We start from the raw sequence: 115343 nt of genomic DNA on the forward strand, positions 1-115343 counted from the left end.
ACGTAACAAACCGCGCGTTAGCGAGGGTTACGGCTTACGTCTGTGCCCGCGGAAAGCGTCCGCCCGTAGCGAAAATCAACCGCAGTAGCCCTCTTTATTTATATAGTAAGCTAATGTGATGCATTTAAAACCATTGGAAGTTGACTTCTACCTTTTAGTTTACATGAATCTCTTCTGCTAGATTAAACTCCTCATGTAATGCGTTTGCAGCGCGGATCATTTCATCCTGTGGCACAACAACAGAAACTTTAATTTCAGAAGTGCTGACCATTTTCACTGCAATATCCTCGCGTCGTAAACGGTCAAACATTCGTGCAGCAACGCCAGGATTTGATGCCATGCCTGATCCTATAATTGAAACTTTCGCTAAGCCAATTTCAAAATCTGCAAAGCTAAAACCAAGTGACAATTTACTATCCTCTAGTACACGTAAAGCATCAGCAAACTCTTCTTTTAAAATAGTAAAAGACACTGATGGTCTCACACCTTCTATAATGGCTTGCACAATAATATCAACATTAATGCGATTCTCTGCAAGTATAGCAAACATATCTGCTAACGATGCAGTTGAGTATGTATCATAACCGATTGTTAAGCGAATGATATCAGACTCATAAGCAACACCACGTACGATTAAATTTTTCTCCATTTCAACTTCCTCCTTCAATAAAGTACCTACTGTATCTACTACGCTTGAGCGAATAATGACTGGGATTTGAAACTTTTTTGCAAGCTCCACTGCACGTGGATGTAAAATATGTGAACCTAAATGAGATAGTTCAAGCATTTCATCATATGAAATCTCCTTTAACTTTCTTGCTTTTTCAATATGACGAGGATCTGCTGTATAAACACCATCCACATTTGTATAAATATCAACACGTTCCGCTTCTAATGCGGCTGCAATGGCTACTGCTGTTGTTTCTGCTCCACCCTTACCAAGTGTTGTTATATTGTGCGCACTATTAATGCCTTGCTCCCCCGCAACAACGACAATTTGTCCTTGTATCAAGTGTTCTTTCATACGGCACACATCGATATGGTCAATACGTGCATTAAAATGTTTCTCATCTGTTTGCACACCAGCTTGCCAGCCAGTCAATGAAATTGCATCATAGCCTTCCTCTTGTAAAGCAATTGCAAAAAGGGCACTTGCTAGTTGTGAGGTCGTCGATAGTAGTGCATCCATCTCACGTTTAGAAGCATCGTCTGATAAATCACGTACCATCTTCGCTAAGTCTTTTGCTGTGCGACCCATTGCTGCGGTCACCACTACTACATCATAGCCAAGTTCTTTTTTGGCTATCGCTATTTTAGCGACCTCTCGAATCCGCTCAGTTGAAGCAATTGCAGGTCCGCCAAATTTCAATACAATACTCGCCATTATCATCATTCTCCTTTTATCGATTCGTCTCTAGAACAGCAAAAAGGCAGCCCTCACATAACGTGAAAGCTGCCTGCAACATGTACAATAAAAAGCTTGCGCATGTGTGATAGCTCTCCGAAACGTCAAGATTCGACAGTCTTACATCTATTAAATGCAAAACCAGCAAAGTATCGGAAACAACGATACTTCGCTTCGGCAAGCTCCCCTTTCACACACTGTCACCGGATTTGTCCATCCTTCAATGTGCTACTATTGAATCTTGCACCTCTATCATCACTTAAAATAGTGAATTTATTAATTTTACCTTTATGAAAATACTTCCTTTTTATGCCTTGCTCACATAAACATTCATATAAGGTGTAATAGAACATGATAGTCTTTTCACTTCATTGTTCTATCACAACCTTAGCATATGTCTAATCCTTTGACAACGTCTGTTGCTGAAAATAATTGTAAATACTGTTCGCTAAGTTCGCTGGTATTCCTGCTTCTTGAAGTGCAAGCTCACTCGCCTCACGAATCTTTTTAACAGAGCCGAAATGCTTCAATAGTTGTTGCTTGCGCTTTGGACCAACACCTTCAATTCCATCAAGAACAGATTGAATAGCATTTTTCTCATGCTGTTGGCGTAAAAATGTAATGGCAAAACGGTGTACTTCGTCCTGAATACGCTGTAGTAAATAAAACCCGTCACTTGTCCGCTTTAATGCAATGACATCGGGTGGATCTCCAAATAAAAGCTGGGAAGTATTATGCTTCTCGTCTTTTGCTAAGCCAGCAATTGGGATAACAAGACCAAGCTCATCCTCTAACACTTCTCGCGCTACTTCCATCTGCCCTTTACCACCATCTATTAGAACTAAATCAGGTAATGGCAAGCCTTCTTTTAATACTCGCGTGTAACGGCGACGTATCACTTCTTGCATTGCTCCGTAATCGTCATGTTTAGCGGCAGTGCGTGTTTTATATTTACGATATTCCTTCTTTGCAGGTTTACCATCAATAAACACAACCATTGCTGATACCGCATCAGCACCATGCATATGACTATTATCAAATGCTTCAATGCGAAGCGGTGCTGAAATCCCCATTGCTTCACCCAATGCCTCGCAAGCACCAATTGTTCGCTCTTCCTGTCGCTCGATTAGCTGGAATTTCGCCGCCACAGCAATTTCTGCATTTTTCATGGCCAAATCTACTAATTCTTTTTTTTGCCCTCGCTTCGGTGTTAGCACTTTAACCTCTAATAATTCCGTTAAAATTGCTGCATCAATCGACTGAGGAATAAAAATTTCCTTAGGCTTAATATGCTCAGGCTTTTCATAAAAGCGGCCGACAAATGTTAATAATTCCTCCTCAATATCCTGATAAATAGGGAAAATGGAAACATCGCGTTCAATCAACTTACCTTGACGAACGAAAAAGACTTGCACACACATCCAGCCCTTTTCAACTGCATAACCGAACACATCGCGATTCGTTGTATCACTGGACACAATTTTTTGCTTTTGCATAACCGTTTCAATATGTGCAATTTGATCGCGGAACTCCTTCGCTCGCTCAAATTCTAGTTGCTCCGCTGCAGCCAACATTTTCGCTTCAAGCTCTTTTTTTACTGTCTCCACTCCACCATTTAAGAACTTCGTCATATCTTCAATCATATCGTGATACACTTGTGCATCAATTTCTTTTACACACGGCGCTAAACATTGTCCCATATGGTAATACAAGCAAACTTTCGAAGGTAATTGTACACATTTCCGAAGTGGATATAGTCTATCGAGCAACTTTTTTGTCTCACTTGCTGCATACGCATTTGGATATGGACCAAAGTATTTTGCTTTATCTTTTTTTACTTTACGGGTTGTAATAAGTCGTGGATATTTTTCGTTCGTAATTTTTATATACGGATACGTTTTATCATCCGTTAGCATGATGTTGTATTTAGGATCGTGTAGCTTAATAAGGTTCAACTCTAGAATGAGTGCCTCTAAGTTAGAAGAAGTCACAATGTACTCAAAATCCTCAATCTCTCCAACAAGGCGCTGTGTTTTTCCTTCATGCGTTCCTGTAAAATATGAACGTACTCGATTTTTAAGCACCTTTGCCTTACCTACATAAATAATTGTCCCTTGTCGATCCTTCATCAAATAGCAGCCAGGCTGATCTGGTAAAATATCAAGCTTTCGTTTAATTAAATCATTCATCGCCTACCTGCCCCCTTTTTGATGTCTTAATAATAACCGCCATTCCATTACCATTCTCTTATTGCCTTTCATCGTTACAAAAATAAGAAAATGTATTGAAAAATAAGCGTTTATTGGTTTTCCTCTATCTATTATATAACGAAAAAAAGCCAAGCACATCAAAAGATGGCTCAGCTCTTTATTTTACGAATTAAGCATGTTTAGCGATGAATGCTTCTAATGCTTCTTTTGGTTGGAAACCAACAGTTTTGTCTACTAATTCACCGTTTTTGAATAAAAGCAATGAAGGGATAGACATGATTTGGTATTGTGCTGCAGTACCTTGGTTGTTATCCACATCTACTTTTACGATTTTAGCCGCACTACCTGCAGCGTCCATTTCTTCAAGAACTGGACCAATCATTTTACATGGTCCACACCAAGCAGCCCAAAAGTCGACTAATACTAAGCCTTCTTTAATATCATCTTGAAACGTCGCATCTGTTGCATGTACAATTGCCATTTGAAATCCTCCTTAAATCTTACTATGGTTGTAGTATAGCATGGATAAAATAGCTTGAGCGAACAATCTGCCTGCAATGTATATTTTATGAAAAACGTGTCAGAAAAATAAATGACGCCAATTAATTTACTTGATGACGGCCCTTAAATACATACGTTAACGTAATAAAGATGTAAATTGCTAATGTAATTCCTGTCACGATAATAGAGGTTGTAAAAATAATCCCAATGAGTATGGCACTTAACGCTATAATCGCTATCCAAGTTGTATACGGAAACCATTTAACTTCATAGGCGCTTGTCTTTTGTGATTGTTTTTTTCGTGATTTTAAATGGGCAATCGCAATAATTAACCAAATAAATAATACTGTATAGCCAAGGGATCCCATTAAGAAATCGAAAGTCTTGCTTCCAGCAAATAAAGAAAAGATTACACCTAAATATAAAGCTAACGTACACATTAAAATAGCATATACAGGAACTTTTCGTTTAGATAAATGAGCAAAGATTTTAGGGACACGACCGTCTACAGCTTGTGTATACAGTACACGAGATGAACCATAAAGCCCTGAATTCATAGAAGAAATAATAGCAAGTAAAACAACAGCATTCATAATATGGTCTGCACCTGGAATTCCGATCATTTTAAATACCATTACAAATGGACTTTCAGGGACACCATTTACTTCATTCCAAGGAATCAAACTTACGATAATAAAGAACGGAAGTAGATAGAACGTAACAATACGGACTAATGTACTGCGAACAGCTTTTGGTACTACTTTTTCTGGATTTTTTGTTTCAGCTAATGTAATCCCAATGATTTCTGTACCACCATAAGAATAAATGACAACAAGCATTGCTGCTATTAACCCAGTTGATCCGTTAGGGAAAAAGCCTCCGTGTTCAGTTAAGTTAGAAAAACCAACTGCTGTATGATTTCCAAACGTACCAAACAATAAAATAAACCCTGCAATAATAAAAACAATAATAACGGTGATTTTAATCATCGCTAGCCAGTATTCTGTTTCTGCAAATAGTTTTACAGATAACAGATTAATGGCTGTCACTAATATTGAAACAGATAGAGCAAGTATCCAAACAGGATATTGAGGTAGCCAATATTGAATAAAAATAGCAGCCACTACTGATTCTGCTGTAATATTTAAAACCCACATTTTCCAATAAATCCAATCAAGGAAATACGCAGGGTATTTTCCTAACACTGATTCAACTAAATCCCTGAACGTTCTTGCTTCTTTATTTCGAACGGCCATTTCGGCTAAACCTTGCATGACAAATAATAATATAATGCCTCCTACTAAATACGCAATAAGCACAGACGGCCCTGCCATATCAATGGCTGCACTACTTCCTTTAAATAATCCAGCACCGATGGCACCACCTAACGCCATCATTGTGATGTGGCGCGAGGTCATAGTTCGTTTTAATTGTTGATTGTTGTTCTCCACTTTCTTACCTCCTAAAATCAAAAAAGGCATACCGTCTGTTCCTTCATAATCAAATGAAAGAAGAGACGATATGCCATAAGCAACCGCGGTACCACTCTAATTGGTCCATTAAGAACCCAACTTAAAAACCTTGTAACGAAGGTTAATCGTCAAACAAATAGAATAATCTGATAATTCTATTTATCTTACCACTCCTAGGCAAGTTCAAAGTCTTATTGGACTGCGTTGCACCAACCCGCAGCTCTCTTTACCGAATAATGAGCTTTTACTACTCCTAATCTTTGCGTTTCAAAACAATATAATTGAAATAATTAATGATTATTCACCACTATAATGTCTACTGTTAGTTATGTCAATATTTTATTTTACGATAATTTTCAAATAATGCTCTCCGCTTGATACATCCATAAAAAAAGCAAGAAGGATTACTCCTTCCTGCTTCTGCTTGTTATGCGTTTACTTTTAATGCTTTAAATTCTTCGATTAGAAGCGGAATCACTTCAAATAAATCGCCAACAATACCGTAGTCTGCTACTTTGAAGATATTTGCTTCAGGATCTTTATTAATCGCTACAATTACTTTAGAGTTAGACATACCTGCTAAATGTTGAATTGCACCTGAAATACCTGCTGCGATGTATAGGTCTGGTGTAACAACCTTCCCCGTTTGACCGATTTGTAAAGAATAATCACAGTACTCAGCATCACATGCACCACGAGATGCACCAACTGCACCGCCAAGTAAATCAGCTAATTCCTTTAATGGTTCAAAACCTTCCTCTGATTTAACACCGCGACCACCAGCTACAACTACTTTTGCTTCTGAAAGATCTACACCTTCTGAAGACTTACGTACGACCTCTTTAATGATTGAACGTAGGTTTGTAATATCTACAGTAACAGAAGATACATCACCTGATTTACCTGCAGCTTTTTCTAGAGGTGCAATATTGTTAGGACGAATTGAAGCTAACACGATGCCCTCTTTTACTTTCACCTTTTCAAAAGCTTTACCTGAGAAGATTGGACGAATGAATACTACATCGTCACCAGCACCTTCAATCGACGTTACGTCAGAAACAAGGCCTGCTTGTAATTTACTTGCAATTTTTGGAGATAAATCTTTACCATTTGCAGTATGACCAAACACAATGCCCGTTGGCTGTTCTTGCTCGATAACTGCTAATAAAGCTTGTCCATAACCATCTGATGTATATTGCTTTAAATGTGGATGTTCCACAGTCACAACACGATCTGCACCATGCTCGAATAATGGACCTGTTAAGTCTGTAACCGCATCCCCTAAAAGTACGCCAACAACCTCGCCACCATCAGCGATTTGTTTTGCTGCTGCAATTGCCTCGAAAGATACATTACGTAAGCTTCCTTCACGAACTTCACCTAATACTAATACTTTTTTTGACATAGTATATTCCCTCCGTTACCCTTTAAGATTCGATTTGCGCTAACACTTAAATAACTTTCGCTTCTGAATGAAGTAGGTTGACTAGCTCTTTTGCTTGCTCAGAAAGTTCGCCTTGTAAAATACGACCTGCTGCTTTTTGAGCTGGTAAGTAAATGTCGACTGTTTCTACTTTTACTTCAACATCATCTTCATCGATATCTAAATCATCTAATTCAAGCTCTGCAAGCGGTTTCTTCTTCGCTTTCATAATGCCTGGTAAAGATGGGTAACGTGGCTCATTTAAACCTTGTTGAGCAGTTACTAAAAGTGGTAAAGACGTTTCAATCACTTCTGAATCACCCTCGATATCGCGCACGATTTTTGCAGATGTGCCATCGATTTCAAGGTTTGTAATTGTTGTAACATAGTTGATGCCTAATAAATCTGCAACACGTGGGCCTACTTGACCAGAACCACCGTCAATTGCCACATTTCCTGTTAAAATTAAGTCAGCATCTTTATCTTTTAAGTACTCAGCTAAAATGTAAGCCGCTGCATTTTGATCTAATTCATCTAGATCATCTTCTGTATTAATAAGAACCGCTTCATCTGCACCCATTGCTAACGCTGTACGCAATTGCTTTTCTGCATCCTCGCCACCGATTGTAACCACTGTTACTTTACCACCAGCTGCATCACGAACTTGGATTGCTTCTTCAATTGCATACTCATCATAAGGATTTATAATGAATTCAGCGCCGTCCTCTTGGATTTTACCACCAGACACAACGATTTTTTCTTCTGTATCAAACGTACGTTTAATTAATGCAAAAATGTTCATATTTCATACCCCCTGCAACGTTTTTTAAATTCCCAAGTAAACTTGTAAATATTATATATTTTCAGTGTAGATAAACTCCCCTTATGTGGTTAACAACACTGATGGAAAACTATTTGCCAGTAAACACAGGCTCGCGTTTTTCAATAAATGCTTGAATTCCTTCTTTAGCATCTTCTGATACAAATACTGTACCAAATGATTTAGCTTCTGCTTGAATCCCCTCATAAAATGAAGCATGTTTCGCATATTGTAATGCTTGAATCGCTTCTTTTAATGCAATTGGGCTCTTCTTCGCAATCTTTTTCGCTACCTTTAGTGTTTCCTCAAGTAATACTTCATCTGTAAAAGCACGGTTTGCTAGTCCCCATTGCACTGCTTCTGTACCGGAAATAGGCTCGCTTGTAAACATCATTTCTGCTGCCTTAGCTACCCCAACATAACGTGGTAAACGTTGTGTGCCACCGAAGCCTGGAATAAGACCTAGTTGTAGTTCAGGCAATCCTAATTTCGCAGATTCCGTTACAAAGCGCATATGACAGCTCATAGCTAATTCTAGACCACCGCCAAGTGCGGCACCATGAATTGCGGCGATTACTGGCTTAGGGAACGTCTCAACGCGTTCAAATACTTGTTGACCATTGCCTGCAAGCTTCGTAAACTCTTCCCCAGATTCAACTTCTGTAAATTCTTTAATGTCTGCACCTGCTGAGAAGAAACGGCCTTCGCCATGAAGTACAAGGACACGTACTGCGTCATCGTTTTCTACGGCATCTAGTACAGCATTTACTTCTGCAATGATTCCGCGAGATAATGCGTTTGCTGGAGGACGTGCAATCGTAATAATTGCTACTCCATCTTCTACTTTCCAACTTAGAAATTCCATTTCTCCACATCCTTTTAAGCTTTAATGCCGTTCAGGATTAATGCCTGAACTTTCGGAACCTGTTCTATCAAATCATATCGATAGTCATTCATAACCCAAGACGTAATAGTTTCGTCAATTGTTCCAAATACCATTTGACGTGCTAAGCGAACATCCATCGTTTGATTGAACTCACCTGAAACCATACCTTCAATTAAAATCTGATCAAGCAATTGTAAGTAATCTCTTAATACACCATTGATCTTTTGTCGTAAATCTTTATTTGATTGTCGAAGTTCTAATTGTGTAACGGTCGCAAGTGATCGATCTGTAGCTAGAACACTAAAATGATTTTCAATCATCCGAGAAAGTTTGTCTTTGGACGTACTCCCATTTTCTATTATATCTTGTAATGACTCTACAAAAACAGCCATTTTTTCATTAAAGACAGAAATTAATATATCTTCTTTATTTTTAAAATATAAATAGATTGTTCCGTCGGCTACTCCGGCTTGTTTTGCAATCTTCGATACTTGCGCTTGGTGATAACCATTTTCTGCAATAACGAAGACAGCTGCATCAATAATTTGCTTATATTTTGGCTTATCTCGTTTCATTTTTAAATCACCACCTACAAAAAACATACGCACACCTAATTTTATTTTATGACATAATTGACTTATCGTTTAGATAATAATTTGCCAATATTTGACACAGTGTAAATCCTTAAACGCTGAAGTTTCGAAACAAAATTTTGAACCGGTTCTTCATGAATAACATGGTGTGGTTTTAAAGAAACAAAAAATATGAAAATATGAATGGTTATTCATTCATATTTTCATATTATATTTTACATTCGCACTTGTCAATACTTTACCACGTAGTTATTTTGCTTCTTTATTCGCCATTTTTGTTTTTTCTTCTTCCACTAAAGTACGACGTAGAATTTTTCCGACTGCTGTTTTTGGTAACTCATCTCGGAATTCATAATAGCGTGGCACTTTAAAAGCAGCTAAGTGCTGACGACAGTATTTATTTAATTCGTCTTCAGTAACCGAATGTCCTTCTTTTACAACAATATAAGCTTTTACTGTTTCCCCTCGATATGGATCAGGAATGCCTGCTACTACGCATTCTTGAATTTCTTCCCGCTCATATAATACTTCTTCGACTTCACGAGGATAAATATTAAAGCCACCCGCTATAATTAAATCTTTCTTCCGGTCGACTACATAGAAGAAACCTTTTTCATCCATATAACCAAGATCACCCGTTAAAAACCAACCATCTGCAAAAGTCGCAGCTGTATCCTCTGGACGATTCCAATAGCCCTTCATCACTTGCGGACCTTTAACAGCAATTTCGCCTACTTCCCCAACAGCAAGTTGTTCAGTATCACCAGTACGTAAAATGACAGAATCAGTATTCGGCCAAGGTAAACCTACTGAACCTATGACCCGGTTACCCCAAATTGGTGTTGCGTGCGTTACTGGAGAGGTTTCGGTTAACCCATAACCTTCGACAAGCTTCCCACCTGTAACTGCCTCAAATTGCTCCTGTACCTCTACAGGCAATGAAGCCGAGCCACTTAGACATGCTTTAATAGACGATAAATCATATTTCGCAATATCTGGATGATTTAATAAACCAATATACAATGTCGGAGCACCGGGGAACAAAGTTGGCTTTTGCTTATCAATCGTTTTCAAAGCTGTTTCAGCATCAAACTTCGGTAATAATACCATTCTATTTTGAGTGAACACAGAAAGTAGCATGACAGTCGTCATTCCATAAACATGGAAAAATGGAAGCACACCCATAATCGTTTCCTCACCGTGGACACATTTATACATCCAGGCGTCACACATTGTCGTATTGGCAATTAAGTTTTTATGCGTTAACATAACACCTTTGGGATACCCTGTCGTCCCACCTGTATACTGCAGTAATGCAAGATCTTCTTCAAAATCAAATGACATTTCAATCATTTTTACAGGTGAGGACTTCATAATTTCTGTAAATAAATGATTTTGCCCGCTATGCTCAACTTTCACACTAAAACCATACTGCTTTTTTTGAATAAATGGATATACTAAGTTTTTTGGGAATGGCAAGTAGTCTTTGATGGCTGTTACAATGACATTTTCAAGAGCCGTTTCTTTCATGATTTTCATCACGCGCGGATATAAAATATCCATTACTAAAATGACCTTCGCACCTGAATCCGTCAATTGATATTGCAATTCACGTTCAGTATAAAGTGGGTTTGTTTGTACTACGACCGCTCCGGCATACATCGCCCCATAGAAAGCGATTACACTTTGTGGCGTGTTTGGCAACATAATTGCCACCCGATCTCCCTTTTCTACACCAAGTGCTTGTAAATAGTTCGCGAACTTAAGTGCAGACTCATATAACTCGGTGTACGTCAAATCCTTACCCATAAAATGAATTGCCACTTTAGATGGTTTCTTTTTATAGGCACGTGTCAAAAACTCTTGCACAGGAATTTCCTCAAACGTTAAAGACGGTGGTACTTCTTCAGGATAATTTGCTAGCCATGGTTTTGCTGTCATACGTCCTCTCCCCTTTGTCCCAAACTTTGTAAATTCTTAATTTAATTATAATGAAAAAGAAATGTACTTTCAAACACAAAATAGAAAATAAATGTATTTTCGATTAATTATTATGCGTTTTACAACATTTATATAACTACTACATAAAGGGTTTAAGTGTATCCCCCTTATGAATACTCATTCATTGTTTCGTTTTTTATACAATTGATGCGCTTCCTATTTCTATATTAAAAAAACAATTTTCTTCAAAGTATTTCTATCATTTTGTAAAGTAAATAGATTTTCTCTATAAGCGATTCACGTTTTCGAAACAAAAAAATGTAGAGAAACTTAAAATTCCAAGTTTCTCTACAACTAGATATTCCCTCACATTATTGAGGCTACATTATAAAATTATACGGTCAACATATAGTAAATACCGACTGCCAAAAATGCGATGCAGACTATGATTAGAACTTTCGCTAATTTTTCCATCTCATAACACTCCTATGCAATACTTGCCCCAATAACGAACGATAGACCGACTGAAATCGTAAAGGAAATAAAGCCTACTGAGCGATTATCATTGGCAATTTCCTGATCTACATTAAAGCGTGGCGTCATAAATTCAAATAAGAAATAGGCCACAATTAGTAACGTAAAGCCAAATAATCCCCACCCAATCATTTCACTCAGCGTACTATGGCGAGCAATCGAATAACGGAAAATATTGCAAATCCCTAATATTTTACCGCCGGTTGCAAGCGCAACAGCTACATTACCATTTTTTATTTCTTCCCAGTTTTTATATTTCGTAACGACTTCGAACAATGCCATCGAGACGACTAAACATAACACAACAACACTAAAATATCCTGCCGTTTCGATAATTGGATATCGCCAAAAGCTAGAATTTAGCATTTTCTCCGTCCCCTTTACAGCTTATTTCAATTCCACAACAGTAACGCCAAATCCACCTTCGCCTGCTTCTCCAAAACGGAAGGATTTCACCCGTTTATGTTTTTTCAGGTAACTTTGTATGCCCTGACGCAATGCTCCTGTCCCAACACCGTGAATAATCGACACTCGACCATAGTTTGAAAGCAGCGCATCATCTATATATTTTTCAGTGCGAATAATCGCATCCTCATAGCGCTCTCCACGTAAATCTAACTCTAATTTGACATGGCTATCTCGATTTTTTACACCAGAAACTCGTTGAACAGGCTCTTTCTCAGGTTTAATGTATTCTATATCTGTATCGGCTATTTTCATCTTTAAAATGCCCATTTGTACAACCCATTCAGCATCAGATACTTTTTCTAGTAAAGTACCTCGTTGACCATAGCTTAACACCTTTACCTCATCACCGACAACCAAGTTTTGTGCACGCGCCTTAACTTGCGCTGCTTTTTTCAATACTTTGTTATGCTCAAGCGGTGTCGCTTCTTCTAAACGTTTACGTGCCTCAATAAGTTCGTGCTCTTTCACTACTTGATTAGCATTTTTACGCATTTCGCGAAGCTCGGTAATAATTGTTTCTGCTTCTCTTTTTGCATCATCCACAATTTTACGTGCTTTTTCTTTCGCTTTTTTATCGAGTGCCTCTTTGCGTTCTTCATATGCTTGAAGCTTGTCTTGTAGCTCTTTGCGAAGTGCCTCAGACTCTAATAGTAAGTCATGGGAGCGCTCGGCATCATCCTCTGATTGGCGTCTCGTTTCTTCTAAGGAAGCAATCATTGATTCAACCTCATGACGATCCGTCCCAGTGAAGTTTTTAGCACGTTCAATAATCGACTCTGGTAAGCCTAGACGACTAGAAATTTCAAATGCATTGGAACGACCTGGTACCCCAATGAGTAAGCGATATGTCGGACTTAAAGTTTCGATATCGAATTCTACACTTGCATTGGCAACGCCAGGACGATTATAGCCATATGCTTTTAATTCAGGATAGTGCGTCGTTGCCATTACACGTGCGCCACGACCATGCACTTCATCCAAAATAGAAATAGCTAAGGCAGCACCTTCTTGTGGATCTGTTCCTGCACCCAATTCATCAAATAACACCAGTGACTCGTGATCGAATTGCTGTAAAATGTCGACGATGTTTACCATATGAGATGAAAATGTAGAAAGCGATTGTTCAATTGATTGTTCATCACCGATATCTGCAAAAAGCTGCTCAAATACCGCTAGCTCTGAACCATCTAATGCTGGCACTGGTAAGCCTGCCTGCGCCATTAACGTACAAAGACCAACTGTTTTTAACGTAACGGTCTTACCACCAGTGTTTGGTCCCGTAATCACAATTGATGTAATATCTCTCCCAAATTCGATGTCATTAGCAACCGCAGTTTCAATAGGTAAAAGTGGATGACGCGCTCGCACAAGTCGGATATAACCATCCTTGTTCATCTTTGGCATCGTGCATTTATTGGCTTGGCCGTATTTGCCCTTTGCTAAAATGACATCAATTTCTCCTAATATTTTCACTAAGTTAAATAAATCTGGGGCTACTTCCTCAACCATTGCGCTTAAAGCAAGCAAAATACGATCAATCTCCGTCTGCTCTTTCATTTTAAGTCGATGTATTTCATTATTTGCTTGTACAACTGAATCTGGTTCGATAAATAACGTTTGGCCAGATGACGATTGATCATGCACAATTCCACCATAATGATGACGATATTCTTGTTTAACTGGAATTACATAACGGTCGTTACGAATCGTAACAATGGCATCAGAAAGCATTTTTGACGCATTGCTACCTCGAGTTAAGCTTTCTAGTTTCGAACGCACTTTAGCCTCTTCAGCGCGCAGAGATTGACGAATAGATCGCAATGTTTGACTTGCCGAATCTAGAACAGCACCGTTATCGTCAATACAATTATTAATTTCATGCTGTAACCCTGTTAGTACAGGCATCATTTCCTTTTTAGTAATGAAATGAGGAATTTCAATGATTTCTTCGGACTCTAAATCTTCAAGGAAATTGCGAAGAATACGGCTAGCACGAATCGTACTTGATACTTCCATTAATTCCATTGCTGAAAGCATCCCGCCGATTTGGGCACGTCTTGCAGCAGGTCGAACATCAAAAATACCACCCATTGGTACATTACCTTTTACACGTAAAATGGATAGCCCTTCATCCATCTCTTCTAACAATTGAACTACTTTTTCAAAGTCCGTTTGTGGTACAAGCTCATCAATGGCTGATTTGCCGATTGAAGAAGTACAGTATATAGCCACTTGTTGACGTACTTTATCATATTCTAGTGTTTTCAATGCGCGGTTTGCGATCACTGAGAACACCTCCTCAACCTATTTATTTCGTCGAATAAACGCCTCAAATTGTTCACGCGTCCATGTGTTGACAATCATATCTTTTTTCAGCCATGCCTTATTCGCATAGCGCACGCCTATATCCATAAAACGTAAATGAACGGTATCATGAGCATCGGTATTAATCGCTACAGGCACACCTGCTGCAACAGCCATTTCTAAGTGCTCAACACATAAATCTAAACGATATGGATTTGCGTTTAACTCTAAAATTTTACCATATTCCTTCGCCCATTCAATTAACTGTGCTATATCTGGATTATAACCAGCGCGATCCTCAATAATGCGACCCGTTGGATGGGCAATCATATGAACATACGGATTTTGCATTGCCGTGTGCAAACGCGCCATAATTTTATCCTGTGATTGTGTAAAACTCGAGTGAATAGAAGCTATTACGAAATCTAATTTTTTTAGTACTTCGTCATCAAAATCTAACGAACCATCCGGTAAAATATCCATCTCTGTTCCTGCATATAAATTAAAGTCTGGATGTGCATCGTTAAATGCATCAATTTCCACTCGTTGCTTCTCTAAACGTGCAGGTGTTAAACCATTCGCCACTTTTAAATACTGGGAGTGATCGGTAATAACGCCATAGTGATAACCACGTGACATTAACGCCTCTCCCATCTCAGCAACGGAGTATGCACCATCTGACCATGTCGTATGCATATGCAAATCTGCCACAATATCCTCTAACTTTACTAAATCCTTCACTTCACTTTGGCGATCAAACTCAGCTGACCCTGTTCGTAAGCTAGGTGGAATAAAAGGCATATCAAAATGTTCAAAAAATGCGGTCTCATCCTCAAATGTCAGTACTGAGCCATCTTCTTGCTCTACACCATATTCACTAATTTTCTCCCCACGTGCTTTTGCAAGTTGACGCATACGTACATTATGATCTTTTGAACCAGTAAAATGGTGCAAGGCCGTTGCATACTCAACATCCTTCACTAATCGAAAATCAACACTTATCGGTTCATCTAAATCTAAAATAACTGAAATTTTTGTATCGCCCGCAGCCACGACTTCCTGAATTGCAAGTTCACTCAATAACTTTTCTCGGACTATCTCAACTGCTTCAGTTACTACGATAAAATCTATATCTTTACTCGTTTCTGAGGCACGTCGGAAGCTTCCAGCTACTGAGAAACGTGTCACTTCCTCCATACTACCGAGAAGTGCTTCAATTTGTAAAACAACAGGCTCCAGCAGCCAAATTGGCAAACGTTCAGAACGATTGGCAAAGTTAGCAAGCTCCTTTAAAATTTTTTCTTCAGTTTTCGCTGCAAAGCCCGCTAGCTCGCGCACTTTACCTGCCTCACATGCAGCCTGCAAGCTTTCTGCAGAGTCAATGCCTAACTCTTGGTGAAGCTTGGCAATTTTTTTGCCGCCTAAACCTGGCAACTTCAATAGTGGAAGTAATCCTTTTGGCACGATATCTTGTAATTCTTTTAGGAGACTTGATTCCCCTGTCTCAATAAGGTCTTCAATAACAGCAGCTGTGCCTTTACCGATTCCCTTAAGCTTTGTCACATCTTCCATTTCACTTAAGGAGCGCTCGTCTCCTTCAAGTGCTGCAGCGGCCTTTCGGAATGCGGATACCTTAAACGGATTTTCACCTTGTAACTCCATATATAATGCAATTTTCTCTAGTGTACGGATAATTGTTTTTTTGTTCATTTAGAATTCCTCCTATCGTAAAAACACTTCCCTCTAGTCCGAGAGAAGTGCATCGATTACTATTGCCTATTCATTACGGCTCTGCGCACAAAATAGCTGTGCCCTTAACAGCAACTTCGCCATTTAAGCGGATTTCTACGGACAAACAAGTGAACACCACATTCAGTTTTCCATGCGTAGACGCCAAACTTTATGAAGCATGGAGATAAATATACCACCAATTTTGGAACATCCTTGTAATAATCGGCGTATGTTCCAAAATGAGGCCTGATAAGAACGATTTCGACATTAAATTCTGCACCAAATCAATCGGTACTAATGCCAAAACATACAACACAATAAACAAAATTAAATAATTTTCAATCATGCCAAGCAGTGCACCAAGCCAACGGTTCACTGTATTAAGCACCGGTAGATAGGCAATAAAATCAAAAATAGATGCCACAATTTGCAATGTAATTTTCACTGTAAAGAAAATAACCGCAAATGCAATAACACGGTAAAACGTGCGGTCTAAATCTAAGCTGTCAATGACAACCCCAAGGCTTCCCGAATCCGTAACACCTGGATATGGCACCCAAAACACAAATTTCTGTGCTAATGGCTTATAATAAATATACGCAACAATTAGGGCAACGACAAAGCTGACAATATGCATCATTTGTACAATGAAGCCACGTTTTGCCCCCACTAGTAGTCCAACTAATAGAACTACTAATATGATTAAATCTAGCATTCACTTCAACCCTTTAATTTTTTCAATTCTTCTTCTAGTAATTCTATTTGCTCTTTTAAGAGTAAATAATCGTGCACCGTATTTACAGCTGTAAGGACGGCAAGCTTTGTGCTATCAAGTGAGGGATTATGTAAATTCATTTCGCGCATACGGTCATCAACAATAGAAGCGACAAGTCGCATGTGTCCAATGGATTCGGAGCCGACCATTTTATATGTATGACCATATATTTCCACAGAAATTTTATTCTTTTCTTGATTTTCCATAGTCGCACCCTCCAATAAAATCATTTTGCTCACGATTTTGACAGTAATGAGCAACGTCCACACAAAAAAGCTATATATTATCATAACATGAAAGGTATAAAATTGTGAACAATGAGGATAGAAAGGAACGATTAAATGTCAAATATTGTACTTTTAATTTCAACAAATGCACAAAAAGAGGTGATGTCTTATTACGCAAGTTATTATGTAGAGCGAAAAGCACCAGGTGTCGTGTTCGCCGCAAAACTTCCTGATACAGCTATTACGATGTACAAATCAGGGAAATGTATGTTCCAAGGAGGCGGTGCTGAACGAGAAGCGGCAAGATGGGGTTCCTCTGGGGTAACAACAACCAAAAAGTCCTCAACCGTTGGAGCAAAAGGAGATACGCTTCCCGAGGGCTTTGCTTCCATGTCTGTGTTAGGCTCCGATGAAACAGGGACAGGCGATTATTTTGGGCCTATAACAGTCGCTGCCGTTTACGTACCTTCTTCAAAAATAGAACTAATAAATGAGCTAGGCGTTAAAGATTCTAAAATGCTTACTGATGACTATATGCGAAAAATAGCACCCGATTTACGTGCGGCATGTATCCATAGCGTACTCGTATTACGCAATGAAAAATATAATGTATTACAAGCAAAAGGTTACTCTCAGGGCAAAATGAAAGCAATGATGCATAATAAGGCGCTCGGCAATACATTGTCCAAAATGGCCCCCGAAAAGCCTGCACATATATTAATAGATCAGTTCGCAGAACGTGGAGTTTATTACAATTACTTAAAAAATGAGCGCGAAATTGTTAGAGATGACGTACTTTTTTCAACGAAAGCAGAACAATTACATGTTTCAGTCGCTACTGCTTCGATTTTGGCACGCGCTGCATTCTTAAAGGAAATGGACCGATTAAGTGAGCTTGCTGGCATAGAGTTACAAAAAGGAGCATCTAGTAAGGTTGATGCATTAGCTGCACGAATTTGGCGTGGACAAGGAGAGGAATTTTTGCGTTCTATCACGAAATGGCATTTTGCAAATACAGAAAAGGCTCGAAAGTTAAAATAAATTTATATGGGTCTATTGCCGTTGATTTCCGCTACGGGCTGGACGCTTTCCGCGGGCACACCGTAAGCCGCAACCCTCGCTTACGCGCGGACTGTTGCGTCTTACGTTTTGTGCTGTTCCCGCAGGAGTCGCCAGCCCTTCGCTCCAATCAACTTAATAGGTAATAAAAAAGACAAAAGGCACCAAGAACTTCTTGGTGCCTTTTGTCGACATCTGAGCTGTCTCTAATTTAGAGACAGCCTGTTAAATTAGTATAAATTAACGTACTTCTGTTCCTTCAATTGTGGAGATTGCTTTTAACACTTTGTTATGTGCTGCAACAACCTCATCATCTGTTAATGTTCGTTCTGGATCAAAGTATGTTAATGAGAAGGCAACAGATTTTTTACCTGCCTCCATTTTTTCACCTTCGTAGACATCGAACACGCGAATATCCTTCAACAGCTTCACGCCTGCTGAACGAATAGCGGTAATTACTTCACCCGCTGCTGTTTCACGGTCCATAACAAGTGCGATATCTCGAGACATGGCTGGGAAACGAGGAACTGGTTTATAACCAAGTGGTGCTTCACTTGCATTTGCATGAAGTAATGCTACTAAATTCATTTCCATTACATACGTATCTTTTACACCCCATGTTTTTTGTTCTGCAGGATGTAAGCCGCCGATAATACCAACTTGTTCTCCATCTAATAAAATGCTAGCTGTACGTCCAGGATGTAAGCCAGCTACTTCTGTTTTAACAAATGTAATGCGATTTGCTAAACCAAGCTTACCGATTACGCCCTCAATAATACCTTTTAATACGAAGAAGTCTACTTCCTTTTTCTCGCCTTGCCAAGCATGATCTAACCATTTACCTGTTAGAACAGCTGCAACATGCTCTTCTTCAAACGGTAGCCCCTCTTCTGTTTGACCAAGGAAGACAGAACCAACTTCGTATAATGCTACGCTATCTGCTTTACGCGCAACGTTATATGCTGCTGCTTCAATTAAATGTGGAATTAAGCTTTGACGTAGTGTTGAACGGTCTTCACTCATCGGCATTAATAGACGCGTTACCTGCTCTGCTTTTAGTGCAAAGCGTTGTGATAGTGCTGCAGATGTTAAAGAATAAGTGACAGCTTGATAAAGTCCTGCACCTTCCATAAAGCTGCGCACTACACGACGATTTGCTTGGTAAGCTGTCAATGTCCCAACTTGGTTAGCACCTTCTGGTAAAGTCATTGGAATTTCATCGTAACCATATAAACGTGCAATTTCTTCAACGATATCTTCTTCAATTTTAATATCTTGACGACGTGTTGGTGCATCGATAATTAATAAGCCATTCGCCGCTTCTACCCCAAATTTCAAACGCTCTAAAATAGAAAGCATATCTTCTAATGAGATTTTCATTCCAAGACGTTCGTTAATAAAGTCTGGAGAGACAACAACACGTGCTGGTGTTTTATCTAATTCATCTACGATACAAGTACCCTCTAATACTTCACCGCCAGCTAACTCAGCAAGTAATGCTGCTGCACGTTCAGCTGCTGGAAGCACTCGGTTTGGATCGACGCCTTTTTCAAAACGAGCTGATGCATCCGAGCGAAGACCTAGATTACGTGAAGTTTGGCGCACTGTTAAGCCATCGAAATAGGCAGATTCAATAACAACAGTAGTTGTAGATTCTGTTACCTCAGAATTTGCCCCACCCATTACACCTGCAATCGCTACTGGCTCGTTGCCATTCGTAATGACTAAATCAGTCGCCTTTAATGTACGTTCTTGGTCATCTAAAGTCGTGATTTTTTCACCTTCTGTTGCTTTACGAACAACAATTTCACCTGTTGCTAAGCTATCATAGTCAAATGCATGAAGTGGTTGACCATATTCCATTAAAATATAGTTTGTTACATCGACTACATTGTTGTGTGGACGTACTCCAGCTGCCATTAAGCGGTGTTGTAACCACATTGGTGATTCTGCAATTTTAACGTTTTTCACAACTTTCGCTACGTACATTGGATTTGCTTGTAAATCTTCTACTCGAAGCTTTAATAAGTCCTCTGCTTTTTCAGAAGATGTATGATAAGCGATTTCTGGGTACTTTATTTCTTCTGAAAGTATTGCCCCAACCTCATAAGCTACCCCTAACATCGAAAGCGCATCGGAGCGGTTTGGTGTTAAGCCAAGCTCAAGCACTATATCACGAAGACCTAAAAGCGCTAGTGCATCAGAGCCAACCTCTGCATCCGCTGGTAACACATAAATGCCCTCAGCGTAAGCTTTCGGTACTAACTTACCTTCAATACCAAGCTCTTGTAATGAACAAATCATGCCGTTTGACTCGTGTCCACGAAGTTTTGCTTTTTTAATTTTAATGCCACCTGGTAAATGTGCACCAGGACGTGCAACGATTACTTTTTGTCCTGCATCTACGTTTGGCGCTCCACAAATAATTTGTTGTGGCTCGGCTTCCCCAACATCTACTTGGCAAATGTTTAATTTATCGGCTTCAGGGTGCTTCTCTTTTGACACAACATAGCCGACAACGACTTTATCCATACCGCTAGCACGGTCAATAACTGCGTCAACTTCTATGCCAGAGCGTGTAATTTTTTCTGCTAAATCTTCAGGCGCTAAGTCCTGTGTACTTACATAATCTTTTAACCATTCTAATGATACTAACATTTATAGTCCCCCTTACGCCTCTGTTCGCTCGAATTGTGATAAGAAACGTGTATCACTTGTATAGAAATGACGAATATCATCGACACCATATTTCAACATAGCAATACGTTCTGCACCAATACCAAATGCGAAACCAGAAACTTTCTTCGGATCATAACTAGCCATTTCAAGCACATTCGGGTGTACCATACCGGCACCTAAAATTTCAATCCAACCTGTGCCTTTACATACGTTACAGCCTGAGCCACCGCATTTGAAGCAAGAAATGTCCATCTCTACAGAAGGCTCTGTGAATGGGAAGAAGCTTGGGCGTAAACGAATTTCACGATCAGCTCCGAACATTTTTTTCGCTAACGTATCTAACGTCCCTTTAAGGTCGCTCATACGAATATTTTCGCCAATTACTAAACCTTCAATTTGCATGAATTGGTGAGAGTGTGTTGCGTCATCATTATCACGACGGAATACCTTCCCTGGACAAATTATACGAATGGATTCGCCTTTTTTTGCTTCCATTGTGCGCGCCTGTACAGGTGACGTATGTGTACGTAATAATATTTCCTCGGAAATATAGAACGAGTCCTGCATATCACGAGCAGGGTGACCTTTTGGTAAGTTTAAAGCTTCAAAGTTATAGTAATCCTTTTCTACTTCTGGGCCTTCAGCAATTTCGTAACCCATACCAATAAATAAATCTTCAATTTCTTCGATAACACGTGTTAATGGGTGACGGTTACCTACTTTAATGTCACGACCAGGTAATGTAACATCAATCGACTCACTTGCTAATTTTTCAGCAATAGCTGCTTCTTCTAAAACAGTTACTTTTGTTTCTAGCACCGCTGTGACATTTTCACGAACTGTGTTAACTAAAGCACCCATTTTTGGACGTTCCTCAGCCGATAGTTTTCCCATGCCTTTTAATAAATCCGTGATTGGCCCCTTTTTCCCTAAGTAAGCGACACGCACATCATTTAATTCTTTTAAATTTGCTGCTGCTTCAATTTTCGCTAGCGCTTCTTGCTCCAATTGCTTTAATTGCTCTTCCATGTGTAAAACCTCCTTGTTCATATAAGTGCCCGCTTGCACAAATGGCACAAAAAAACCTCGCCCCCAAAAAAGGGACGAGGACATATTCGCGGTACCACCCTAGTTATTGCACGATTAACTCCGCACAATCACTTCATTGACATAACGACTCGATTGAAGCCGGCATACCTTTACAGCTATTTTCACTTGCTGGTCCCGGTAGCTGCTCGCGGACTGAATTCAAAATTGTATTGGTTCGGCGCTGGCTCTCAATCTCCGGCCTACGCTCCCTGTCGTCCATTCACAATCTTTACTACTTCCCGGTCAAAGCATTTCAATATACTTAATTACATTTTAAATGTGATTATACATTATTACGACGCTTCAAAGCAAGGGGCATCTGTTCCTTGTTGCAATATGATTTGTTTTATCGGCGATTGCTGCTGTTTTGTGAGCAATTGCCGTAATTTTTACGGCGATTGCCAACGTTTTTACGGCGATTGCCAACGTTTTATCGGCGATATTGACTAGTCTAATATGTGAGGTCAATACCTATTTTACAAATCCATATAAAACAATACCTGTTGCAACTGCGACATTTAATGATTCTGCTTGTCCAAAAATAGGAATAATGATATTTTGATCCGTCATTGCTAATAACTGCGGATTAATGCCACTGCCTTCATTCCCCATCATAATAGCGAAAGCACCCGTATGCTGAATATCATTATAAACGACAGCATCCTCATCAAGTGCTGTTCCAAATACAGGCACACCATTTTCTTGAAGCATATCAATCCAATCCTCTAATTCCCCACGAATCACTGGAATATGAAAATGTGATCCTTGTGCAGAACGAAGTGTTTTCGGGTTATAAAGATCCGCACAGCCCTTGCCAAGTATAATCGCATCCAAACCAGCTGCATCTGCTGTTCGAATCATTGTTCCAATGTTGCCTGGATCTTGTACAGCATCGATTAGAAGTACCTTACGCCAAGAAACCATTACATCTTGCTCTACCGTCATCTGCTTACAAACTGCAAAGACTCCTTGTGATGTCTCAGTCTCAGCAAATTCCTTTGCTACAGCTACTGTCACTTCTACCATTGCCACATCATCAATTGGCCATAGCATTGGTAAATCAACACCCTCACGCACAATTAGCTGTAACACTTGACCGTTATTTTTCAACGCTTCCTCTACTAAATGGAAGCCTTCAACTAAAAACTCACCTGAACGCTCACGCTCTTTTCGAGTAGTTGCTAATTTTTTCCAATATTTAACTAACGCATTTTGCGTAGATTCTATTCTCTTCATCGTCTTTCGTACCGCCTTTTTCCTATTTACTGTTCATTATTATACAGTAGAAAACAACAAATTACATAGTCCAGCAAAATGTAGCCAATTGTCAGAATTGTTTGGGTGTCTGGCACTCAAAAGTGCTTACTCTATTTCTTCCATTCTCCTTCGAAACATACAAAGCCTGATCAGCCTTTTTCAAAATCGTCAAATCGGTATCCTCCTCAGTTACTGTCGCACTACCGATACTTATCGTGATTCTTCCAGTTTGCCAATGTGCCTGTTCAACAGCTTGACGTAATTGCTCGGCAATAGTCCACGATGCATTCGCATCTGTTTCAGGTAAAATGATGACAAATTCCTCACCACCAAAACGAGCAACTACATCACCTTGACGAGCTTGGGCATTTAAAATTTGTGCCAATTGGGCAAGGACTTCATCACCTACTTGGTGTCCGAATGTGTCATTTACCTTTTTAAAATGATCGATATCTAAAATTAAAAGAGAGAATAGTTTGGCTGTTTCGTGGAATATAGCTAGCTGCTCCTCAAGCTGCTCTTGAAAGAATCTTCGGTTTTTCAATCCTGTTAGCTTATCAGTTACGGAAAGTTCTACTAACGTGGCGTTAATGTTTAGTAGTTCATCTTGTTTTTGCTCAATTTCCAAATGGAGTTGCTCTAATTTAGCTAAAGCCTGTTCCTTTTCTAAATAAGCAGCCTCTAGTTGCTTTTTGGCTGCGCGTAATTCTAACTCATAATCTATGCGCTTTTTCATCGGTACTAAAATACAATCAATACATTCAGTCTCTCCCACCAAATACTTCCTGCCATTCAATAGAAAAGGGACGGCTGTACCATTGCGATGTTTTAAACTGATAAACAGTTCTTCTACATGATTGTTGAGATTTATAGTTGGGTAAAAATAAGAGTGAAAAATCATCTTATTCGGCTTGGACATTAGCAATTCAATATGCTGGTGTAATAAATCCACCCGTTCATAACCCATCCATTCCTGAAAGGTCTGATTCACCTCTATCATCACTCCATCATGTGTAATGGCAATAAATCCACAAGGTGCATAGTTCAATCGTTTATCCATGAATTATTCATAATCCTTTCATATTCCATTACAGAAATTGTGTAATTAACTGAATCGTTTCCTCTGGATGGCTAATATGAGGATAATGACCCTTTGCAGCCATTAATCGAAACGTACTTGCTTTTAAATGGTTGTGCAAATATTCACCCACCTCAATTGGAACTATACTGTCATCCGAACATTGCATAATTAAAATAGGAACACTAGCCTTTATTAAGTCGCCTCGATGATCTGATAAGAACGTTACTTCGGCAAACTCCCTTGCAATAACTGGATTAGCAGATTTAAAAGTCTGTTCAAGCTCTTTTGTTAGTTTTGGAGAATCAGGATTATTCATGGCAATCGGGGCTAAAAAGCTAGCCCAGCCTGAAAAATTCATTTCCATCATGTCTAATATTTCTGTAATATCACTCAGCTCAAATCCACCAACATAGCCATTCCCATCATTTAAATACCTTGGCGAAGGTCCAATCATAATTAGTTTTTCAAAATAATCAGGGCGTTCAATGGATGCAAGCAAACCAATCATTGAACTAATAGAATGACCAATAAAAATGACTTGTTGCAGTCCAAGAGTCTCAATGATGTCTAAGACATCCTGTTTGTACCCTTGAAGAGACTGATATTTTTCGGATTGATAGGCGTTTAGATCTGAATTACCTGAACCAACATAATCAAACAAAATAATTTGATATTGCTCCTCAAAAGCTGGTGTAATATAGCGCCACATATTTTGATCACAACCAAATCCATGCGCAAAAAGTATCGGTTTCTTCCCTTTTCCAATTATTTTCACATTATTGCGTTCAACAACATCCATCATTGCATTTACCCCTTCTAGAAATATATGTAATATCTCCATTTTGACTGTGCTTTCAATAATTATCAAGGAAATAATAATAGTAAACCGAATAAAAAAGTAGAATGCTAAGTTTCTATGCACTCTACTTTCAATCTAACGATATTCTAAAAAACTTGTTCTAGCTTTACATCCACTTTTTAATCGTTGGAATACTTTGAGGGAATGTAAAAACATTATAAGGATCGTATTTAGTTTTCACTTCTCTTAATCGTCTAAAATTACGTCCATAATAGGCGGTAGGCCAATCCTGAATAGATTGATCTGGAAAATTCACATAATCCCCCATTGTAAAAGGAGATAATGTCCTTCTAATATCCTCAACCCACTGCACATTTTCCTTTTCATCTTCATGATTTTCCCATGAAGTGATATATTCTTGGGCAATCAGCGCATTTCTATAATAATAGGCAGTTCTGCTTGAGGCAATCTGACCTACTGCACCTCTTAGCGACTGTTGCCATATACTAGCATTTCTATTAGGGGCATCTGCTAAAAATTGTTTCATTTTCGAAATTGCCACATGCGGAAAAGGCTTTTCAATAAAGGAACCTGATCTTTTGCGGAATGCTGGTTGATTGCCACTTGCAACATCAAAAAATCGTACCGCTTTTATGTACGGTACTTCTTTTATCCACACTTCTGTAGGTGAACCACTTTTCCTTAAAGGCCGTAAAAGCTTTTTTAATTCAGAAGCCGCACCAACAAATAAACCTTGCACCACAATTTCGCCCACTTCCTGTGATTTTAGTTCTATTTGTGAAGTTATGCGTTCATCCGTAAATGGCGCCCATTTTTGCCAAGCATCAAAAGCAATCTCAAAATCATCCCACTCCCAGACGATGGCGAATAGAGTAACGTCTGAAATTGGTTGAAGCTTAAACGTAAGGGCAGTAACAATACCGAAATTGCCCCCACCGCCGCCACAACTAGCCCAAAATAAATCACTATTCGCCTGTCGGTTTGCTTGGATCAACTCTGCTCCTAGATGTTCACTCGCTCTGACCATTTCAATTTCAATCAATTGATCGCAAGTAAGCCCGAAAGGACGTGATAGCATGCCAATACCACCACCTAGTGTCAAGCCAACAATTCCTACACTGCTTTCGGTTCCGGCTGGGATTGTCATACCATGTTCCCATAATGTACGGTATACCTTCCCCAAATTAGCACCAGCCTCAATTCGAGCAGTTCCATCTTCCAAATTAACTGTAATGTTGTTCATTTCACTCACATCTATAATTAGACCGTTATTGACTAAGGAATAATTTTCATAATTATGACGCCCGCTCCTTATTCGAAATTCTTCATTATTTTCCCTAACCCACCTTAAAGCATTGATTACATCTTTTGTTCTTTGACAGAAAACAATCTTACTCGGGAATTTCGGCAGACTTAAATTATTATTTGTTCTCGCTTCGTCATAATCTGGATCACCTGGGCTAACAATTCTTCCTGTGAGCTTTACCTTCTTCAACGTCCAGCTCCTTTCTCAAATGATACAATTCACACGTACTATACTATGTATAACTAATAAGAAAAAAATATGAGTATTGAATTGATTAAACAATTAAAAATTACACAATATTTCATCATTAGGTTGATATTTGGTTACATATGATGCATTAACAAAACTTATTTAGGAGGAGTCCGAATGTTAATACATGTGGTAAGCGCTGGTGAAACTCTTTGGCATATTGCGAACCGCTATGCTGCACCGATGAGTGCTATCATTCAATTAAATGCTTTATCTGACCCAGACCAATTAGTGATTGGACAATCACTCGTTATACCTTCTTCTTTTACAATGCATACCGTTAAAAAAGGCGAAACATTGTCGTCCATTGCTCGACAATATAACGTGCCACTACAATCCATTATCCAAGTAAATCATCTTACAAATCCCGATGTTGTAACACCAGGAACAAAACTAATCATTCCTCCAATAATTCATATTGTGGAAGCTGGCGAGACATTATCACAAATTGCTAGGAGCTATAGTACAACGGTTCAAGCCATTATAGAGGAAAACGATATTACAAACCCCAATATGATTTATATTGGTTCGCACTTAGTTATTCCAAGACCGAAACCTATTGTTGAAGTAAATGCCTATACGTATCAAACACCTGATGAAGCTGTTCAGTCACTAAATGAAGTGGGCTATCTTCTTACTTATTTTAGTCCGTTTGCTTATTTGATGAACGCAGACGGAACATTAGAACCTTTGAACGATAAAGCAATGATTGATGCTGCTAATACTCAAAATATTATTCCAATGTTAACCGTTACGAACTTTACTTCTACAGAAACAGGATCCAACTTAACCCATGTGATATTGTCGAATCAACAATTATCAGAAAAAGTCATCGATAATATATTAAAAGTCATGGAAGATAAAGGCTATAAAGTACTAAATGTAGACTTCGAAAATGTCCTACCCGCAGATCGAGAAAACTATAACCAATTCCTTCAATTAGCGGTTGATCGCCTTCACCCGAAAGGCTTCTTAGTATCAACTGCACTTGCTCCAAAAACCAGTCCATCTCCAGCAGGGTCAACTTATGAAGCATATGATTATGAGGCACATGGAAGAATTGCGGATTTTGTCGTGCTGATGACTTATGAATGGGGCTATCGACTTGGACCTCCGCAGGCTATCTCTCCAATTAATGAAATGAGGAAAGTTGTAGAATATGCTCTAACAGTAATGCCTGCTAATAAAATATTTTTAGGCTTCCAAATTTATGCACGCGATTGGCTTGTTCCACATGTGAAAGGTCAAGAAGCAGAAACTTTTAGCCCTCAAGAAGCGGTTGCAAGAGCGCAACAGTATGGAGCAACTATCCAATATGATAGAACGGCACAATCCCCTTATTTTCGCTATGTTGACAAGCAAGGAGGAAATCATGAAGTTTGGTTTGAAGATGCAAGAAGCGCACAAGCTAAGTTCGACCTAACAAAGGAATATAATCTCCGTGGTATTAGCTATTGGGCTTTAGGTTTTCCTTTCCCTCAAAACTGGGCACTATTAGATAATAATTTTTCAATAAAAAAATAAATATTGCTCTTATCATTTACCTAAACTCAACCTTTCATAAGCAAGCATATACACTAAATTTTTTTGCTTTGCTACATGTTATTCTTATGTTTCCCTAGTTTTTCCCTTGATAAAAATATCAATTCGAAGCCATATTAAGAAATATTAAAGCGAAAGGAGCATCCAAACATGGGAAGAGATAATAAGCAAGGGCAAAGCAATAACAAAGGTTCATTACCGCAGACGCCAAAAAACCAAAAAATTGCACCAAACAAAGTAAAAGAAGAATTTTCTCAAGAATTTACGGAGCTTATTAATTCCGTAACGAAAAACAAGCAAAAAAAATAAGGAGGGTCTTCGATTGGATTATTTACGCGCACAAGAAATTGTTGCCTCTCCAAAGGAATATGAAGTGAGTTATAATGGCGTATCTGTATGGATTGATAAGTTACATGATGATGGCAAAACAGCAACCGTTCATTTACGACGCTCACTAGAAGAACGCTCTGAAGTCACGATTTCCGAGCTAAAAGAAGAATACCTCGTTCATTAAATAACACCCCAACCTAAAAAATCCGCATTGTACTTTTGTCGGTCAGCATATCACTTCCAAATTTGCTGTCCCAACTTAAGTCAAAGCGGATTTTGTCTTTTATTTCCCTACACTCTGTGCATTAAATGTGATATTCTTCACCGTATTTAAACTGCTCTAAAATCTGGTCAGCATGAACATGTAAATCTTTAAACGTCGCAGTCAGCTGCTCGGCAGTAATAGGTTTACTAAATAAATAACCTTGTATATAATCGCAATCGCCCGCAATAAGGAATGCCAACTGAGCAACTTCTTCTATCCCCTCAGCCACAACCTTTAGACGTAAATGCTTAGCCATAGACAAAATCATCGAAACAAGCGCTTCATCATTAGCATCATGCTGAATATTATGTACAAAAGCGCGGTCGATTTTTAAACAATCAATTGGAAATTCTTTTAAATATGACAAGGACGAGTAGCCTGTCCCAAAATCATCGACTGCTATTTGAATTCCTAGTGCCTTTAATTCATGTAATAATTGTGTCATTTGATCAATATTCATTGTCATACTTTCGGTTATTTCCAACTGAAGATAGTTTGGTTCCAGCTTACTTCGCTGTAAAATCTCCTTCACCATTTGGACCAAATCTTGCTGAAATAATTGCCCGAGCGATAAATTAACAGCAACCTTCATTTTAGGTAGACCTTGTGCCTCCCACGCCTTCGCTTGCAAGCATGCTGTTTCTAATATCCATTTACCAAGAGGAATAATTAGACCAGACTCCTCAGCAATCTCAATAAACTTATCTGGTGGAACAAAGCCACGAACTGGATGTCGCCAACGCACAAGCGCCTCCACCGATTCGATTTTCCCTGTTTTCAAATTAATCTGAGGCTGGTAATCCAAATAAAATTCCTGTTGCTCAAGTGCTCTATGTAATTCCTGCTCTAGTAATATGCGATCTGTTACGCCTGTTGACATATGCTCTTTATAAAAAAGGAAACGTTGTGGTATTTGGCTCGCTTCACGCATTGCCAGCTGTGCATGCATCAATAATTCTTCAGCAGAACAATTTTTTTCATTGAATGCAATGCCAATATTAACATTACCTTTTAATGAGAAAAGCTGTACTTGTAGAGGCTTATCCATTGCACTTTTTAAGTTCAGACAAAACTGTATTAGTTCTTCATGTGTTTGGACATGATTAACATAAATAACAAATTGGCTTTCTCGTAACTTTGTTGCAAAATAATGCGGAGGTAGCATTGCTTGAATCCTTTCCGCTACAAGTTTCATCATTTTATTGGAATTGCTAATACCTAAGGAATCGCTAATGGTTGCAATACGGTCTATTTCAATAGAAATAACTGCCTTACATTTACCATCCTTATGCAACTCCTCCTTTAATGTTTTCAACAGAAGACGCTCATTTGGAAGTTGTGTAATATCATCATGATAAGCTTGAAAAGTTAGCTCCTGTTGCGATTGTTCTAGGTCTTGCTTAATTTTCAATAGCTGTAGATAAGGTTTTTCCACAGAAGTATAGTAAATCGCCTTTAAGAAAACGTAATAAGCAAAAAACTGGTAAAGTAAAGCCGTAAACATCCAAATGGCACTGTAGTCTTTGCTAAAAACAAACAAAAAATCGCTTAAAATTAAGTATACTGACCCACTAATGAGCCATAACACCTGTTTCGGCGCACTCTTATAATGCTTGCTTAAAAAATAGATAGAAACACCTTGTATCATCCCCGTCAATACTTGGACTGTCTGTGGTATGATTGGATGACTGTTTTCAAGCAATGGCTGTGCCTTATATAAAATAAAAAGCATAAGCGTAACAGTAAAAAGGGCGACTCCATACGCTATCCTTCGGTGAGCCAATGTTAACTTTATTCTAGGCTTTACAATAATAAGTAGAATCCCTATTACTAAAGCAATCCGCATAAGAATCTGTATCCAGACACCTATTAATACAGTATCTAAACTTTGCGGGACTGAAATGACAATATTAGAGATCTCTAGCAAAGCGATAAGGAAAAAAATACTGCCTATGTATAATGTATGATTAATTAATAAATGCGAAAATACTAGCCATGAATGAATGGCGATTGTCATAGTGAAAACAACAATTAGTATTTTCATAATCAATCTTAAATAATCGACGACACTTCCTTCTATAAAAATAGTAATAAGCTGATCATTAAAAGCTAATAGAGGTATCAATAGAAGCAGCGGTATCGCACTATACCATAGCTCCCTTTTATCTATAATTAAATGATTACGCGCGTTTTCCAATACTAACCCTCCATATCAATATATACACAATCAAAATAGATAGGTAGCTATACCTACATATTATTTTCGAAGGCCTTAAAATTGTATATTTCTTAGACTTCTTACAAATCATAGCATTTTAACTGGACTTTGTATGCAATTAGTAAAGTATGCTAATATTCATTTTATTTTGATATTAGCATACTTTTACTATCTTTTAGTAGTAATTTAGTTTATTGACAAAGGTGACTACGCAGTTTGTTCATTAGTCTAGTGCGTCTTTTTTTGACTGCAGCGACAGATATCTGTAGTACTTTAGCTATTTCTTCATACCTATAACCATCTAGGTAATAAAGTTGCAGTATCATTCTTTCTTCCTCTTTTAAATGGCTCATTATTTTTTCTACTAATAAGTGATCTTCTAGTCGATTTATTTGTTCCTCACGACAAATTATAAAGTTCAAGGTGTCATCAGAAATTAATGATACATTGTCCTGAAATCGTCTTTCTTTCGTAAGTTCTTTCAAAATTTCACCTTTCACTGTTGTATAAATATAGGCAGAAAATTTTCCCTTCGAAGGATTAGCATTCTCGTAAGCTTTCCACACAGCAATTGCTGCAATATGGCGATAATACTCAAAGTCTTTGTAAATATGGCACTTTAATAATATGAAGGTAATCATCGGTTGCACCAATTCTAAAATTTCCTCAAATGGCTGTTCTGGCGAAAGAATTTGTGTATGTTTATCAAATGACACTGATACTTTCCTAACGACTTGTGCACAGTCCATTATTCCTAGGTGTTATTAGCTTAACTTCCGATAGAAAGCACGTCGAATGACCCTTTTACAATAAATCTTTAAAAATTTGCATGAATTTCTGTCTAAATTTAAAGGAAAAATCGAGAGAATTTAAAAAAATCCTATGTTTTGCATTAATTTTTATACATATTTCTAATTACAGTGGACAAATTATGACTAAGGAGGCGAAATAGATGAATTTTCAAATAAGAGATGCCATTACGGCAAATGTCCATGGTCAATCAGCAGCAGAATTTAAGGATATAGTCCAAGATGCCATTTCACGTGGTGAGGAGCATTTACTACCTGGGCTAGGTGTATTTTTCGAAAAATGGTGGCAACAATCGTCTACAGAAGAACAAGATGCATTCGTACAAAAGCTAGAAAAAGTATTTGCACACTGATTTTTTCTAAACAGTACATTCCATTTCCACTAACCGCATGATAAATTAGATTTATCAGAAAGTTTGGAGGGATTGGAATGACTGTTGCAGTAGAGCTAATAGTAAATCAACTTAGAGAGGTATTATCGGATGAGCAGGTGTCAACAAACGATACGGTACGAGAGCTACATGGCAAAGATGAATCCCATCATGCTATGAACTTGCCAGATATTGTAGTGTTTCCACATTCTACAGGAGACGTTAGTGCCATAATGAAAATCGCACATGCAAATCTTATACCAGTCGTACCATTTGGCGTTGGCTCAAGTTTAGAAGGAAATGCTATTCCGATTGCCAACGGTATTTCTATCGATTTTTCTGAAATGAATACAATTTTAGATATTCGCCCAGAAGATTTACTAGTTAAAGTGCAACCGGGTGTGACTCGTGCACAATTAAATAAAGAATTAAAAAAACATGGCCTTCAATTTACGGTAGATCCAGGAGCAGATGCGACACTTGGGGGAATGGCAGCAACGAATGCTAGCGGTACCACAGCGGTTCGTTATGGTGTTATGCGCGATCAAGTGCGTGATTTAGAAGTTGTACTTGCAGACGGTACTGTTATTCATACAGGGAGCTTAGCAGCTAAATCATCTTCAGGCTATCATTTGAATGGCTTATTTGTTGGTTCAGAAGGTACACTAGGTTGTTTTACAGAGCTGACTTTGCAAGTTTATGGTATTCCGGAATTTGTAACTGCGGGTCGTGCGGTATTTAAAACAGTTGGTGATGCTGTCAGTGCAGTTGCCGCATTGTTACAGGCTGGTATTTCCATTGGTCGTGTAGAGCTTGTCGATGAAGCTTCTATTACACAAGCTAATATTTATAATGAAACTTCTTATGATGAAAAACCGACACTGTTTTTAGAGTTCCACGGTAATGATGCAGGTATGCAAGCAGATATTGAATTTGCTACAGAAATTTTTGAGGACTTCGGCTGTACGTCTGTCGAGTTTGAGCAAGACAATGCAGCTCGCAATAAGCTATGGGAGGCACGACATTCATTGGCCTATGCATATATTCATGCTTACCCAGGGAAAAAGCTTATGTCAACCGATGTTTGTGTTCCGATTTCAAAATTGGCTGAAACGATATTGTATGCCCGCGAACAGTTAAACAACGTCGGTCTAGCGGGAGGAATTGTCGGACATGTCGGAGATGGAAATTTTCACGCATTGTTAATGTTGGACCCCACTGATGCACACGAACGGGCACAAGCTGACCGTTTTAATGAGCATATTGTGCAATATGCGCTGCTTCGCGGAGGAACTTGTACAGGTGAACATGGTGTAGGTATTGGCAAAATGAAATATCAATCGATGGAGCATGGTGCCTCGTTACTCGTAATGAAGAGCATTAAGGCAGCACTCGATCCACATAACATTATGAATCCAGGAAAAATTTTCAACTTATAGTTACTCAGATTTTTCGCTATTGCAATTCATTCCATCACCTATGAAAACACGGTCTCCTCACTATGGTAGGGACCGTGTTTTTACATTAAAGGTATCAGGCACTCATATTACATTCTGGCCTAGTGCACGAGGAACCATCGTTTCGACAAAATAATCCTCTTCCTCGTAAATTATTTTTTTCAGCTCTATACCGAAAAATTCTTTCATCCGAGACTCAGTCATTATCTCTTGAACATTGCCATATATAACATCCTTTTCTTTCGCTGTCATTAACACATGATCTGCAAGGTAAAAGGCATGGTTTGGATAGTGCGTATTAATGATGCAAGAAATACCACGCTCCTTGGATAAGCGCTTTATCGTTTGCAATATAACAATTTGCTTTTGTATATCCAAATGTGATTCTGGTTCATCCAATATTAAAACTTCAGGATTTGACACGAGTGTACGGGCAATTAAAGCCAACTGTAGCTCTCCTCCACTAATTTCATTACACGATTTTTTAGCAAGATGCATTATCCCAATTGTATTTAGTGCTACATGAGCCGCTTCCATATCTTTGCCTGAAGGCTGAGCCAATGTACTAATATATGGCGCACGTCCCATTACAACAAGCTCCTCCACTGTAAAACCAAATACCATTTTATGCGCCTGTGGCACATAGCCTACTCGCTTCCACAGTTCCTTACGATCCATTGCTGCAAGAGGTTTACCATCAATCATCGTCTTACCTTTTTTCCAATCGAGAAGACCTGTAATACACTTTAACATCGTTGTTTTTCCTGCTCCGTTTGGTCCAAGAATAGCCATTATTTCGCCAGATGCTAATGTAAAATTAATATCTTTCGCATATAAGTTAGGCATTTTTGTGCGACGTTTCTCATAATAGTAATTGCCATCGACCACTTCTATTTTCATCCCCAGCCACCTCCTGAACGACGTAATAAGTAAGCAAAGAATGGTGCACCGATAATCGCTGTTAAAATGGACAAGGGGATTTCTGTTGCTGTTAATGTGCGTGCTAAATCATCGATAATTAATAAATACACACTTCCGATTGCAACAGAAACTGGTAGAACAAATTGATTGTTATTGCCGACAAGCATGCGTGCAACATGTGGAATGATTAACCCAACCCAGCCCACAATTCCCGCCACAGCTACAGATGCCGCTGTTATAAGCGTTGCACCAAAAATAACGAACCATTTTAAACGCGCGACTGGAATACCCATTGACTTTGCTTCATCCTCTGGTAAAGTTAAAATATTTAGTCGCCAACGCAGTAAATAGAGTAGTAGAATACCTATTAAAATTAATGGGCCACCAATATATAAATCCTTATAGGTTGCAGTGCCGAGACTCCCCATTAACCAATATGTAATTGCTGGTAGCTTCTCCTCTGGATCTGCCACAAATTTTATAAGGGAAATCAAAGCATTAAAAAGTGCAGACGTTACAACACCAGCCAATACGAACATAAAAATAGGTGCATTCTTTTTTGCACCTGCTACTAAAAATGTAAAGCCAATAGCGCCTAAACCAAAAAGAAGAGCCATTATTTGTGCCGAAAAATTTTGACCAAATAATAAAATACCTAATGATGCACCAAAACCTGCACCTGCTGAAACACCTAAAATATCTGGCGAAACTAAAGGGTTGCCAAACATGCCCTGGAAGCCTGCACCCGCTATCGCTAACCCTCCTCCAATTAGAAGAGCGAGCAAAATACGTGGTAAACGGACATTCAAAACAACTGTTTCTTCCATCTTTGTCCAAGTTTGTTCGATTGGGAACACTTGCGATGTTAATATTTTTATAATATGGTCAAGACCTACTTCGAAACGACCAACACCGAGTGAAATGATTGCTACCATAATCGGTAGCAACCATAACAACGCAATAATCCATTTCTTCATCTAACTATCAATCCTTAATATTTGGCCGCGTCAGAAGAAGGGTTTAATATATCATGTATTTCCTCATCTGTTACGTCAAATTCATAGAAGTCTTTGTAATACGTTTTAATTTCATCTTCAATTTTATAAGTAAATAACTCTGGATGATTTTTTTGAGCCATCCATTTTAGCATTAGTGGTGCATCGCCACTTGGTGGGAACCAGCGATATATACCTAATGGAATTTTATAAACCTTTCCATCTTGCACTGCCTTTACCTGACTCCAGTCCTGTCCATTAACTTTATTTTCAAGTAAATCTTCAGGCTGTGTTTCCGTAAAGTTTGTAATGTAAATAATATCAGGATTCCAAGCGTAAATTTGTTCCATATTTACTTCTTTTCTACCTTGTACATCCTTTTCAGCAACATCTATCGCACCTGTTGCGTTTAGCCATTGATTGCCGAAGAAGTTGCTACCACCTACCGTAATAGATTTATCATTATGCATAAATAAAATTAATGCACGTGGCTTGTCCTCATTTGCTACATCTTTTAATTTGGCATCAAGTTCAGACTGCACTTTTTTGCCCTCTTGTAAAAAGCGGTCAGCACGATCCGTTGTTCCAGTTATTTTACTCGTTAACGTTAGCCAGCTATTGAATGTTGCTAATGGTTCAGCAGCTGCTGCATCAATCGTTTGTACCCCAACAACAGGAATGCCCGCTTCAGTAATTTTATTAATAGAATCTTCGTCTGTTGCAGTTTCAACATACAGTTGAGGATTTACCTTTAATAATTCCTCAACATTTACTTCACCATTTTGAATAAATGACGTTTTCGCATTTAACACATCTGGTGATATTTTTGCTAAAATAGAATTTTTCGCAGCATTATACGAATTTGGGTGCATACCCACTATCTCTTTTGTAGAGTTTGTCGCTACATACCATGTAGAGAAATATGGCAATATCCCTCCTGTCACTACACGTTCAATTTTTCCGGGTATTGTCACTTCTCTTCCTAGTTGGTCTGTCACAACTTTTTCTTCAGCAGTTGTTTGTACGTCAGAAGTTGCTGACGGTTGTTCGGTTACTGCCTCCTCATCTTTATCGCCACACGCTGCTAGCATAGCGGCTAATGCTAAAGTTGCTAGAAATCCGTATTTTTTCATTGTCCTTCTTCCTCTCTGAGCCATTTTGCTATACCGTGTAAAAACGGTTTTGATTGATCAATAAAACCTAGTCCTATATGAAACATAGGGTCCAGTGTTGTTACGACTAATTCTCCGTTAAAGCTTACATTGTCTACATAAAATAGTGAGCGACCTTCAGGAATATCAAGTAAAGACTGCGCACCTTCTGGCGGTAAAAATGAGCCATGATAATGCCATTTTAAATCACGGAGTGTTACGTATTTAAACAATGGGTGTGTCATATTTTGCTCTGTCATTGGCAAGTCTCCACCATCTCGCACCCACCAGCTAAAATTCACTTCAGAATCTTGCCAATCAATCGTAGGAAACCAATTATCCAAAATCTCACCAAAAATAATTAGCCGCTTTCCTGATTCAATGAACGCTAAAAGCTGTGACTGATAACGTTTTAAATGAGGTATATCTAAACGGCAAGATAAAATTACCGTATCGTAATTTGCTAAATCATACTGATGCAGCTCGCGAATATGTAAAATATCATCATATAAATAATGAAATTCCTCCTCTGCAAAAAAGCGATTTTGAAATGGTAATCCATTTGTGACAATGCCAATCATTGTATTTGAGCTCCTTTCGCTTGATTGCGTGCATATTCCGCACGAATGCATGCAAGCATTTGCACACTTAATTGACTAGAGGTATTATCCTCGTCAATGAACACACGATATATATCTGTTCCTGCACCTGCAAAGATTGTTCCATTTGTTGAATCATGATCTACATAAATAATGACTGCTCCACTTTGGTCAGTCACAAGAATCTCTGCATGCAGTGGAATTTTTTCAAAATATCCACGCGAGAAAAAGCCTCTTACACCTTTGCGATAGTTAATGTCATAAGCATCAATTCCCGCAAATAATGGATGGGCAGGATCTTTTATAACGATTTCTCGATCCTTCAATGGAATTGGTGAACGTTTCCAATTAGAAACACCTACTAACCAAGGTAATGATGTCTCAGTTAGCGAAAAAATTACGCCACCCTGTTTTAAATACTGCTCCAGCATAGCTTTATGCTCTAACAAAAACTGCTCCTCTACTAGATTTGTAATAATGAGACCCGCGTAAGCACGTAAATCTGCATATGGTAAATCGTATAAATATAAAAATGTCAGACCGCGTCTGCGATCCTCATCTGACAACCTAGCAAATTGAATATCGATACCGATATATGCAATTGGTTTCAAGGCATTCCCTACTTTCTTTGAAAATATATTGATAATGATTATCATTTGCAATAGAATATATATTACAGTATATTGATAACGATTCTCATTGTCAATTTACTTTTGTGAGAATTCCAATATTCGCAACATATTTTTGATCAAACAATATTTCTAAAACTCACTAATTGTTTTCTTAATATTATTTCTTACTGAAAATTGATTGGATGATTAATTATTTTACTAGGAGGATATGTTTATGAGCATTCCATTTACAATGCTAAAACTAGATCCAGGACATGCTTTTGGTGTCAATGGTCGCATGCAGAAAGATACGGGTAATGAAGCAAAAATCGTGGATCAATATGATTTTCCACTGGTCGATTTGGATGAAGTAGATATTCTCTTTATTCCAAATTTCATTGACCAAGAATGGTTATATTTACAACGTGAAAAAATTGCAGCATTTTTAGCAAACAAAAAAATAGTTGTATACTGTGGGCATTTATTCCGAGAATGGTTACCAGGTTGTGGCCTATTTATGCCCCAACACATTCGAAATTTCAATGATTATGAAGTTTTTCCAACAGAGCAATCAGGTATTTTTGAGGGCGTTTTAACTGAAGATATGACATTTAAAAAAGGGGTTGCAGGCTTTTTTGCACGCGGCTATCATCATGCACCAGCAAACGCTGAGATTTTATTAACGTTTGCAAATGGTAAGCCAGTTACATACATTGACCGCTGTTCAACAAATGGTACGATTTTAGTTCACGCAGGACGTGAACTGCTTGGCTATGCAGGTGAAAACAAATCTACTGATCGCATTCGCCCGCAGTTTCTAGCCTGGCTTGAAACTGAGTTACAAGCTTTAAAGGAGGACAATGATCAATGAGAAAAATTGGGGTTATATACAGTGGGCATGAATCCCATTACCGAACGTTCCACGAACCAAAATTCAATCAATATATTACAAAGCTAATTTACCATCCAGATTTTTTAGAAACTGATCTTGACGACCTTGATGTGCTCATCGTCCCCTCCCAATTAAACTATCAGCTATTGCTATCAAGTGTTGAAAAAATCCGCGCATTTGCAGAGAATGGAGGCATAATCGTTGCTTTTGGACCACAACCATGGAATTGGATTCCTGCGCAACATTGGGAAGAACGTATGACAAACTTCTGGTGGTGGCTTGATAAAGATGCTTCTAGTGGTTTAGTACTGCAAAATCCAGCGCATCCTTTATTTAATGGTTATCTCTCATTGGTAGATTGCACTTGGCATCAACATGGCGTTTTTTGGCCACCTGAACATGCTGATATTTTAATTGCTACAGAAGATGGTGGTGCTGTGCTCTATATAGATGCACATTCAACTGCAGGAAAATGGATTGTTACAACGCTTGATCCTGATTTCCACTTTGGTTCCTATTTCATGCCCGCAACAGAACGGTTTTTCGAAGGATTTTTCCCTTACCTTGCATATGGAACAATTTAGGGATAGTTTCACTTGAACAAAAAAACCGCTGATAGCCAATTTATCAGCGGTTTTTCTTTTACAAATCATAACGAAAGCTTTTCACCAATATATTGCCTTTGTGAAATTCTTTTGACTCATCTCTAACAAATCCTAGTGATAAATACAGATTAATGGCAACTTGCATAATATCACCTGAATGCAAATAAAGAGATTGATCTTGACGCTTGCGAGCAAAGGCAAAGCTTTCTTGTAATAATTTTTTGGCCACGCCCTGCCCTCTCCCTTTAGGATGGACTGCTAATAAACGGACAATCGTTGATTCAATACCAAGTTCAGGAAGACCATATGCTTTTTCAGAGTTTGTAAATAACTGCAATCCTCCTACTATTTCTTGCTCACGCTTTGCGACCAATATCGTCTCGGCATTCGGATTTCCAACTGATGCCCGAATATCTTGTAAATATTGCGCCCAATGTGCTGGATCTTTATAATCCTTCTCATACTGCGCATAACTTTCCACAAGCACTTCCAAATAAGCTGGATAATCTTCTTGTCGTAAATGTTCAATAACAATTTCTGCTACTGCCATAGACAACACTCCTTTCAATTCTTCTTTTTTTATTAGTCGGGGTCATTAGAACACAACTACACACTACCTTTACTATAAGCCGTCACTCTTTTTTCTATTAGATGGGCAATCCATTCAACAACAATCGAAACACTCCAATAAATTAAGCCGACTGCTATAAATGCTTCTAAAAATTTTAAATTAACAGAAGCTACAATATTTGCTGCGCCTGTTAACTCCTTTATTGACACAAAAAACGCTAAAGAAGTCGCATGTAAAAAGCCAATAAAGACATTTGTAAAATTAGGTATCGATTTACTAAATGCTTGTGGTAAAATCAAGCGTCGCATTGCCTGTGAAAAAGTCATTCCTACAGCATACGCGGCTTCCAATTGACCTTTTGGAACACTTAAAATACCAGATCGTATAATTTCCGAAGCATAAGCACCCGCACTTAACGTCAATGCCAGTAATACAAAAAATAATATAGGAATAGTATTTGAATGAAAATTCAGCTTCAACACTTGTGCGATTATATCCACAACAATTGGTATTCCAAAATAAATTAGCATAATATGCATAATAATCGGTGTGCCTCTGAAAAAGGATACGTAAAAATTTAATAAAGGTGCTATACCTTTTATTTGTTGTATCCGAACAAAGGCTACGGCTATACCGATTACTATACCTAAACATACAGGTGTAAAAGTCATAAACAAGGTTAATGGCAACACCTTAATAATTTCCTGCAAAGCATCTATCATAAATACTACATCTATCGTCATCATCAAATCCCCCTAGCTCGTCGCTATTTCTTTCATATAACGATTGAGATAGCGTTCATTGCGTTTTAATACCTTTTCTAATAGCATCACAATAAAATAGTAAACAATTGAAAGTGCTAAATAGATTTCTAGTGCCCGTGTCGTCGAAGCAATAAGCGTTTCTCCCCGACCGACCATATCCATTACACCAATTGAAAATGCCAAGGAAGTATCCTTTAACGAACTAATCATAGTATTCGACATATTAGGAAAAGCAACTCGTAGCGCCTGCGGTAATATAATACGGAAAAATGCTTGCGCTCGATTGAGGCCAACTGACAACGCCGCTTCCATTTGTCCTTTATCAATCGTTAATATAGCCGCTCTGAAAATTTCAGCAAACGCTGCAGCATTACTGAAAGTATAGGTTATCATGACAAAATAAATAGCATCCATTCTTGTAACATCAATATGAACTAGCTTTAATATTGCTGGAATGCCATAAAATACTAAAAATAACTGAATTAAAATAGGCGTGCCACGAATAAATGAAATATACACCGTGACTATTTGCTTCAATATAGGTATTTGCAGTAGCTTTGGTATAGCCACTACAATTCCTAATAACATCCCAAAAAGGATGGAGCATACTAAAATTTCAAGTGTTACAGGTAAATATTGAAGCAATATCGGAAGTACATTCGCTATTAGCATCAAGTCAAAGTCATTGGCCATACTTCCTTCTTCCTCTCCTATGTCGTTTAGAAATCTACAGTATAATCATCACCTAGCCATTTTTTACTAAGCTCGCTAATGACCCCCTCCGTCTTTAACTCTCTAATTGCCTCATCGATACGTTCCTGCAATGTCACTTCATCCTTGTTCAGTAGGAAGTAAACTTTCGAGTTTAATAGTGCTTCACCTACTACTTTTTGCTGGGCTTCATTGCTTTCGTTATAGTATCTCACCGCAAATGGTGTCGTAATAATTGCATCAATACGACCAGTTGCAAGTTGATTATTAACATCCACTGAACCAGAGGAATATACAATGTTGATCCCTAGATTATGCTCTTTATTGTATTGCTCAATAAAGACTGCAGAGTTACTCGTTGGTGAGACACTAACATTTTTGTCTTTTAAATCAGTGATTGATTGTACATCATTATTTTTCGCATTCACTGTTACTTGTAATGGGAATACATTATAAGGCTCCTTGTTAAATAGAAACTTTTCCTCACGCTCACGATTAACTTCCATCTGATGTGCGATTAAATCTATTTTTCTCGTTTCTAAACTTAGTAATAGATTCGAGAACTCCATCGTTTTAAATTCAAAATTATACTCAGGTAGCTTTTCATCAATGGCTCGAACAAGTTCTACATCATAGCCTGTTAAATTCCCCTTTTCATCGAGGAAGCAAATATTCGGAAATTGTGTTCCCGTGCCAACTAGTATTGTTTGAACGTCATCTTTACTTTGTGCTTTAACGTTGTCACTAATACCCACCTGAGATTTTTCAGTACTTGAGCAAGCCGTTAAAAATAACGTAAGCACACAAGTTATATAGAACGCTAGTTTCCTCATAATATCTCCCTCTTTTCTATACTTTTGCTGGTAGATCAATAGCAAGTGCTGTCTTGACATGCTCAAGCCCTATTTCTGTCACAGCTTTGTACACACCATCTTCACTTGACCCAATTTCTACTATAGGTACGTAACGCACTCCATACTTTGCTTGTAAAATGTCCCGAAAAGTATCGTTATGTGTAACATCAACTGTTTTATACGAAATTTCCAACCCTTGTAAATATGCTTTTACTTCATCACAATAGCTACAGCCTTGCTTTGACCAAACGACTACATCTATCTTTTTTGCCATGTTTCTTCCTCCTTAGCTCACTGCTTCTTTTTGTTGTAAGTGTAAATTCACAGGACTTAATAGTTCAAATGAGCGTTGCCGTTCAAATGCCTTTAAAACAGGCGTATGCAAAATGAATTCATCAATTTGATATTGCTTGTGAAAGGCATCTAATGTGGCTTTAATATCTTTAGGGGTGCCAAATAAAATATCAGCATCATACTGCTGTACAGTGAACGCCTCCCCTGATTCTTGCCCAAATTTTTCGGCTAATTCAACCGATTGTAAGGTCAAACTACGCCCACTTGCTAAATGCACCTTTGTAATTTTTTGTTCCCCTACTAATGCCTGCGCTTCTTCTTTTGTTGGTGCAGCAAGTGTTGCAATCGAAACAGCAAAATGACCATTCGGCAGATGCGTGCGATATGTCTTAGCCGCTTCATTCAAAACATCGTTATCACTATTGATAAAGCGCGCAAAGACAAAGGCAATACCAAGCTTTCCTGCAAGTTCTGCACTTTTCGGACTTGCACCAAGTAAAAATAACGATGGCTTTATTTTCGGAAGAGGTGTTGCCTGCAAACCATTTAACTCATGTTCTACTGGTAGCGTGTTCGCAATTAATCGTTGTAAAAACGTTAGCCGTTCCTCAAAGTCTTCACCATTATTTAACGTGCCATATTGCAATGCCTTTGTGGACAGCGGTAGCCCCCCTGGTGCTTTTCCAATGCCCAAGTCCACTCTTCCTGGCTCCAACGATGCTAGCACATGAAAATTTTCTGCCACTTTATAGGGGCTATAATGTTGTAACATAACACCACCGGAGCCAATACGAATCGATGTCGTTTTTGCAAGTAAATACGATACTAAAACCTCTGGTGATGCCCCCGCTAATGTCTCGCTATTATGGTGTTCCGACACCCAAAATCGTGTATATCCGAGCTGCTCAGCCTTTTGCGCCAAAGCGACTGTGTGTTGTAATGCTTGCTCGTTTGTTGCATCCTCGATAAGAGGACTTTGATCTAATATGCCTAAAGAGTAACTCATACAATACCTCCTCTAAATATATTTATTCAAATAAGTTTACTTGGTATTTAAACAGACTGTTTGACGTATCGACTTTCTTTAAACGGTAAGCCTAAATTACCACGCAATGTATCTGCTTCATATTCCTCTTTGTAAATACCACGTGATTGTAAAATCGGTACAACCTTATCGACAAAGTCATCAAGAGCACCAGGCACTGTTACAGCAACAATAAAACCATCAGCCGCTTCTTTTTCAAACCATTCTTGCACCAAATTAGCAATCTGTTCAGCAGTGCCAAAGAATGCTGTTTTTGGCGTTGCTTCACGTAAAGCTACTTGACGAAGCGTAAGCCCCTCTTGCTTGGCATATTTTTTTATATAATCTGTCGTACTACGGAAACTGTTTGCTCCAATATCACCTAGCTCTGGGAACAATGCATCCACATCATACTGAGTAAAATCATGGTGATCGAAGTAGCGACCAAGATAAGCAAGAGCACGTTCAATCGAAACGAGTTCTACTATTTCCTGATACTTTGCCTCCGCTTCTTCGATTGTGTCACCAATAATTGGCGATATCCCTGGAAAAATCTTTACTTCATCAGGATTTCGTCCAAAAGCAGCGACCTCCGTTTTTACCTTTTTATAAAATTTCTGCGCTTCTTCTAACGATGCCCCATGCGTGAATATTGCATCAGCATCTTTTGCAGCTAGACGAACACCCGCTTCAGATGATCCAGCTTGGAAAATTACAGGCTGACCTTGTTTTGAGCGTGCAATATTCAATGGTCCTTGCACAGAAAAGTATTTGCCCTTATGCTGCAATGTGTGTAATTTTTTCGGATCGAAGAACACGTCATGTTCCACATCTGCTATAAAGGCATCATCATCCCATGAATCCCAAAGTCCTTTTGTCACCTCTAAGTATTCCTCTGCAATTTGATAACGCTCTGCATGACTTGGGTGCTGCTCTATCGTTTTATTGTAGTTTAAAGCCGAGCTTTCTAATGGTGTCGTTACAACATTCCAGCCTGCCCGACCGTTACTAATATGATCTAATGATGCAAACTGTCGTGCCACCGTAAATGGTTCACTATAAGATGTCGATACTGTTCCAACGAGCCCTATATTTTTTGTTGAAACAGCTAGTGCAGATAATATCGTCAGTGGCTCAAAGCGATTTAAAAAATGAGGTATCGACTTTTCATTGATAAATAAACCATCTGCGATAAAGGCAACATCAAACTTCCCTTGCTCCGCCTTCTGCGCCTGTTGTATATAGAACGGTAAACTAACACTTTGATTGCTAGCTACTTTTGGATGACGCCAGCTAGAAATATTCCCACCTACACCGTGTATAATCGCCCCAAACCGAATTTTATCCTGTCTCACCATAATGTTAATCCTCCTCGAATTCATTATTTTTACTAAACTTAGTGGTTAAGTATGTTTTAAGCTAAAAAATAATATTTCACTTATGCAGTCAGATGGACATTCATAAATAAAATAGGATTGAGGAAGATATTACCGTTCAATGAACGTGAATGCAATAGTTCTCGTAATAGAAAAAAATTTTATGGTCTATAAAATTTTTTATCAATGCAGCTTTTGAATACTTTCAAATTGATTGGCTGTACTTAAAATGTTGTCCCAAAAAGCTGATTCTAGCGTGTCCTTCTTTAAATACGTTAAGAAAATATGCTGATTTATATCGAGTAAATGCTTCACATCTACTTCAACAAACTCACCACTTTCAAGCTCCGTTTTCACACATAGATGTGGTAAAAAGCTCACATATTCTTTCGTTCGAATAAATGCCTTTGCTACTTCTAAATGGTCTGTACGAACTTCAATATTTGCTGACACGCCTTCTACCTCAAACATTTTATGAACATAATTCCAATCAAACGCGCCGCATTCAAAAAACACCATTTTTTGCTTTGCTAATTCTTTTGCTTTTATATTGGTCTCTAGTGTAAATGGATGATCGCGATGCATAACGAGCTTCACAGCATTATTTAATAACAACTCATTGCATACCCCTTCTTTATGCACATATTGAATAAAAGCAAAATCAATTTGGTGACTTTGTAATTTTTCTAAAATGATCGCTGTAGAACCTGTAATGATTTGAAAACGCATATTCGGAAAACGTTCTTTCCATTTAGGTAGTGCATAGGCTAAAAAATATTGAGCCGTCACACCGTTTGTTCCGATGCAAACTTCATTTGAAGCATGTGTTTCCTGCAATTGTTTTTTGCCATGCTGGAACGTTTGCACAATCTGTGTCGCAAATGGTAAAAAGTCCTTTCCTTTTTCCGATAATATGACACTTCGTGCATCACGATAAAATAATTCTACATTTAACTCACGCTCCAATGATTTGATGCGAGCTGTTACAGTTGGTTGTGATAAAAACAAAGCATTAGCAGCCTTATGAATACTTTTATAATGAACTACATATAAAAATGCCTCGATATGATCAATATTCAATTAAAGCCCTCCTAAAATTTCGTATTGTCCCTATTATATAGATTTATTTTTCATTTCTCTATAACATATAGGAAAACTATGTATATGTGCTATTAAAATAAAAAAAGTAACCCAGCGTCTCCCAGGTTACTTTCACTATGTAGCGATGAAGTCATCCATCTTGACAACGTACATCGCGCGCAGCTTACATCCCTCTGTCTGTATGCCACTGGTATGTTGCTCACATTAACACCCTCTGTTGCGAATGTGAACTTTGTATATAGGAACTCTCAATTAGAGAGTCAACTATCATCTCTTTTTTTAAGCCATAATTGAAGCTAAAACAGCTTTTTGAGCATGGAGTCTATTTTCTGCTTGCTCAAAAATATAAGAATTTGGACCATCTATAACAGATGTTGCCACTTCCTCTTCACGATGTGCTGGTAAGCAATGTAGGAACATATAATTTGGCTTTGCATGTGCCACTAGCTCATCATTGATTTGATAACCAGAAAAATCATGTAAACGTTTCGCCGCTTCCTCTTCTTGACCCATTGATGTCCAAACATCTGCGTACACTACATCTGCATTTTGAACTGCTGCCACAGGATCATTCGTAATTGTGATTGTACTGCCATTTGCCATTGCGATAGCTTGTGCTTTTGCGATAACCTCTGCATCACATTCATAGCCAACTGGCGTTGCTACTGCGACGTTCATACCGACGTGTGCAGAAGCGACTACTAAAGAGTGCGCCACATTGTTGCCATCACCAACATATGCAATTTTAAGACCTTGTAATTCACCTTTAATTTCAGCGATTGTTTCTAAATCGGCTAATGCCTGGCAAGGATGATATATATCCGTTAAGCCATTAATTACAGGAATCCTTGCATGCTCTGCAAGCTCTTTAACCATCGCATGAGAGTTTGCACGAATCATAATGCCATCTAAATAACCTGATAACACATGTGCAGTATCATATATTGATTCACCGCGACCAATTTGTAAATCACGCGCATGCATAAACATACCTTTACCGCCCAATTGTTCCATCCCGACTTCAAATGAAATACGAGTACGAGTTGAATGTTTTTCAAAAATCATTCCGAGTGTTTTCCCTTCAAGCAGCTTCGGACATTTACCTTCTTTTGTAATAATTTTAAGTTGCGTCGAAAGTGCAACTAACTGCTGAACCTCTTCACTTGTATAGTCTAGCAAAGTTAGTAAGTCTTTTCCTTTTAAGCTTGACACTAACTTTAACTGTACTTCTTCTAGTAATTTCATAGCCTTCTCTCCTTGCTTTTGTAACTGTTGAGTTTAGTATACACATGCATAAATATAAAATCAACTGAATTTTTATGTTTAATTTCAAAAGTTTGAATTCATATGTGCTTTGTGACAAAAATGCGTCCTTTTGAATATTTATGCATTTTCTACAATTAAAGAGCATAACGGCTAAAAAATAATGAAGCTCCCAATCGTTTCATCGAAAAAATTTAGGACCAGTTCATCCTGAATACTTATGTAAAGCACTATAAAAAAGAGCCTACCCGTAGGCAAGCTCCATTTATAAATATGCTATCGTTTACTGCAAATTGAATGTTTCTTTTATTAATCTAGCGCAGTTTCATCACTTCGGTATTCTAAAATATCTCCTGGCTGACATTCTAATGCCTTACAAATCGACTCTAAAGTAGATAAGCGAATCGCTTTGGCTTTTCCATTTTTTAAGATAGATAGATTAGCCATCGTTATGCCAACCCTATCCGAAAGTTCCGTTACACTCATTTTTCGTTTTGCTAACATCACATCGATGTTAATGATAATTGCCATATCCTCAACCTCACACTATTAACTCATTTTCAGATATTATATCTACGACTTCTTTAACAAGATGTTGGAGAACACCAGCAAAGGTTGCAATGACACTTGAAGCAAAAGTAAAATATAATCCTAATGCCATAATACCAGCTCTGTCCCCATCGAGAAATACCGCTACAAAAAGGGTTCCACCTACAATAAATCCACTGATGATGATTACACAGAACTTAATAATCTTTAATGCCCCCACCGATAATTGCGAAAAAATATTATTTTTATCAATGTATATTAAAAGCTTAAATGCTTGATATAACGCAATAAAAAATGGGAGAGCCAATGCATAGCCAGCTAGTAAAAAAGGATACTGTAAATAAGCAGAGTCTGGATTCATTTTTACATCACTACTAGCTATATCAGGCACACAAAATAAATAAAAAGTTAATGGCACGATTCCTATAAGATAACTCCTTTTAAAAATATCGTTGTACCTCGTTTCATCAAACACCTCCTAATATCAATCTTCTCAAACTACTAGGTCGTTTTCCGATTTTATATCGATCGCTTCTTGTAATAGTCTTTGAAGTACAGCCGCAAATACGGCAATGACCATAGAAGCAAAAGGGACAAGCAATCCAACAAATATTACCCCTGGAGCGTCGTCCATCTCTGCAAAAAGGTAAAAGAGTGGCAACGCTAGCACATGTAAACTGCTAATTGTAATGGCACAGTATTTGATTTTCTTTAATGATTTAACGGATAATTCCGAAAATGCTTTGTTTTCATCGATGTTGCGTAAAAGTTGAAACGCCTGATATAAAGCAAAGTAAAATGGAATCGAAGAAGCATAAAAAATAATCGAAACGATATATTTTATTGATGAAAACGATGGGAGCAGTTTTGCTGCAAGCTTTCCTAATTCAGGGACAAGAAAAATACACAATGCTAGAACTGGAATGGCCATAAGCATCACTGCTATTTTTAAAAACAAAGTTGTTGCTATTTTCATAAAAACACCTCATTGGTTTATTTTCAATTTGATTTTAAACTAAAATTTATCGTTTTACAATAAAAAAACATTGAAATTCACCAAAATATTATTGTTATCTTTCTAACCTTTAGTGTTTTCATCAATTTTACCGCTAGTGTACAACACCAACTTACTCAGACATAAGCATAAAAAAAAGCCTTCTAACATTTTAGTTAGAAGGCTTTTTTTATTGTAACAATTAATCAAATGTAATTTTATTCACTGCATCACGGTCTAATTTTTTAATAACTTCAACCATTAGCTTAACAGCGTTATCGTAGTCATCACGGTGTAAAATACCTGCGTGTGAATGGATATAGCGTGTTGCAATACCGATTGATAAAGCAGGCACACCATTTGCCGTTACATGGATTGAACCAGCGTCTGTACCGCCACCAGCCATTGCTTCAAATTGATATGGGATATTGTTTTCATCAGCCACATCTAAAACAAATTCACGTAAACCACGGTGTGATACCATTGAAGCATCATAAACAACGATTTGTGGACCTGCACCCATTTTGCTGTTTGACTCTTTCGGTGTTACGCCTGGAGTATCTCCTGCCACACCTACATCAACTGCAAAACCGATATCTGGTTGAATTTTATGTGTTGCTGTTTTCGCACCACGAAGACCTACTTCTTCTTGTACATTCCCTACAGAATATAGGATATTTGGATGTTTTTCATCTTTCAATGCCTTCATGACATCAATTGCAATCGCACAGCCAATACGGTTATCCCATGCTTTAGCTAATAAGTATTTGTCATTTTTCATTACATTGAATTCGAAATAAGGTGTTACCATGTCACCAGGGCATACTCCCCACTCAAGTACTTCTTCTTTTGATGCTGCACCCACATCGATAAACATGTCTTTAATGTCTACCACTTTGTTACGCACATCAGCTGGTAAAATATGAGGTGGTTTAGAACCGATTACTCCAATAATTTCTTCACCTTTACGTGTTGTAATTGTTACGCGTTGTGCAAGCATTACTTGGCTCCACCAGCCACCAACTGTTTGAAATTTGATGAATCCTTTTTCATCAATTTGAGTCACCATAAAGCCTACTTCGTCTAAATGGCCAGCTACCATAATTTTTGGGCCGTTTTCATCGCCCACTTTTTTAGCAATTACACTACCTAAATGATCTGTTTCTACAGTATCTGCGTATGGTGCGATGTATTTTTTCATGACCTCACGTGGTGCACGCTCGTTACCTGCAATCCCATTCGCGTCTGTTAAATCTTTAAACATTTGCAAAGTTGAATCTAGTTGTGTCATCCTTTTGCCTCCTACATTTTGTATCTCATCTATTATACTTCGTTTACCGAAATATTCCTAGTGAATTTGTCTGAAAATTGGTGTTTTTTTTACTCTTTAGTCTAGTAAATTAATAGCCACTACGTTGGCGATTATAATTTTCTTCATTTTTTTCAATGTATGCTGACACTACATCCTCAAATGTGAAACCGAGGTTAAACGCAAGTAAACCATAGCATTGCCAAATCGCTAAATATCTATCCTCTGTTGGATGGTTAACAAACGTTAATATATAGTCCTGTGTCATTAAAAATGTTTCTGTTAAATCTCGCTTCTCCTCAACAACAGGCCATTTTTCAATAGACGTATACCCTTTTAATAGTCCTAGCGATAAAATAAAATGAATAGAATCCACATACTCCTCTAAAATCACATCACGCTTGGACGGCCCTTTCTTACTCCAAAACTTAAAGCAACGTGTTTCATTAGCAAGTTCCGCTAGTTCTACCATTAATGCGAGTCCTTTTTCTTTAAAAACATCACGTTCAATTTTTTGTGTAGTTTCAATAAAATGATCTAGTTCTTTTTGCATCGTAAATAATTGTTGTAAATTCATTTTTTTCTCCTAAATTTCTAAAAAAATATTTTTAAAAAGTGAAACTAAATGTCTCCCCTAATCGTATAGGTAGGAATAACCTTTCTTCAAGGGGGAATTTTAAAATGTTACCGTTACTTATTCGACTTGCTGTGATAGCGCTTATTATCTATGTATTCTATAAAGCGATTCGATATATAACCGATCCTAAACGAAAACTCGATGAAGCCTATGAAAAAGGCCAATATTACTTTTATGATGACGTAAAAAATGTTCGAAAGAATTTCTTTATTTCTTTTAAGGGTGCGCTTTTTGAAGGTGAAAAATACTTAGGCACAACAGAAGATGCATTTGAGGTCGTTACCATATTTGTAGGTGCTCGCGATGCCGCAACTTTACAAGGGTTTACTAGAAGTGACTTCGAGTATCTCCAGCAAGAAATCCTATTTAACTACCCTAACGCTAAAATTAACTGGAAGCAACCCATTGAACAGCTTATGCGTAACACATCCTCCACATGAGGATGTGTTTTTTACGCAAAAATTGCCCGCAGGAAGTGCCTGTCACTCACACAATTTAGAATATTAGAAGTGCCTGTCACTCACACAATTTCTAGAAAGAGCTGCCCCATAATTGCACAATAATAAAAATTTGAATTGCCGCAATCAATGGAAAGCCAAACGCAAAGCTGTTATGGCGTGTTTTATGACGAAATAAATACATGCCTAAAACGCCACCAACTGCCCCGCCTGCAATCGCTAGTGTAAATAACGTACGCTCAGCAATGCGCCATTCATGCTTTTTTGCGCGTGATTTATCCATGCCCATCATGACGAGTAATACGACTGAAACAATTGCCATATAGGCAAGTAATGCTTGAGCCATTAAAACAACCTCCTATGTAAAAAGACTGATGAAATAACCCCCATCAGTCTTAACTATACACTAATTTATTTACCCCTGTCGCTTCGCTTGGGGGTAGAAACACTTTTTGCCCATGTTGCTTCCCTTCGGGACAGAAATATCTTCTGCCCTGTCGCTTCGCTTTCGGGGCAGAAACCTTATTTTGCCCCTGTCGCTTCGCTTTCGGGGCTGAAACCTTATTTTGCCCCTGTCGCTTCCGCTTTCGGGGCTGAAACCTTATTTTGCCCCTGTCGCTTCCGCTTTCGGGGCTGAAACCTTATTTTGCCCCTGTCGCTTCGCTTTCGGGGCTGAAACCTTATTTTGCCCCTGTCGCTTCGCTTTCGGGGCAGAAATAAAAAAGAGCGACTATGTCGCTCTTTTTTATTTCGCTACTGCTTTTTTAGCAGCTTCTGCTAATTGTGTGAATGCTGCAGCATCTGTTACAGCTAAGTCAGCTAACATTTTACGGTTAACTTCGATACCAGCAACTTTTAAACCGTGCATTAAACGGCTGTATGAAAGACCGTTCATGCGAGCAGCTGCGTTGATACGAGTGATCCATAATTTACGGAAATCACGTTTTTTCTGACGACGGTCACGGTATGCATATTGACCTGATTTCATTACTGCTTGGTTAGCAACTTTATATAATGTATGTTTAGAACCATAGTAACCTTTAGCTAATTTCAATACTTTTTTACGACGTTTGCGCGTCACTGTTCCGCCTTTTACGCGTGGCATATGAATTACCTCCTGCTTTTCATTAAAAAATGAATATTAGTTTATTTTGTGTAGTCAATCATTTCATGTAAACAAGTAATGATTTGATGCGTTTGAAGTCACCTGATGATACAACTTTACCTTTACGTAGGTGACGTTTTTGTTTTGTAGATTTGTTTGCGAATAAGTGGCTTCCGTAAGCACGGTCATATTTTAATTTACCTGAACCCGTTTTTTTGAAACGTTTCGCAGCTCCACGGTGAGTTTTCATTTTTGGCATGTCGAATTCCTCCTAAACTGTTTCGTCTAATACTATTTCTCGTTCTTTGGTTGAAGAACTAAGAACATGCTTCGGCCTTCCATCTTCGGTTTTTGTTCAACCGTAGATACTTCAGCACAAGCTTCAGCAAATCGATCTAATACACGTTGACCAATGTCTTTGTGTGTAATCGCACGACCTTTGAAACGTAGGCTACATTTAACTTTATCACCTTTTTCAAGGAATTTAATCGCATTACGTAGCTTTGTTTGGAAATCATGTTCATCGATTGTTGGGCTCAAACGAACCTCTTTCATCACGATGACTTTTTGATTTTTACGAATTTCGCGGTCTTTCTTTTGCTGTTCAAACTTAAATTTACCATAGTCCATGATACGAGCGACTGGCGGCTTGGCTTGAGGGGCCACAAGGACAAGATCCAAGTTTACACGAGTGGCGATTTCTAGCGCTTCGTTACGTGTCTTTACACCAAGCTGGTCACCATTGTGATCGATTAATCGAAGTTCACGTGCGCGAATGCCTTCGTTTACATACATGTCTTTGCTAATAGTAATCCACCTCCAAGTAGTTGTCGCGAATACATGGTTTGGGCAAAGCCTTGCCCGGTTGAACGGTACATCCTCTTGTCATGTCCATAAAAAAAGGACGGACATTTTTGAAGATGTCCGCCCGCTATATGTGCATGCGTAAGTGTACGCAAAACAATTCAACGTGTCATACCTGTTCACAGCCTAAGCGTTGTATCAGGTGAGAAGCGGGCAGCCTCTACTTCAACCACAAACTTTGTATTCATTAACCTTAATTATATTAGCATGTACAATTTAGATTGTCAAATATGTTTTTTACAATCTTATAATTATTATGTGCAATACTTTGAAACTTTATACGTAATATAACACAATGAAAGAACATTATCTACTCATTTGTTCTATTAAAAACGTGTAACCTCAGCTTTAATATTTGCTAGGAAGTCCTCGAAAGAAATTGTTTCTGAGTCTTTTGAGCCGTAGCGACGCACGTTAACACCGTTTGCCTCAACTTCTTTATCCCCAATAACAAGCATGTATGGGATCTTTTTCATTTGTGCTTCACGAATTTTGTAACCAAGTTTTTCTTCACGGTCATCCATTTCAACACGTAAACCTGCTGCTGTCAACTGTTCTTCGATTTGTTTTGCATAATCAAAGTGTGCTTCGTTCGATACAGGAATTACCTCTACTTGAACTGGCGCTAACCAAGTTGGGAATGCACCTTTGTATTCTTCAATTAAGAATGCTACAAAACGTTCCATTGTTGACACAACACCACGGTGAATTACAACTGGACGGTGTGGTTTGCCATCTTCACCTACGTATGTTAAGTCAAAGCGTTCTGGTAATAAGAAGTCTAATTGTACAGTTGATAATGTCTCTTCTTTACCAATCGCTGTTTTTACTTGGACGTCAAGTTTAGGACCGTAGAATGCCGCCTCACCTTCAGCTTCGAAGTAGTCTAGGCCTAGCTCATCCATCGCTTCTTTTAACATGCTTTGCGCTTTTTCCCACATTGCATCGTCATCAAAGTATTTCTCTGTATCCGCAGGGTCACGGTAAGAAAGACGGAATGAGTAATCTTTTAAATCAAAGTCTTTGTATACTTCTAAAATTAATTGCACAACTTTTTGGAACTCTGCTTTAATTTGATCTGGACGAACAAAAATATGTGCATCGTTTAAAGTCATCCCACGTACACGTTGTAATCCTGAAACCGCACCTGACATTTCATAACGGTGCATTGTACCAAGCTCAGCAATACGTAATGGTAAGTTACGATATGAGTGCATGCTGTTTTTGTAAACCATCATATGGTGTGGACAGTTCATCGGACGCATAATTAATGTTTCATTGTCCATTTCCATTGGTGGGAAAATTGAATCTTGGTAATGGTCCCAGTGACCAGAAGTTTGGTAAAGCTCTTTTGAACCAAGTACTGGTGTGTATACATGTTTATAACCTAGAGATAATTCTTTATCTACAATATAGCGTTCAATAACACGACGGATTGTTGCACCATTTGGTAACCAAAGTGGTAAACCTTGACCAACTTTTTGAGAAGTTGTAAATAACTCCAATTCTTTACCGATTTTACGGTGGTCACGTTCTTTTGCTTCTTCTAACATTTGTAGGTGATGCTTTAATTCTTCTTTTTTGAAGAAAGCAGTACCGTAAATACGTTGAAGCATTTTGTTATCAGAGTTTCCTCTCCAGTAAGCACCTGCTAATGATAGTAATTTAAACTCACGTAGTTTACCTGTTGATGGTACATGTATACCACGACAAAGGTCGAAAAACTCACCTTGATAATAAATAGACACTTGCTCATCAGCTGGAATTGCTTCAAGTAATTCTAATTTGTATTCATCGCCAATTTCTTCATAGATTGCTTGTGCTTCTGCACGGCTTACATTTTTACGCTCTACCTCTAGATTTTCAGCAATAATTTTTTTCATTTCTTTTTCGATTGCCGGAAGGTCTTCAGCAGTGATTGGTGTTTGTGCATCAATGTCATAGTAGAAGCCACCTTCAATAACTGGACCAATGCCAAGCTTCACTTCTGGGAATAAACGTTTAATCGCTTGAGCTGTAAGATGGGCAGTTGAGTGACGAAGGATTTCTAATGCTTCTTGATCATCTTGCGTAATAATAGCAATTGTTGCATCTTCTTCAATTGGTGTTTTTAAATCTACTAATTCCCCATTTACTTTACCTGCATATGCTTTTTTACGAAGCCCTGGGCTAATAGATAATGCTACATCATCAGTAGATGTACCTTTTGCAAATTCCTTTACAGCGCCATCAGGGAACGTTAATTTAATCATATCTGACATTTTTCTGCACTCCTTATATGGTTGTTTTTGTGATGCATGATGAAACAGTGCACTTTATGTGTAGTGTAAGTTTGAGCACTAAAAAAATCCCCAAAAACAAAAAAGCCCCGTCCCTCACAAAAGGGACGAAGCGTATGCTCGTGGTTCCACCCTTCTTCCTTCCGACAAAATAGTCAGACGAAGCTCAAGGCTAGCTAACGGGCTAGGGACCGGCGAAAGATATTCCCTTTCGCTGCTCAGCAGGTAGTAAAAAATGTGCCCAAACTAGGAAGCTTACAGCCGATGACTTCCCTCTCTAAAAGCTGTTACACAAAATTCATGTCCTCATCATTGCATTGTGATATATAGTATATGTGACAGTATACGCTCGATTGTCGTAAAATGCAACTGCCAATATTATAATCGTCGATTTTTGCCACGCATTTCAATTGGTTCTGTTAAAGCTTTAATACGTTCCATAATACGTCCAGCTTTCACAACCTCAATATCCCCTTTTTGGGACTGAGCTAAATGATGTTCTAATTCATCATAATTAAAATTGGATGTAATGAATGTTGGCAATTGCTCTGCCATTCGATAATGGAAAATAGTTCCCAAGATTTCATCGCGCGTCCAAGCTGACATCGTTTCCGCTCCTAAATCATCGAGCATCAACACTGGCGCCTTTTTCACATAATCTATTTTGTCATTTAAAGTATTGTCACCAATAGCATTCTTCATTTCACGTAAAAATTCAGGTACGAAAACAACTACTGAACGAATCTTCTTTGAAGCTAATTCGTTAGCAAGTGCCCCAAGCACAAAGGATTTTCCTACACCGAACTTTCCATATAAATAAAAACCTTTCGTTGGAAGCTTCCCTGTTTCCTCAGTTTTCTTAACAAACTGTGCCGCTCTTTGCGCAATAAGGACACGAGATTCATCATCAATCATTAAATCTTGAATTGTCGCCTGAAGCACATCTTTCGGCATATGCATACTAGCAATCATATTAGCAACATCACGACGTTCTTCCTCACGTACCTTTTGTTCACAGCGTACGTAATCTATTTCTACCGTATTGCGTACTACACGTAATGTTGGAATAAAACCTTTTAAATAGTTTGTACAATGTGCTGTATTATCGCAGCCACAGCAAACAGTAGACTGACTAATAAATTCATGAAGCTTTGGTAAATTGCGTTCGACTGCATCATAGCTAAGCTCTTCTGCATGCTCTGCTAAAAAAGCTTGCACTCTAGGGTGTTCTAAAATTTCTCTACGCATCGCTTCATATCGCTCTTGAAATGATGGTACATTAATTGCTCTTTTTAATGGCTTGTTAATTGGTTCGATTGCCATTCACCTACCTTACTTATCGCTTTTCCCTAGCATTGCTAATATTTTTTGACGCTCTTTTTCAAAATCCATTGCGCTTGAAGAAGATGCGTTTTCTTCGGGTTGCTCATTGCGTTTATAAAACCACTCAGGCACCTTTTCCTTACGCTGATTGTCTGCTCGACCTTTGGCATATTGGTTATTTTTAGTCGGTGTCTGTGGTTTATTTTTCCACGTTGTGTATTTATCATGTTCTTGGCGTGCAAGTTCCATTGCTTCCTTCGCCGTCTTAATATTTTTTCGTACCCAATGGTCGGCAATCGTTTCTACATACTTCTTTGGTAGCTTCATATCCGTTGATAGCATGACATACTCAAGGAGTGCATTGACTACGCCTACTGGCATCCCATGCTGGACGATTAAATTCTCGGCTAGCTGGACAGATGTTTGCAATGGCTCTTTCCCATTATTAATATCTCGTAACACTTGGACGGGAGGCGTTGATTCTAAATAATGTTGCAGCTCCTCATCCTTCGTTTTTTGAACAGCATCTTCCTCTACCGGGGAAGCAAATACTTTTGCAAGCTTCGGTGGCTCTTTTGAAACTGTGAGTTTATAAAAATCAGCTGCTGCTTTTCGCAAACGTTCTAATGAAATACCTAAATCATCATCAAGGGCTAAAATAACAACTTTTTGCATATCTAACGCAGTTAAATGATATAAGAATGCTAGTTTCGCAATTGTTTCACGCACTTCAAGCGTCAGTAAATTTGCTGGTACTAACTGGTCAGATAAACCTGCCTGTAACAACTCAAAGTCAAATTGCTCAAAATAAAACGGATAAACCTTTTGCGAATTTTCTTTGCTTTCAATCCCACCTTGCAGGTCTGTAGGTATATTAGTGTTGACTGGTTTAAAGACATCCATAAAGGCACGGGATACATCTTTAAATTCTGTACCTCTTACAGGTTGAATAAAACGTTGGCGCAACTTCCGATACGCCTGTTCTCCAATTTTACTAAACAAAAACATAGACAATAGTGGATCTTTCATAAAGCTATCTGCATCAAGAGGGCGCATTAGCTCATATACAAAGCATCGCTGTTCTAGCTCTTCTTTTTTCCATGTACGCAATAAACCGATTGCTTCAAGGGCAATACGCGCTTCGAACACTTTGCCTATTGGCAGGCCGAGCACATTCATTAAATAATAATGATTCATTTGCTGTCTTGGCATTTGCTCTGCTTCAGCCCATAACGTTAAATAGAGACTAATTGGCTCAGCACCAGTTAGTGGTTGATAAAATAACGTTACTAATTGACGTTCCATCGTGGAAAGCGCATGAGGTAGACGAATGTCAAAAGTATCTGCTGGTTGCAATTCTTTATACAAATGAATCAACGTCATTCACCCTCTCTGTTTTCCCTATGATTTTTGCTCTGTTTGACGTTGAATAATTTCTTTTATTTCCTCGATAAAAACATTGATATCCTTAAACTGACGATAAACCGAAGCAAAACGAACATAGGCAACTTCATCGATTTTTGCTAAGCGGTCCATTACCATTTCTCCAACATCCTCTGATCGTACTTCAGCATTTCCAATACGTCGAAGGTCTTTTTCAATAGACATTACAAGTGCCTCTAATACATCTAAAGCGACAGGTCGTTTCTCACAAGCACGAATAAGACCGCGCAAAACCTTCTCGCGGCTAAACTCTTCTCGCGAGCCTTCTTTTTTCACAACGACTAACGGTGTCTCTTCAATTTTTTCAAACGTTGTAAAACGAAAGCCACACGACTCACATTCACGACGTCTACGTATTTCTTTATTATCATCTACTGGCCTCGAATCCACTACACGTGTTCCGTTAAATTGGCAAGAAGGACATCTCATATTTTTACTCTCCTGATTCCACAACAATTTGATATTTATATTATAACAAATTTCCTACAAGTAAGAAAAGCTCATTCATCCAACCGTAGTATGGCAGATGCTTACAGACCTAGAACAGTGTACATTTTCCCTTCTTTTCTTTTCAGCAAACAAGGTGCTGGAAACGTCTTTGAGAAGTCTAAAACAACAAAAAAATGCTTTTGCTATTGCTATTCCCTTTCCAAATATAAATCTTCGTGGACTTCTGTGGGAATGCACGCAGTGTAAGCCTTAACAGGAGGAGCACAGCGACGGTGGCAATTTACATCGAGCCCACAGAAGGCGCTGTGGATTTTTTACAATTAGGAGTCAAATAGTTTGCTTATAAAAAAAAGCACATTGAAACCATCAAGATTTCAATGTGCTAAGACTTCATTAAGCGCTAACTGTTTCTAATGCTTTTGCAACTTTTTTTACTAGGTCTACTACACGTGCAGAATAGCCCCACTCGTTATCGTACCAAGCAAGTACTTTCACTTTACGATCTCCCATCACCATTGTTGAAAGACCATCAACTGTTGATGAGTATGTTGTTGTGTTGTAATCAGAAGATACAAGCGGCTCGATTGAGAAGTTTAAAATGCCTTTCATAGGGCCTTCAGTCGCTGCTTTCACAAATGCAGCATTGACAGAATCCACTGTAACATCAGTATTTAAATCTACAACAAGGTCTACTAATGATACATTTGGTGTTGGAACTCGAAGTGCCATACCATGAATTTTACCTTCCAATTCAGGTAACACTAATTTTAACGCTTTGGCAGCACCTGTTGAAGTTGGAATAATAGATTGTGCACAACCGCGCGCACGACGTAAATCTTTATGTGGATTATCTAAGTTTTTTTGGTCATTTGTATATGCGTGAACTGTTGTCATTAAACCGCTTTCGATACCAAATGTATCATTTAACACTTTTGCAACTGGTGCTAAGCAGTTTGTTGTACAAGAAGCATTTGAAATTACGTCATGTTTTTCAACATCAAGCTTTTCATCGTTTACACCTAAAACAATTGTAACGTCCTCGTTTTTACCAGGTGCTGTTAAGATAACTTTTTTTGCGCCTGCTTCAAGATGCATAGCTGCTTTCTCACGATCATTGAATTTACCAGTTGCTTCAATTACAATATCTACACCCATTGTAGCCCATGGTAATTTTAATGGATCACGTTCGCTAATAATTTGGACATGTTTACCATTTACAATTAAAGCATCGCCCGCTGGTTCAATCGTACCTTCGAATGTTCCGTGATTTGTGTCATACTTAATCAAATGTGCTAACGTTTCTGCTGGGTAGCTTGCATTAATTGCAACAATATTTAAACCTTCCTGTACGATCGCTTGGCGGAATACCATACGTCCGATACGTCCGAAACCGTTAATAGCAACTGAGACTGTCATTATAAAATCCTCCTGTGAGTGCATACTCATATTCATTATATACTTTATGCTAATTAGTATAACACAATTTTAAAAAAGATGAACATTATATATCCATAATAAAAAAGTTCTTATTTTCTGAAAAATAGAACCCTTTTTGAAATGAAAAAATTCAGTACTTCATCCTTATTATTTCGCATAAAAACAAAAAAATGCGCAGCAATTATCGCTGCGCAAAAGAATGCTGACAAAGTCGTATTCAAGCAAAATTGAACATCCCCTTTGGCAAATTCCCTCTATAAGGCCATTGACCAAGATAGCATTTTAAAATTTAAGATAGCAAAACATGATTTATAATGTTCAGTTGATTGGAGCGGAGGACGGGCGACTCCTGCGGGAACGCACAAAACGTAAGACGCAACAGACCGCGCGTTAGCGAGGGTTGCGGCTTACGGTGTGCCCACGGAAAGCGCCCGCCCAGAGCGGAAATTAACGGTAGCAACTAGCTATCCCCGCACTTTTCTAAAGTACGTCCCAATGAGTAAGTATCTTAATTAACTGCTCTTCTGTTTGCTGTAAATTTTCATTGTTATAAATGACTGCATGTGCACTTTTTTCTTTCACAGACATTGGTAACTGCGAATGCATGCGTGCTAGCGCATCTTCTTTTGATAATTGATTGCGATCCATTAATCGTCGAAGCTGCACCTCTTCGCTAACTGAAACTACAAGAATGCGCTCAACAAAATGCTGCAATTTGCTTTCGAAAAGTAATGGAATATCCATCACTACATGTTTTTGTCCTGCCTCTAAATATGCATCACGTTGATGTAGCATCTCCTGACGAATAGCAGGATGCATAATATCATTTAAAATTTTTCGTTTCGCAGGCTCATGGAAAATAATATCCCCAAGCTTTGGACGATTCAAATTGCCGTCATTAAGCAATATGTCTTCGCCAAAATTTTGAACAATGAGTGCTAACGTTTCCGTTCCTGGTTTTACCACATCACGTGCAACAACATCTGCATCGACAATCGGTAAGCCAAGTGCTGTCATCATTTTTGCGACTGTACTTTTGCCACTCGCAATACTTCCTGTTAGTCCGATAATCATAACTAATTCCCCTTTAATGTTGACAATTTGGACAAAATACAGATGTACGTCCACCGATTGTCATTTGACTCGTCTCTGTACCACATACCGGGCATATCTTCTTTCCATACATTTGTAATCGATTTTGCATGCTCCCTGCTTCACCGTTAATATTTCGATAATCCGAAATTGTCGAACCTCCTGCTTCAATGCTTTGACGCAGAACGTCAACAATTGCATCAAAAAGTGCACGTTTGCGCTTTTCACTTATGCGGTTCATTTTGCGGGCAGGGTGAATTTTTTGGACAAACAGCGCCTCTGTGGCATATATATTGCCACAGCCTGAGATAACTTGCCCGTCCATAATTACTTCTTTAACAGCTTTTTTCTCATATTTCGGTAGCAATGATTTAGCTATAAAATAATCGCTTGCTGCTTCATCGAACGGTTCAGGCGCCATTTTTGTTAGTGGTGCATGATCTTCTATTTTTGTTAAAAACCGTAGCTCGCCAAAACGACGAATATCTGAGTATATTAAATAGCCACCGTCTGCCATTTGAAAAGTCGCATGGATGTGCTTTTTAAATTTTTCCTCATTGATATCTTCAGGAGTGTCCACAATAAACCATGCACCTGTCATGCCTAAATGACTGACCAAAACATAGGACAATTCCTCTTTCATCAAATGAAAAAATATATACTTTGCACGACGCTCAATTTTCGTAATCTTCATTTGAGTTAATGCCATCTCAAATGCATCCGGCTCTGCTTGCTTCACTATACATTGCTTTCCTTCATCATAAGAAAAGCGAATCACTTCTGAAAGTTGTACCTGCTTTATTGTGCGACCTTCAATTTCTGGCTTTAATGCCTGTACGACACCTTCTACCTCTGGTAATTCAGGCATTTTAACCCCTCCTTACTTTGCATCGTACCATGTTGCCCCAAAATCAAAGTCCACTTTCAATGGAACATTTAGTTCAATGGCATTTTCCATTACTTCTGGTACGATTTTTTCTAGTAATGCAATTTCTTCCCTAGGTGCTTCAAAAATTAATTCATCGTGTACCTGTAGAAGAAGCTTTGCTTGCATGTTTTCTTTTTTCAAGCGTGCATCCATATCTATCATTGCTTTTTTAATAATGTCTGCAGCACTTCCTTGAATCGGTGTATTCATCGCTGTACGCTCCGCAAAACTACGTAAATTGAAATTCGAACTTGTAATATCCGGTAAATAACGACGGCGATTTAATAGCGTTGTGACATAACCATTAAACTTCGCATCCTGTACAATTTCATCCATATATTTTTTAACACCTGGGAAGCTGGCAAAATATTTCTCAATAAAAATAGCTGCTTCCTTACGTGTGATATCTAAATTTTGTGATAATCCATAGTCACTAATTCCATAAACAATCCCAAAGTTAACTGCTTTAGCAGCCCTACGCATATTGCTATCAACTTCTTCTGCAGGAACATGGAAAACATCCATCGCTGTACGTGTATGAACATCCATGCCTTCGCGGAAAGCTTCCACTAAGTTTTTATCCTCTGACATATGGGCTAAGACACGCAATTCGATTTGTGAATAGTCGGCCGAGAAAAGAATCCAATCTTCTTGTGATGGCACAAATGCCTGACGTATTTTACGACCTTCCTCTAAGCGAATAGGAATATTTTGTAGATTAGGATCTGTTGAACTTAGACGGCCTGTTGACGTTAGTGCCTGCTGGAAGCGTGTATGCACTTTACTGTCCGCTTCGTGAATTTCTTTTAGCAAGCCTTCAATGTAAGTAGATTGTAACTTACCAAGCTGACGGTACAATAAAATATGCTCGATAATAGCATGTTCAGGCTTTAATTTTTCCAACACATCAGCCGCTGTGGAATAACCTGTTTTCGTTTTTTTAATGACTGGCAAACCAAGCTTATCGAAAAGTATAACGCCTAACTGCTTTGGTGAATTAATATTAAACGCTTCTCCTGCTTCAGCATAAATTTCCTGCTCAATAATGACTAGCTTATTACTCAACTCTTGCCCCATCGTTTCAAGTGTTGAACGGTTCACTGTGATGCCTTCGCTTTCCATTTCGCTTAAAATCGAAGCCAATGGTAGTTCTAGGTTTTTATACAAGTCAAACTGTTCATTATCCTTTAACAATGCCTCTAGCTTAGGTTGTAATTCCCACACAGCAAACACTTTTCGGCTGGCATGTTCGGCTAAAATTTCGATAGCAGGTATAGCACGTTTTGCTCCTTTTCCATAGACCGCCTCATTAGCTTGCACTTCACGATATCCAAGGTCTTTGGCTAGTGTTGCCACATCATCACCGCTGAGTGCCGGATTATTGATATACGAAGCTAGCAATAGGTCAAACTCGACACCTGCTAAACGAATTCCAACACGTTTCAAAGCCGCCTGAGCTGCCTTCGTATCTGAAATATATTTAGTTTTAGTTACATCTTCTAGCCAGCGGCGAAGTACATCTGATGTAGAGACTACATCGAATGGCACATAAAACGTATTAGTACCATCCGTTAATGCCATACCTAACTGCTGACATGTATGATAATGCTCGTCCTCTAACTCTAAATGTATCGCCATGACATCCTTTAATTGCTCAGGCTTTACATCTTGCACAATGTCATATTCGAATGGAGCACGTTGTTCTTCTTCCACAGAAAAATCACTTTTTTCAAGTAGTGATTTGAAGCCAAGCTCTTGCCACACACTAATTAGCTCTTCTTCATTTGGCCCACTGTAAGCAAGATCATTAAAAGTTACTTCAATTGGCGCCTCTGTGAAAATTGTAGCAAGCTGTTTACTCATAAGTGCCTGTTCTTCATTCGCAACAAGCTTTTCTTTCATCTTTGAAGCTTTTAACGTATCCATTGCTTCATATAGTGCCTCAACTGAACCATGCTCTTTTAGCAATTTAACAGCTGTTTTTTCTCCAACACCAGGTACCCCAGGAATATTATCCGAAGCATCTCCCATGAGACCTTTCATATCTATAATTTGAAGAGGTGTTAAGCCATACTTTTCTTCAATAAATGCAGGCGTATTTTTTTCAATTTCAGTAATACCTTTTTTCGTAATGTACACTGTTACCTTCTCTGTTGCCAGCTGGGTAAGGTCGCGATCTCCTGACACGATAATTACTTCCATATCCTGTTCTGCTGCTTCTTTCGCTAATGTTCCTATAATATCGTCGGCTTCGTACATTTCAAGTTCATAACGCTTAATCCCATAAGCATCGATAAGTTTACGAATATAAGGAAACTGCTCTGATAGTTCTGGTGGCGTTTTTTGACGGCCGCCTTTATATTCTGTAAATGTATCGTGACGGAACGTCGTTTTACCTGCATCAAAAGCAACGAGCATCTTCGTAGGTTGCTCTTCCTCCAAAATTCTTTGCAACATCGTTGTAAAACCATACACTGCATTCGTATGAATGCCGCTATCATTCGTTAGTAGTGGCAACGCAAAAAACGCGCGGTAAGCTAAACTATTACCGTCTAGTAATAGTAATTTTTCCTTAGTCATTTTATTATCCTCCTGAAGTCGTCGTTCTTTTAATTGTAAAACGAAAACGTATGTTTGAAAATGCTCTTTCCTCTACTTTATCGGGAAAGTAAACTTTTTACCAATCATAGGACGTATATTAGTTAAAAAATTCATGTACATTTTCTGCTAAATCCATAAAAAAAGTCAATTGCACATTGCAATCGACTCCCCTACTGTTATTGACTTACGTTATTAACTCTTTCTTTACGATGGAATATTTCCTCATATATAACCGTCATAATGAAGGCATTCATAAAAGCAATGACGAAAAATAAAGGCATTCCACCTAGCTTTAAATGTGTTAGCCCTGTACTAAATACCATAATCACACCGATTTGTGATAGGAAGAAAATAAAGCCAATTCCAACTTGCCAAATTGGACGTTTTTCTTTACGTTTCTCGTACCAGAACATTCTTTTAAAAACTTTTCGTACATCCTCTGCAATGACTAAACCTAATAAAAACAAAATTACAAAAAATACCGGTATATAATAAACACTTTTCGTCACCCATGCAAAATCAGTTATACGGAAGAAAAGTGTAAAAAGCGATGCAATACTACAAGCAATCCCTAAATTTTGGAGCCACGTGCTAAAAAATATTTTCACAGCTATTACCCCCCATTTATCATTTCTAAACATCATCATTTTATCAGAAAATAGCAATCTATGACACCACCAATTATTTGTTTGCATTATTTTCTTTGCTTTGGTGCCAGGCACTTTAAACGGAACAAAAGAGAAAAAGTGTTAGATTGACTGCCATCAATCTAACACTTTTATTTGCAATACAGTTGTTGTCCGTTACGGCGGTGCTTTCTGGGGGCACACCGTAAGCCCCAACCGCAGGAGGGACCATCTCCACTCCCATCAACTATTGCTCTGCTCAATTCTAAATTTTATCTATTACAAAAGAATTAATAACTGGTCCCACTTATTAAAATTTCAAGTTATATTAAGGTATATTCTTTATTAAACCCCTGCAAGGATTACAATATTATTCTATATAGCCTGATAATAGTTTTGCATATGGTGAAGTTGAAGGCAGTATGATGACCGTATCCTCACCAACTGTTTTCTTATATGATTCTAATGTGCGGTATAGTGAATAAAATTCAGGATCTTTCGAAAATGAGCTATTGTAAATTTTCGCTGCCTCCGCTTCTCCTTCCGCTTGAATCAATGCCGCTTCTTTATTTGCTGTAGCTAGCATCTCTTGCACTTCTCTATCTGTTTGTGCTTCAATTCGGCGTTTATCCGCATCACCTTCAGATAAATAAAGCTGTGCAGTAGATTGACGTTCAGAAACCATTCGCGTAAATACAGACTGCTCGTTTTCTGCTGGTAAGTCTGTTCGACGAATGCGCACATCTACTACTTCAATACCGTACTTATCGTTTAGTAATAGTTCATTCACACGCTCTGTAACACGGTCATTTAAGCTACCTCGTGAGGAGTTTTCATCATTAATGATTTCATCGTATCTTAGTTGACCAAGCTCTGTTCGAATTACCGAATAAATAAACTCCTCCATCCTAGATTCCGCCTTCGTAAGCGTTCCAGCATTGGAGATGAGCGCTTTCGGATCTGTAATGCGCCAAACTGCATAGTTATCAATTATGATACGTTTTTTATCCTTTGTATTAATTTCTTCCTCTGAAATATTATAAGTTAATTGATTTTTCGGAAGTGTTGTCACGCTTTGAATAAAAGGCACCTTCATTTTCAAGCCTGGATCACGTTCAAACTTTACAACTTCACCGAACTGTCGAACTACTGCGTATTCAGATTCTTTTACAATATACACATTAGCAAAGAGAATAACCGCAATAGCAAAAACAATCGTTAATGTTACAACAAGAGAAATGTACTTTTTAGGATTTAACGGGCCCTTTTTTGACATCTTAATTACCTTGTCTCCATCACTAGAAGCAGTATTTTTTGATTTCCCCGATAAAAAACTTAGAAATTTTTCAAGATCTTTATTTTTCTGGTCCATTAATTACCGCTCCCTTCTTTTTTCTCTGGCGATGATTGTTGCTCTGTTGGTGCTTGTTGTTGTGGGGTTGGTTGTAACGCCTGTAGTGGCAAATACTTCATCGTACTACCATCATCATTCATAATATAAATTTGTGCCTTAGGTAACACATTTTCAAGAGTTTCTAAAATTAAACGTTCACGTGTAATTTGTTGATTCCCTTTGTATTGCTCATACATTTTATTGAAAACTGCTACATCCCCATGTGCTTGTTCAATACGTGCTGTTTTTGCACCATTGGCTTTTGAAATAATCGCATCTTTTTCACCATTCGCTTCACTAATTCGTTGGTTTTTGTATTTTTGAGCCTCATTCGTTTTTGTATTTTTCGTCTCACGTGCGTCTGTTACGGCTGTAAATGCCGCACGTACCTCTGCATTTGGTAATTCTACATCTTGCAATTTGACACCTAATACACCGATACCAATATCATATTTTTCTATTAGTGAAACAAGTAATTCTCTTGTTTTTGCTTCAATATCTGCTTTTCCATCTGTTAGCGCAGCATCAATAGTCGAGCTACCAATTATGGAGCGAATCGCGCTTGATGTAGCGCTATGTAAAATTTCTTCTGGATTTTGTGCATTAAATAAGTACTTTCGAGGATCTGTAATTTTCCATTGAACAACAAGATCTGTTAGAACAATATATTCATCACCTGTAATCATTTTCGTTTCTGCATCAAAGGCTTCTAATTCGCCTTCTTTATTTTGCTTATAACCAAACTGTAAACTGAATGTTTCTCTCGATAAAATCTCAACTGATTGTACTGGCCAAGGTAATTTAAAATGTAAGCCTGGATTTGTGACCATTTCATCAGCACGACCAAATGTTATGACAACAGCTTGCTCCGATTCATCGACTGTGTACCACGAAGTAAATACAGCGATAAGTGCTACAATGCCGAATATCCCAAGTCCTACCATCATTAGTGTCTTTTTCACACCCATGTCTGTTCCTCCCTTTTGCTTAGTACTATTGTATACGGTATAGCTTTTAAAAAGATTCAAAATAATTTCATAAAGTAAACTGAAACTGTAGACAAACATAAAATTTTGAGTTACTTAATCGTTTTTATTTTAAATACATATAGATGAAAATATCGGCTCCTAAATCGTAAAAATCCACCTCGCTTTCCCCGCGCACAGTGTATGCCGCAGGAGTCTACGCGGATTTTCATTTGGAAATACATATAGAATTTACTAGCAGTGCTGTTGAATACAAAATTGTTTGAGTGACTGGCACTTATAAATATAAATAAAAAATCCTGTCACCATTAAGGTAACAGGATATTCATAACTAGGTGTTCTAATACTGGGAAAAATGTAGCTGATAAAACAATACTAATTAAGGCGGCTACTATCATCGCTAAACTAGCAAAGGTACCTTCTAGTTCTCCCAATTCAAATGCTTTTGATGTACCAGTACCGTGCGCACCCATCCCAAGCATTAAGCCCCTTGCTGATGGCTTTTGGAAACGGCATATTCGAATAACCATTGGTGCAATCAAACTACCCAAAATACCAGTTGTCATAACAAAAACAGCAGTAAGAGTAGGTGATCCTCCTATCATATTGGAAATATCCATTGCAATAGGAGTAGTGACCGAACGCGGCACTAAGCTATGAACAAGTTCATCATTTAGTCCAACAACGCGTGCTATGATAAAAGAAGAGGCAATTGCAACAGCTGAACCGACAGCAATGCTAAAAATAATTTCAAAAGCATGTTTTTTTAATAAATTAAAATTTTTATAAATCGGTACAGCGAATGCAACTGTTGCAGGCCCTAATAAATTAGACAAAATGTTTGCCCCTGCATTATATGACTCATAAGATGTACCGGTTAATAGTAACAATACAATAATAATTAATGGGCTAATCAATATCGGAGTAAGCCATTCTTTAGGAAACTTTTGATAGAATGCTTTGCAAGCATAAAAAATAGCAATGGTTCCTAGTAAACTGATGACAGCAATAACTATACTCATATAGCGTCACCCTTCTTTCTCTCTAACCACTGTGCAGTAAAACCCGTCACTAACATCACGACGAATGCACTTACTACAATTACAACTACAACTTTCATGCCTTGTATACCGATTAACGCATCATAATCAATGACACCTATCGCTGAAGGAATGAAAAACAATAACAATTCACTAAGTAATAATCCTGCGCCTAACTCGATCCATTCTAGTTTAATAAGATGAAACTGCAATAGTAAAAATAATAAAACAAGCCCAATTATACTACCTGGAATCGGCAAGTGAAGTAAACGCGCAATGCTATTTCCTATAAATAACACTATATAAAGATAGCCAATTTGCACGAAACTTTTGACGATTTTCATGGTCAACCTTCTCTCAATTTTTTATGCTACTATACTTTACACCTAAATCACCGATGTGTAAAACAGAAAAGAATCCATCTCCTAAAAATAGGAAACAGACTCTTTCTGTGGTGAAGCTAAAGTAGTAACCATAAAAATCTTCATTCAAGCATCGTTAGATTTCAAAATTATTTTCATCTTATTATATAAAATAGGGGGTTTCTATAAAATAGTATAGCCCTCTATTTTGAATCCTATATATTATTATTGTAAAGAATTTGTTAATTTTTTCGGAATCATTACAATCATCTTTGTGCCAACTCCAACTTTACTTTCTACCTGAATCCGTCCATGATGTGCCTCCACTAGATGCTTCACAATGGCTAGCCCTAACCCAGTTCCACCAGAATTTCTGCTACGCGCACGATCGACACGATAAAAACGTTCAAAGACGCGTGCAATTTCATTCTTTTCTATGCCGATACCTTCATCTTCAATTTCAATAATTCCATATGTGTCATTTTCCTTCAAGCGAATCGTTACTGTTGTATTTTCAGGTGAATACGTAATCGCATTTGTAATGAGATTCGTAACAATTTGAATAACCCGATTGGCATCCCCCATTACTTCTACATCGCGGGCAATATCCACTTGAAAACTCATATTTTTTTCATCGAGTCGCGGACCTGTTAATTCTGCTCCACGTATAAGTACATCCTGCAAGCCCATTGGCATAATATTTACAGTGAATCCATGTTGTTCTATTTTAGAAAGCTCTAATAAATCTTGGATAAGCATTTGAAGACGATTGCTCTCCTTATGCATAATTTCTAAAAAGGATAGCAGCATCTTTTCATCTTTATAAGCACCATCCAGTAGAGTTTCAGAAAAGCCTTTAATCGATGTAATCGGGGTACGTAGTTCATGCGATACATTGGCTACAAAATCTTTACGAATTTGCTCAAGTCGAACAAGCTCCGTAATATCATGCATGACAATGACAACGCCTAGCCATCGTCCGTGATCACCAATTACTGGTGCACCATATACCTCTTTATTGTATAGCTCTTGTTGTACTTCCATCTTTATTTGCTGTCGATATGGCATTTCCGTTAAAAACACGTGGTCAATAAATTGCTCAAGTGTTTTTGGTAATCCAATCGTGCGGAAGACTTTTCCTTGCACATGCTCAAGTTGCATTCCAAAACGTTCTAAAAACACTCGATTAACGATTGATATGTTGCCTTCACGACCAATCATCATAAGTGAGCTACCCATGTTTTCAATTAACGTTTTTAGCCTTTCTTCCTCTACCTCTCTTATCGTCGTAATATCCTGTAAATTACGCGCTAAAATATTGATAGAATGGCTCAGTGGCATCATGCGCTCATGCTCATTTTCGTGTGCACGAGCACGATAATTTCCTTTTGCCAATTCAAGTGCCGTTTCCGTCACATTATCAATTGGTGCGGTGAAATTTCGAATCATATAGCGGCTTACAACAGCAATTAATATAAGCGTAATTGTAAATAATATCGCTAACACACCATAAAGCCGGGCACGTACATATGACAGCAGTGAGTCCTTCTTTTCGATTGTTTGGGCTGCAAATAAAGCTTTCTTATCTTCCTCAGATATGGAAATTTGCCGTTCATCAAGTACTTTTTCCATTGCTTCTTGACTATATGATCTCGATCGATCATTGTATTGTTCTACATAAACAGGAAAAAGCTGACCTATAACAATCATTAGGACAGCAAGAATTGTTCCGAGCGAGAGCATGAATGTCAAGAATAAGCGGTTGCTCATTGATTTCATGAAGTTTTCGGCTCCTCAAATTTATAGCCAAGACCACGAATTGTTTTGATAAACATCGGCTTACGACTATTTTCTTCAATTTTATCGCGGAGGTGACTAATATGCACATCCACAATACGAGTATCGCCTGCAAAATCATATTTCCAAACAGCACTCAATAACTGATCACGAGTTAATACACGATTTTTATTTTCAAGTAAATAAATGAGTAGCTCAAATTCCTTCGGTGTAAATTCAAGTGCTTCTTCTTGTAAAAATACTTCAAAACGCTCAGGAAATACACGCAGTTGACCAAACTCATACATTTTTTCTTGAGGCTCATCCTTATCCTCTATTACAACATTTTGTGTAAATCTTCTTAAGACAGCTTTAACACGTGCTAATACTTCCCGTGGACTAAAGGGTTTTGTCATATAATCATCTGCCCCTAGCTCCAAACCAAGCACCTTATCGAACTCATCATCTTTTGCCGTTAGCATAATGATTGGTGTATTCATACGTTGCTGACGAATTTGTTTACAAACTTCCATGCCATCCAGCTTAGGGAGCATCAAGTCCAAGAGAATTAAATCAGGCTGTATTTCCATCGCTTTATTTAACCCTTCTAAACCGTCTGCTGCTGTTTCAACTAAATAGCCAGCCTGTTCTAAATTATATTTTAATAAGGTCGCAATAGAAAATTCATCTTCTACAACTAAAATAGTTTTTGTCATGTATATTGCCTCCGTTAGTGATTTGAAACCCCCATTTCAAATCTCAAGACGCTCGCTATAATGCCAGTGGTGGTGTCACCAGCAATGTACCTTCAATTACAAGCTGCTTTTGTTCATTATAGGAGAGCACAGATACGGTAATGGTATTCTGTACTTTATTTACTTCTGTTACCTCTAAAAGCGTATCGAACAATTCATAATGATAGAGTGGCCCTAAATAGGTTAAATGTTGTTCTATAATACGCGCCCCAGGTCCTGGAATATACTTCGAAACAGCTGACGTAATAATGCCATTTAACATAATAGTTGGTACAATCGGCTTTTTAAAAGGCGTCATCGCTGCATAATCATGTTGAATGTAAAGCGGATTATTATCATTTGTAAGTCCTAAATAAAGCAATAAATCCTTATCTTCTATTTTTTCAGTAATATGAATCTTCTCGCCAACTGTAATTTCATCAATAGTGAGACCAAGCTTACTGTTCTTTTGAAGCAAAGATACGCCAACCCCTTTTCTATCATACTACCTTCATAGTATCAATTTTATTCTAAAAGTACAATGAAAAGCAGAATAACCATTTTATGTTTATGCATATTATAAAGAACAATAGAGGATGTTTTTAAAATTTCTTTCTGTATAATAAAAAAAATCGAGTAAGAATGATTCCTACTCGATTTCATAAGCTTTTATTAAGCTAAAACTTTCATAACTGCTTTTACGGCTTCAGCAGAGTTATCCAATGCTGACTTTTCTTTGTCAGTTAATTCAAGCTCAAAGATTTTTTCGATACCATTTGCACCTAGTAATGTTGGTACTCCTAAGTAAATCTCGTTGTAACCATACTCGCCTTCTAAGTATGCGATTGATGGTAGAATACGCTTTTGATCTTTAATAATTGCTTCAGCCATTTCAATAAGTGCGGCTGCTGGAGCATAGTAGGCAGAACCATTTCCAAGTAAGTTCACGATTTCTGCACCACCATTGCGCGTACGGTCAACGATTGCTTCTAAACGCTCTGGAGCGATTAAAGTTTCTAAAGGAATACCGCCAGCAAATGAATAACGAGTAAGTGGCACCATTGTGTCACCATGACCACCTAATACAAAACCAGTGATGTCTTTTACAGAGATGTTTAGCTCTTCTGCAACAAAAGCACAGAAACGAGCAGTATCAAGTACACCAGATTGACCGATTACCCGATTCTTAGGGAAACCTGTTTCTTTAAATACTGTGTAAGTCATCGCATCAACAGGGTTTGTTAATACGATAATGGTTGCATTTGGCGAATGTGCGGCGATTTCTTTTGAAACAGTCTTCATAACACCTTGGTTAATTTGAACTAAGTCGTCACGGCTCATGCCAGGTTTACGGGCAACACCCGCAGTAATAATTACTACATCAGAATCTGCAGTGTCTGCATAGTTAGAAGTACCTTTAACAAAAGAATCAAAACCTTGTATTGGAGCAGCTTCCCACATGTCTAAAGCCTTACCTTTTGTTGGGTTTTCAGCTTGTGGAATATCTACTAATACAACATCGCCAAGTTCCTTTTGCGCTGCTAAAAATGCTGCAGTAGCGCCGGTGAACCCGCCACCGATTACTGAGATTTTTTTACGTTTCAAAGTCATTTGAATACGCTCCTTTTTTAGGTTGTATGCTAAAAAAGGGAGGAGAATAAATTCTCTCTCCCTCCATTAAACCAGGTACTAATATTACTGTAGCAAACCAATTTTACATTAAACAAATATCTGTTAACCACGCTGGATTGTTACAGTGATAATTTTTACAGATTCGTAAAAATTATAAGTTTTTAATTAGTTCGTTAGCGAATTCTGAACATTTCACTTCTGTAGCGCCGTCCATTAAACGAGCAAAGTCATAAGTTACAACTTTTGAAGAGATTGTATTCTCTACAGATTTAGTGATCATGTCAGCTGCTTCTTGCCATCCTAAGTGTTCAAGCATTAATACACCTGAAAGTAATACTGAAGATGGGTTTACTTTATCTTGACCAGCATATTTTGGAGCAGTACCGTGAGTAGCTTCGAAGATTGCGTGACCAGTTACGTAGTTAATGTTCGCACCTGGAGCAATACCGATACCACCAACTTGTGCAGCTAATGCATCAGAAATATAGTCACCATTTAAGTTCATTGTAGCTACTACATCGAACTCAGTTGGACGAGTTAAGATTTGTTGTAAGAAGATATCAGCAATAGAATCTTTTACTAAGATTTTACCAGCTGCTAAAGCTTCAGCTTGTGCTTTGTTTGCTGCTTCTTCACCTTGGTCAGCTTTGATTGCATCATATTGGTTCCAAGTGAATGTTTGATCAGCAAATTCAGTTTCAGCTAATTCATAACCCCATTTTTTGAATCCACCTTCAGTGAATTTCATGATGTTTCCTTTGTGAACTAGTGTCACAGATGGACGGTTATGTTTAATTGCATATTCGATAGCAGAACGAACTAAACGCTCAGTACCTTCTTTAGATACTGGTTTTACACCGATACCTGAAGTTTCTGGGAAACGAATTTGATTTACACCAAATTCTGATTGTAAGAAGTTGATGATTTTTTTAGCTTGTTCAGAGCCTGATTCGAATTCGATACCAGCATAGATGTCTTCTGTGTTTTCGCGGAAGATAACCATATCAACGTCTTCTGGGCGTTTAACTGGAGAAGGTACTCCATCAAAGTGACGTACTGGACGTAGGCAAACATATAAATCAAGTTGTTGACGTAATGCTACGTTTAGAGAGCGGATACCACCACCGATTGGAGTAGTAAGAGGACCTTTAATTGCAATTAGGTATTCGTTAATTTTATCTAAAGTTTCTTGTGGTAACCATTCACCAGTTTGGTTGAATGCTTTTTCACCAGCTAGAACTTCTAACCATTCGATTTTCTTTTCACCGTTATAAGCTTTTTCTACAGCTGCGTCAATTACGCGAGATGCTGCTGCCCAAATATCTGGACCGATTCCATCACCTTCGATGAATGGGATTACTGGATTGTTTGGTACATTAAGTACGCCGTTTTCAACTACAATTTTGTTTGACATTGTTGTTGCCTCCTAAATTCATAATCATAGGACTGTGTTATAGGTAACACAGTCCCAAATATTCTAGCATATTTTCCAAATTAGCGCTCGCTGATTGGAACATATTTTTGCATACCTGGTCCAACATACTCAGCACGTGGACGGATCAGGCGGTTGTTAGCATATTGCTCAAGAATATGTGCTACCCAACCAGAAGTACGTGAAACTGCAAAGATTGGTGTGAATAGGTCATGATCGATGCCTAAAGAATCGTACACTGATGCAGAGAAGAAGTCTACGTTTGCAGGTAGTTTCTTTTGTTCAACAATCATGTCATGGATTTTAACTGACATTTCATAAAGCTCTGGTTTACCAGTTAGTTCAGTTAATTTTTGTGACATTACACGTAAGTGTGGTGCACGTGGGTCGCCTTTGCGGTATACGCGGTGACCGAAGCCCATGATTTTTTCTTTGTTATCTAATTTATTTTGAATGTAAGATTCAACGTTTTCAAGAGAACCAATTTCAGTTAACATCTTCATAACTTGCTCATTTGCACCACCGTGAAGTGGTCCTTTTAATGCGCCGATAGCTGCAGTTACACCAGAATAAACATCTGATAATGTAGCTACACATACACGTGCAGTAAATGTTGATGCATTTAATTCATGGTCAGCATGTAATACTAACGCTTTATCGAATGCTTCTACTTCGATTGGTGCTGGCTCTTCACCTTTTAACATATATAGGAAGTTTGCTGCATAGCTAAGTTCTGATTTAGGTTGAATTGGCTCTAAACCTTTACGTACACGTGCAAATGCAGTAACAACAGTTGCAATTTTAGCTTGTAGACGAATTGCTTTACGGTAGTTAGCTTCTGGATCCATAACATCCGCTTCTTCATCGAATACACCAAGTAAAGATACTGCCGTACGAAGTGCAGCCATTGGATGTACAGTTGAAAGTGGGTAAGTTTTGAATTGGTCTACAATTGCTTGTGGAATAGACATGTTGTCTGCCAATTGTTGTTTTAATTCAGCAAGCTCGTCCGCTTTAGGTAAACGAGTATGCCAAAGTAGGTAAATTACCTCTTCAAATGATGCGTTATCTGCTAAATCATCAATGTTGTAACCAACATATGTAAGTGTGTCATCGATAATTGAACTGATTTTAGATTCCGCTGCTACGATACCTTCTAATCCTTTTGTTGCTGACATAAATTATCGCTCCCTCATACTAATAATTTTTGTTGTAAACGCTTTTTCAACCTTAGCATTTACGTTTTTGCTCACATGAACCATTAAGTAAATCGCTTACATTGTTATTATAATCATTTTTGACAGCTTTGTGAATGAAAAACCTTCAAATTAAGAAAAAGTCGGACGAGCGACTATATAAGCGTACTAAAGAGGGTATTTTGTATATTTTGACAATATATTTTCATTTGAATTGGGGTGAAATTGTTAAAATGAGGAATATTAAATATTTTTCATACGAAAGAACTATTAATGTTTTATTGTTTATTTTTTATTTAGTCATTCTTTGGTTCGTTTTACCTGTATCACTTGCTATATTTTTATCATTTACAACATATCCTATAATAAATTTCCTTCATAAGTACTTTAAAATCAATTACTGGATTGCCGCTATTATCGTGGAAATATTGATTCTTTCTTGTATAGTTCTCCTCATAGTCATCTCAATAAACAGTATTATACTCATCTTTCCTGAAATACGTGACACACTTCAAAACTTTCCATTGTTCACTGAGTATGAATCCATATTTATTCAGTTTTTGCAAGAAAAATCAATGTCTATTTTTGATTCTATCGTCGTTTATACTGCAAATTTATTTCAAATATTTATGAAGCACGTCATTGAAGTTTTTATATTCCTTGTAGCTTATTATTTTGCATTAATCGAAACAAGAAAATCTCGTTACTGGTTCTTTCAATATGTCCCCAAAAAATATAGAAATCAATGGCAATCTCATTTTTCGAAAGTCATGCAACTTTTTCATTACTTTGTATTTGTAGAATTTCAATTATTTACGATAACATTACTTATTCTTTGCGCGGGCTTTATGATATTTCAATTTGAACAAGCCATTATTAAAGCATTCATTGTTGCATTTGCGGATGTACTGCCCTTCTTTGGTATCGGTGTCTTTCTTGTACCAATGAGCATTTACTTCTATTTCAATGGCGATACCTTTTTATGTGGTGCAATTTTACTGTTGTATTTGTTTGTTCAACTAACAAGGCAGCTCGCTGAATCTATGCTTTGGTCAAATACGTTGCAATTACGAACGTTTCATACGTTTTTCATCAGCGCTGCCTCCATCTTATTATTTGGTTTTTACGGTATTTTACTCAGCCCAATTTTTTTATTTTTAGCTGTTAAGCTGAAAGAAAAGTCTATTTTTGAACAATAATAAACTGACCTTTTTTCATTTTTTTACGCATCCAATAAAATACAAGTGGTTGGAACAATTTACGTGTCACTGGCAGCAGCATTAATAAACCAATTACATCTGTTATAAAACCTGGCAATGCTAATAGCACACCGCCACTAAAATTCAACATCGCATCCACTAATGCTGGTCCAGGCGCTTCTCCTCGCGCTACCATATGTTTTACGTTTTTCACTGAATTAATACCTTTATTTTTCGCTATATAAATGCCAATGATCGTCGTTGCGACAACAAGCAATAATGTATTGAAGACGCCAATATTTTGACCAATAACTATTAATAACGCCAGTTCGGCTAATGCATATACAACAAAACTAAGAAAAAATTTTTTCATATTTTTCTCCCTTCTATTGAAAAAGCTATACCTTCTATACGTTATTATAGCCCAATAAGTTTCAACTAAAAAATAATCAGGAGTAAATACTATTTTTTATTGTTATTTAAAAGGCTCTAGTACGGTTACCCCATACTAGAGCCTTTTTACTATCCATTAAAGTACGCTTGCATGTCCCTTATAAATAACACCTGTTTCAGCATCCATTGTTATTTCTTGACCGTGGCGAATTAAAGTTGTTGCTTCTTTTACACCGACGATTACAGGAATACCAAGACTTAGCCCTACTACAGCGGCATGACTTGTCAGTCCGCCTTCCTCCGTAATTAGCCCAATACAATTTTCAATAGCTGGCATCATATCACGATCTGAACCGACCGTTACTAAAATACATCCTTCTGTATCATATGCTAATGCCTCAGCTGCATTTTTTGCTACAACTGTATTACCAATTACTGACGCTTTGCCAATCCCTTGACCACGCGCAAGTAAATCGCCAATAATGTGTACCTTCATTAAGTTTGTAGTCCCAGCTTCCCCTACAGGAACACCTGCTGTAATAACAACTGCATCACCATGATTTACAAAACCATGCTTCAAGCTTTCGTCAACTGCTAGTTCTAAAATTTCGTCTGTCGTTGTAACGCGTTGACAAACTACAGGATAAACACCCCATACAAGAGTTAATGTATTTGCCGTGTTTTCAGAACCTGTAACAGCGACAATCGGCACACCAGGACGATATTTTGCAATCATTCTAGCCGTGTTTCCACTTTCTGTTGGTGCTAGTACAGCTTTTACGCCTAAGTTTATCGAAGTATATGCTACCGCCTGAGAAATAGCCTCTGTCATATTTGCTTCTTTTTCGCGACTACGTGTAGAAACGATTGCTTTATAATCTAATGAATCTTCTGTACGTTGTGCAATTTTGTTCATTGTTTGTACGGATTCAACTGGGTATGTCCCTGCTGCTGTTTCACCAGATAACATAATCGCATCTGTTCCATCAATAATCGCGTTTGCAACGTCACTTGCTTCAGCTCGTGTTGGACGAGGATTACGTTGCATGGAGTCTAACATTTGAGTTGCCGTAATAACTGGTTTGCCAACTTGGTTACATTTTAAGATTAATTTCTTTTGAACTAATGGTACCTCTTCAGCTGGAATTTCTACGCCTAAGTCACCACGTGCAACCATTAATCCGTCCGATACTAAAATGATTTCGTCGATATTATCGACACCTTCTTGGTTCTCGATTTTCGGGATAATTTGAATATGACTACCGCCATTTTGCTCAAGTAATTCGCGAATTTCTAATACATCCTTAGCTCGACGAACGAATGAAGCTGCAATGAAATCCACACCTTGTTTAATACCAAATAAAATATCCTGTGCATCTTTTTCAGTAATTCCAGGTAGTTGAACTGAAACCCCAGGGACGTTAACACCCTTTTTATTTTTTAAGACACCTGCATTTTCTACTATTGTATGAATAAGCCCTTTTTCCGTATCTGTTGCTAACACACGTAATTGAATTAAGCCATCATCTAATAAAATAATTGAGTTTTGTTGTACGTCTTCAATCAGGCGTTCGTACGTAACAGAAAAACTTGCTTCTGTTCCTTCTACTTCCGTCATCGAAATATCGATTACCTGACCTGCTTTTAAATGTAGTTCCCCATTTTGCATGTTATGCGTACGAATTTCAGGTCCTTTTGTGTCGAGCAAAATACCTACTGGTTTCCCTAATTTGTTTGCAACTTCACGAATTAAATTAATACGCACTTCATGTTCTTCATGTGAACCGTGTGAAAAATTCAAGCGGGCTACATTCATACCTGCCTCAATTAGTTTTTCTAAAATTTCTGGTGACTCACTTGCCGGACCAATTGTACATACGATTTTTGTTTTTCTCATTCTCTGCCCACTCCGTTTTACGCAAAATTATATTGATAGTTCTTTCATTAAAGTATATAAACTTACATCAGACTCATGATTCTTTTCAAAAGCCTCTGGCATATCATAGTCAATGACTGTATGGTTGCGTATTCCTACAGCTCGACCAGATTTACCTTCCATTAATAATTCTACCGCATGTGCACCAAATTGACTTGCGAGGACACGATCACGTGCCGTTGGAGAACCACCGCGTTGAATATGACCAAGAACAGAAACTCGCGTCTCTTTCCCCGTCTTTTCTTTCAGTAATTTTGCCAACTCGCTACCTGACATTACACCCTCTGCTACAATAATGATACTATGCTTTTTCCCTCGTGCTTCACCACGCTCTAAGCGTGATACGATGTCGTCTAAATCATATTCTTCTTCAGGAATTAAGACCGTTTCAGCACCTGCTGCAAGCCCTGCCCATAATGCGATATCACCTGCATCTCGCCCCATTACTTCAACAATAAAAGAATTTTCATGGGAAGTCGCGGTATCACGAATTTTATCGATTGATTCAACGACTGTATTGAGCGCGGTATCAAAGCCAATTGTGTATTCTGTTCCCGGAACATCATTATCAATTGTGCCAGGCACTCCAACAGCTGGAAAACCTTTTTTTACAAGATCCATTGCACCTCGGTAAGAACCATCACCCCCGATAACAACTAACCCTTCGATACCTGCTTCACGCATATTAGCAATTGCTTGCTGTTGAACAGCATCTTCCTTAAATTCAGGGCACCGTGCTGAAAATAAATTGGTACCTCCTCTTTGAATGATGCCACCTACAGAACCTAAATCAAGCGGCTCAAAAGATCCTTTTATTAAACCTTCATAGCCATGCTTAATTCCAACAACATCCATTCCGTGATAAGCTGCCTTACGAACGACTGCTCGAATGGCTGCGTTCATGCCAGGGGCATCTCCACCACTTGTTAATACGGCAATTTTTTTCATTGTCGAACAACCTCCTGCAGTGTTATCTAATATTATTCACATTAACACGAAAAAACAAACTATGTAAGGGTTCTGGAGCTAGAAAAACATAACTTTTACATAAAAAATGAAAAGAATGCGCTTTCACACACTCTTTCCATCACAAAGCATCTAAAATTTAACATTTTTTAAAAATATTTCGCTTTAATTTAACGAATTAGACCTTCGGAGCATTGCCATGTGATTTGTCTATACTTCTATATATTGTCCGATTTTTTTAAATTTATCATATCGATCTTCGATTAATTGCTCACCATTTAAAGAATTTAATCCTTTTAGTGTGTCGCTAATACATTCTTTTATATAGATTGCCTGCTTCGCCACATTGCGATGTGCTCCGCCAGTGATCTCAGGAATAATACCATCTATCACACCAAGCTCTTTTAAATCAGGGGCCGTAATACGCATTGCTTCTGCTGCTTGCTTAGCAAGGCTACCATCACGCCATAAAATTGAAGCAGCACCTTCTGGAGATATAACAGAATAAGTGGAGTTCTCTAACATGTAAACACGATTTGCTACGCCTAAAGCTAGAGCACCACCACTACCGCCTTCTCCAATAACGATGCTAATGACTGGTACTGATAATCCCGCCATTTCTACTAAATTTCGAGCAATTGCCTCACTTTGACCACGCTCTTCTGCTGCTTTACCAGGGTAAGCACCTTTTGTATCAATAAAACAAATGATTGGGCGATTAAATTTTTCTGCTTGTTTCATTAAGCGCAACGCTTTGCGATAACCTTCTGGATGGGGCATACCAAAATTACGACGAATATTTTCTTTTGTTGATTTACCACGTTGGTGTCCAATAACAGTGACAGGTTGTCCTTCAAAAAGAGCAATCCCACCTAAAATCGCTGCATCATCTCCAAACGTACGATCTCCATGTAATTCAATAAAGTTTTCACACATAGCTTCAATATATTGTAGCGTTGTCGGACGTTCAGGATGTCTTGCTACTTGCACGCGATCCCACGGCTTCATATTGGCATAGATTGATTGCTCGAGTTGCGTTAAACGCGTTTCTAGCTTTTCAATCTCTCCTGTCATATCTACGTCCGCTTCAGCAGCAATTGTTTTTAATTCATCAATTTTTTCGCGCAATTGAACTACCGGTTCTTCAAAAGCTAAATTTTTAGACATGTTGCACGCCACCTTTCGTATGCATTTTTACAAGCACAGATACTTGTTTCCGTAACTCTTTACGATGGAAAATGGCATCTAGTTGACCATGCTCTAATAAAAATTCGGCTGTTTGGAAATCATTCGGTAGTTTTTCTCTTACCGTTTCTTCGATTACACGTCTTCCTGCAAAGCCAATCAGTGCCTGAGGTTCTGCAATATTGATATCCCCCACAGAGGCAAAGCTTGCAGAAACACCACCAGTAGTTGGGTGCGTTAAGATGGAAATAAATAATAAGCCTTGATTGCTATGACGTTTTAAGGCAACACTTGTTTTCGCCATTTGCATTAAAGAAAGAACACCTTCTTGCATACGAGCTCCACCACTTGCAGTGAAAATGATAAACGGCACACCTAATTCGGTTGCTTTTTCAACAGCACGTGTTATTTTTTCTCCAACAACAGAGCCCATTGACCCCATACGGAAATGAGAATCCATTATCGCTACTACAACATCTTCTCCGTCAAGTGTGCCTAAACCTGTCAATACAGCCTCATTTAGACCCGTTTTTTGTTGATCGGCATTAATTTTCTCTACATAGGCAGGGAAATTAAGTGGATTACTTGTTTGTAAATGATCGTCCATAGAAACAAATGATCCCTCATCTAAGAAATAGTCAACACGCTCTTGTGCAGTCATTTTAAAATGATGGTCACACTTCGTGCATACTTTATGATGCTTTTCTAATTCTTTTGTTAACTGAATATGACGGCATTCTGGACATTTTGTCATGAGTCCTTCTGGAAATGCCTTTTCCTGACCATCCTGTTTCTTTTTTCGATTTGCGTTAAATATGTCGCGTATTGCCATGTTTGACTCCCCCTTTATTGTCTAAAAAGTTTGACCAGTACCCATCCACTGCTCGTAAGCTAGTAATGCTTCTTTTTCATAGCCAAGTTGCATCGATTTCAACATCGTTTGAAGGATTATTTTTTCCTCTTCCGTTGAGTTTCGATTTAAACGGTCACCGTCATATGCAGCAAGTTGAAACCAGATTTTCAGCGAAAGCCGATTGCCTGACGTAACTAATAGTTCTCGCAATACATCACAACAATTTACTGTTCCTTCAATTTCCAGCTTCACAAAAAAACTATCCCACACTGGTAGTGTACGAAGAATCTCTGTACAACTTATTACGCGAATTGCTTCCTTTTCATGAATTTGTCGCGTTAATTCGACATCTTTTTTTGATTTTTCATCTTCTAATATAAACATCGACAGTACTTCTACAAGCTGATGCTTATGTGTTGAGGCAAGAAATGTCCCTCCACCGTGTCGCGTTTCAATGAGTCCAAGTAACTCTAAACTGCGCAGTGCCTCCCTTACAGAGGATCGCCCAACACCTAACCTTTCTGATAAAACACGTTCAGAAGGAAGCTTCTCTCCAGCTTGAATTTTTTCCATTCGAATAAGTTGACGCAATTGCTGAACGATTTCTAAAAACACTTTTTTTTGTTCGGTTTGTTTATCCATATGATTAACTCCCGTTATCAAAAAGTGGTCTGACCACTTTTTTAGCATTGACTACATCTTACAAAATAACTGTTTAAAAGTAAAGAAAAAACTGCATAAAATTCTATGCAGTTTCTAAAATCTTGTTTAATTTCATATCTTTTTAGTCGATTGTGCATGTTTTACTTTCACTTGCGATTTTCCAAAACGTTTTTCAAGTGTACCCTCAATATAGAGCAATTCATCTTCTATCAAAATTTCCTGTACTAGTTGAAATACTTGTGGAAATAAGGTAATCGATACGATTCCAAATTCATCTTGAAGTTGGACAAAGGCCATTTGCTCTCCTTTTTTTGTCCTTATTTTTTTCACTTCTTCAATTAAGCCTATCATTTTTACATACGTTCCTTCACGTGCATACTTCAGTTCAGCACATGTTACAGTAACGTCTCCCCAGTAGCTTCTTTCTTCAGTAACTGGATGAGCAGATATATAAAAGCCTAAACATTCTTTCTCATGCTGGAGTTTTTCCTTCTGAGACATCGCTTCAGCTTGCATATACTTCGGTTTACCAAAATTAAAGGCAGTTGCTGTTTCTATATCAACATCCTCTGTTGGGCGCACGAGCTCTGCTTGTTTTAATGCTGCATCTAAGGTAGCCGCAAGTACAGCACGATCCTTTCCTAAATAATCGAGCACACCCGAATAAACAAGAGACTCCATTACATTCGGTTTAAAATGCTGCGCACTTAAAGCTACAGCCAAATCAAATAAATTATGAAAGGCATCTGGATTCGTTTTACGTAACGTTACTACTTTCTCTAAAAAGGTGTGTGGTACACCTTTAACGCCAGCTAAACTATAGCGAATTCCATCCTTTTCTACTAAAAAGAATTTAGTACTTTGCAATAATGACGGCGGATAAAACGGAATGCCTTTTTCCTTTGCTTCCGCAACAAGCTGTTGAATTTTTTCTACATTTCCTGTTGCATTTGTTAATAATGCTGCATAAAAGCTTTGTGGGTAATGAGCCTTTAAATACGCCATATGATACGAAATGACACTATAGGCGACAGCATGACTTTTTGGAAAGCCATAGTCCGCAAAGCGTACAATGAGCGCATAGACATCCTCCGCAACTTTCCGATCAAAACCTTGTCTTAATGCTCCATCTACAAAGGCATTGCGTTGCTCTTCTAATATTTCACGATTTTTCTTACTAACCGCACGGCGTAATAAATCAGCCTGTCCCATCGTAAAGCCTGCCATGGTCCCAGCAATTTGCATAATTTGCTCCTGATAAACAATAACACCAAATGTTTCGCGTAAAATAGGCTCCAGTATTGGATGTGGCATCGTTATAGGTTCTTTACCTGCCTTTCTTCTTGCATAGACAGGTATAAAATCCATTGGCCCAGGACGATAAAGTGCATTGACTGCAACAATATCTGAAAATTGCGTTGGATGAATATCACGTAGTGCTTGTTTCATGCCGTCTGACTCTAACTGGAAAATACCAACTGTATCACCCTTTTGTAGTAACTGAAATGTTCGCTCGTCATGCATTGGGATAAGGTCAAATTCTATCCATGGTCCCCCCGCTTTATAAATTGACCAGCGTACTTGCTCCAAAATTGTAAGGTTACGTAACCCTAAAAAGTCCATCTTCACAAGCCCACGCGCTTCTACATCTCCCATCGGCCACTGGGTACAATAAATACCTTCATGTCCATCCTCAATCGGGACCGTATCGACTAATGGCGTTGGTGCTAATACAATGCCAGCTGCATGGGTAGAAGAGTTTCTCGGTAAGCCTTCCAATTTTAAAGCTACATCAAGCCAACGTCGGTGGTATTCATCTTCAGCTAACCAACTTTGAAAGTTTTGTGACTCCGCTACAGCTCTTTGCAAAGTCATACCAGGTTTGTTCGGAATCATTTTCGATATTTTTTCCATCACTTCAGCATCAAATCCAAAAACACGTGCTACATCTCTCGCCACTGCTTTCGCAGATAAAGTGCCAAACGTAATGATTTGCGCAACATTAGCCTTGCCATATTTTTGTGCGACGTATTGGATAACTTGTTGTCTTTTACTGTCAACAAAGTCAATATCAATATCCGGCAAGGTTACACGTTCAGGATTTAAAAATCGTTCAAACAATAATCCATAGACAAGCGGATCTACCTGTGTAATGGAGAGACTAAATGCAACAAGCGAGCTTGCCGAAGAGCCACGTCCTGGTCCAGTTAATATACGATTTTCTTTGGCAAAGCGCATAAAATCTGCAACGATTAAAAAGTAATCAGCATAGCCCATTGAACATATAATTTCTAGTTCATATTGCAGTCTATCTCGATAAATTGCTGGTACCTCAGACAGCTTTAAGCGCTCGGCTAGACCAGAAAATGTTTCTTTTACAAGCATACTTTCGGCTGTTTCACCCTCTTGTATCGGAAATTTTGGCATTTGAACATGCATTTCAGGAATTTTTGCTACACAGCTAGCAAGCATGACTCCACTTGCCTCAATCCATTCAGGACGGTCTAAATACCATCCCTTCCACTGTTCCTCAGTTGGCGCAAAATAGTATTCTAAATGAGCTGTTAGCAATGTATCTTGAAGTTTTTCCCCTGTATCAATTGCTCTAGCAACCTCATAAGCAAAATGATCTTCAGGTTGTAAAAAATAACAACGCTGAGTAGCTACGATTGAAACTTCTTTTGTCTCGCACCAATGTGAAATCATAGCTTCATTGTCTGCTATTATGCCTCCTGGTCTTGCAATCCCTACATATAGACGTTTTCCAAATACTTGTTGTAAAGAGCTTGTCATTTCTGTCCATTCTGCAATTTCCGCTATATCCATTGCCGAAAGTAACGCTATACAACCCGCTGCATAGCCTTCAAGCCATCTCCAAGGCAATACCTCATCTTCTCGAATAGAAACAGCACTACTAATCTTTAAAAGATGTTGATAACCTTCCTGCGTTTGTGCATACAGCGCGAGCGGTATTATTTTATTATCCCATTGCACCTTCACTGAAAGCCCTATTACAGCATGAATATTTGCCTGCTGCATTGCTTTACAAAAAGGCAAAAGCCCGTACAACTTCGAATTGACGATTGCACAGGCCTGCGTATTTTGTTCTTGTAAAAAAGGGATCAATTGTTCAAGCCGAATCGTGCTTTTTAATAAATCCGCGCTCGTATGCATTTGTGTATATACATGTGTCAAAAGAATCCCTGCCTTTCAAAAATTATTGATATGTCTTACAAATGTCTTTCAAACGTGTAGTGACGCGATCCGCTTCTTGCCATGAATAGGCGGTTGCACCAGAGGCAAGTGGATGCCCACCACCATTAAATTCCTTCGCTAATGTGTTAATAATCGGACCTTTAGAACGAAGGCGGACACGAATTTGGTCTTCTTCTTCTATGAAAATTACCCATGCACAAATTCCTTTTACGCTACCTAGGCAGCCCACTAAAAGTGAGGCTTCAGATGGTACAACTTTATATTTGGCAAGCAATTCTTTTGTCAGCTTAACATACGCTGCGCCATTTTCATCCATAATAAAATTTTGGTAAATATATCCTTGCAAAGTTAACAACTTTTGCTCCATTTCATACATCCCATCGAAAATTTGATTTCGATCAAAGTTATATGTAATTAGTTCCGCTGCAACTTTAAATGTTTTTACAGTCGTGCTTGGGAATTGGAAACGACCTGTATCTCCTACAATCCCAGCGAATAATAATCGTGCGGATGCATTTGAAAGTTTCCAATTAGCGATTTCTTTTCCTTCTTCAAAAAGCTCATAAATCATTTCACTACATGAACTAGCAGTTGTTTCTACCCACAATAAGTCTCCGTATTGATCGTCATTAGGATGGTGATCTATTTTTACGACCATTTTTCCTTTTGTATAGCGCTGATCGTCAATACGCTCAGTATTCGCCGTGTCTGTAACAATAACCAATGCATTTTCATATACATCATCGGCTATTTGATCAGGTACAGCTAAAAACGACAAGGATGTATCATGCTCACCAACAGCGTAAACTTTCTTTTCTGGATAATTTGCTAAAATCAATTCTTTTAGCCCTAATTGTGATCCGTATGCATCAGGATCTGGACGTACATGTCGATGAATAACGATTGTCTCATATGAAGCAATTGTGTCGATGATTTGTCTTTTCAAAATGGTTTCCCCCAAAATGATAGTAATAACCGTTAGCATTTTTCCTCAATTATCGTTACAATAATGTCTAGTTATGCTAGGAGGTTTACTATGTTCAATTTAATTTTTGTGTTTGCAATAATTATATCATTTGTCTTTTATTTTTATTTTAAAACAAAACAGTTCCGTTCTCCATTACCTATTGCTAAAAATTGGTACAAAAGTAAGTCGAATATTGGTTTAGGTTCATTTATTCTTGCATTTGCATTGAACCAAGCTTACTTATTCCCTGGAACGTTTACATTTATCATTGTAGCAATTCTTGTCGTATTAGGCATCTTTGTTGTTGTTGAAAATATTAAAAAGGCTCGTCACTATGGTCAATTTGTTGATGAAGAGTTTCGTATTAATCGATAACTATTACTGCATTACACATATAATTGCAAAAAAACTGTTAAAGGGATGACCTAGTATTTGCCCTAGGCCATCCCTTTTTTGTTTGCTTAACGCTCTAATAGCTGGAACATCATCATTGCCTTACCGACAAGCATTTGCTGATTAAATACTTCGAAGTCCATTTTTACGAACTTACGACTCATATCTAATATGCGAGGTTTGACAGTAAGTGTGCTCTCCATTTGAACAGGCTTAATGAAATAAATTGTCATGTTTTCTGCAACTGCATCGCCACGCTTACGACGCTTTAATGCAAATGATCCAACTTCGGCTAGTAAAGTTGTAAATGCTCCATAAGAAATAGCCCCATATTGGTTTGTCATTTGCGGTGTCACTTTAAACTCCACGATTAAATCTTCATCGCCAAGCACTTTCATTTCATTTTTCACTAAATCATCAATGGTCTCCCCGTGTTGAGGCTGTCTTTGCGCAAGCTGCAACGCCTTTAACACATCTTGTCGACTAATGACCCCTTGTAAAACATTATCGTCATTTACAATTGGCAGTAAATCGATGCCTTCCCAAATCATGCGATGCCCTGCTGAAGCGACGCTCATTTTCATTGATCCAGCAATTGGGTTTTTCGTCATCACTTTCTCAATAAGCTCGTCCTCTTCCCTACCGATTACGTCTTTTACCGTAATCATTCCAACTAGCTTATTCATAGCAGTTACTACCGGAAAGGCACCATGGGTTGTACGCTCATTTAACTTATGGAAATGATGAATCGTTTCATCATTATGGAGCACAGATGTCTCGGTCATTGGCACGAAAATATCCTCAATAAATAAAATATCTTTTTTAATTAACTGGTCATAAATCGCACGGTTAATCATCGTTGCCACCGTAAAGGTATCATAACTAGTAGAAATAATCGGTAAATCTAGTGAATCGGCAAGCTGTTTGTTGTCATCCGTTGTATCAAATCCACCTGTAATTAATACAGCTGCACCTGCTCGGAGCGCATTTTCATGAGCTTTAAAACGGTTTCCGACGATCAGTAAGCTACCTGCATCTGTATAACGCATCATATCTTCTAATTGCATCGCACCGATTACAAATTTTGTTAATGTTTTATGTAGACCGGTTTTACCACCTAGCACTTGGCCATCTACAATATTAACAATTTCTGCAAATGTTAATCGTTCGATATTTTCTTTCTTTTTCTTTTCAATACGAATTGTTCCTACGCGCTCAATAGAACTTACTAGACGACGATTTTCCGCTTCTTTAATGGCACGGTAAGCCGTTCCTTCACTCACTTGCATTTCCTTTGCAATTTGTCGTACTGAAATTTTATCGCCCACGGGTAGTGATTCGATGTATTGTAAAATCTTCTCATGTTTTGTTGACAAAATATCACCTATTTCTCAAGCAATTAATTCTGTTATTAGTGTACCATATTTTTTGCGAAAATATTGAGTATAAAGGTGTAAAATGTTTTACGTTTCCCATTATTTCAACTACGCACGTGGTGTCAATCATTATAGTACAGCAACTCAAATGATTAGGAACAGTTTACTTTTTCACCTGCTTTTAAAATTTGAACTTCTGCATTTTGCACTAAATTAGCAAAAATTTGCGGATCCTGTTCGATTGGAGGGAATGTATTATAATGGATCGGCACAACGATTTTCGGCTTTAAAAATGATACCGCACATGCCGCATCTTCAGGGCCCATCGTAAAATTATCGCCAATAGGTAAAAATGCAACATCAATTGGATGACGCTCTCCAATTAATTTCATATCACTAAATAGTGCTGTATCACCAGCATGGTAAATAGTTAATCCTTCGATAAACAATAAAACACCTGCAGGCATACCCATATAAATAATTTCATTGTTTTCTGTTACATAAGAAGAACCATGGAATGCCTGTGTAAATTTGACCTTTCCAAAATCAAACTCTCTCGCTCCCCCAATATGCATTGGATGCGCTTTCACACCTTGCCATGAAATCCAGTTTGCTAACTCATTCGGTGCAATAACTAGAGCATCCTTTTTCTTTGCAAGCTCCACCGTATCTCCCACATGGTCATTATGCCCATGTGTAAGCAAAATAATATCTGGTGCTTCTTCAGCAACCTTTAAATCAGTTTGGCTATTTCCATTAATGAAAGGGTCAATTAAAATTGTTTTACCATTTGTTTGAATTTTAACAACAGAATGTCCATGATAACTAATTTGCATTAATCGTTCCTCCTGATATTGAGAATATTTGCTCCATCTTTTAATTCGCTATCCATGCGCTTTTTCCCTTTTTTTGATATGCTTAAACAGGATATGAAAAGTGTATAGTGCTTAGCTTTTCCCGACATGCAAATGCCGCGAAAAAGCCACGCCATGTTTTACTTTGAAGTAGTGGGCACTAGTAAACTTTGCCTTAAATAATTGAAGCTACATGAAGGCGTGCCGCTATAGGCTAACATCAGCAAACTAGGTGCAATATGAGGAGGAAATGGATAATGTCAAAAGTACAAGAAATCCAAAATTATTTACAAAAAAATCAAATTGATGCTGCTTTCGTTACTACTCCCGATAATGTTTTTTACGTATCTGGTTTCAAAAGTAATCCCCACGAACGATTGCTAGGGGTGATGATTTTTAAAGAGGCAGAGCCTTTTTTAATTTGTCCACAAATGGAGATCCCAGATGCAAAAGCTGCAGGTTGGTCATATGAAGTCATTGGTCACCAAGATACAGACAATGCTATGGATATTCTTGCACAAGCAATTATTGCTCGTAATGTAAACCCATTAACGTTTGCAATTGAAAAAGCACAGCTTATTGTAGAGCGTTTAGAATCTTTACAACAATCATTTCCACAGGCAAATTTTGTACGTCTAGATGAAAAAATTAATGCAATGCGTGTTATTAAAGATGAAGATGAGTTGAACAAGCTTCGTAAAGCCGCACAGCTTGCAGATTACGCAATTGAAGTGGGCTGTAAAGAAATTGCTGAAGGTAAAACTGAAATGGAAATCTTAACAGCTATTGAAAGTGCTATTCAAGAAAAGGGCTGTAAGATGTCCTTTGAAACAATGGTGTTAAGTGGTCCTAAATCGGCTTCACCACATGGTAAACCAGGCTCTCGTAAAGTCGAAAAAGGCGATATGATTTTATTTGACTTAGGGGTAATTTACGATGGCTATTGCTCAGATATCACACGTACAGTTGCATTTGGAGAGCCCTCTGAGGCACAAAAAGCAATCTACGATGCCGTATTAGCTGCTAATACAAATGCAATTGCGGCAGTAAAACCTGGAGTACGCGCAATGGATTTAGATAAAATTGCTCGCGATACGATTACTAATGCAGGCTATGGAGAATATTTCACGCATCGACTTGGTCATGGGCTCGGTATTTCCGTACATGAATTCCCATCTGTTACAGGAGCGAATGACATGGTTATGGAAGAAGGTATGGTGTTCACAATCGAACCAGGTATTTACAAATCAGATGTGACAGGTGTACGTATTGAAGATGATGTTGTAGTTACAAATGATGGTGTAGAAGTTTTAACAAAATTCCCTAAAGACTTAATTGTACTGTAATTGACAAAGTGTTTTACAGTTAGAAATACTATGTAAAGGATGGACCCGTTACTTTGGTGTTTCCTTCAGATAGTCGACAAAAGAAAAAAAGTGTTAGATTGACTGCAATCAATCTAACACTTTTTTTGCTATGCCGTTGTTGTCCTCTACAGCGGTTGCTTTCCGCGTGCACACCGTAAGTCGCAACCCTCGCTAACGCGCGGTTTGTTGCGTCTTACATCTTGTGCGTTCCCGCAGGAGTCACCGCCTTCGCTACCAACAACTAGTGCTCTCTTCTAATTTTTTATTTATTGCAAAAGAAAGAATAGGCAAAACTTTACAAACACTTCTGTCTCCCTTTTGGCACTTTTTTTGCCACCTAGATATATCCGCACAGAATGTATCTGCCCGTAGCAGAAATCAACGGCAGTAGTCTCTATAATTTATAATAATATTTTATTTTATTAATTCATCAACATTCACATATGGCAACTCTTGTGCTTCTGCTACTGCTTTATAAGTAATATGCCCGTCTAATGCATTAACACCCTTTTTCAATGCAGGATTGTCGATACATGCTTGCTTATAGCCTTTGTTTGCAATTTGAAGCGCATATGGAATTGTATTATTTGTTAAAGCAATCGTTGACGTACGTGGTACAGCACCAGGCATATTGGCAACAGCATAATGTACAACCCCATGTTTAATATATGTTGGATCATCGTGTGTTGTAACACGATCAGATGTCGCAAAAATTCCACCTTGGTCAATGGCAATATCAACAACAACAGAGCCAGGTTGCATCGATTGAATCATTTCTTCCGATACTAGCTTCGGTGCTTTAGCGCCAGGAATCAGAACAGCCCCTACAACTAAATCTGAGCTTTTCACTGATTCTGCAATATTATAAGGGTTAGATATTAACGTTTGTACATCGCGACCAAACATATCTTCTAATTGACGTAGACGTTCCGGACTTAAATCAATGACCGTTACATCCGCACCCATACCAACAGCGATTTTCGCAGCATTTGTGCCTGCAATTCCGCCACCAATAACAGTTACTTTTCCGCGTTGTACACCAGATACGCCACCTAATAAAATCCCTTTACCGCCATGATTTTTCTCTAAATATTGCGCACCAATCTGAGTTGCCATTTTACCTGCAACTTCACTCATTGGCGTTAATAAAGGTAAAGAGCCATTTGCAAGTTGTACTGTTTCATAGGCAATACCTACAACTTTTTTATCTATTAATGCCTGCGTTAACTCACGCTCCGGCGCTAAATGTAAGTAGGTAAATAAGATTTGTCCTTCATAAAAGTAATCGTATTCCGATGCTACGGGTTCTTTTACTTTTAATATCATTTCTTGAGCCCATGCTTCCTTTGCTGATGCAACAATATGCGCACCCGCTGCCGCATAATCTGCATCTGTAAAGCTTGAACCTATACCAGCCCCTGCTTCAATATACACTTCGTGGCCAGCATGCGTTAATGAGACAACCCCTGCTGGTGTCATTGCTACGCGATTTTCGTTGTTTTTAATTTCTTTTGGAATACCAATCTTCATATTTCCAATCCCCTTTCATAACCTATGAACTAAGCAATATTTCACCAAAATACGATTCCTCGTAGATGATGACCCCCTTGCACTTCCATCTTACCAAACAAGTGAAAAAAATGCTTTAATTAAAGCAAATACTAATTAAATTCATAACATTTTCAAAATACTAAATATTACTACTAATCAAGCGAAACGAGCTATTTCATAGTAAACGCCTTTACTTATTCACAAATTTTCTCCGGAAAGTATTTCCTTTAGAAAATGATTTGGTATAATTACATTATACAAATAGGGAGGTAATACAAATGGCTAATCATTATAAAAGCATTGTAGTTGCAGTAGACGGTTCAAAAGAAGCGGAGTACGCTTTTCGTAAATCAATTGACGTTGCTAAACGTAACGAAGGTGCTGTATTAAACCTAGTAAACGTAATTGATACGCGTTCATTTGCTGCTATCGAAGCATATGACCGTTCAATTGCAGAACGTGCACAAGCTTTCTCAGAAGAATTATTAAATGGTTACAAAAAACAAGCTGAAGACGAAGGCTTAGCAAACGTAAACCTTATAATTGAGTATGGATCTCCTAAAAATATTATTACAAAAGAGCTTTCTAAAATCGTAGATGCAGATTTAATTATTTGTGGTGCTACTGGTTTAAACGCAGTAGAACGCTTCCTAATCGGTTCAGTTTCAGAAGCAATCGTTCGTTCAGCTAATTGTGACGTACTTGTTATTCGTACACCAGAAGCTTAATAAAGCAATACATAAAAAGGTATCCAAATTTGGATACCTTTTTTATTATTTCTCTTCTTGCCACATTTTCACTTTTTCAAAGAACATCGCAAGAGCTTGTTTATTTTGCATATTTGGTACTTTCGCCAACAATACTTCTTTCGGAGCTTTAAAAGCTTCCCCTTGTTTTTGTAAAATAACGATACTTTTTTCAAGTGATTTATTAGCAAACATCGTATCTGGCAATTGAATTATTGCTTGAATCCAAGCATGCTTTTGAATGTACTTATGCAGTTGCTTAGACTGTTCGGATTCAAAGAGATGTGTCGGAGCTAGGAAAAATAAATAGCCCCCATCCTTCGTATAATTGACAGACTGCTCAATAAATAAATGATGTGCATAGCTCATGCCCTCAGTTGCACAAAGCTCATAATCTAATGCCACTTCCTCATTCGGATAGTAACCGACTGGTAAATCACAAACAATGGCATCAACAGGATCAACTAATAGGTCTTGCAAAGCATCCTGTCGATATAAAGAAACTGGCTGCTCTGTTAAATCAGCTGTTGCCGCGGCTAATCGAATAAGTAACTCATCAACCTCCACACCAGATGCCTCTACTTTACCATCGAGTAAATTCATAACAGTTAACAGTAAGTTACCAGTGCCAACTGCTGGGTCCAACATTGTCAGTTTTTCTTTTGCTAATCGATCCGCAAAAATTTGTTCTACGAAATAGCCAACTAATAGACCAAGAGTATCTGGCGTCATTTGATGATTTGGCTGGGAACCTTTTCGCATACCTTTTAAAATAGCAATTTGAATAGACTTGCGCACGTCTTCTTTCGTTGCACCTTGCTGTGAGAAATCTACATCCCCATCAAGCCAAGCCTCTAGTCCATCAAGTACACCCTCTAATAACGTCGTATCTTGCTCTTTTTCTATTTTTTCTGCATGCTCATTTAGCATCCCAAATAGTTTTTCAATCTTTTCCATACATAACTTCCTTTCACGCAGAAAAGAGCCGTGACAAACTCTGTCACAGCCCTTTTGTCTAGTATTATCTTAGCCTAAAAGAAGCAAATTATGCTAGTGCTTTAACTGCTGCAATCGCTGCTTCATAGTCTGGATGATCTGTAGCCTCAGGTACATACTCGACATAAGTCACTTTTCCAGCTGCATCTACCACAAATACTGCACGTGCTAGAAGACGTAATTCTTTAATATACACACCGTATGCTTCACCGAATGAAAGATCGCGATGATCTGAAACTGTTTGAACTGCATCAATTCCTGCTGCCCCGCACCAACGTTTTTGAGCAAATGGAAGGTCAACAGATACTGTATAAATAACTACGTTATCTCCTAAATTTGCAGCTTCTTCATTAAAACGACGTGTTTGTGCATCACATACGCCTGTATCTAATGACGGAACAACACTAAATAAACGAATTTTACCTTCTGAATCCGTTAAAGAAACAGGCGATAAATCATTTGCTAATACTGTGAAATCCGGTGCTTGGTCTCCAACCTTTACTTCGTTACCTATTAGTGTTACTGGACCTTTTTTAAATGTAATTTGTGCCATGAAAACGCCTCCTAATCATCATATGTACATAATCTTACTAAATGTAGGGAATTAATTGCAACTCGGACAGCTTATTATAGGCAAACTTTGTGAATGCCCGAAATCTGCCGCCTAATATTGCTCGACAACAGCCCTAAAAAGAAGAGCCACCTCATATGTTGGAGGTGGCCCAGTATTATTCTTCTTCAATTTTCTCCACGATCTGTTCAGGCTCTTTTGGTTTTTCCTGAGTTGGTGTCGCTAATTGTGCTGTTTCTTTCGCTACGTATACTTTTTCATGGACAACCGTCGTATCTGCAAAATAATCATGTATGCCTTGATTGTCAGGTAAAATCGCAACAAAAATGTAAAGCGGTATAATTATGTTATTAATTAAGCGACCAATCCATTCTCGGAACAGTACATCTGACCATGTAAGTTTGTCATGCTCTAGTGAGATAACGCGTAGTCCAAATGCCATTTTCCCTAACGTTTGCCCGAAAAATTTCGTCATTAGAACAAAATAACAATAATAAAGAATAGCTGAAATAATTGAGATTGGAGCATACCAGACCGAATCCGATAGTGACCAGCCCATTAAGTAAAATATCGGATTGGCAACGATGCCACCAACAGCTGAAATAATTAATCCATCTAAGACAAATGCCCAAAAGCGCACCCAAAATCCTGCAGTCTTCAATTCGTAATTTGTAGTCACTATTGGTGTCGTTGGCTTATCTAGCAGTTCTTGTTTAATCGAGGGTGACCCTTGCAAAACGAATTCATTGTTTGTCATGGTATGCCCTCCTTAGTATTCACCATATAAGTACATCATTTTCGGTGCCTTGTATTCCGTCATAATTTTCATTAGCATTTTTTCTTCAGCCGATGGGCCAAAAAGAGAGCTTACTTTCATACCAATTAATGATGGTAAGCCACCTTGATTATTGCTGTATTCAAACAAAACTGCATCCTCTAAACTGTAATCTTGGCGTAGAGCTGCAATAGCTGCTTGCTCGTCGCCAATTTCATCGATTAAGCCAGCTTCAAGAGCCTTTGTACCACCAAGAATTCGACCATCTGCCACTTTTTTCACGTCGGCTTCAGACATATTACGTCCTTGTTCAACAATATCAACGAACTCTTCATAGGACTCGTTAATCATATCCTGCATCATAGCGCGTTCTTCTGCTGTAATTTCACGCGTTGGACTCAACATGTCTTTATGTTGCCCAGATTTAAACGTCTCAAACTTCACGCCAACTTTTTCAGCAAGTTCCTGATAATTAATAGATTGCATAATAACACCAATTGAACCTGTTATCGTATCACGATGTGCATAAATTTTATCTGCTGGTGCTGAAATGTAGTAGCCACCTGATGCTGCCATCGAATCCATTGATACATAAATTGGAATTTGACGTTCCTCTTTAATTTGTAACAATTTTTTATAAATTTCTGCCGATTCCTTTACACCACCACCTGGTGAATTAACACTAAGAACAATACCTTGTACTGAATCATCATATAAAATATTGTCCAACTGATTTAAGAAAAACTGGTGATCATAAGCAACGGTTTGCCATAATGTGTTCGATCCAACATCTTGAATCGTTCCATCAACTTTTAAATAAGCAATACGCTTACTAAAATCTTCACCCTCAATAACCGTTTCATAAACATCTAAATTATTTCCAGCAACAATGCTGTCAAAATTACTAAAGAAGTCTGATTTAAATATTGCAAAAATCGTATTAATCCCTAATGAAAATACTAACAACACAGCTGCAATAGCCAAGGCTATCCACCTTTTCACATTCATACAAACGCCTCCTCAACACGTTATACGTCTAAATGTCCAAAACGTTTCACTTTTAAGTAATTTTTATGTAAAAATGTTCTGTTGTTTATTATTTTACTATAAATAAATGGGGCTACAACAAAAAATCAAAAGTTCATAAAAAAACATGAACTTTGATTTTCCGACATTATTTCCTAGGAAATATTTATTGATGAGTGTAATAAGCTTTTTCTTGTTGTCGTAATTCGACACGACGAATTTTACCAGATGAAGTCTTCGGTAACGCTTCTACAAATTCAATCGCACGTGGATATTTATATGGTGCAGTCATTAATTTTACATGGTTTTGTAACTTTTTAATAAGTGTTTCATCCCCAGTCTCATCTTCACGAAGGACTATAAATGCTTTAACAATATTTCCTCTTACTTCATCTGGACTAGCAACAACAGCAGCTTCCTTTACTGTTGGATGTTTCATTAATGCATCTTCTACTTCAAATGGCCCTATTGTGTAGCCCGAAGAAATAATGACATCATCTCCACGACCCTCAAACCAAAAATAGCCATCAGCATCTTTATATGCACGATCTCCAGTTATATACCATTCTCCGCGGAATTGTAGGTTCGTGCGTTCAGGATCTTGGAAATATTTTTTAAAGAGTGCAGGTGTTTCTCGATGCACTGCAATATCCCCAACAACACCTTCCGACACAGGTTGTCCTAGGTCATCGATTATTTCTACTGTATTTCCTGGTGTCGGTTTACCCATCGAGCCGACGCGCGCTTCCATACCAACCATTGTCCCAACAAGTAATGTATTTTCCGTTTGCCCGTAACCATCACGAACCTGGATATCAAACGTTTCTGAGAACACTTTTACAACTTCACTATTCAGTGGTTCACCCGCTGAAACAGCTTGGCGAATTTCACTTAAATTATAGTCCTGTAAATTATTGAGTGCTGCCATAAAACGATACTCTGTCGGTGTACAACATAATACATTTACTTTAAATTTTTCAAGCAATGACAAATAAGTTGATGCATCAAACTTGCCTTTATAAACAAAGGCTGTAGCGCCACTGCCTAAAGTTGCTAGGAATGGACTCCAAATCCATTTTTGCCAGCCAGGTGCCGCAGTAGCCCATACTATATCATTTTCTTGAACACCTAACCAATTCGGTGCTGTTGTTCGTAAATGAGCATAACCCCAGCTATGTGTATGAACAGCGGCCTTAGGATTGCCAGTTGTTCCACTTGTATAGGCTAAAAAAGCATTGTCCGTACTTTTTGTCGGTGTAGGATTCGTATAGTCTGTAGGATGCTCCTCCATTTTTTCAAGCAACGGTTGCCATGGGGCATGAGCATGACCAATAACATATTGCAAAATACCCTTTAAGTTTTTTACTTCGTCAAATTGCTCAATATATGGCTCGTAGGCAATTATTCCTTTTGCATTTGCATGTGTAATTCGATATTCAATATCCTTTGTACGCAACATTTCTGAACTAGGAATAATCGTTAAGCCCGCTTTCAATGCCGCTATGTAGACGATATATGCCTCGACAGATCTTGGAACCATCACTAAAAGCACATCGCCTTTTGTTAGTCCTTGCGAAGTAAATACATGGGCCGCCTGATTTGCTTTTTCAAGTAAAGTTGCATATGTAATGTGTTGAATTTCTTCGTGATCGTTATAAACAATTAATGCATTTTTAGTAGGGTCCTGAGCATACTTCTCAATCTCCTCAACAATGTTATACCATTCTGGTGCGATTAAATCCTGTCTTTTCATAATAACTTCCTCCTTATTGCTAGGTTTATTATAAAACTCATTTTTTATGATTTTCAATGGATGAACCTTATTTTAAGAAAGTCATGACAATTATCATGGTTTATTATATGGCATCAGTCACTGCTTTCCAGATAATGATAAAATGCTATTGAATACTGTGGATAGGTATGTTACATTTTTGACAACTAAAAACTTCATGATTGCAGGGGGACTCGTAGTGAGTTGAGAAGGTAAAACCTGACCCTTTGAACCTGTTAGTTAATACTGACGTAGGGAGCAACACACATCTTCTTCTTGATGATAAGCTCTTTTTACGTGTATACTTTGCACGAAAAAGAGCTTTTTTGCATGCTTACGTCCATCCAAAAAAGGAGGACTACGATGATTTTTCAAACGATTCGCAAAAAACAGCCACTCATTCATTGTATTACAAATTATGTTGTGGCAAATTTCCAAGCAAACGGCTTATTAGCAATTGGTGCTTCACCTGTAATGGCAGATGAATCTCTGGAAGTTGAGGAGATGGTATCGATTGCATCAGCCCTATTGATTAATATTGGCACACTTACTACCCGTACAAAAGAATCGATGTTGCTTGCTGGAAAAAAGGCAAACGCGCTAGGTGTACCGGTTATTTTGGACCCAGTTGGTGTTGGAGCAACAAATTTACGTAAACAAACGGTACAGCAACTATTAGAAGCCGTTCATTTTGCTGTTATTCGTTGTAATATCGGTGAACTTGCCGCTATCGCCGATGTTCGTTGGCAACAAAAAGGAGTAGATAGTGGCAGCGGTTTAATTTCAGTTGAAGATAAAGCGAAAGAAATTTCTAAAAAATATAATTGTATCGTTATTGTAACTGGTGAAAAAGATTTTATAACTGATGGAGAGCATTCCCAATGGATTATTGGCGGACATGTTCGAATGACCGAAGTTACAGGAACTGGTTGTTTGTTAAGTGCCATTTGCTGTGCAGCTTATATTGCAGGCAATAAGCCATTTTCTCAGTTGTGCAATACATTAACGAACTATAAAAAAGTTGCTGAACATGCCGCCTCATCTGCGCCATATAACGGCGATTTTGCAGTATCGGTCTTAAATGAGTTACACCGTTTATCGAAGGACGGTGAAAAATAATGCATATTGTAACAACAATAGCTGGCTCAGATAGTGGTGGTGGAGCTGGTATCCAAGCTGATTTAAAAACATTTCAGGAATTAGATGTATTCGGGACATCCGTTATAACAGCTTTAACAGCACAAAACACCTTAGGAGTGAACGGTGTACTTCCAATTGAACATGTTTTTGTAAATAAACAACTTCATTCACTCCTGGATGATTTTTCAATTAGTGCAGTAAAAACAGGAATGCTTTTTTCCTCTGATATTATTTATACAATTGCAAGAGCTATGTCTAATTTAAATATTCCGCTTATCGTTGATCCTGTGATGATTGCCAAAGGTGGCGAAAACTTATTACAACAAGAAGCAGTTGAAGCATTAAAAAAAGCTTTATTACCTCTTGCTACAATCGTAACGCCTAACATCCCAGAAGCAGAGACACTTACTGCTAGAAAAATACGCAATTTATCAGACATTCAGCAAGCTGCACAATCATTATTAACATTAGGTGTTCAATGCGTCATTATCAAAGGTGGACATTTACATGACGATAATTTTGCAACGGATTATGTATTTTTTGAAGATGGCGAAACATTTTCAATGCAATCTCCCCGAATTGCAACGAAAAACACGCACGGAACGGGATGTACATTTTCTGCTGCATTAACCGCTTTTATTGGTCGGAAAATGCCTTTAAAACAAGCAATTATTGAAGCGAAGAAATTTATTCAGCTAGCCATTAGCTATGATTTATCGATTGGAAATGGCAATGGACCAACGAATCATTTTGCTTACAAAAAGTTTCGTGATACTTGCGAGGTGACCATACATGAAACACAGTGACTTACAGCTTTATTTTATAATGGGCACAGCGAATGTGAAAAAGAGACAACCTTTAGAAATACTTGAGGCAGCATTGCAAGCAGGCATTACAATGTTTCAATTTCGAGAAAAAGGACAATATGCATTGACGAATGAGCCCTACGAACATTTTGCACGTCAATGTCAAAATCTATGCAGGAAATACAACGTTCCCTTTATCGTAAATGATGATCTCGATCTTGCCCTAAAGCTCAATGCAGATGGTATTCACATAGGCCAAGATGATTATCCCGTCTCACTAGTACGACAAAAAATTGGACAAATGATCCTTGGTGTTTCTGTCCATACAGCTACTGAATTGCAAGTTGCTTTAAAATATGGAGCAGATTATGTAGGTATTGGTCCTATTTATTCAACCACATCTAAAATTGATGCCCAACTACCTTGCGGAACGGAATTTTTACAACAAGCAAGATGCATGTTTCCGCTGCTGCCAATTGTCGCAATTGGAGGCATCGACTGCCAGAATGCACCTGCTGTTATTAAAGCAGGTGCAGACGGTGTGGCTGTTATTTCCGCTCTTTGCGAAAGTAATGACATTCAAAAAACGACTTCAACTTTCAAATCATTGTATTTGTAGCGTAAATTTTTTGTTATATGTATGCATGTAATCATGTAGCATAAAAAAACTAAATTTAAGCAAACTAAAACCAGTGCCTTTTACGGTCACTGGTTTTAAGTTTAATAATTGCTTATTCTGCAATTATTGGTTTTTTGGCATACCTTTTAATTGAGATTCTGCCATTTGTACAAGACGTTTAGTGATTTCACCACCAACGGAACCGTTAGCACGAGCTGAAGCGTCAGCTCCTAATTGAACACCAAATTCTTGTGCAATTTCGTATTTCATTTGATCAAGTGCTTGTTGTACACCAGGTACTGCAAGCTTGTTTGAACTACCATTGTTGTTTGTCATGTCTGTCTCACCTCCTTGTGATTATAGAATGTGCGATATTTGTTTTTTAATACGAAAAAAATAAAGGTAAAATGTAACTCTAAAGGAAATTGACTAGAAAATTAAAAAAAGAACCGTCCCAAATATGATTTTGAGACGGTTTCCTTCTTATTAAATGGCGTTTTTAAATAAATGCAAAACAACGATGAATTTATTTTTTACGTCCGTAATTTTTTTATAAAAGATCTGCGAATTTATCTGTAGGCTGCTCTTTTTTCGGGAAAATGTAAACTTCACGGTTTTTCACAGCACGCTCAATTAGTTCATCGAAATCAGAAAAGCTTTCATAATGCTCTACTTTCTCAAGCTTTGGTTTCGTTTTCGGACTAGCAGGTGTGAAAATTGTACAGCAATCTTCAAATGGCTGAATCGACGTTTCATATGTGCCGATTTTCTCCGCAATTTCAATAATGTCTAATTTATCATTCGATATAAGCGGACGTAAAATCGGTGTATTCGTTACAGCGTTAATAGCAGTCAAACTTTCAAGCGTCTGACTTGCTACTTGTCCGAGACTTTCACCTGTTACAATGGCAAGTGCGTTAATTTCTTCACGTACTTTATCTGCAACTTTTAACATCATACGACGTGTAGTAGTCATAGACACATTAGACGGTACTTTTTCTTTAATAAGCACTTGGATTTCTGTAAATGGAATAACATGTAGTCGAATACTTGCGCCGAATTTTGTTAGCTCATTTGCTAACACTTTTACTTTTTCTAATGAATTTTGGCTTGTATATGGTGGGCTAAAGAAATGTATTGCCTCTAAACGTACACCACGTTTCATCATTAAATAGCCTGCAACAGGACTATCAATCCCTCCTGAAAGCATTAATAATGATTTTCCGTTGGAGCCAACTGGCATACCACCTGCGCCTGGAATAACTTGCGCCATCATATAAGTTGAATCGTGGCGCACTTCCACTCGTAGCTCTACATCTGGATGTTTCACTTTTACTGATAAATTTTGATATTGAGGTAAAACATGGCCACCAATTTCACGCTGAATACTGTGAGAATCTAATGGGAATGTTTTATCTGTACGTTTAACTTCAACTTTAAAAGTTAATTGTTCATGTTTAAATGTATCCATAATCGTAATCGCAAGCTGTTTCATGACATCCATATCTTTGTCACAAGCAGCAACAGGACTAAATGATTGTATCCCAAAAATTTTCGGTAATCCTTCTAGTAAGACATTCATTTGTGCCTCATCTTGAATGGCGATAAACATACGATCACGTTCTGTACGAATGTGTAAATGCCCTAAGTCTGCAAACGCATAACGAATATTCTCACGTAAACGACGAATAAAATCCATTTTGTTACGTCCTTTTGTAGATAGTTCGCCATATCGAATTAATATTTCTTTCCAAATCATAATAAAAGTTCTCCTTTTAGTTCCATCAATACTTTTTTGATAGCTAGTATAAATTGTGCTATGTCTTCAGATGTTACATGTGCGCCAAAGCTCACACGAATAACACCCTTTTTAAAATGTTCATCAATATTTAATGCTTCTACAACATGGCTAGTTTTTGTTTGCTTTGACGAACAAGCACTTGATGTAGATACAATGACACCATATTTTTGTAAGGCATTTATAAGTACCTCACCTTTTAAATCACGAACACTAAATGATAAAATATGTGCTGCACTCTCTGGGGTAGATAAAATATGCACAATATCACCAAATTGCTCTAGCTCAGCACGGATTTCCTGCTGCCATTTACGGAATTTTTCTGCACGTTCATTCATTGTTTCCACTGCAATACGAGCTGCTTTCGACAGTGCTACTGCATGTGGAACAGCAACTGTGCCACTACGCAAACCAAATTCCTGTCCTCCGCCTAAAGCATATGGTTGCCATTGCATTTTTTTTCGGAATGCTAAGACACCTGAGCCTTTAAATCCATGAATTTTATGTCCAGAGATTGTAATACAATCAGGGCCTTCCTCACCTTTAAATGTTAAAGGTAATTTTCCGAAGCTTTGTACTGCATCGACATGGAACGCCGCTCGACTTTCTGCATGGACGATTGTAGCTGCTTCAAAAATAGGTTGAATAGCGCCCATTTCATTATTTACATGCATCATACTAACTAAAATAGTATCTTTGCGTATTTTTGCCTTTAGCTCATCTAATGAAATTACACCTTGTGCATTTACACGTAAATACTCTATTTCAAAGCCTTCCTTTTCCAGCTGTTTGACTGATTCTAACACAGAAGGATGCTCTATTTCTGTAGTTAAAATATGTTTACCCTTATGTGTGTTGCCACGTGCTAAACCAATAATTGCTGTGTTATTAGATTCGGTACCACCTGAAGTAAATAGCACATTTTTTGCTTCAGTCTTCAAAATATCTGCTACTTGCTCACGCGCACGCATTAATAATTCATTTGATTCTACACCCATGGCATGAATCGATGCAGGGTTCGCATAATACTGTTCATTTACTGCCATAAACGTCTGCATTACTTCTTTATAAGGCTTTGTTGTAGCACTATTATCAAGATAAATTGTATTAACTTTCATTATTTTTCACACACTTTCAAAACGTTGATTTAACGGTATTTATCATAACGCAATCTGTCGCGATTGACTACTAATTATTCTGATTTAGTCATTTATCATCTCTTTTTTATAACCTTTAAAATGAAAAAAACTACCCATTTTTATTTATTTTGACCAAAGAATTGCACGAATAAAGTTAGTAGCAATAAATAAAATAGCTACCTAAAAAGTTCATTACGACACTTTTTAGGTAGCTGTTTCTTTTATTTATACTTTTATTCACTTCGAACTTTTAAGACTTTGTTAGCGTCTCTTCTGCAACAATTGCTTCTATACGCTTTAATGCACCTGGCTCCATTTCCTCTACCGCAGTCCCAGCTTCTTCTAAAGCCTTCGCATAACGGTATTGATGGAATGCTTGTTCCGCTTCTTTTAAACGTGCATTTAATTTTGGATTCGTAGCACGGTGACGATTACCGTATTGAATGATACGTTCGATAAGCATGACATTTTCAATCAATTCATGTGCCTTCGAGTGAACATCCTCAACACAAAGAGTCGCTGCATTCAAATTATTATGGATTGTTCCCATGTTAAGTGGAACTTCTTGTAGACTTTGCATGACAACATATATATGCTCAGCAGCCTCATCTAAACGAGCATCCATCTCTTCGGGAATACCTGGAATATTCGCCTTGTTTAACAGGCGATCTGTTTCTTGAAGCGTTTTTTTCAAGTTTTCCACTTGTGTACGAGCTTTATTTTCATCAATGCGTAACTTTTTCATTGTATTTGATAAATGCCCTTGCTCTTCATGGATACGCTCTAGTTCTTCGCTAATTTCGATTAATTCCTCTTGTAAACTTGAATAAGCCGATTTTTCCTCAGAGACACGCATTGCCAATAAATCATATCGGCGTTGGAGTGCTTCTAATTGTTTTAAAGCAGCCTTTGGAATTTCAGCATCTTTTTCATTCAAATGATAACTTTGCTGAACAAATGTTGCTTCATCACTTACTGATCGGGTTGAGCTAATAACATTTGTAATAGAGCCTAATAATCGCTCACAATTTTGGTCTACATAATTTTTAGCAATGACTTCTTTTTCAAGTAAGTCATAGAAATGGTCGATTTCTTCATTTATTTCAGCAACACGAGGTTTAACAACTGTTAAATTCAGCTCCGCAAGTTCACCCTTTAACGCAGCAAATTCAACTTCCAGTTTGTCCAACGCCTCTGTTAGCTCTAAATGATGCAAGTAGTACGATTGCTCTTCCATTTCACGTTGACCATTGCGCAATTCTTGGACCGCACCTGGTAACTTTACTTGTAGTTCTGTCAAAATAGTCGGAACGTCATTGATGTATTCAAATGTCTGCTGTGATTCATGATTTAAGCTAATGACAATTTCACGTGCCTGCAAATAATTTCCTTCGCTTGTGAGTACATCAAATTCCTCAAATTTTTGAATAAACACTTCTAATTTTTGTTCAAGTGCAGGTAAGGCTACACCAAATGAGTGTTGATGCGCAAGCAATGTTTTACGTGCTGATCGATAATATTCTTTGAGCTGTTCAATTTCAATACGGTTTTTTTCTTCGCTGCCAATTAATTCATTAAGTTCTTCTAAGATTTTATCTTTATCTTTTTCACACTTAAGAATATAATCTTCTATTTCACGTTCTATCAACGTTGCTTTTTTAAAACGAAGACGATTGATTTGATCTTCAGCGTCGAATAGAAGCGAATCAATTTTTGTCATATGTACATCGATGACTTCATCCCAACTATTACGCCACCGTTCAAACATTTCCTCTGTTTCACCATTCATGTTTAAAGATTTAACTTTGGAAATTTCCTCATTTATGGGATTGTTTTGTATTTGTAATTTTTCATTTTCTAGTTGTGAAATGATTGTTGTATGTTTTCTTCGCATCATTAATCCTACTATGGCTAAAATTAATAGTAGGATAATTGGAATGATGATATACTCCATCGTAAGCCTCCTATTCTACAATAAACGAATTGGCTAGTTGTATACATTATATACTATGTTTTCGCCTTTTGTACTAAAATTTAAGTGATTTTCAGAAAAGTGTATTCACGACCTACATATTGACAGTTCCACCTATGTCATTGAACATAGAGCATAAATATGTAATTATCATTTTACTAGTTAAAGGAGTGTAATATGTATGAAAAGAGACGGCCATATTCATAGCCCGTATTGCCCACATGGGACATCTGATTCATTTACACAGTATATTGAAAAAGCTATTGCTGAAAACTTTACGGATATTACATTTACAGAACATGCACCATTACCCTCTAATTTTAACGACCCTACACCCGAAAAGGATAGTGGAATGCAACTAGATTTTTTAATGCCGTATTTTGAGGACTTACAGCAGCTCCAAAAGCAATATGCACAAGATATTCGCATTCGTATCGGTTTAGAGATAGACTATATTCAAGGCTATGAGCAAGAAACTCGTAAATTCCTTGATACATATGGGCATTTTTTAGATGACTCTATTTTATCAGTGCATTTTTTACAATGGCAAAACACATATGAATGCATTGATTTTTCTGCTGAAAATTTTATAGCTTTTGCTAAAAAGGTAGGTTCTATTGAACAAGTTTATCACTTATATTATGATACTGTCCTACAATCTATTGAAACAGATTTAGGTCAATACAAACCAAAGCGTATCGGACATCCAACGCTAGTTCATAAGTTTCAACTAGCCCATAATACGAAAATTGATGATACCGTCCGCATTCATGAAGTATTAACTACTATGCAGCAAAAAGGATATGAGTTAGATTTAAATAGTGCTGGTTTAAGTAAAACATACTGTCAAGAGCCTTATCCACCATTTGCCTTTATCGATTATAGTAAAACGATTGGATTACCTGTCGTTTTCGGTTCTGATGCGCATACCGCTGTTGATTTACATCAGCATTATAAAACTTTATTTCCAATTATATAACTTTTAAACGAGGTGCTATTATGTTTACACAAATTAATTATGAAGGATCCATCGTCGATCAATACAATACATTAGCAAAGCAATTAGATGCACTACTCACTGGAGAAACAGATCGTATTGCTAATTTAAGCAACGCCTCTGCATTGCTTAATCAATTCCTCCCTGACATTAACTGGGTTGGCTTTTACATATTACAAGAGGAAGAGCTAGTATTAGGCCCATTCCAAGGCTTACCTGCATGCGTGAGAATTCCAGTTGGACGTGGTGTTTGTGGATCTGCCGTGTCTAAAAAAGAAACGCTTGTCGTAGAGGATGTTCACGCATTTCCAGGGCATATTGCATGCGATGCCGCCTCTCAATCTGAAATTGTCATTCCACTCATTCAACAAGACAAGGTAATGGGCGTGCTTGATATTGATAGCCCCGTCAAAAATCGCTTTTCTACTGATGACCAAATCGGCTTAGAACATTTTGTAAAAACATTACTGCTTCATATTTAAGTGACGTACGCAAGTAGCCACTAAAAAATGCCCTGAAATGGATTATAAATATATCATTTCGGGGCATTTTTATTGTAAACATCGTTTATGCATTTGTTTGTAACGTTCGATCATGAATACAGAATCTATTTTTCCCATTGTTTTTCGCTTCATATAAAGCTGTGTCAGCATGTAGGAAAACAGATTGAAAGGCTGGTCTATAGAATTGATCCCATGTAATAAGACCTGCTGAAATTGTTACTTGAGGATCTGTTGCATTCGGAATTACTTCAACTATTGTTGATGCTAGCTCTAAAGCTTCTTGCTCATCAACATTAGGCACATACACCGACATTTCCTCTCCACCCCAGCGAGCACAAATACCACTGGCACCTATTGTTTCCTCTAATTGCACGGCAATCTGCACGAGAATTTTATCACCTATTTGATGACCATAGGTATCATTGATGCGTTTGAAATTATCAATATCAATCAGTAAGAACATTCCTGACTGATCTGTTTTCAATGATTTTTCTACAAATTGGTCTAAATAACTACGTGCATATAATTTTGTTAAATGATCTCGATCAACCATTTCTTGTAGCTGATTTCGTAAAATAGAGTTTGCTATCGCTAATGAAGAATGATGGATTAAAGATTGCATTAGCTTAAAACTATCAAATGAAAAGAAATACGGCTCTTTGTGTAATACGATGCTAAAGCCATTAATTTTTTCCTCCATTAGGATAGGAATCGCCATAATTGAACGATATTCTATTTGATTTGGGGTTAATCTGCTAAAATCGGCTATAAACAGTGGATCATTTGTATGCTCAAAATGTTGTTCAACATGATTTATATAAGTCTTGCCTTCGTCTGATTTAAATAAGGATGTACTAGCATCTTTCACTACATAGGTAGCATTATCTTTAAAAGCGAAACAAACTTCCATTGGTTGGAAAGACTTCATTAATTGTTTTTGTAGGAAAAGTAACATTTCATTAATATCAATTCGCATATTTAATCGATGCGATGTTTCATTGATAAGTTGTAAGTCACTTACGAGGCGATGCGATTGATGATATAATTTGGCATTTTCTAGTGCATTGCCAGATGCTTGTGCGAGCATACGCACAAAATCTTTTTCAGTTGCTGAAAAAAGGTATGTGGTAGGTGCATTAACTTGTAAAATCCCATAAATGGCTTGTCTCCCTTTTATAGGAGCATTTAATAATCGACAATTTAAGTCTCCAGCTAGTTCAGTTGTCAACTCACCTGATACAAAAGCTTCAATTGTAGCAGGTCTTTCAGATAAGTAATCAAAAAGCTTTATATCGATTGTCGTATGGCGATCTTGATCGTTGGATAAAATAAGCTCCACATTAAATTCAGGAAAATTATCTCGAATATTTTTTAAAACGTTTTCTAAAATCAAATCAATATCCATTGTTGAATGAAATAAGTCCGTCATATTATAAAGTTTTCTATATTGGTCTTCATTCAATTTTACTTCTAGGTTTTCAATCAGTAGTTGTAAAACTTTCGTAAGCGTTTCTACACACTCTTCACCATAATCCGAAGTCATAAAGTCCGTCCAAGTATCAGTGGCTTCTACAAGCAACACACCAATAGGATCTTTGCCCTCCGCCTGGAAAAGCACCATATCTGTCATCATATTATAGGCTGTTTTTTCTTTTAATATATAAGGAAGCTTCACCACTTTCTGTTGGTAAAAGCTAGCTTCTATCATTAGCCATGACACAGCATTTAGTTTTGTTTCAATCGTCAAATTAGCTAATTCTTCCACAGGTATTAAACTATTACCTTCAAAGCTAAGAAATGCCGCATTTTCAATTTTCAAGTGCTTCTTTAGACACTGTTTAAATGAATAAAAATACTCATTAAAACTAATTAGTCCTCCATTCGAACTCACCCAAATGCTCAAAACATCAGATTTTATATATTTCAGCGTTTGTAAATGGTCTGTCATGAAATCACCTTTTCTATATAACGTACAAATCAATTACTATTAACTTATAATGTATTATACATAATTTGTGTCATTTTGACTATTTAATTCTGCCTTACTTTTACAATTTACATTTAATACCGTATCATTAACCATTTCGTAGTAGTGTAAAATGACTTTCAAGGAAATTCCTACTATAGACCTTTTTGAAAATAGCAATACTAATAATTGACGTCTACGCTTTAAGCAGTTACAATGAAGTTTGTGTAAAATAAACGCAGCAGTGGTATGAGCTTATTACTGTATTTTATTCCTCTATTTTACTGAGTATTACTTTTCAAAGTCTCTCATTTACAAATAGATGGTGTATTGTGTAACCTAACGGCTGCATAGGCGAAAATACATGAAAATAAAATGCGTATAAGAATGGGTACTACTGGTTTTTGTTTTACAACAAAAAAACCAAATTTAAAGGAGGAGACAACAATATGTCTCGTTATACAGGTCCATCTTGGAAATTATCACGTCGTCTTGGTATCTCATTAAGCGGTACTGGTAAAGAAATCGAAAAACGCCCTTACGCACCAGGTCAACACGGCCCGAACCAACGTAAAAAATTATCAGAATACGGTTTACAACTTCAAGAAAAACAAAAACTTCGTCACATGTACGGCATGAACGAACGTCAATTCCGTACTCTATTTGACCGCGCTGGTAAAATGAAAGGTGTTCACGGTGAAAACTTCATGATTCTTCTTGAAACTCGCCTTGACAACTTAGTTTACCGTTTAGGTTTAGCTCGCACTCGTCGTGGTTCTCGTCAATTAGTAAACCACGGTCATATCTTAGTAGATGGCAAACGCGTTGATATTCCATCATTCAGCGTTAAACCAGGTCAAACGATTTCTCTTCGTGAAAAATCTCAAAACCTTGCTGTAGTAACAGAAGCTATCGAAGTAAACAACTTCGTACCTGACTACTTAACTTTTGATGCAGACAAAAAAGAAGGTACATTCACTCGCCTTCCAGAACGTTCTGAACTATCTGCTGAAATCAACGAAGCATTCATCGTAGAGTACTACTCTCGTTAATTTTTTAACGTTAGATTGTTTTCGTTTCTTAAACCCCGCAACCTTGTTTATTCAAGGGTTTGCGGGGTTTTTGTGTATATTCACAAATTTAAAATAAACAGCTTGCATTTCAAATCGATTTCACATAGACATTTAACCTACTCAATTTGCTAATTTGGCTATTAATTTTCCCTACATATAAAAAAAGTCACTCATTATTTTCAAATGAGTGACTTTAGATGCCACTTTAGGTGCCAGGCACTCACACAATTTGGAGTGCTGACGATCTCTTACCTTAGGCCAACTGTAAAACAGGCTGGCTTAAGAGGTTATGGTATGCATGTAAATCTTGTTCATATAATTTATTATATGTCGCTAGGCTATGCTGCTTTATATAGTCAAAGTCCTTTTTATCTATTAGCTGAAGTGTATTATTAAGGTACTGTGCATTATCCCATGCAGTTTCCTCAAATTGAATATTCATTTCGTGTTCTTCAATTATCATAGATAAAAGACGTTCATTTCGATAAATTTCTTTTTTTGCATGCTGTTTCTTCATCTTAAAAATTTCTATCGTTCTTGGAAGTGATGCCTGTAGCGCTTCACGGTCAACAGCATGACCTAGTTCATGTAAAGTAATTGTTTTTACATAAACCTCAAGCGGAAGTGGTAACATTAGCTCATTTCTTGCTTCTATTAATCTGTTCGCATCAAATCCTATATAATCCCCAATAAAGTTATAACTCATATTAATACCACAATGATCTTGTTTTATCGCAACCGTTATCCCTACAGTTTGCATAACGGAATTAATTACATCATATAGTTCTTTTTCTTTAAGCAATGTTGTCATTATTAACGCTTTCCTCATTTCCTCTGAAAACAAGCTAATGATAATTTATTACAAGCGGATTAAATATATACTACATTTAGGGGAAATTCAACATATTTATCCTGTTAATTCAGAAGAAATGAGAATTTTTCCATCAAAAAGGCGTTTGTAGTTAAAAACTACAAACGCCTCTTTGCTTGTTTAAAGCTTTTACCTCATATTAAATTAGTCTTTGTTGTTATTATTATTGCTATTGTTATTTTTATTACGTTGATTTTGGTTTCCATTGGAGTTGTTACTACGCTGGTTGCTGCGTGCTTCTCCACCTTTACGTCCTATTTCTTCATAAAAATCGTCGTCGTGGTTTTCAGCTGTAGCTTCTCCACCCTTACGTCCAATTTCTTGATAAAATTCCTGTCCATGATTTTTAGACGTAGCTTCTCCGCCTTTACGTCCTATTTCTTCATAAAAATCATGATCATGATTTTTGGAGGTAGCTTCTCCGCCTTTACGACCCGCTTCTTCTACAGTCATGTTTTCATTGTTGTTTCTGTTGCGATTGTTTTGCATGTTAGCCATTGTAATTCCTCCTAAATAATTTTTTAAGCTATTGACTAGCTCGCTATTTATATTCCCAGTCCATACATGACTAAACATTATTTTTTAAAAAATCTATTATTTTCTTTAAACTTATAAAAATAACTAGTGTTTTCATAAAAGAAATAGATATCGAATTCAATAGTATTTAATTGTAAAAAAAATAACGTTTTTATAAAACCTTTATGTTCTAGTACTCTTGAAAAATCCTCTTTTTCATACTAATTAGCGATTATTGTCAGGTTAAACGCTGTACAAGTGTCCTGCAACTTATTCGTCTTACACTCAATAGCAGAACTACAAAAAAATAAAGCACTGTGAGCATAATACATCTAAACTCCGCACTTTTACTTATTAAATTAGCTAAGTCCTTTGTATTTAACGCCATTAAACTTGCCTCTCTTCTATAATCCAAGAGTTATTATCTTTTCAAAAAATTCCTTTCTTCCATTAATCCACAATTATTTGCAATATTAACATTTAAATTAATTGTAAATTTTTCTGTACATTAAAATAGCAATTCTCCACTTCTCAAACAACATAAACACTATCATTATATTAACAACTGTATATCAGTTATTTACTATTCAACTCGCCTTATAAATAGAACAAATTTCCAAAAAATATATTTTACTTTTATACGATAGTATTTCTTAAAATGTATTCAAATCAACCATCTTACTCCTTATTCACTTTTTCATTATCATCTTTTCAGTTACTTTTTTGTGAAATAATAACAGGAATTAAATTAACAATTTTAATAAAAATTCGTCTTGAACTTTCAAAAAAAATAGAATAATATGGATTTCGGAAGGTGGTTAGCCATCATTCAAGCAATAATAATTTTTTAAAAGGGGTTGGAAATATGTCAGACGTTCTAAAGCAATTTGTAATGCCAAAAACAAACTTATTTGGACCTGGAGCAATTCAAGAAGTTGGTAAACGTTTAAATGATTTAGAAGTGAAGAAGACATTGATCGTAACAGATGAGGGCTTACACAAATTAGGTCTCTCAGAGCAAATTGCTAACATCATAACAGCAGCTGGAATTGATGTTGCAATTTTCCCTAAAGCAGAACCAAATCCAACAGATCAAAACATTGAAGATGGAATCGCTGTTTATCATGCAGAAAACTGTGATTCAATCGTATCTCTCGGAGGCGGAAGTGCACATGATGCAGCAAAAGGTATCGGACTTATTGCTTCGAATGGTGGACGCATTCATGATTATGAAGGCGTTGACAAATCAGAAAACCCACTGGTGCCATTAATCGCTATTAATACAACAGCAGGTACAGCGAGTGAAATGACACGTTTTACAATCATTACGGATACTGAACGTAAGGTTAAAATGGCGATTGTTGACAAGCACGTTACACCGCTAGTTTCGATTAATGATCCAGAGTTAATGATTGGTTTACCTCCAGCTCTAACAGCTGCAACTGGTTTAGATGCATTAACACATGCCATCGAATCATTTGTATCGACAGACGCAACGCCTATTACTGATGCATGTGGAGAAAAAGTACTTCAGCTAGTACCTGAGTTTTTACCACGTGCATACGCAAATGGTGCTGATTTAGAAGCACGTGAGCAAATGGTATATGCACAATTTTTAGCAGGTATGGCGTTCAATAACGCTTCACTTGGTTACGTACATGCTATCGCTCACCAATTAGGTGGCTTCTATAACTTACCTCATGGCGTATGTAATGCAATTTTACTGCCACACGTTTGCCGCTTCAACTTGACAGCACGCACAGAGCGTTTTGCTCGTATCGCTGAATTGCTAGGAGAAAATATTGAAGGCATCAGTAAACGTGACGCTGCTGAAAAAGCAATTACTGCCATTGAAAAATTGTCTAAAGACTTGAATATTCCTAGTGGCTTCCGTGAATTAGGCGCGAAGGATGAGGATATCGAAATTTTAGCAAAAAATGCAATGCAAGACGTTTGTGCTGCAACAAATCCTCGTAAAGCTACATTAGAGGACATTAAACAAATCATTACAGCAGCAATGGGACCTGTAGTAAAAACAGCACAATCCCTTGAAGCTGTTGCACTTTCTTAAAATATTAATAAAAATGGCGTGTCTCAATGAGGCACGTCTTTTTTTGAGCAAAAAGCAATCGCTTATTGTATGTGCGTCAAGTGACAGCTATACTTTTCTTAAAAAGATATGGGGGGAAACATATGCGATTAATCTCAATTTGCCCAAGCAACACTGAGCTTGTTGCCTATCTAGGGTTAACCCATCAACTTGTAGGTGTTGATGATTTTTCAGATTGGCCTATAGCTGTGCACGAATTGCCAAAGCTTGGCCCAGATTTATCGATTGATATAGATGCATTAGAGGCACTAAAGCCAGACTTAGTACTTGCCTCGTTAAGTGTACCTGGCATGGAAAAAAACATAGAGGCATTACTGGAAAGAAACATTCCCCACATCGTCTTTAATGCCAACTCGTTAAATGAAATTGCGCTGGATCTCATAACACTAGGCGTTGCTTGTGGAGTAGAGGAACATGCTAAAAAGATTTCTGAGGAATATTTACACTTTATCGAACAGCTTCAAACGATTGCACAAACTATTCAAGAAAAACCAACGCTCTATTGGGAATGGTGGCCAAATCCTATTTTTACGCCAGGAAAGGTCAATTGGTTAACTGAAATTAGCAATCTTGCAGGTGGACAAAATCTTTTTCGCGATATCGAATTAGCAAATGTCCAAACAGACTGGGAAGAAGTCGTACGACGTAATCCTGATTATATTTTGATGGCATGGGTCGGTGTTGCCTTTACGCGCATTAAACCTGCTCATTTATTGAAACGTCCACATGCCAACGAACTTCAGGCAGTTCAAAAGCAGCATGTGCACGTAATGGAAGAATGGTTGTACTGTCGTCCATCGCCTCGACTCGTTGAGGGCGCACTAAAACT

108 protein-coding genes, 2 riboswitches and 1 other annotated feature (1 of these 111 running past the window's edge) are annotated in these 115343 nt (G+C 37.8%); of the genes, 21 read left to right on the plus strand and 87 right to left on the minus strand.

All coding sequences use genetic code 11. The annotated features are described in order from the left end of the window. Positions 1-154 precede the first annotated feature (154 nt). From ACIP9C_RS04575 to zapA, 14 genes are all read right to left on the minus strand, one after another. Positions 155-1384: an aspartate kinase gene (locus ACIP9C_RS04575; RefSeq protein ID WP_401008980.1), complete on the minus strand. Its 1230-nt coding sequence runs from the start codon at positions 1382-1384 to the stop codon at positions 155-157. A 102-nt stretch (positions 1385-1486) separates the two neighbouring features. Then, positions 1487-1665: riboswitch (Lysine riboswitch) on the minus strand. Between the two features lie 138 nt (positions 1666-1803). Then, positions 1804-3594: an excinuclease ABC subunit UvrC gene (gene uvrC / locus ACIP9C_RS04580; RefSeq protein WP_401008981.1), complete on the minus strand. Its 1791-nt coding sequence runs from the start codon at positions 3592-3594 to the stop codon at positions 1804-1806. 190 nt (positions 3595-3784) lie between these two features. Then, positions 3785-4096, minus strand: a complete 312-nt coding sequence (gene trxA, locus ACIP9C_RS04585) for a thioredoxin (protein ID WP_024363864.1) — start codon at positions 4094-4096, stop codon at positions 3785-3787. A 121-nt stretch (positions 4097-4217) separates the two neighbouring features. Continuing rightward, the gene (locus tag ACIP9C_RS04590; RefSeq protein WP_401008982.1) at positions 4218-5567 is read right to left on the minus strand and encodes an amino acid permease; all 1350 of its coding nucleotides are present in this window, start codon (positions 5565-5567) and stop codon (positions 4218-4220) included. A 58-nt stretch (positions 5568-5625) separates the two neighbouring features. After that, positions 5626-5858: a binding site (T-box leader), on the minus strand. A 157-nt stretch (positions 5859-6015) separates the two neighbouring features. Further along, positions 6016-6993: an electron transfer flavoprotein subunit alpha/FixB family protein gene (locus tag ACIP9C_RS04595; protein WP_401008983.1), complete on the minus strand. Its 978-nt coding sequence runs from the start codon at positions 6991-6993 to the stop codon at positions 6016-6018. 46 nt (positions 6994-7039) lie between these two features. Next, positions 7040-7813, minus strand: coding sequence for an electron transfer flavoprotein subunit beta/FixA family protein (locus ACIP9C_RS04600; protein ID WP_401008984.1), 774 nt, complete (start codon positions 7811-7813; stop codon positions 7040-7042). Positions 7814-7922: 109 nt separating this feature from the next. After that, entirely contained in the window at positions 7923-8696 is a 774-nt protein-coding gene (locus ACIP9C_RS04605) for an enoyl-CoA hydratase (protein WP_401008985.1), read from the minus strand. Between the two features lie 14 nt (positions 8697-8710). After that, positions 8711-9292, minus strand: coding sequence for a fatty acid metabolism transcriptional regulator FadR (locus ACIP9C_RS04610; RefSeq protein WP_172772354.1), 582 nt, complete (start codon positions 9290-9292; stop codon positions 8711-8713). 267 nt (positions 9293-9559) lie between these two features. Continuing rightward, on the minus strand, positions 9560-11251 hold the full coding sequence (locus tag ACIP9C_RS04615) for an AMP-binding protein (RefSeq protein ID WP_401008986.1): 1692 nt from the start codon (positions 11249-11251) through the stop codon (positions 9560-9562). A 486-nt stretch (positions 11252-11737) separates the two neighbouring features. After that, entirely contained in the window at positions 11738-12151 is a 414-nt protein-coding gene (locus ACIP9C_RS04620) for a DUF350 domain-containing protein (RefSeq protein WP_010860124.1), read from the minus strand. 21 nt (positions 12152-12172) lie between these two features. Then, positions 12173-14539, minus strand: a complete 2367-nt coding sequence (locus tag ACIP9C_RS04625; protein ID WP_401008987.1) for an endonuclease MutS2 — start codon at positions 14537-14539, stop codon at positions 12173-12175. An 18-nt stretch (positions 14540-14557) separates the two neighbouring features. Further along, complete coding sequence (gene polX, locus ACIP9C_RS04630; RefSeq protein WP_401008988.1) at positions 14558-16267, minus strand: DNA polymerase/3'-5' exonuclease PolX; 1710 nt, start codon at positions 16265-16267, stop codon at positions 14558-14560. Between the two features lie 190 nt (positions 16268-16457). Beyond that, positions 16458-17003 (minus strand): CvpA family protein, encoded by a 546-nt coding sequence (locus tag ACIP9C_RS04635; RefSeq protein ID WP_401008989.1) that lies wholly within the window; start codon positions 17001-17003, stop codon positions 16458-16460. 5 nt (positions 17004-17008) lie between these two features. After that, entirely contained in the window at positions 17009-17269 is a 261-nt protein-coding gene (gene zapA / locus ACIP9C_RS04640) for a cell division protein ZapA (RefSeq protein ID WP_024363855.1), read from the minus strand. 135 nt (positions 17270-17404) lie between these two features. On the opposite strand from zapA, the gene rnhC reads away from it, so the two are divergent. Beyond that, the gene (rnhC, locus tag ACIP9C_RS04645; protein ID WP_401008990.1) at positions 17405-18331 is read left to right on the plus strand and encodes a ribonuclease HIII; all 927 of its coding nucleotides are present in this window, start codon (positions 17405-17407) and stop codon (positions 18329-18331) included. Between the two features lie 258 nt (positions 18332-18589). Here the strand turns inward: rnhC and pheT are convergent, their stop codons facing one another. The 6 genes from pheT to ACIP9C_RS04675 form a co-directional block, all read right to left on the minus strand. Continuing rightward, positions 18590-21007 carry a phenylalanine--tRNA ligase subunit beta gene (pheT, locus tag ACIP9C_RS04650; protein WP_401008991.1) on the minus strand — a complete coding sequence of 806 codons (2418 nt, stop codon included), beginning with the start codon at positions 21005-21007 and terminating at the stop codon, positions 18590-18592. Between the two features lie 12 nt (positions 21008-21019). After that, complete coding sequence (pheS, locus tag ACIP9C_RS04655; RefSeq protein WP_401008992.1) at positions 21020-22057, minus strand: phenylalanine--tRNA ligase subunit alpha; 1038 nt, start codon at positions 22055-22057, stop codon at positions 21020-21022. Positions 22058-22588: 531 nt separating this feature from the next. Then, positions 22589-23353 carry a TrmH family RNA methyltransferase gene (locus tag ACIP9C_RS04660; protein WP_401008993.1) on the minus strand — a complete coding sequence of 255 codons (765 nt, stop codon included), beginning with the start codon at positions 23351-23353 and terminating at the stop codon, positions 22589-22591. A 91-nt stretch (positions 23354-23444) separates the two neighbouring features. After that, on the minus strand, positions 23445-24434 hold the full coding sequence (locus ACIP9C_RS04665; protein WP_401008994.1) for a sensor domain-containing diguanylate cyclase: 990 nt from the start codon (positions 24432-24434) through the stop codon (positions 23445-23447). Positions 24435-24462: 28 nt separating this feature from the next. Continuing rightward, positions 24463-25257, minus strand: a complete 795-nt coding sequence (locus tag ACIP9C_RS04670) for an alpha/beta fold hydrolase (protein WP_401008995.1) — start codon at positions 25255-25257, stop codon at positions 24463-24465. A 163-nt stretch (positions 25258-25420) separates the two neighbouring features. Beyond that, complete coding sequence (locus ACIP9C_RS04675; RefSeq protein WP_401008996.1) at positions 25421-26770, minus strand: FAD-binding oxidoreductase; 1350 nt, start codon at positions 26768-26770, stop codon at positions 25421-25423. Between the two features lie 177 nt (positions 26771-26947). On the opposite strand from ACIP9C_RS04675, the gene ACIP9C_RS04680 reads away from it, so the two are divergent. From ACIP9C_RS04680 to ACIP9C_RS04690, 3 genes are all read left to right on the plus strand, one after another. Next, a complete protein-coding gene (locus tag ACIP9C_RS04680; protein ID WP_401008997.1) occupies positions 26948-28354 on the plus strand; it encodes a LysM peptidoglycan-binding domain-containing protein in 1407 nt (468 codons plus the stop codon). Between the two features lie 168 nt (positions 28355-28522). Beyond that, positions 28523-28681: a YfhD family protein gene (locus ACIP9C_RS04685; protein WP_172772364.1), complete on the plus strand. Its 159-nt coding sequence runs from the start codon at positions 28523-28525 to the stop codon at positions 28679-28681. Positions 28682-28694: 13 nt separating this feature from the next. Beyond that, positions 28695-28886 carry a small, acid-soluble spore protein, H family gene (locus ACIP9C_RS04690; RefSeq protein ID WP_401008998.1) on the plus strand — a complete coding sequence of 64 codons (192 nt, stop codon included), beginning with the start codon at positions 28695-28697 and terminating at the stop codon, positions 28884-28886. A gap of 121 nt (positions 28887-29007) precedes the next feature. On the opposite strand, the gene ACIP9C_RS04695 is transcribed toward ACIP9C_RS04690, so the two are convergent. Both ACIP9C_RS04695 and ACIP9C_RS04700 read right to left on the minus strand, forming a co-directional pair. Further along, positions 29008-31164 (minus strand): bifunctional diguanylate cyclase/phosphodiesterase, encoded by a 2157-nt coding sequence (locus tag ACIP9C_RS04695; protein WP_401008999.1) that lies wholly within the window; start codon positions 31162-31164, stop codon positions 29008-29010. A 212-nt stretch (positions 31165-31376) separates the two neighbouring features. After that, positions 31377-31901, minus strand: coding sequence for a sigma-70 family RNA polymerase sigma factor (locus ACIP9C_RS04700; protein WP_401009000.1), 525 nt, complete (start codon positions 31899-31901; stop codon positions 31377-31379). Between the two features lie 236 nt (positions 31902-32137). On the opposite strand from ACIP9C_RS04700, the gene sspI reads away from it, so the two are divergent. Further along, positions 32138-32347, plus strand: coding sequence for a small acid-soluble spore protein SspI (gene sspI, locus ACIP9C_RS04705; protein WP_401009001.1), 210 nt, complete (start codon positions 32138-32140; stop codon positions 32345-32347). Positions 32348-32424: 77 nt separating this feature from the next. Continuing rightward, positions 32425-33804, plus strand: a complete 1380-nt coding sequence (locus ACIP9C_RS04710; RefSeq protein WP_401009002.1) for an FAD-binding oxidoreductase — start codon at positions 32425-32427, stop codon at positions 33802-33804. A 102-nt stretch (positions 33805-33906) separates the two neighbouring features. Here the strand turns inward: ACIP9C_RS04710 and ACIP9C_RS04715 are convergent, their stop codons facing one another. Genes ACIP9C_RS04715 through ACIP9C_RS04735 form a run of 5 tightly spaced genes read right to left on the minus strand, consistent with a single transcriptional unit; the run spans position 33907 to position 38099 of the window. Then, positions 33907-34722, minus strand: a complete 816-nt coding sequence (locus ACIP9C_RS04715; protein ID WP_401009003.1) for an ABC transporter ATP-binding protein — start codon at positions 34720-34722, stop codon at positions 33907-33909. Next, positions 34719-35720 (minus strand): FecCD family ABC transporter permease, encoded by a 1002-nt coding sequence (locus ACIP9C_RS04720; protein WP_401009004.1) that lies wholly within the window; start codon positions 35718-35720, stop codon positions 34719-34721. Before ACIP9C_RS04720 ends, ACIP9C_RS04715 begins: the two co-directional genes overlap by 4 nt. A gap of 14 nt (positions 35721-35734) precedes the next feature. Next, a complete protein-coding gene (locus ACIP9C_RS04725) occupies positions 35735-36871 on the minus strand; it encodes an ABC transporter substrate-binding protein (RefSeq protein ID WP_401009005.1) in 1137 nt (378 codons plus the stop codon). Further along, on the minus strand, positions 36868-37470 hold the full coding sequence (locus ACIP9C_RS04730) for a hypothetical protein (protein WP_401009006.1): 603 nt from the start codon (positions 37468-37470) through the stop codon (positions 36868-36870). The genes ACIP9C_RS04725 and ACIP9C_RS04730 overlap by 4 nt, the downstream gene beginning before the upstream one ends. After that, positions 37467-38099 (minus strand): hypothetical protein, encoded by a 633-nt coding sequence (locus ACIP9C_RS04735; RefSeq protein ID WP_401009007.1) that lies wholly within the window; start codon positions 38097-38099, stop codon positions 37467-37469. Before ACIP9C_RS04735 ends, ACIP9C_RS04730 begins: the two co-directional genes overlap by 4 nt. Before the next feature lie 235 nt (positions 38100-38334). On the opposite strand from ACIP9C_RS04735, the gene ACIP9C_RS04740 reads away from it, so the two are divergent. Further along, on the plus strand, positions 38335-38970 hold the full coding sequence (locus ACIP9C_RS04740; RefSeq protein WP_401009008.1) for a hypothetical protein: 636 nt from the start codon (positions 38335-38337) through the stop codon (positions 38968-38970). Next, positions 38967-39575 (plus strand): type 1 glutamine amidotransferase family protein, encoded by a 609-nt coding sequence (locus ACIP9C_RS04745; RefSeq protein ID WP_401009009.1) that lies wholly within the window; start codon positions 38967-38969, stop codon positions 39573-39575. Before ACIP9C_RS04740 ends, ACIP9C_RS04745 begins: the two co-directional genes overlap by 4 nt. Positions 39576-39633: 58 nt before the next feature. Here ACIP9C_RS04745 and ACIP9C_RS04750 read toward each other — a convergent pair whose 3' ends face one another. The 14 genes from ACIP9C_RS04750 to ACIP9C_RS04815 all read right to left on the minus strand — a co-directional run bounded on the left by ACIP9C_RS04750 (position 39634) and on the right by ACIP9C_RS04815 (position 50983). Then, complete coding sequence (locus ACIP9C_RS04750) at positions 39634-40146, minus strand: GNAT family N-acetyltransferase (protein ID WP_401009010.1); 513 nt, start codon at positions 40144-40146, stop codon at positions 39634-39636. 56 nt (positions 40147-40202) lie between these two features. Then, a complete protein-coding gene (locus ACIP9C_RS04755) occupies positions 40203-40910 on the minus strand; it encodes an amino acid ABC transporter permease (RefSeq protein WP_401009178.1) in 708 nt (235 codons plus the stop codon). Positions 40911-40922: 12 nt separating this feature from the next. Further along, a complete protein-coding gene (locus tag ACIP9C_RS04760) occupies positions 40923-41624 on the minus strand; it encodes an amino acid ABC transporter permease (protein ID WP_401009011.1) in 702 nt (233 codons plus the stop codon). A 26-nt stretch (positions 41625-41650) separates the two neighbouring features. After that, positions 41651-42475 (minus strand): transporter substrate-binding domain-containing protein, encoded by an 825-nt coding sequence (locus ACIP9C_RS04765; protein WP_401009012.1) that lies wholly within the window; start codon positions 42473-42475, stop codon positions 41651-41653. A gap of 16 nt (positions 42476-42491) precedes the next feature. Beyond that, on the minus strand, positions 42492-42770 hold the full coding sequence (locus ACIP9C_RS04770) for a glutaredoxin family protein (protein ID WP_401009013.1): 279 nt from the start codon (positions 42768-42770) through the stop codon (positions 42492-42494). A 12-nt stretch (positions 42771-42782) separates the two neighbouring features. Continuing rightward, on the minus strand, positions 42783-43796 hold the full coding sequence (locus ACIP9C_RS04775; RefSeq protein WP_401009014.1) for an LLM class flavin-dependent oxidoreductase: 1014 nt from the start codon (positions 43794-43796) through the stop codon (positions 42783-42785). Positions 43797-43843: 47 nt separating this feature from the next. Beyond that, entirely contained in the window at positions 43844-45172 is a 1329-nt protein-coding gene (locus ACIP9C_RS04780; RefSeq protein WP_401009015.1) for an LLM class flavin-dependent oxidoreductase, read from the minus strand. 201 nt (positions 45173-45373) lie between these two features. Beyond that, a complete protein-coding gene (locus ACIP9C_RS04785) occupies positions 45374-46270 on the minus strand; it encodes a LysR family transcriptional regulator (protein WP_401009016.1) in 897 nt (298 codons plus the stop codon). Positions 46271-46570: 300 nt separating this feature from the next. After that, positions 46571-47536 (minus strand): ornithine carbamoyltransferase, encoded by a 966-nt coding sequence (argF, locus tag ACIP9C_RS04790; protein ID WP_401009017.1) that lies wholly within the window; start codon positions 47534-47536, stop codon positions 46571-46573. A gap of 327 nt (positions 47537-47863) precedes the next feature. Continuing rightward, the gene (locus ACIP9C_RS04795; protein ID WP_401009018.1) at positions 47864-48085 is read right to left on the minus strand and encodes a helix-turn-helix domain-containing protein; all 222 of its coding nucleotides are present in this window, start codon (positions 48083-48085) and stop codon (positions 47864-47866) included. Positions 48086-48095: 10 nt separating this feature from the next. Continuing rightward, positions 48096-48578 carry a DUF2975 domain-containing protein gene (locus ACIP9C_RS04800; RefSeq protein ID WP_401009019.1) on the minus strand — a complete coding sequence of 161 codons (483 nt, stop codon included), beginning with the start codon at positions 48576-48578 and terminating at the stop codon, positions 48096-48098. 18 nt (positions 48579-48596) lie between these two features. Next, the gene (locus ACIP9C_RS04805) at positions 48597-49079 is read right to left on the minus strand and encodes a DUF2975 domain-containing protein (protein ID WP_401009020.1); all 483 of its coding nucleotides are present in this window, start codon (positions 49077-49079) and stop codon (positions 48597-48599) included. Between the two features lie 220 nt (positions 49080-49299). Then, complete coding sequence (locus ACIP9C_RS04810; protein ID WP_340823105.1) at positions 49300-50388, minus strand: M42 family metallopeptidase; 1089 nt, start codon at positions 50386-50388, stop codon at positions 49300-49302. Between the two features lie 109 nt (positions 50389-50497). Next, positions 50498-50983, minus strand: coding sequence for a dUTP diphosphatase (locus ACIP9C_RS04815; protein ID WP_401009021.1), 486 nt, complete (start codon positions 50981-50983; stop codon positions 50498-50500). A 104-nt stretch (positions 50984-51087) separates the two neighbouring features. Here ACIP9C_RS04815 and ACIP9C_RS04820 point away from each other — a divergent pair, with 104 nt between their 5' ends. Continuing rightward, the gene (locus tag ACIP9C_RS04820) at positions 51088-51483 is read left to right on the plus strand and encodes a sigma-w pathway protein ysdB (protein WP_172772388.1); all 396 of its coding nucleotides are present in this window, start codon (positions 51088-51090) and stop codon (positions 51481-51483) included. A 91-nt stretch (positions 51484-51574) separates the two neighbouring features. Here ACIP9C_RS04820 and ACIP9C_RS04825 read toward each other — a convergent pair whose 3' ends face one another. From ACIP9C_RS04825 to citZ, 23 genes are all read right to left on the minus strand, one after another. Further along, entirely contained in the window at positions 51575-51847 is a 273-nt protein-coding gene (locus tag ACIP9C_RS04825; RefSeq protein WP_401009022.1) for a DUF1294 domain-containing protein, read from the minus strand. A 399-nt stretch (positions 51848-52246) separates the two neighbouring features. Next, positions 52247-52606, minus strand: a complete 360-nt coding sequence (rplT, locus tag ACIP9C_RS04830; protein WP_024363826.1) for a 50S ribosomal protein L20 — start codon at positions 52604-52606, stop codon at positions 52247-52249. A gap of 58 nt (positions 52607-52664) precedes the next feature. Beyond that, positions 52665-52865 carry a 50S ribosomal protein L35 gene (gene rpmI / locus ACIP9C_RS04835; protein WP_024363825.1) on the minus strand — a complete coding sequence of 67 codons (201 nt, stop codon included), beginning with the start codon at positions 52863-52865 and terminating at the stop codon, positions 52665-52667. A 32-nt stretch (positions 52866-52897) separates the two neighbouring features. Next, the gene (gene infC, locus ACIP9C_RS04840; RefSeq protein ID WP_024363824.1) at positions 52898-53401 is read right to left on the minus strand and encodes a translation initiation factor IF-3; all 504 of its coding nucleotides are present in this window, start codon (positions 53399-53401) and stop codon (positions 52898-52900) included. Positions 53402-53796: 395 nt separating this feature from the next. Next, positions 53797-55731, minus strand: coding sequence for a threonine--tRNA ligase (gene thrS / locus ACIP9C_RS04845; RefSeq protein WP_401009023.1), 1935 nt, complete (start codon positions 55729-55731; stop codon positions 53797-53799). A gap of 396 nt (positions 55732-56127) precedes the next feature. Further along, positions 56128-57066, minus strand: a complete 939-nt coding sequence (dnaI, locus tag ACIP9C_RS04850) for a primosomal protein DnaI (protein WP_401009179.1) — start codon at positions 57064-57066, stop codon at positions 56128-56130. A 15-nt stretch (positions 57067-57081) separates the two neighbouring features. Beyond that, the gene (locus ACIP9C_RS04855; RefSeq protein WP_401009024.1) at positions 57082-58455 is read right to left on the minus strand and encodes a replication initiation and membrane attachment family protein; all 1374 of its coding nucleotides are present in this window, start codon (positions 58453-58455) and stop codon (positions 57082-57084) included. An 18-nt stretch (positions 58456-58473) separates the two neighbouring features. Next, positions 58474-58944, minus strand: a complete 471-nt coding sequence (gene nrdR / locus ACIP9C_RS04860) for a transcriptional regulator NrdR (protein WP_172772392.1) — start codon at positions 58942-58944, stop codon at positions 58474-58476. A gap of 414 nt (positions 58945-59358) precedes the next feature. Then, on the minus strand, positions 59359-60381 hold the full coding sequence (locus tag ACIP9C_RS04865) for a glyceraldehyde-3-phosphate dehydrogenase (RefSeq protein WP_401009025.1): 1023 nt from the start codon (positions 60379-60381) through the stop codon (positions 59359-59361). Between the two features lie 501 nt (positions 60382-60882). Further along, entirely contained in the window at positions 60883-61476 is a 594-nt protein-coding gene (gene coaE / locus ACIP9C_RS04870) for a dephospho-CoA kinase (protein WP_401009026.1), read from the minus strand. Between the two features lie 13 nt (positions 61477-61489). After that, positions 61490-62362: a bifunctional DNA-formamidopyrimidine glycosylase/DNA-(apurinic or apyrimidinic site) lyase gene (gene mutM / locus ACIP9C_RS04875; RefSeq protein ID WP_401009027.1), complete on the minus strand. Its 873-nt coding sequence runs from the start codon at positions 62360-62362 to the stop codon at positions 61490-61492. A gap of 12 nt (positions 62363-62374) precedes the next feature. After that, positions 62375-65002, minus strand: a complete 2628-nt coding sequence (polA, locus tag ACIP9C_RS04880; protein ID WP_401009028.1) for a DNA polymerase I — start codon at positions 65000-65002, stop codon at positions 62375-62377. 197 nt (positions 65003-65199) lie between these two features. Then, complete coding sequence (locus tag ACIP9C_RS04885) at positions 65200-65631, minus strand: DNA polymerase I (protein WP_401009029.1); 432 nt, start codon at positions 65629-65631, stop codon at positions 65200-65202. A 388-nt stretch (positions 65632-66019) separates the two neighbouring features. Continuing rightward, complete coding sequence (hflC, locus tag ACIP9C_RS04890) at positions 66020-67021, minus strand: protease modulator HflC (RefSeq protein WP_401009030.1); 1002 nt, start codon at positions 67019-67021, stop codon at positions 66020-66022. Continuing rightward, entirely contained in the window at positions 67021-68010 is a 990-nt protein-coding gene (gene hflK / locus ACIP9C_RS04895) for an FtsH protease activity modulator HflK (RefSeq protein ID WP_401009031.1), read from the minus strand. Before hflK ends, hflC begins: the two co-directional genes overlap by 1 nt. A 326-nt stretch (positions 68011-68336) precedes the next feature. Beyond that, positions 68337-69050 (minus strand): LrgB family protein, encoded by a 714-nt coding sequence (locus ACIP9C_RS04900; protein ID WP_401009032.1) that lies wholly within the window; start codon positions 69048-69050, stop codon positions 68337-68339. Beyond that, positions 69047-69412 carry a CidA/LrgA family holin-like protein gene (locus tag ACIP9C_RS04905; RefSeq protein ID WP_401009033.1) on the minus strand — a complete coding sequence of 122 codons (366 nt, stop codon included), beginning with the start codon at positions 69410-69412 and terminating at the stop codon, positions 69047-69049. Before ACIP9C_RS04905 ends, ACIP9C_RS04900 begins: the two co-directional genes overlap by 4 nt. A gap of 243 nt (positions 69413-69655) precedes the next feature. Beyond that, complete coding sequence (pnpS, locus tag ACIP9C_RS04910) at positions 69656-71209, minus strand: two-component system histidine kinase PnpS (protein WP_401009034.1); 1554 nt, start codon at positions 71207-71209, stop codon at positions 69656-69658. Further along, the gene (locus ACIP9C_RS04915) at positions 71206-71922 is read right to left on the minus strand and encodes a response regulator transcription factor (protein WP_340823083.1); all 717 of its coding nucleotides are present in this window, start codon (positions 71920-71922) and stop codon (positions 71206-71208) included. The genes pnpS and ACIP9C_RS04915 overlap by 4 nt, the downstream gene beginning before the upstream one ends. Positions 71923-71977: 55 nt before the next feature. Further along, positions 71978-72418 carry a MaoC/PaaZ C-terminal domain-containing protein gene (locus tag ACIP9C_RS04920; RefSeq protein WP_401009035.1) on the minus strand — a complete coding sequence of 147 codons (441 nt, stop codon included), beginning with the start codon at positions 72416-72418 and terminating at the stop codon, positions 71978-71980. 194 nt (positions 72419-72612) lie between these two features. Next, positions 72613-73551, minus strand: a complete 939-nt coding sequence (gene mdh / locus ACIP9C_RS04925) for a malate dehydrogenase (RefSeq protein ID WP_401009036.1) — start codon at positions 73549-73551, stop codon at positions 72613-72615. Between the two features lie 172 nt (positions 73552-73723). Continuing rightward, a complete protein-coding gene (icd, locus tag ACIP9C_RS04930) occupies positions 73724-74986 on the minus strand; it encodes an NADP-dependent isocitrate dehydrogenase (RefSeq protein WP_401009037.1) in 1263 nt (420 codons plus the stop codon). A gap of 80 nt (positions 74987-75066) precedes the next feature. After that, positions 75067-76182 carry a citrate synthase gene (gene citZ / locus ACIP9C_RS04935; RefSeq protein WP_401009038.1) on the minus strand — a complete coding sequence of 372 codons (1116 nt, stop codon included), beginning with the start codon at positions 76180-76182 and terminating at the stop codon, positions 75067-75069. A gap of 251 nt (positions 76183-76433) precedes the next feature. On the opposite strand from citZ, the gene ACIP9C_RS04940 reads away from it, so the two are divergent. Continuing rightward, positions 76434-77399 (plus strand): AI-2E family transporter, encoded by a 966-nt coding sequence (locus ACIP9C_RS04940; protein WP_401009039.1) that lies wholly within the window; start codon positions 76434-76436, stop codon positions 77397-77399. Here the strand turns inward: ACIP9C_RS04940 and ACIP9C_RS04945 are convergent. From ACIP9C_RS04945 to ACIP9C_RS04980, 8 genes are all read right to left on the minus strand, one after another. After that, positions 77383-77772 (minus strand): FxsA family protein, encoded by a 390-nt coding sequence (locus ACIP9C_RS04945; RefSeq protein WP_401009040.1) that lies wholly within the window; start codon positions 77770-77772, stop codon positions 77383-77385. The genes ACIP9C_RS04940 and ACIP9C_RS04945 overlap by 17 nt on opposite strands. 156 nt (positions 77773-77928) lie before the next feature. Continuing rightward, positions 77929-79689, minus strand: a complete 1761-nt coding sequence (pyk, locus tag ACIP9C_RS04950; RefSeq protein ID WP_401009041.1) for a pyruvate kinase — start codon at positions 79687-79689, stop codon at positions 77929-77931. A gap of 27 nt (positions 79690-79716) precedes the next feature. Next, complete coding sequence (pfkA, locus tag ACIP9C_RS04955) at positions 79717-80676, minus strand: 6-phosphofructokinase (RefSeq protein WP_401009042.1); 960 nt, start codon at positions 80674-80676, stop codon at positions 79717-79719. Between the two features lie 228 nt (positions 80677-80904). Then, positions 80905-81861, minus strand: a complete 957-nt coding sequence (locus ACIP9C_RS04960) for an acetyl-CoA carboxylase carboxyltransferase subunit alpha (protein WP_401009043.1) — start codon at positions 81859-81861, stop codon at positions 80905-80907. Further along, positions 81854-82711, minus strand: a complete 858-nt coding sequence (accD, locus tag ACIP9C_RS04965; RefSeq protein ID WP_401009044.1) for an acetyl-CoA carboxylase, carboxyltransferase subunit beta — start codon at positions 82709-82711, stop codon at positions 81854-81856. The genes ACIP9C_RS04960 and accD overlap by 8 nt, the downstream gene beginning before the upstream one ends. Before the next feature lie 21 nt (positions 82712-82732). Next, a complete protein-coding gene (locus ACIP9C_RS04970) occupies positions 82733-83374 on the minus strand; it encodes a FadR/GntR family transcriptional regulator (RefSeq protein ID WP_401009045.1) in 642 nt (213 codons plus the stop codon). A gap of 132 nt (positions 83375-83506) precedes the next feature. Next, entirely contained in the window at positions 83507-86590 is a 3084-nt protein-coding gene (gene dnaE / locus ACIP9C_RS04975) for a DNA polymerase III subunit alpha (protein ID WP_401009046.1), read from the minus strand. A gap of 22 nt (positions 86591-86612) precedes the next feature. Further along, positions 86613-87557: a DHH family phosphoesterase gene (locus ACIP9C_RS04980; protein WP_401009047.1), complete on the minus strand. Its 945-nt coding sequence runs from the start codon at positions 87555-87557 to the stop codon at positions 86613-86615. 90 nt (positions 87558-87647) lie between these two features. On the opposite strand from ACIP9C_RS04980, the gene ACIP9C_RS04985 reads away from it, so the two are divergent. Next, positions 87648-87953 carry a YtpI family protein gene (locus ACIP9C_RS04985; RefSeq protein WP_340823063.1) on the plus strand — a complete coding sequence of 102 codons (306 nt, stop codon included), beginning with the start codon at positions 87648-87650 and terminating at the stop codon, positions 87951-87953. Between the two features lie 86 nt (positions 87954-88039). Here the strand turns inward: ACIP9C_RS04985 and ACIP9C_RS04990 are convergent, their stop codons facing one another. Beyond that, positions 88040-89347, minus strand: a complete 1308-nt coding sequence (locus tag ACIP9C_RS04990) for a DRTGG domain-containing protein (RefSeq protein ID WP_340823061.1) — start codon at positions 89345-89347, stop codon at positions 88040-88042. Positions 89348-89499: 152 nt separating this feature from the next. Beyond that, positions 89500-90183, minus strand: a complete 684-nt coding sequence (locus ACIP9C_RS04995; RefSeq protein WP_401009048.1) for a metal-dependent hydrolase — start codon at positions 90181-90183, stop codon at positions 89500-89502. Between the two features lie 275 nt (positions 90184-90458). On the opposite strand from ACIP9C_RS04995, the gene ACIP9C_RS05000 reads away from it, so the two are divergent. Next, the gene (locus tag ACIP9C_RS05000; RefSeq protein ID WP_401009049.1) at positions 90459-91547 is read left to right on the plus strand and encodes a M24 family metallopeptidase; all 1089 of its coding nucleotides are present in this window, start codon (positions 90459-90461) and stop codon (positions 91545-91547) included. A 435-nt stretch (positions 91548-91982) separates the two neighbouring features. Here the strand turns inward: ACIP9C_RS05000 and ald are convergent, their stop codons facing one another. Next, positions 91983-93098, minus strand: coding sequence for an alanine dehydrogenase (ald, locus tag ACIP9C_RS05005; RefSeq protein ID WP_401009050.1), 1116 nt, complete (start codon positions 93096-93098; stop codon positions 91983-91985). Positions 93099-93397: 299 nt separating this feature from the next. Here ald and ACIP9C_RS05010 point away from each other — a divergent pair, with 299 nt between their 5' ends. After that, the gene (locus tag ACIP9C_RS05010; RefSeq protein WP_139860572.1) at positions 93398-93847 is read left to right on the plus strand and encodes a universal stress protein; all 450 of its coding nucleotides are present in this window, start codon (positions 93398-93400) and stop codon (positions 93845-93847) included. A gap of 45 nt (positions 93848-93892) precedes the next feature. Here the strand turns inward: ACIP9C_RS05010 and ACIP9C_RS05015 are convergent, their stop codons facing one another. The 5 genes from ACIP9C_RS05015 to mbcS form a co-directional block, all read right to left on the minus strand. After that, entirely contained in the window at positions 93893-94822 is a 930-nt protein-coding gene (locus tag ACIP9C_RS05015; RefSeq protein ID WP_401009051.1) for a class I SAM-dependent methyltransferase, read from the minus strand. Between the two features lie 88 nt (positions 94823-94910). After that, positions 94911-95414 (minus strand): thiol peroxidase, encoded by a 504-nt coding sequence (gene tpx, locus ACIP9C_RS05020; RefSeq protein WP_401009052.1) that lies wholly within the window; start codon positions 95412-95414, stop codon positions 94911-94913. Positions 95415-95589: 175 nt separating this feature from the next. Continuing rightward, positions 95590-96189 (minus strand): RDD family protein, encoded by a 600-nt coding sequence (locus ACIP9C_RS05025; RefSeq protein WP_401009053.1) that lies wholly within the window; start codon positions 96187-96189, stop codon positions 95590-95592. Positions 96190-96201: 12 nt separating this feature from the next. After that, positions 96202-97215, minus strand: coding sequence for a signal peptide peptidase SppA (gene sppA, locus ACIP9C_RS05030; protein WP_401009054.1), 1014 nt, complete (start codon positions 97213-97215; stop codon positions 96202-96204). Between the two features lie 184 nt (positions 97216-97399). Then, complete coding sequence (gene mbcS, locus ACIP9C_RS05035) at positions 97400-98986, minus strand: acyl-CoA synthetase MbcS (protein WP_401009055.1); 1587 nt, start codon at positions 98984-98986, stop codon at positions 97400-97402. A 194-nt stretch (positions 98987-99180) separates the two neighbouring features. Then, positions 99181-99279, plus strand: a riboswitch (TPP riboswitch). 88 nt (positions 99280-99367) lie between these two features. Between mbcS and thiM the strand changes: the two genes are divergently transcribed. The 3 genes from thiM to thiE are packed head-to-tail and all read left to right on the plus strand — an operon-like array spanning position 99368 to position 101569. After that, complete coding sequence (gene thiM / locus ACIP9C_RS05040) at positions 99368-100123, plus strand: hydroxyethylthiazole kinase (protein WP_401009056.1); 756 nt, start codon at positions 99368-99370, stop codon at positions 100121-100123. Beyond that, the gene (gene thiD / locus ACIP9C_RS05045) at positions 100123-100950 is read left to right on the plus strand and encodes a bifunctional hydroxymethylpyrimidine kinase/phosphomethylpyrimidine kinase (protein ID WP_401009057.1); all 828 of its coding nucleotides are present in this window, start codon (positions 100123-100125) and stop codon (positions 100948-100950) included. Before thiM ends, thiD begins: the two co-directional genes overlap by 1 nt. Further along, the gene (gene thiE / locus ACIP9C_RS05050; protein WP_401009058.1) at positions 100937-101569 is read left to right on the plus strand and encodes a thiamine phosphate synthase; all 633 of its coding nucleotides are present in this window, start codon (positions 100937-100939) and stop codon (positions 101567-101569) included. The genes thiD and thiE overlap by 14 nt, the downstream gene beginning before the upstream one ends. 123 nt (positions 101570-101692) lie before the next feature. Here thiE and ACIP9C_RS05055 read toward each other — a convergent pair whose 3' ends face one another. The 4 genes from ACIP9C_RS05055 to ezrA all read right to left on the minus strand — a co-directional run bounded on the left by ACIP9C_RS05055 (position 101693) and on the right by ezrA (position 106460). After that, positions 101693-101905, minus strand: coding sequence for an alpha/beta-type small acid-soluble spore protein (locus ACIP9C_RS05055; RefSeq protein WP_173477551.1), 213 nt, complete (start codon positions 101903-101905; stop codon positions 101693-101695). A gap of 214 nt (positions 101906-102119) precedes the next feature. Continuing rightward, entirely contained in the window at positions 102120-103328 is a 1209-nt protein-coding gene (gene thiI / locus ACIP9C_RS05060) for a tRNA uracil 4-sulfurtransferase ThiI (protein ID WP_401009059.1), read from the minus strand. Next, positions 103325-104485: a cysteine desulfurase family protein gene (locus ACIP9C_RS05065; protein ID WP_401009060.1), complete on the minus strand. Its 1161-nt coding sequence runs from the start codon at positions 104483-104485 to the stop codon at positions 103325-103327. The genes thiI and ACIP9C_RS05065 overlap by 4 nt, the downstream gene beginning before the upstream one ends. 271 nt (positions 104486-104756) lie before the next feature. After that, the gene (gene ezrA, locus ACIP9C_RS05070) at positions 104757-106460 is read right to left on the minus strand and encodes a septation ring formation regulator EzrA (protein WP_401009061.1); all 1704 of its coding nucleotides are present in this window, start codon (positions 106458-106460) and stop codon (positions 104757-104759) included. Positions 106461-106659: 199 nt separating this feature from the next. Between ezrA and hisJ the strand changes: the two genes are divergently transcribed. Beyond that, positions 106660-107457, plus strand: coding sequence for a histidinol-phosphatase HisJ (gene hisJ, locus ACIP9C_RS05075; protein WP_401009062.1), 798 nt, complete (start codon positions 106660-106662; stop codon positions 107455-107457). A 20-nt stretch (positions 107458-107477) separates the two neighbouring features. Beyond that, complete coding sequence (locus ACIP9C_RS05080) at positions 107478-107957, plus strand: GAF domain-containing protein (protein ID WP_401009063.1); 480 nt, start codon at positions 107478-107480, stop codon at positions 107955-107957. An 85-nt stretch (positions 107958-108042) separates the two neighbouring features. Here the strand turns inward: ACIP9C_RS05080 and ACIP9C_RS05085 are convergent, their stop codons facing one another. Next, positions 108043-109926, minus strand: coding sequence for a sensor domain-containing diguanylate cyclase (locus ACIP9C_RS05085; protein ID WP_401009064.1), 1884 nt, complete (start codon positions 109924-109926; stop codon positions 108043-108045). 467 nt (positions 109927-110393) lie between these two features. Between ACIP9C_RS05085 and rpsD the strand changes: the two genes are divergently transcribed. Next, positions 110394-110996, plus strand: a complete 603-nt coding sequence (gene rpsD / locus ACIP9C_RS05090) for a 30S ribosomal protein S4 (protein WP_053485007.1) — start codon at positions 110394-110396, stop codon at positions 110994-110996. A gap of 274 nt (positions 110997-111270) precedes the next feature. Here the strand turns inward: rpsD and ACIP9C_RS05095 are convergent, their stop codons facing one another. After that, positions 111271-111828 carry an integrase gene (locus ACIP9C_RS05095; RefSeq protein WP_401009065.1) on the minus strand — a complete coding sequence of 186 codons (558 nt, stop codon included), beginning with the start codon at positions 111826-111828 and terminating at the stop codon, positions 111271-111273. 204 nt (positions 111829-112032) lie between these two features. Then, a complete protein-coding gene (locus tag ACIP9C_RS05100; RefSeq protein ID WP_401009180.1) occupies positions 112033-112377 on the minus strand; it encodes a KGG domain-containing protein in 345 nt (114 codons plus the stop codon). 892 nt (positions 112378-113269) lie between these two features. Between ACIP9C_RS05100 and ACIP9C_RS05105 the strand changes: the two genes are divergently transcribed. Next, positions 113270-114475 (plus strand): iron-containing alcohol dehydrogenase, encoded by a 1206-nt coding sequence (locus ACIP9C_RS05105; RefSeq protein WP_401009066.1) that lies wholly within the window; start codon positions 113270-113272, stop codon positions 114473-114475. A 122-nt stretch (positions 114476-114597) separates the two neighbouring features. Next, positions 114598-115343 carry the 5' portion of a cobalamin-binding protein gene (locus ACIP9C_RS05110; RefSeq protein ID WP_401009067.1) on the plus strand. 64 nt of this gene lie beyond the right edge of the window, so only the first 746 of its 810 coding nucleotides appear in the window; the start codon lies at positions 114598-114600; its stop codon lies off the right edge, out of view.

The sequence above is a fragment of the Lysinibacillus sp. NPDC093210 genome (assembly GCF_044753985.1).
Taxonomy (GTDB): domain Bacteria; phylum Bacillota; class Bacilli; order Bacillales_A; family Planococcaceae; genus Lysinibacillus.

Coding starts and splice junctions, on each gene's coding strand:
- ACIP9C_RS04575 (WP_401008980.1), bottom strand. CDS start 1,384: ATGGCGAGTATTGTATTGAAATTTGGCGGACCTGCAATTGCTTCAACT.
- uvrC (WP_401008981.1), bottom strand. CDS start 3,594: ATGAATGATTTAATTAAACGAAAGCTTGATATTTTACCAGATCAGCCT.
- trxA (WP_024363864.1), bottom strand. CDS start 4,096: ATGGCAATTGTACATGCAACAGATGCGACGTTTCAAGATGATATTAAA.
- ACIP9C_RS04595 (WP_401008983.1), bottom strand. CDS start 6,993: ATGTCAAAAAAAGTATTAGTATTAGGTGAAGTTCGTGAAGGAAGCTTA.
- ACIP9C_RS04600 (WP_401008984.1), bottom strand. CDS start 7,813: ATGAACATTTTTGCATTAATTAAACGTACGTTTGATACAGAAGAAAAA.
- ACIP9C_RS04605 (WP_401008985.1), bottom strand. CDS start 8,696: ATGGAATTTCTAAGTTGGAAAGTAGAAGATGGAGTAGCAATTATTACG.
- ACIP9C_RS04610 (WP_172772354.1), bottom strand. CDS start 9,292: ATGAAACGAGATAAGCCAAAATATAAGCAAATTATTGATGCAGCTGTC.
- ACIP9C_RS04615 (WP_401008986.1), bottom strand. CDS start 11,251: ATGACAGCAAAACCATGGCTAGCAAATTATCCTGAAGAAGTACCACCG.
- ACIP9C_RS04620 (WP_010860124.1), bottom strand. CDS start 12,151: ATGCTAAATTCTAGCTTTTGGCGATATCCAATTATCGAAACGGCAGGA.
- polX (WP_401008988.1), bottom strand. CDS start 16,267: ATGAACAAAAAAACAATTATCCGTACACTAGAGAAAATTGCATTATAT.
- ACIP9C_RS04635 (WP_401008989.1), bottom strand. CDS start 17,003: ATGCTAGATTTAATCATATTAGTAGTTCTATTAGTTGGACTACTAGTG.
- zapA (WP_024363855.1), bottom strand. CDS start 17,269: ATGGAAAATCAAGAAAAGAATAAAATTTCTGTGGAAATATATGGTCAT.
- rnhC (WP_401008990.1), top strand. CDS start 17,405: ATGTCAAATATTGTACTTTTAATTTCAACAAATGCACAAAAAGAGGTG.
- pheT (WP_401008991.1), bottom strand. CDS start 21,007: ATGTTAGTATCATTAGAATGGTTAAAAGATTATGTAAGTACACAGGAC.
- pheS (WP_401008992.1), bottom strand. CDS start 22,057: ATGGAAGAGCAATTAAAGCAATTGGAGCAAGAAGCGCTAGCGAAAATT.
- ACIP9C_RS04660 (WP_401008993.1), bottom strand. CDS start 23,353: ATGAAGAGAATAGAATCTACGCAAAATGCGTTAGTTAAATATTGGAAA.
- ACIP9C_RS04665 (WP_401008994.1), bottom strand. CDS start 24,434: ATGGATAAACGATTGAACTATGCACCTTGTGGATTTATTGCCATTACA.
- ACIP9C_RS04670 (WP_401008995.1), bottom strand. CDS start 25,257: ATGATGGATGTTGTTGAACGCAATAATGTGAAAATAATTGGAAAAGGG.
- ACIP9C_RS04680 (WP_401008997.1), top strand. CDS start 26,948: ATGTTAATACATGTGGTAAGCGCTGGTGAAACTCTTTGGCATATTGCG.
- ACIP9C_RS04685 (WP_172772364.1), top strand. CDS start 28,523: ATGGGAAGAGATAATAAGCAAGGGCAAAGCAATAACAAAGGTTCATTA.
- sspI (WP_401009001.1), top strand. CDS start 32,138: ATGAATTTTCAAATAAGAGATGCCATTACGGCAAATGTCCATGGTCAA.
- ACIP9C_RS04710 (WP_401009002.1), top strand. CDS start 32,425: ATGACTGTTGCAGTAGAGCTAATAGTAAATCAACTTAGAGAGGTATTA.
- ACIP9C_RS04715 (WP_401009003.1), bottom strand. CDS start 34,722: ATGAAAATAGAAGTGGTCGATGGCAATTACTATTATGAGAAACGTCGC.
- ACIP9C_RS04720 (WP_401009004.1), bottom strand. CDS start 35,720: ATGAAGAAATGGATTATTGCGTTGTTATGGTTGCTACCGATTATGGTA.
- ACIP9C_RS04725 (WP_401009005.1), bottom strand. CDS start 36,871: ATGAAAAAATACGGATTTCTAGCAACTTTAGCATTAGCCGCTATGCTA.
- ACIP9C_RS04730 (WP_401009006.1), bottom strand. CDS start 37,470: ATGATTGGCATTGTCACAAATGGATTACCATTTCAAAATCGCTTTTTT.
- ACIP9C_RS04740 (WP_401009008.1), top strand. CDS start 38,335: ATGAGCATTCCATTTACAATGCTAAAACTAGATCCAGGACATGCTTTT.
- ACIP9C_RS04745 (WP_401009009.1), top strand. CDS start 38,967: ATGAGAAAAATTGGGGTTATATACAGTGGGCATGAATCCCATTACCGA.
- ACIP9C_RS04750 (WP_401009010.1), bottom strand. CDS start 40,146: ATGGCAGTAGCAGAAATTGTTATTGAACATTTACGACAAGAAGATTAT.
- ACIP9C_RS04755 (WP_401009178.1), bottom strand. CDS start 40,910: ATGACGATAGATGTAGTATTTATGATAGATGCTTTGCAGGAAATTATT.
- ACIP9C_RS04760 (WP_401009011.1), bottom strand. CDS start 41,624: ATGGCCAATGACTTTGACTTGATGCTAATAGCGAATGTACTTCCGATA.
- ACIP9C_RS04765 (WP_401009012.1), bottom strand. CDS start 42,475: ATGAGGAAACTAGCGTTCTATATAACTTGTGTGCTTACGTTATTTTTA.
- ACIP9C_RS04770 (WP_401009013.1), bottom strand. CDS start 42,770: ATGGCAAAAAAGATAGATGTAGTCGTTTGGTCAAAGCAAGGCTGTAGC.
- ACIP9C_RS04775 (WP_401009014.1), bottom strand. CDS start 43,796: ATGAGTTACTCTTTAGGCATATTAGATCAAAGTCCTCTTATCGAGGAT.
- ACIP9C_RS04780 (WP_401009015.1), bottom strand. CDS start 45,172: ATGGTGAGACAGGATAAAATTCGGTTTGGGGCGATTATACACGGTGTA.
- argF (WP_401009017.1), bottom strand. CDS start 47,536: ATGAAATTACTAGAAGAAGTACAGTTAAAGTTAGTGTCAAGCTTAAAA.
- ACIP9C_RS04795 (WP_401009018.1), bottom strand. CDS start 48,085: ATGGCAATTATCATTAACATCGATGTGATGTTAGCAAAACGAAAAATG.
- ACIP9C_RS04805 (WP_401009020.1), bottom strand. CDS start 49,079: ATGAAAATAGCAACAACTTTGTTTTTAAAAATAGCAGTGATGCTTATG.
- ACIP9C_RS04810 (WP_340823105.1), bottom strand. CDS start 50,388: ATGACACAACTAGATTCAACTTTGCAAATGTTTAAAGATTTAACAGAC.
- ACIP9C_RS04815 (WP_401009021.1), bottom strand. CDS start 50,983: ATGAATTTACAACAATTATTTACGATGCAAAAAGAACTAGATCATTTT.
- ACIP9C_RS04820 (WP_172772388.1), top strand. CDS start 51,088: ATGTTACCGTTACTTATTCGACTTGCTGTGATAGCGCTTATTATCTAT.
- ACIP9C_RS04825 (WP_401009022.1), bottom strand. CDS start 51,847: ATGGCTCAAGCATTACTTGCCTATATGGCAATTGTTTCAGTCGTATTA.
- rplT (WP_024363826.1), bottom strand. CDS start 52,606: ATGCCACGCGTAAAAGGCGGAACAGTGACGCGCAAACGTCGTAAAAAA.
- rpmI (WP_024363825.1), bottom strand. CDS start 52,865: ATGCCAAAAATGAAAACTCACCGTGGAGCTGCGAAACGTTTCAAAAAA.
- infC (WP_024363824.1), bottom strand. CDS start 53,401: ATGTATGTAAACGAAGGCATTCGCGCACGTGAACTTCGATTAATCGAT.
- thrS (WP_401009023.1), bottom strand. CDS start 55,731: ATGTCAGATATGATTAAATTAACGTTCCCTGATGGCGCTGTAAAGGAA.
- ACIP9C_RS04855 (WP_401009024.1), bottom strand. CDS start 58,455: ATGACGTTGATTCATTTGTATAAAGAATTGCAACCAGCAGATACTTTT.
- nrdR (WP_172772392.1), bottom strand. CDS start 58,944: ATGAGATGTCCTTCTTGCCAATTTAACGGAACACGTGTAGTGGATTCG.
- ACIP9C_RS04865 (WP_401009025.1), bottom strand. CDS start 60,381: ATGACAGTCTCAGTTGCTATTAACGGTTTCGGACGTATCGGACGTATG.
- coaE (WP_401009026.1), bottom strand. CDS start 61,476: ATGATTATCGGACTAACAGGAAGTATTGCGAGTGGCAAAAGTACAGTC.
- mutM (WP_401009027.1), bottom strand. CDS start 62,362: ATGCCTGAATTACCAGAGGTAGAAGGTGTCGTACAGGCATTAAAGCCA.
- polA (WP_401009028.1), bottom strand. CDS start 65,002: ATGACTAAGGAAAAATTACTATTACTAGACGGTAATAGTTTAGCTTAC.
- hflC (WP_401009030.1), bottom strand. CDS start 67,021: ATGGACCAGAAAAATAAAGATCTTGAAAAATTTCTAAGTTTTTTATCG.
- hflK (WP_401009031.1), bottom strand. CDS start 68,010: ATGGGTGTGAAAAAGACACTAATGATGGTAGGACTTGGGATATTCGGC.
- ACIP9C_RS04900 (WP_401009032.1), bottom strand. CDS start 69,050: ATGAGTATAGTTATTGCTGTCATCAGTTTACTAGGAACCATTGCTATT.
- ACIP9C_RS04905 (WP_401009033.1), bottom strand. CDS start 69,412: ATGAAAATCGTCAAAAGTTTCGTGCAAATTGGCTATCTTTATATAGTG.
- pnpS (WP_401009034.1), bottom strand. CDS start 71,209: ATGAAATCAATGAGCAACCGCTTATTCTTGACATTCATGCTCTCGCTC.
- ACIP9C_RS04915 (WP_340823083.1), bottom strand. CDS start 71,922: ATGACAAAAACTATTTTAGTTGTAGAAGATGAATTTTCTATTGCGACC.
- mdh (WP_401009036.1), bottom strand. CDS start 73,551: ATGACTTTGAAACGTAAAAAAATCTCAGTAATCGGTGGCGGGTTCACC.
- icd (WP_401009037.1), bottom strand. CDS start 74,986: ATGTCAAACAAAATTGTAGTTGAAAACGGCGTACTTAATGTACCAAAC.
- citZ (WP_401009038.1), bottom strand. CDS start 76,182: ATGTCAGCAACAAAAGGATTAGAAGGTATCGTAGCAGCGGAATCTAAA.
- ACIP9C_RS04940 (WP_401009039.1), top strand. CDS start 76,434: ATGAGGAATATTAAATATTTTTCATACGAAAGAACTATTAATGTTTTA.
- ACIP9C_RS04945 (WP_401009040.1), bottom strand. CDS start 77,772: ATGAAAAAATTTTTTCTTAGTTTTGTTGTATATGCATTAGCCGAACTG.
- pyk (WP_401009041.1), bottom strand. CDS start 79,689: ATGAGAAAAACAAAAATCGTATGTACAATTGGTCCGGCAAGTGAGTCA.
- pfkA (WP_401009042.1), bottom strand. CDS start 80,676: ATGAAAAAAATTGCCGTATTAACAAGTGGTGGAGATGCCCCTGGCATG.
- ACIP9C_RS04960 (WP_401009043.1), bottom strand. CDS start 81,861: ATGTCTAAAAATTTAGCTTTTGAAGAACCGGTAGTTCAATTGCGCGAA.
- accD (WP_401009044.1), bottom strand. CDS start 82,711: ATGGCAATACGCGACATATTTAACGCAAATCGAAAAAAGAAACAGGAT.
- ACIP9C_RS04970 (WP_401009045.1), bottom strand. CDS start 83,374: ATGGATAAACAAACCGAACAAAAAAAAGTGTTTTTAGAAATCGTTCAG.
- ACIP9C_RS04985 (WP_340823063.1), top strand. CDS start 87,648: ATGTTCAATTTAATTTTTGTGTTTGCAATAATTATATCATTTGTCTTT.
- ACIP9C_RS04995 (WP_401009048.1), bottom strand. CDS start 90,183: ATGCAAATTAGTTATCATGGACATTCTGTTGTTAAAATTCAAACAAAT.
- ACIP9C_RS05000 (WP_401009049.1), top strand. CDS start 90,459: ATGTCAAAAGTACAAGAAATCCAAAATTATTTACAAAAAAATCAAATT.
- ald (WP_401009050.1), bottom strand. CDS start 93,098: ATGAAGATTGGTATTCCAAAAGAAATTAAAAACAACGAAAATCGCGTA.
- ACIP9C_RS05010 (WP_139860572.1), top strand. CDS start 93,398: ATGGCTAATCATTATAAAAGCATTGTAGTTGCAGTAGACGGTTCAAAA.
- ACIP9C_RS05015 (WP_401009051.1), bottom strand. CDS start 94,822: ATGGAAAAGATTGAAAAACTATTTGGGATGCTAAATGAGCATGCAGAA.
- tpx (WP_401009052.1), bottom strand. CDS start 95,414: ATGGCACAAATTACATTTAAAAAAGGTCCAGTAACACTAATAGGTAAC.
- ACIP9C_RS05025 (WP_401009053.1), bottom strand. CDS start 96,189: ATGACAAACAATGAATTCGTTTTGCAAGGGTCACCCTCGATTAAACAA.
- sppA (WP_401009054.1), bottom strand. CDS start 97,215: ATGAATGTGAAAAGGTGGATAGCCTTGGCTATTGCAGCTGTGTTGTTA.
- mbcS (WP_401009055.1), bottom strand. CDS start 98,986: ATGAAAAGACAGGATTTAATCGCACCAGAATGGTATAACATTGTTGAG.
- thiM (WP_401009056.1), top strand. CDS start 99,368: ATGATTTTTCAAACGATTCGCAAAAAACAGCCACTCATTCATTGTATT.
- thiD (WP_401009057.1), top strand. CDS start 100,123: ATGCATATTGTAACAACAATAGCTGGCTCAGATAGTGGTGGTGGAGCT.
- thiE (WP_401009058.1), top strand. CDS start 100,937: ATGAAACACAGTGACTTACAGCTTTATTTTATAATGGGCACAGCGAAT.
- ACIP9C_RS05055 (WP_173477551.1), bottom strand. CDS start 101,905: ATGACAAACAACAATGGTAGTTCAAACAAGCTTGCAGTACCTGGTGTA.
- thiI (WP_401009059.1), bottom strand. CDS start 103,328: ATGATTTGGAAAGAAATATTAATTCGATATGGCGAACTATCTACAAAA.
- ACIP9C_RS05065 (WP_401009060.1), bottom strand. CDS start 104,485: ATGAAAGTTAATACAATTTATCTTGATAATAGTGCTACAACAAAGCCT.
- ezrA (WP_401009061.1), bottom strand. CDS start 106,460: ATGGAGTATATCATCATTCCAATTATCCTACTATTAATTTTAGCCATA.
- hisJ (WP_401009062.1), top strand. CDS start 106,660: ATGAAAAGAGACGGCCATATTCATAGCCCGTATTGCCCACATGGGACA.
- ACIP9C_RS05080 (WP_401009063.1), top strand. CDS start 107,478: ATGTTTACACAAATTAATTATGAAGGATCCATCGTCGATCAATACAAT.
- ACIP9C_RS05085 (WP_401009064.1), bottom strand. CDS start 109,926: ATGACAGACCATTTACAAACGCTGAAATATATAAAATCTGATGTTTTG.
- rpsD (WP_053485007.1), top strand. CDS start 110,394: ATGTCTCGTTATACAGGTCCATCTTGGAAATTATCACGTCGTCTTGGT.
- ACIP9C_RS05095 (WP_401009065.1), bottom strand. CDS start 111,828: ATGACAACATTGCTTAAAGAAAAAGAACTATATGATGTAATTAATTCC.
- ACIP9C_RS05100 (WP_401009180.1), bottom strand. CDS start 112,377: ATGCAAAACAATCGCAACAGAAACAACAATGAAAACATGACTGTAGAA.
- ACIP9C_RS05105 (WP_401009066.1), top strand. CDS start 113,270: ATGTCAGACGTTCTAAAGCAATTTGTAATGCCAAAAACAAACTTATTT.